The 109,625-nt window shown below is 64.0% G+C and carries 101 protein-coding genes, 3 tRNA genes and 2 pseudogenes; 50 read left to right on the top strand and 56 right to left on the bottom strand.

Features of this window, described 5'->3' with window-relative positions:
- From A3K89_RS06045 to A3K89_RS06065, 5 genes are all read right to left on the bottom strand, one after another.
- Window positions 1-185, bottom strand: a 185-nt coding sequence (locus tag A3K89_RS06045) for a dTDP-4-dehydrorhamnose 3,5-epimerase family protein (protein WP_174551373.1), incomplete at its 3' end; no start/stop codon positions are given.
- Between the two features lie 3 nt (window positions 186-188).
- A complete protein-coding gene (gene rfbA / locus A3K89_RS06050; protein WP_068423452.1) occupies window positions 189-1,058 on the bottom strand; it encodes a glucose-1-phosphate thymidylyltransferase RfbA in 870 nt (289 codons plus the stop codon).
- 44 nt (window positions 1,059-1,102) lie between these two features.
- On the bottom strand, window positions 1,103-1,468 hold the full coding sequence (locus A3K89_RS06055; protein ID WP_254303451.1) for a hypothetical protein: 366 nt from the start codon (window positions 1,466-1,468) through the stop codon (window positions 1,103-1,105).
- Window positions 1,453-2,661 (bottom strand): hypothetical protein, encoded by a 1,209-nt coding sequence (locus A3K89_RS06060; protein WP_068423332.1) that lies wholly within the window; start codon window positions 2,659-2,661, stop codon window positions 1,453-1,455. Before A3K89_RS06060 ends, A3K89_RS06055 begins: the two co-directional genes overlap by 16 nt.
- 1 nt (window position 2,662) lies before the next feature.
- Window positions 2,663-3,433: a hypothetical protein gene (locus A3K89_RS06065; protein ID WP_254303452.1), complete on the bottom strand. Its 771-nt coding sequence runs from the start codon at window positions 3,431-3,433 to the stop codon at window positions 2,663-2,665.
- A 77-nt stretch (window positions 3,434-3,510) separates the two neighbouring features.
- On the opposite strand from A3K89_RS06065, the gene rfbB reads away from it, so the two are divergent.
- On the top strand, window positions 3,511-4,515 hold the full coding sequence (gene rfbB, locus A3K89_RS06070; protein WP_068423458.1) for a dTDP-glucose 4,6-dehydratase: 1,005 nt from the start codon (window positions 3,511-3,513) through the stop codon (window positions 4,513-4,515).
- Here rfbB and A3K89_RS06075 read toward each other — a convergent pair.
- The 5 genes from A3K89_RS06075 to A3K89_RS06095 are packed head-to-tail and all read right to left on the bottom strand — an operon-like array spanning window position 4,512 to window position 10,045.
- On the bottom strand, window positions 4,512-5,342 hold the full coding sequence (locus A3K89_RS06075) for a glycosyltransferase family 2 protein (protein WP_068423334.1): 831 nt from the start codon (window positions 5,340-5,342) through the stop codon (window positions 4,512-4,514). The two genes, rfbB and A3K89_RS06075, sit on opposite strands and share 4 nt — an antisense overlap.
- Window positions 5,339-5,761, bottom strand: coding sequence for a GtrA family protein (locus tag A3K89_RS06080; RefSeq protein WP_068423336.1), 423 nt, complete (start codon window positions 5,759-5,761; stop codon window positions 5,339-5,341). Before A3K89_RS06080 ends, A3K89_RS06075 begins: the two co-directional genes overlap by 4 nt.
- Window positions 5,762-5,778: 17 nt before the next feature.
- Window positions 5,779-6,711 carry an NAD-dependent epimerase/dehydratase family protein gene (locus A3K89_RS06085; protein WP_068423337.1) on the bottom strand — a complete coding sequence of 311 codons (933 nt, stop codon included), beginning with the start codon at window positions 6,709-6,711 and terminating at the stop codon, window positions 5,779-5,781.
- Window positions 6,708-7,703 (bottom strand): glycosyltransferase, encoded by a 996-nt coding sequence (locus A3K89_RS06090; RefSeq protein WP_068423460.1) that lies wholly within the window; start codon window positions 7,701-7,703, stop codon window positions 6,708-6,710. The genes A3K89_RS06085 and A3K89_RS06090 overlap by 4 nt, the downstream gene beginning before the upstream one ends.
- A 50-nt stretch (window positions 7,704-7,753) precedes the next feature.
- Entirely contained in the window at window positions 7,754-10,045 is a 2,292-nt protein-coding gene (locus tag A3K89_RS06095) for a hypothetical protein (RefSeq protein WP_068423339.1), read from the bottom strand.
- A 185-nt stretch (window positions 10,046-10,230) separates the two neighbouring features.
- Here A3K89_RS06095 and A3K89_RS06100 point away from each other — a divergent pair, with 185 nt between their 5' ends.
- Window positions 10,231-12,102 (top strand): glycosyltransferase, encoded by a 1,872-nt coding sequence (locus tag A3K89_RS06100; protein ID WP_068423341.1) that lies wholly within the window; start codon window positions 10,231-10,233, stop codon window positions 12,100-12,102.
- Between the two features lie 38 nt (window positions 12,103-12,140).
- On the opposite strand, the gene A3K89_RS06105 is transcribed toward A3K89_RS06100, so the two are convergent.
- The 5 genes from A3K89_RS06105 to A3K89_RS06125 form a co-directional block, all read right to left on the bottom strand.
- Window positions 12,141-13,013, bottom strand: a complete 873-nt coding sequence (locus A3K89_RS06105; protein WP_068423342.1) for a TylF/MycF/NovP-related O-methyltransferase — start codon at window positions 13,011-13,013, stop codon at window positions 12,141-12,143.
- A 119-nt stretch (window positions 13,014-13,132) separates the two neighbouring features.
- On the bottom strand, window positions 13,133-14,047 hold the full coding sequence (glfT1, locus tag A3K89_RS06110) for a galactofuranosyltransferase GlfT1 (protein WP_371828790.1): 915 nt from the start codon (window positions 14,045-14,047) through the stop codon (window positions 13,133-13,135).
- Window positions 14,040-14,843 (bottom strand): galactan export ABC transporter ATP-binding subunit Wzt/RfbE, encoded by an 804-nt coding sequence (gene wzt, locus A3K89_RS06115; protein ID WP_068423344.1) that lies wholly within the window; start codon window positions 14,841-14,843, stop codon window positions 14,040-14,042. The genes glfT1 and wzt overlap by 8 nt, the downstream gene beginning before the upstream one ends.
- Before the next feature lie 9 nt (window positions 14,844-14,852).
- Entirely contained in the window at window positions 14,853-15,728 is an 876-nt protein-coding gene (gene wzm, locus A3K89_RS06120; protein ID WP_068423346.1) for a galactan export ABC transporter permease subunit Wzm/RfbD, read from the bottom strand.
- A gap of 50 nt (window positions 15,729-15,778) precedes the next feature.
- Window positions 15,779-16,363 (bottom strand): bacterial proteasome activator family protein, encoded by a 585-nt coding sequence (locus tag A3K89_RS06125; RefSeq protein WP_068423348.1) that lies wholly within the window; start codon window positions 16,361-16,363, stop codon window positions 15,779-15,781.
- 168 nt (window positions 16,364-16,531) lie between these two features.
- On the opposite strand from A3K89_RS06125, the gene A3K89_RS06130 reads away from it, so the two are divergent.
- Window positions 16,532-17,734 (top strand): cysteine desulfurase-like protein, encoded by a 1,203-nt coding sequence (locus tag A3K89_RS06130; RefSeq protein ID WP_068423350.1) that lies wholly within the window; start codon window positions 16,532-16,534, stop codon window positions 17,732-17,734.
- Window positions 17,735-17,788: 54 nt separating this feature from the next.
- Here the strand turns inward: A3K89_RS06130 and A3K89_RS06135 are convergent, their stop codons facing one another.
- Entirely contained in the window at window positions 17,789-18,760 is a 972-nt protein-coding gene (locus A3K89_RS06135; protein ID WP_068423351.1) for an NAD(P)H-quinone oxidoreductase, read from the bottom strand.
- 83 nt (window positions 18,761-18,843) lie between these two features.
- A complete protein-coding gene (mgrA, locus tag A3K89_RS06140; protein ID WP_068423463.1) occupies window positions 18,844-19,878 on the bottom strand; it encodes an L-glyceraldehyde 3-phosphate reductase in 1,035 nt (344 codons plus the stop codon).
- 84 nt (window positions 19,879-19,962) lie between these two features.
- Here mgrA and A3K89_RS06145 point away from each other — a divergent pair, with 84 nt between their 5' ends.
- Both A3K89_RS06145 and A3K89_RS06150 read left to right on the top strand, forming a co-directional pair.
- Window positions 19,963-20,460 carry a MarR family winged helix-turn-helix transcriptional regulator gene (locus A3K89_RS06145; protein WP_371828791.1) on the top strand — a complete coding sequence of 166 codons (498 nt, stop codon included), beginning with the start codon at window positions 19,963-19,965 and terminating at the stop codon, window positions 20,458-20,460.
- A 52-nt stretch (window positions 20,461-20,512) separates the two neighbouring features.
- Window positions 20,513-20,599: transfer RNA gene (locus A3K89_RS06150), tRNA-Ser, on the top strand.
- A gap of 21 nt (window positions 20,600-20,620) precedes the next feature.
- On the opposite strand, the gene A3K89_RS06155 is transcribed toward A3K89_RS06150, so the two are convergent.
- Together A3K89_RS06155 and A3K89_RS06160 are read right to left on the bottom strand one after the other, a co-directional pair.
- Window positions 20,621-21,547 carry a pseudouridine synthase gene (locus A3K89_RS06155; RefSeq protein ID WP_174551374.1) on the bottom strand — a complete coding sequence of 309 codons (927 nt, stop codon included), beginning with the start codon at window positions 21,545-21,547 and terminating at the stop codon, window positions 20,621-20,623.
- Between the two features lie 75 nt (window positions 21,548-21,622).
- Complete coding sequence (locus A3K89_RS06160; RefSeq protein ID WP_068423355.1) at window positions 21,623-21,952, bottom strand: excalibur calcium-binding domain-containing protein; 330 nt, start codon at window positions 21,950-21,952, stop codon at window positions 21,623-21,625.
- Between the two features lie 124 nt (window positions 21,953-22,076).
- Between A3K89_RS06160 and A3K89_RS06165 the strand changes: the two genes are divergently transcribed.
- The 4 genes from A3K89_RS06165 to A3K89_RS06180 all read left to right on the top strand — a co-directional run bounded on the left by A3K89_RS06165 (window position 22,077) and on the right by A3K89_RS06180 (window position 25,520).
- Window positions 22,077-22,280 (top strand): DUF3072 domain-containing protein, encoded by a 204-nt coding sequence (locus A3K89_RS06165; RefSeq protein WP_068423357.1) that lies wholly within the window; start codon window positions 22,077-22,079, stop codon window positions 22,278-22,280.
- 62 nt (window positions 22,281-22,342) lie between these two features.
- Window positions 22,343-23,725 carry a DUF2252 domain-containing protein gene (locus A3K89_RS06170; RefSeq protein ID WP_068423359.1) on the top strand — a complete coding sequence of 461 codons (1,383 nt, stop codon included), beginning with the start codon at window positions 22,343-22,345 and terminating at the stop codon, window positions 23,723-23,725.
- Window positions 23,726-23,727: 2 nt separating this feature from the next.
- Entirely contained in the window at window positions 23,728-24,345 is a 618-nt protein-coding gene (locus tag A3K89_RS06175) for a hypothetical protein (RefSeq protein ID WP_068423361.1), read from the top strand.
- 140 nt (window positions 24,346-24,485) lie between these two features.
- Complete coding sequence (locus A3K89_RS06180) at window positions 24,486-25,520, top strand: alpha/beta hydrolase (RefSeq protein WP_068423470.1); 1,035 nt, start codon at window positions 24,486-24,488, stop codon at window positions 25,518-25,520.
- Here A3K89_RS06180 and hisC read toward each other — a convergent pair.
- On the bottom strand, window positions 25,517-26,578 hold the full coding sequence (hisC, locus tag A3K89_RS06185; RefSeq protein ID WP_068423468.1) for a histidinol-phosphate transaminase: 1,062 nt from the start codon (window positions 26,576-26,578) through the stop codon (window positions 25,517-25,519). The two genes, A3K89_RS06180 and hisC, sit on opposite strands and share 4 nt — an antisense overlap.
- A 91-nt stretch (window positions 26,579-26,669) precedes the next feature.
- Here hisC and A3K89_RS06190 point away from each other — a divergent pair, with 91 nt between their 5' ends.
- The 3 genes from A3K89_RS06190 to A3K89_RS06200 all read left to right on the top strand — a co-directional run bounded on the left by A3K89_RS06190 (window position 26,670) and on the right by A3K89_RS06200 (window position 27,736).
- Window positions 26,670-27,419: a dienelactone hydrolase family protein gene (locus A3K89_RS06190; protein WP_068423362.1), complete on the top strand. Its 750-nt coding sequence runs from the start codon at window positions 26,670-26,672 to the stop codon at window positions 27,417-27,419.
- 91 nt (window positions 27,420-27,510) lie between these two features.
- Window positions 27,511-27,600, top strand: a tRNA-Ser gene (locus tag A3K89_RS06195).
- A gap of 63 nt (window positions 27,601-27,663) precedes the next feature.
- Window positions 27,664-27,736, top strand: a tRNA-Arg gene (locus A3K89_RS06200).
- Between the two features lie 1,676 nt (window positions 27,737-29,412).
- Here A3K89_RS06200 and A3K89_RS26665 read toward each other — a convergent pair.
- From A3K89_RS26665 to A3K89_RS06235, 8 genes and pseudogenes are all read right to left on the bottom strand, one after another.
- On the bottom strand, window positions 29,413-29,679 hold the full coding sequence (locus A3K89_RS26665) for a hypothetical protein (RefSeq protein WP_367946698.1): 267 nt from the start codon (window positions 29,677-29,679) through the stop codon (window positions 29,413-29,415).
- A 37-nt stretch (window positions 29,680-29,716) separates the two neighbouring features.
- Window positions 29,717-30,058 (bottom strand): FAD binding domain-containing protein, encoded by a 342-nt coding sequence (locus A3K89_RS26670; RefSeq protein WP_371828792.1) that lies wholly within the window; start codon window positions 30,056-30,058, stop codon window positions 29,717-29,719.
- A gap of 24 nt (window positions 30,059-30,082) precedes the next feature.
- Entirely contained in the window at window positions 30,083-30,214 is a 132-nt protein-coding gene (locus A3K89_RS26675; RefSeq protein ID WP_367946700.1) for a hypothetical protein, read from the bottom strand.
- A 313-nt stretch (window positions 30,215-30,527) separates the two neighbouring features.
- A pseudogene (locus A3K89_RS26680) lies at window positions 30,528-30,608 on the bottom strand (hypothetical protein); the annotation flags it as partial.
- Window positions 30,605-31,354 carry an ABC transporter ATP-binding protein gene (locus A3K89_RS06220; RefSeq protein WP_068423365.1) on the bottom strand — a complete coding sequence of 250 codons (750 nt, stop codon included), beginning with the start codon at window positions 31,352-31,354 and terminating at the stop codon, window positions 30,605-30,607. The gene A3K89_RS06220 and the pseudogene A3K89_RS26680, both read right to left, overlap by 4 nt.
- A gap of 33 nt (window positions 31,355-31,387) precedes the next feature.
- Complete coding sequence (locus A3K89_RS06225; RefSeq protein ID WP_068423366.1) at window positions 31,388-32,182, bottom strand: ABC transporter permease; 795 nt, start codon at window positions 32,180-32,182, stop codon at window positions 31,388-31,390.
- Complete coding sequence (locus tag A3K89_RS06230) at window positions 32,179-33,018, bottom strand: ABC transporter permease (protein ID WP_084423619.1); 840 nt, start codon at window positions 33,016-33,018, stop codon at window positions 32,179-32,181. Before A3K89_RS06230 ends, A3K89_RS06225 begins: the two co-directional genes overlap by 4 nt.
- On the bottom strand, window positions 33,015-34,088 hold the full coding sequence (locus A3K89_RS06235) for an ABC transporter substrate-binding protein (protein ID WP_068423367.1): 1,074 nt from the start codon (window positions 34,086-34,088) through the stop codon (window positions 33,015-33,017). The genes A3K89_RS06230 and A3K89_RS06235 overlap by 4 nt, the downstream gene beginning before the upstream one ends.
- A gap of 109 nt (window positions 34,089-34,197) precedes the next feature.
- Here A3K89_RS06235 and A3K89_RS06240 point away from each other — a divergent pair, with 109 nt between their 5' ends.
- Window positions 34,198-35,934: a helix-turn-helix domain-containing protein gene (locus A3K89_RS06240; RefSeq protein ID WP_068423368.1), complete on the top strand. Its 1,737-nt coding sequence runs from the start codon at window positions 34,198-34,200 to the stop codon at window positions 35,932-35,934.
- Window positions 35,935-35,942: 8 nt separating this feature from the next.
- Here A3K89_RS06240 and A3K89_RS06245 read toward each other — a convergent pair whose 3' ends face one another.
- A complete protein-coding gene (locus A3K89_RS06245) occupies window positions 35,943-36,845 on the bottom strand; it encodes a LysR family transcriptional regulator (RefSeq protein WP_068423369.1) in 903 nt (300 codons plus the stop codon).
- 49 nt (window positions 36,846-36,894) lie between these two features.
- Window positions 36,895-38,604, bottom strand: a complete 1,710-nt coding sequence (locus tag A3K89_RS06250) for a helix-turn-helix domain-containing protein (protein WP_167674242.1) — start codon at window positions 38,602-38,604, stop codon at window positions 36,895-36,897.
- A gap of 285 nt (window positions 38,605-38,889) precedes the next feature.
- On the opposite strand from A3K89_RS06250, the pseudogene A3K89_RS06255 reads away from it, so the two are divergent.
- The 9 genes and pseudogenes from A3K89_RS06255 (at window position 38,890) to A3K89_RS06295 (ending at window position 48,984) form a co-directional block, all read left to right on the top strand.
- A pseudogene (locus A3K89_RS06255) lies at window positions 38,890-40,368 on the top strand (aldehyde dehydrogenase).
- Window positions 40,369-40,406: 38 nt separating this feature from the next.
- A complete protein-coding gene (locus A3K89_RS06260) occupies window positions 40,407-41,789 on the top strand; it encodes an MFS transporter (RefSeq protein WP_084423622.1) in 1,383 nt (460 codons plus the stop codon).
- Window positions 41,786-42,976 (top strand): FAD binding domain-containing protein, encoded by a 1,191-nt coding sequence (locus tag A3K89_RS06265; RefSeq protein ID WP_068423372.1) that lies wholly within the window; start codon window positions 41,786-41,788, stop codon window positions 42,974-42,976. The genes A3K89_RS06260 and A3K89_RS06265 overlap by 4 nt, the downstream gene beginning before the upstream one ends.
- Window positions 42,977-42,997: 21 nt before the next feature.
- Window positions 42,998-43,435: a hypothetical protein gene (locus tag A3K89_RS06270; RefSeq protein ID WP_068423373.1), complete on the top strand. Its 438-nt coding sequence runs from the start codon at window positions 42,998-43,000 to the stop codon at window positions 43,433-43,435.
- On the top strand, window positions 43,432-44,415 hold the full coding sequence (locus A3K89_RS06275) for an amidohydrolase family protein (protein ID WP_068423374.1): 984 nt from the start codon (window positions 43,432-43,434) through the stop codon (window positions 44,413-44,415). The genes A3K89_RS06270 and A3K89_RS06275 overlap by 4 nt, the downstream gene beginning before the upstream one ends.
- A gap of 237 nt (window positions 44,416-44,652) precedes the next feature.
- Window positions 44,653-45,771 (top strand): NADH:flavin oxidoreductase/NADH oxidase, encoded by a 1,119-nt coding sequence (locus A3K89_RS06280; RefSeq protein ID WP_068423375.1) that lies wholly within the window; start codon window positions 44,653-44,655, stop codon window positions 45,769-45,771.
- Window positions 45,772-45,888: 117 nt separating this feature from the next.
- Window positions 45,889-47,097, top strand: a complete 1,209-nt coding sequence (locus A3K89_RS06285) for an NAD(P)/FAD-dependent oxidoreductase (protein ID WP_254303453.1) — start codon at window positions 45,889-45,891, stop codon at window positions 47,095-47,097.
- A gap of 22 nt (window positions 47,098-47,119) precedes the next feature.
- Window positions 47,120-48,178, top strand: a complete 1,059-nt coding sequence (locus A3K89_RS06290) for a Dyp-type peroxidase (RefSeq protein WP_068423377.1) — start codon at window positions 47,120-47,122, stop codon at window positions 48,176-48,178.
- Window positions 48,175-48,984 (top strand): family 1 encapsulin nanocompartment shell protein, encoded by an 810-nt coding sequence (locus tag A3K89_RS06295; RefSeq protein WP_068423378.1) that lies wholly within the window; start codon window positions 48,175-48,177, stop codon window positions 48,982-48,984. Before A3K89_RS06290 ends, A3K89_RS06295 begins: the two co-directional genes overlap by 4 nt.
- On the opposite strand, the gene A3K89_RS25325 is transcribed toward A3K89_RS06295, so the two are convergent.
- Entirely contained in the window at window positions 48,919-50,211 is a 1,293-nt protein-coding gene (locus tag A3K89_RS25325) for a sensor histidine kinase (protein WP_254303454.1), read from the bottom strand. The genes A3K89_RS06295 and A3K89_RS25325 overlap by 66 nt on opposite strands.
- Before the next feature lie 162 nt (window positions 50,212-50,373).
- Here A3K89_RS25325 and A3K89_RS06305 point away from each other — a divergent pair, with 162 nt between their 5' ends.
- Complete coding sequence (locus A3K89_RS06305) at window positions 50,374-50,760, top strand: response regulator (RefSeq protein WP_157105252.1); 387 nt, start codon at window positions 50,374-50,376, stop codon at window positions 50,758-50,760.
- Here the strand turns inward: A3K89_RS06305 and A3K89_RS06310 are convergent.
- The 3 genes from A3K89_RS06310 to A3K89_RS06320 all read right to left on the bottom strand — a co-directional run bounded on the left by A3K89_RS06310 (window position 50,732) and on the right by A3K89_RS06320 (window position 53,879).
- On the bottom strand, window positions 50,732-51,391 hold the full coding sequence (locus tag A3K89_RS06310; RefSeq protein ID WP_068423379.1) for a response regulator: 660 nt from the start codon (window positions 51,389-51,391) through the stop codon (window positions 50,732-50,734). The two genes, A3K89_RS06305 and A3K89_RS06310, sit on opposite strands and share 29 nt — an antisense overlap.
- 58 nt (window positions 51,392-51,449) lie before the next feature.
- Window positions 51,450-52,760 carry an MFS transporter gene (locus A3K89_RS06315; protein WP_068423380.1) on the bottom strand — a complete coding sequence of 437 codons (1,311 nt, stop codon included), beginning with the start codon at window positions 52,758-52,760 and terminating at the stop codon, window positions 51,450-51,452.
- Window positions 52,761-52,859: 99 nt separating this feature from the next.
- Window positions 52,860-53,879, bottom strand: a complete 1,020-nt coding sequence (locus A3K89_RS06320; protein ID WP_084423623.1) for a YoaK family protein — start codon at window positions 53,877-53,879, stop codon at window positions 52,860-52,862.
- On the opposite strand from A3K89_RS06320, the gene A3K89_RS06325 reads away from it, so the two are divergent.
- Window positions 53,760-56,108, top strand: a complete 2,349-nt coding sequence (locus A3K89_RS06325) for an FdhF/YdeP family oxidoreductase (protein WP_084423624.1) — start codon at window positions 53,760-53,762, stop codon at window positions 56,106-56,108. The two genes, A3K89_RS06320 and A3K89_RS06325, sit on opposite strands and share 120 nt — an antisense overlap.
- Window positions 56,109-56,151: 43 nt before the next feature.
- Here the strand turns inward: A3K89_RS06325 and A3K89_RS06330 are convergent, their stop codons facing one another.
- Complete coding sequence (locus tag A3K89_RS06330) at window positions 56,152-56,562, bottom strand: hypothetical protein (RefSeq protein WP_157105253.1); 411 nt, start codon at window positions 56,560-56,562, stop codon at window positions 56,152-56,154.
- A gap of 182 nt (window positions 56,563-56,744) precedes the next feature.
- Window positions 56,745-58,208: a DHA2 family efflux MFS transporter permease subunit gene (locus A3K89_RS06335; RefSeq protein ID WP_068423383.1), complete on the bottom strand. Its 1,464-nt coding sequence runs from the start codon at window positions 58,206-58,208 to the stop codon at window positions 56,745-56,747.
- A gap of 445 nt (window positions 58,209-58,653) precedes the next feature.
- Here A3K89_RS06335 and A3K89_RS06340 point away from each other — a divergent pair, with 445 nt between their 5' ends.
- The 6 genes from A3K89_RS06340 to A3K89_RS06360 all read left to right on the top strand — a co-directional run bounded on the left by A3K89_RS06340 (window position 58,654) and on the right by A3K89_RS06360 (window position 63,637).
- Window positions 58,654-59,739, top strand: coding sequence for a hypothetical protein (locus tag A3K89_RS06340; RefSeq protein ID WP_068423384.1), 1,086 nt, complete (start codon window positions 58,654-58,656; stop codon window positions 59,737-59,739).
- A 71-nt stretch (window positions 59,740-59,810) separates the two neighbouring features.
- Window positions 59,811-60,578, top strand: a complete 768-nt coding sequence (locus A3K89_RS06345) for an SDR family oxidoreductase (protein WP_254303457.1) — start codon at window positions 59,811-59,813, stop codon at window positions 60,576-60,578.
- A complete protein-coding gene (locus A3K89_RS06350; RefSeq protein WP_068423386.1) occupies window positions 60,575-60,991 on the top strand; it encodes a hypothetical protein in 417 nt (138 codons plus the stop codon). Before A3K89_RS06345 ends, A3K89_RS06350 begins: the two co-directional genes overlap by 4 nt.
- A gap of 82 nt (window positions 60,992-61,073) precedes the next feature.
- On the top strand, window positions 61,074-61,427 hold the full coding sequence (locus tag A3K89_RS25330; RefSeq protein WP_084423626.1) for a UBP-type zinc finger domain-containing protein: 354 nt from the start codon (window positions 61,074-61,076) through the stop codon (window positions 61,425-61,427).
- A gap of 35 nt (window positions 61,428-61,462) precedes the next feature.
- A complete protein-coding gene (locus A3K89_RS06355; protein ID WP_068423387.1) occupies window positions 61,463-62,284 on the top strand; it encodes an alpha/beta fold hydrolase in 822 nt (273 codons plus the stop codon).
- 96 nt (window positions 62,285-62,380) lie between these two features.
- Window positions 62,381-63,637, top strand: a complete 1,257-nt coding sequence (locus A3K89_RS06360) for an NAD(P)/FAD-dependent oxidoreductase (protein ID WP_068423388.1) — start codon at window positions 62,381-62,383, stop codon at window positions 63,635-63,637.
- A gap of 12 nt (window positions 63,638-63,649) precedes the next feature.
- On the opposite strand, the gene A3K89_RS06365 is transcribed toward A3K89_RS06360, so the two are convergent.
- Together A3K89_RS06365 and A3K89_RS06370 are read right to left on the bottom strand one after the other, a co-directional pair.
- Entirely contained in the window at window positions 63,650-66,262 is a 2,613-nt protein-coding gene (locus tag A3K89_RS06365; RefSeq protein WP_068423389.1) for a helix-turn-helix transcriptional regulator, read from the bottom strand.
- Window positions 66,263-66,442: 180 nt separating this feature from the next.
- Window positions 66,443-69,337: an ATP-binding protein gene (locus A3K89_RS06370; RefSeq protein ID WP_167674245.1), complete on the bottom strand. Its 2,895-nt coding sequence runs from the start codon at window positions 69,335-69,337 to the stop codon at window positions 66,443-66,445.
- 452 nt (window positions 69,338-69,789) lie between these two features.
- On the opposite strand from A3K89_RS06370, the gene A3K89_RS06375 reads away from it, so the two are divergent.
- On the top strand, window positions 69,790-70,995 hold the full coding sequence (locus tag A3K89_RS06375) for a cupin domain-containing protein (protein ID WP_068423391.1): 1,206 nt from the start codon (window positions 69,790-69,792) through the stop codon (window positions 70,993-70,995).
- 212 nt (window positions 70,996-71,207) lie between these two features.
- Window positions 71,208-71,726, top strand: coding sequence for a hypothetical protein (locus A3K89_RS06380; protein WP_068423392.1), 519 nt, complete (start codon window positions 71,208-71,210; stop codon window positions 71,724-71,726).
- Between the two features lie 424 nt (window positions 71,727-72,150).
- Here A3K89_RS06380 and A3K89_RS06385 read toward each other — a convergent pair whose 3' ends face one another.
- Window positions 72,151-72,336: a hypothetical protein gene (locus A3K89_RS06385; RefSeq protein ID WP_068423393.1), complete on the bottom strand. Its 186-nt coding sequence runs from the start codon at window positions 72,334-72,336 to the stop codon at window positions 72,151-72,153.
- Between the two features lie 115 nt (window positions 72,337-72,451).
- On the opposite strand from A3K89_RS06385, the gene A3K89_RS06390 reads away from it, so the two are divergent.
- Window positions 72,452-72,916, top strand: coding sequence for an SRPBCC family protein (locus A3K89_RS06390; protein WP_068423394.1), 465 nt, complete (start codon window positions 72,452-72,454; stop codon window positions 72,914-72,916).
- 7 nt (window positions 72,917-72,923) lie between these two features.
- Here the strand turns inward: A3K89_RS06390 and A3K89_RS06395 are convergent, their stop codons facing one another.
- The 4 genes from A3K89_RS06395 to A3K89_RS06410 all read right to left on the bottom strand — a co-directional run bounded on the left by A3K89_RS06395 (window position 72,924) and on the right by A3K89_RS06410 (window position 77,450).
- Window positions 72,924-73,862: a TAXI family TRAP transporter solute-binding subunit gene (locus A3K89_RS06395; protein WP_068423396.1), complete on the bottom strand. Its 939-nt coding sequence runs from the start codon at window positions 73,860-73,862 to the stop codon at window positions 72,924-72,926.
- A 10-nt stretch (window positions 73,863-73,872) separates the two neighbouring features.
- On the bottom strand, window positions 73,873-75,243 hold the full coding sequence (locus tag A3K89_RS06400; protein WP_068423398.1) for an MFS transporter: 1,371 nt from the start codon (window positions 75,241-75,243) through the stop codon (window positions 73,873-73,875).
- A 127-nt stretch (window positions 75,244-75,370) separates the two neighbouring features.
- Window positions 75,371-76,789: a sensor histidine kinase gene (locus A3K89_RS06405; RefSeq protein WP_068423400.1), complete on the bottom strand. Its 1,419-nt coding sequence runs from the start codon at window positions 76,787-76,789 to the stop codon at window positions 75,371-75,373.
- 1 nt (window position 76,790) lies between these two features.
- The gene (locus A3K89_RS06410; RefSeq protein ID WP_068423401.1) at window positions 76,791-77,450 is read right to left on the bottom strand and encodes a response regulator transcription factor; all 660 of its coding nucleotides are present in this window, start codon (window positions 77,448-77,450) and stop codon (window positions 76,791-76,793) included.
- Between the two features lie 120 nt (window positions 77,451-77,570).
- On the opposite strand from A3K89_RS06410, the gene A3K89_RS06415 reads away from it, so the two are divergent.
- On the top strand, window positions 77,571-78,563 hold the full coding sequence (locus A3K89_RS06415) for an isopenicillin N synthase family dioxygenase (RefSeq protein WP_068423478.1): 993 nt from the start codon (window positions 77,571-77,573) through the stop codon (window positions 78,561-78,563).
- A 36-nt stretch (window positions 78,564-78,599) separates the two neighbouring features.
- Here A3K89_RS06415 and A3K89_RS06420 read toward each other — a convergent pair whose 3' ends face one another.
- The 3 genes from A3K89_RS06420 to A3K89_RS06430 all read right to left on the bottom strand — a co-directional run bounded on the left by A3K89_RS06420 (window position 78,600) and on the right by A3K89_RS06430 (window position 81,645).
- Window positions 78,600-79,091 (bottom strand): SPW repeat protein, encoded by a 492-nt coding sequence (locus A3K89_RS06420; RefSeq protein WP_068423403.1) that lies wholly within the window; start codon window positions 79,089-79,091, stop codon window positions 78,600-78,602.
- 121 nt (window positions 79,092-79,212) lie between these two features.
- Window positions 79,213-80,889 (bottom strand): GAF domain-containing sensor histidine kinase, encoded by a 1,677-nt coding sequence (locus A3K89_RS06425; RefSeq protein WP_302050728.1) that lies wholly within the window; start codon window positions 80,887-80,889, stop codon window positions 79,213-79,215.
- Between the two features lie 126 nt (window positions 80,890-81,015).
- Window positions 81,016-81,645, bottom strand: coding sequence for a response regulator (locus A3K89_RS06430; protein ID WP_068423407.1), 630 nt, complete (start codon window positions 81,643-81,645; stop codon window positions 81,016-81,018).
- 188 nt (window positions 81,646-81,833) lie between these two features.
- Here A3K89_RS06430 and A3K89_RS06435 point away from each other — a divergent pair, with 188 nt between their 5' ends.
- Complete coding sequence (locus A3K89_RS06435; RefSeq protein ID WP_254303456.1) at window positions 81,834-82,838, top strand: Acg family FMN-binding oxidoreductase; 1,005 nt, start codon at window positions 81,834-81,836, stop codon at window positions 82,836-82,838.
- On the opposite strand, the gene A3K89_RS06440 is transcribed toward A3K89_RS06435, so the two are convergent.
- Window positions 82,835-83,740 carry a universal stress protein gene (locus A3K89_RS06440; protein ID WP_068423409.1) on the bottom strand — a complete coding sequence of 302 codons (906 nt, stop codon included), beginning with the start codon at window positions 83,738-83,740 and terminating at the stop codon, window positions 82,835-82,837. The two genes, A3K89_RS06435 and A3K89_RS06440, sit on opposite strands and share 4 nt — an antisense overlap.
- Window positions 83,741-83,901: 161 nt before the next feature.
- Here A3K89_RS06440 and A3K89_RS06445 point away from each other — a divergent pair, with 161 nt between their 5' ends.
- Window positions 83,902-85,275 carry a serine hydrolase domain-containing protein gene (locus A3K89_RS06445; protein WP_068423411.1) on the top strand — a complete coding sequence of 458 codons (1,374 nt, stop codon included), beginning with the start codon at window positions 83,902-83,904 and terminating at the stop codon, window positions 85,273-85,275.
- Here A3K89_RS06445 and A3K89_RS06450 read toward each other — a convergent pair.
- Both A3K89_RS06450 and A3K89_RS06455 read right to left on the bottom strand, forming a co-directional pair.
- Window positions 85,265-87,259, bottom strand: coding sequence for a hypothetical protein (locus A3K89_RS06450; RefSeq protein WP_068423413.1), 1,995 nt, complete (start codon window positions 87,257-87,259; stop codon window positions 85,265-85,267). The two genes, A3K89_RS06445 and A3K89_RS06450, sit on opposite strands and share 11 nt — an antisense overlap.
- A gap of 41 nt (window positions 87,260-87,300) precedes the next feature.
- Window positions 87,301-88,542 carry an ATP-grasp domain-containing protein gene (locus A3K89_RS06455; protein WP_068423415.1) on the bottom strand — a complete coding sequence of 414 codons (1,242 nt, stop codon included), beginning with the start codon at window positions 88,540-88,542 and terminating at the stop codon, window positions 87,301-87,303.
- Window positions 88,543-88,635: 93 nt separating this feature from the next.
- Here A3K89_RS06455 and A3K89_RS06460 point away from each other — a divergent pair, with 93 nt between their 5' ends.
- From A3K89_RS06460 to A3K89_RS06475, 4 genes are all read left to right on the top strand, one after another.
- Window positions 88,636-89,097 (top strand): NUDIX domain-containing protein, encoded by a 462-nt coding sequence (locus A3K89_RS06460; RefSeq protein WP_068423482.1) that lies wholly within the window; start codon window positions 88,636-88,638, stop codon window positions 89,095-89,097.
- Between the two features lie 130 nt (window positions 89,098-89,227).
- A complete protein-coding gene (locus A3K89_RS06465) occupies window positions 89,228-90,427 on the top strand; it encodes an acyl-CoA dehydrogenase family protein (RefSeq protein ID WP_068423417.1) in 1,200 nt (399 codons plus the stop codon).
- Complete coding sequence (locus A3K89_RS06470) at window positions 90,424-91,446, top strand: phosphotransferase family protein (protein ID WP_068423420.1); 1,023 nt, start codon at window positions 90,424-90,426, stop codon at window positions 91,444-91,446. Before A3K89_RS06465 ends, A3K89_RS06470 begins: the two co-directional genes overlap by 4 nt.
- Complete coding sequence (locus tag A3K89_RS06475) at window positions 91,443-92,174, top strand: SDR family NAD(P)-dependent oxidoreductase (RefSeq protein WP_068423422.1); 732 nt, start codon at window positions 91,443-91,445, stop codon at window positions 92,172-92,174. The genes A3K89_RS06470 and A3K89_RS06475 overlap by 4 nt, the downstream gene beginning before the upstream one ends.
- A gap of 73 nt (window positions 92,175-92,247) precedes the next feature.
- Here the strand turns inward: A3K89_RS06475 and A3K89_RS06480 are convergent, their stop codons facing one another.
- A complete protein-coding gene (locus A3K89_RS06480; RefSeq protein ID WP_068423424.1) occupies window positions 92,248-93,120 on the bottom strand; it encodes an LLM class F420-dependent oxidoreductase in 873 nt (290 codons plus the stop codon).
- Window positions 93,121-93,360: 240 nt separating this feature from the next.
- On the opposite strand from A3K89_RS06480, the gene A3K89_RS06485 reads away from it, so the two are divergent.
- The 5 genes from A3K89_RS06485 (at window position 93,361) to lpdA (ending at window position 99,159) form a co-directional block, all read left to right on the top strand.
- A complete protein-coding gene (locus A3K89_RS06485; RefSeq protein ID WP_068423426.1) occupies window positions 93,361-94,302 on the top strand; it encodes an alpha/beta hydrolase in 942 nt (313 codons plus the stop codon).
- Window positions 94,303-94,521: 219 nt separating this feature from the next.
- The gene (gene pdhA, locus A3K89_RS06490; protein ID WP_068423428.1) at window positions 94,522-95,625 is read left to right on the top strand and encodes a pyruvate dehydrogenase (acetyl-transferring) E1 component subunit alpha; all 1,104 of its coding nucleotides are present in this window, start codon (window positions 94,522-94,524) and stop codon (window positions 95,623-95,625) included.
- Window positions 95,622-96,626 carry an alpha-ketoacid dehydrogenase subunit beta gene (locus A3K89_RS06495; RefSeq protein ID WP_068423430.1) on the top strand — a complete coding sequence of 335 codons (1,005 nt, stop codon included), beginning with the start codon at window positions 95,622-95,624 and terminating at the stop codon, window positions 96,624-96,626. The genes pdhA and A3K89_RS06495 overlap by 4 nt, the downstream gene beginning before the upstream one ends.
- Window positions 96,623-97,822: a dihydrolipoamide acetyltransferase family protein gene (locus A3K89_RS06500; protein WP_068423432.1), complete on the top strand. Its 1,200-nt coding sequence runs from the start codon at window positions 96,623-96,625 to the stop codon at window positions 97,820-97,822. Before A3K89_RS06495 ends, A3K89_RS06500 begins: the two co-directional genes overlap by 4 nt.
- Window positions 97,819-99,159 carry a dihydrolipoyl dehydrogenase gene (gene lpdA / locus A3K89_RS06505; protein WP_068423434.1) on the top strand — a complete coding sequence of 447 codons (1,341 nt, stop codon included), beginning with the start codon at window positions 97,819-97,821 and terminating at the stop codon, window positions 99,157-99,159. The genes A3K89_RS06500 and lpdA overlap by 4 nt, the downstream gene beginning before the upstream one ends.
- 66 nt (window positions 99,160-99,225) lie before the next feature.
- Here lpdA and A3K89_RS06510 read toward each other — a convergent pair whose 3' ends face one another.
- Window positions 99,226-100,593, bottom strand: a complete 1,368-nt coding sequence (locus tag A3K89_RS06510; RefSeq protein ID WP_068423436.1) for an FAD-binding oxidoreductase — start codon at window positions 100,591-100,593, stop codon at window positions 99,226-99,228.
- Window positions 100,594-100,691: 98 nt separating this feature from the next.
- On the opposite strand from A3K89_RS06510, the gene A3K89_RS06515 reads away from it, so the two are divergent.
- Window positions 100,692-102,461, top strand: coding sequence for a helix-turn-helix domain-containing protein (locus A3K89_RS06515; protein ID WP_068423484.1), 1,770 nt, complete (start codon window positions 100,692-100,694; stop codon window positions 102,459-102,461).
- Here A3K89_RS06515 and A3K89_RS06520 read toward each other — a convergent pair.
- The gene (locus A3K89_RS06520; protein WP_068423438.1) at window positions 102,447-103,256 is read right to left on the bottom strand and encodes an alpha/beta fold hydrolase; all 810 of its coding nucleotides are present in this window, start codon (window positions 103,254-103,256) and stop codon (window positions 102,447-102,449) included. The genes A3K89_RS06515 and A3K89_RS06520 overlap by 15 nt on opposite strands.
- Window positions 103,257-103,377: 121 nt before the next feature.
- Here A3K89_RS06520 and A3K89_RS06525 point away from each other — a divergent pair, with 121 nt between their 5' ends.
- On the top strand, window positions 103,378-103,920 hold the full coding sequence (locus A3K89_RS06525; RefSeq protein WP_068423486.1) for a gamma carbonic anhydrase family protein: 543 nt from the start codon (window positions 103,378-103,380) through the stop codon (window positions 103,918-103,920).
- Window positions 103,921-103,926: 6 nt separating this feature from the next.
- On the opposite strand, the gene A3K89_RS06530 is transcribed toward A3K89_RS06525, so the two are convergent.
- Window positions 103,927-104,691: an IclR family transcriptional regulator gene (locus A3K89_RS06530; RefSeq protein WP_068423440.1), complete on the bottom strand. Its 765-nt coding sequence runs from the start codon at window positions 104,689-104,691 to the stop codon at window positions 103,927-103,929.
- Between the two features lie 155 nt (window positions 104,692-104,846).
- Here A3K89_RS06530 and A3K89_RS06535 point away from each other — a divergent pair, with 155 nt between their 5' ends.
- The 3 genes from A3K89_RS06535 to A3K89_RS06545 all read left to right on the top strand — a co-directional run bounded on the left by A3K89_RS06535 (window position 104,847) and on the right by A3K89_RS06545 (window position 107,983).
- On the top strand, window positions 104,847-105,608 hold the full coding sequence (locus A3K89_RS06535; RefSeq protein ID WP_174551375.1) for a CoA transferase subunit A: 762 nt from the start codon (window positions 104,847-104,849) through the stop codon (window positions 105,606-105,608).
- Window positions 105,605-106,243: a 3-oxoacid CoA-transferase subunit B gene (locus tag A3K89_RS06540; RefSeq protein WP_068423442.1), complete on the top strand. Its 639-nt coding sequence runs from the start codon at window positions 105,605-105,607 to the stop codon at window positions 106,241-106,243. The genes A3K89_RS06535 and A3K89_RS06540 overlap by 4 nt, the downstream gene beginning before the upstream one ends.
- 84 nt (window positions 106,244-106,327) lie before the next feature.
- Window positions 106,328-107,983 carry a dihydroxyacetone kinase family protein gene (locus tag A3K89_RS06545; protein ID WP_068423444.1) on the top strand — a complete coding sequence of 552 codons (1,656 nt, stop codon included), beginning with the start codon at window positions 106,328-106,330 and terminating at the stop codon, window positions 107,981-107,983.
- Here the strand turns inward: A3K89_RS06545 and A3K89_RS06550 are convergent.
- The 3 genes from A3K89_RS06550 to A3K89_RS06560 are packed head-to-tail and all read right to left on the bottom strand — an operon-like array spanning window position 107,969 to window position 109,369.
- Window positions 107,969-108,457: a GAF domain-containing protein gene (locus A3K89_RS06550; protein ID WP_068423446.1), complete on the bottom strand. Its 489-nt coding sequence runs from the start codon at window positions 108,455-108,457 to the stop codon at window positions 107,969-107,971. The genes A3K89_RS06545 and A3K89_RS06550 overlap by 15 nt on opposite strands.
- 10 nt (window positions 108,458-108,467) lie before the next feature.
- Window positions 108,468-108,692, bottom strand: coding sequence for a hypothetical protein (locus A3K89_RS06555; protein WP_068423448.1), 225 nt, complete (start codon window positions 108,690-108,692; stop codon window positions 108,468-108,470).
- Between the two features lie 11 nt (window positions 108,693-108,703).
- Window positions 108,704-109,369 (bottom strand): DUF998 domain-containing protein, encoded by a 666-nt coding sequence (locus A3K89_RS06560; protein WP_068423450.1) that lies wholly within the window; start codon window positions 109,367-109,369, stop codon window positions 108,704-108,706.
- Between the last annotated feature and the right edge of the window lie 256 nt (window positions 109,370-109,625).

Below are 109,625 nucleotides of genomic sequence, written 5' to 3' on the forward strand. Positions count from 1 at the left end.
TGGATACCGCGCAGCACCCCGGCTGCGGACACCGAACAGTTCGCCTGCTGTAGCTCCAACGGCCGCCCGATCGCCTCCTCGAATGCGGTTGATTTGAACCATTCGAAGAACACGCCACGATCGTCACCGAACTGGCGTGGGGTGAACTCGTAGGCGCCGGCGATCTTCAACTCGCGAAAAGTCACGTCTTATTTCCCTCGGTCGAGCAGTTCGAGCAGGTACTGCCCGTAGCCGGATTTGACGAGCTTCTCCGCCCGCTCACGCAGTTCGTCGTCGGTGATGAACCCGCGACGCCACGACACCTCTTCGGGGGCGCCGATCTTCATGCCCTGGCGTTCTTCGATGGTACGGACGAAGTTCGACGCGTCGAGCAGGGAATCGAAGGTGCCGGTATCGAGCCAGGCGGTGCCGCGGGGCAGGACTTCGACGCACAGTTTCCCGGCATCGAGGTAGTGGCGGTTGACGTCGGTGATCTCGTACTCCCCGCGCTCGGAGGGCTGCAGATCGCGGGCGATGGTGATGACGTCGTTGTCGTAGAAGTACAGGCCCGGCACCGAGAAGTTCGACTTCGGGACCTTCGGTTTTTCCTCCAGCGAGATCGCTCTGCCGGCGTGGTCGAACTCGATGACACCGTAGGCGGTGGGGTCTTTGACCTCGTAAGCGAAGACGGCGCCGCCGTCGATGGAATCGAAGCGCGACAGCTGCGAACCCAAGCCGGGGCCGTAGAAGATGTTGTCCCCCAGGACGAGGGCGGCGCTGTCGCTGCCGATGTGGTCCGCGCCGAGTACGAAGGCTTGCGCGAGACCGTTCGGCTCGTGTTGGACCTGGTAGGTGAGGTTGATGCCGAACTGGGAACCGTCGCCGAGCAGACGTTGGAACTGGTCTGCATCCTGCGGGGTGGTGATGATCAGAATGTCGCGGATGTTCGCCAGGATCAACGTCGAGAGCGGGTAGTAGATCATCGGCTTGTCGTAGACAGGCACCAACTGCTTACTGATCCCCATCGTGATCGGATGAAGACGCGAACCGGTACCACCGGCCAGAATGATTCCCCGCATGACGTGCATCCTCCCAGATCAGGACTGCAGCTGCTCGCCCGCTATCACTGCCACGGGATGCGATACGGCTGGTCGTCCGGTTCGATCGGCCAATTCGCGGGCCAGTCGACCATCGGATCGGCTCGAAGTTCGGAAACCTCCGGAGGTATCGGCCGGGCGTCGATTTCGATGCGGTCCCACGTGGTGTCACCGGCCGCGACGTGTGCTGCATATCTCTTCAGCTCACCGGACGCACGAGGGGATCGAGACAGCCGGTCCAACAACAGCGCGGTGACGGCGGTACGCGGCCGCGGCGCACCCACGTCGACGCTGTCGGCGTGACGACGTGCGTTCTCCAGCCGGCCGACCGCGTCGAGCACCCGGTTGTACGCAATCCCCGCGACAGGCTCGTCGATCATGCGTCCTGCCACGGAGCTGTGCCTTCTCCGACGGAGAATTTCTCGTCGGGCGTCAAGACCACCGGAGTGATGTCGGCCGTCTTGGCGGTATCGACGGCCATCTTTCCCCTGTCGAGAGCTTGGTTGAACGGTTCGAGGTGGTGGTCTATTCGTCGGCTGATCTGCCCTTCCGGATCGGTGATAGCGTCGAGAAAACGACCGAACTGGTCGACGGCGTCCTCGATTCTGCGTACGAGGTCCATCGTCAAGTCCATTGTCTTCCAAATGATCTCGACAATGCTCGCCACTTGCCAGGCTGTCCCGACGAACGGAACCTTCTTGAGCGCGACCTTCATCGCGGATCGACCGGAGCCCAGGTCGACTTCGGCTTCGAGCATCTCGGCGAGCTTTCCGACGACGGTTCGGACGCCGTTCTTGATCTGCTCGGTGATGATTTCCGCCAGCGCGTGAATCGTTCGTCCGCACGGGCCTTCCCAGTACATCGCTGCGACTTGCCGTTGTGAGTAGTCCGAGAATGCTTGTGCGGCCAGTCCGTCCCAGTATTCGTCGACGTGGCGGACCCCGTTCTCGAGCGATTCGGCGGCGGCTTCCATGGCGCTGCCCGCAATGTCGAATGCTTCGCCGAGGCGTCTGATCTCGTTCCAATTACCGCTCAGTGGCAGCGTCACTTCGTTCAGCGGACTCCACCCGCTCAGTTCGAAGATCGTGCTGTCCACTTCTCCGAGCCACCCGGCGGCGTCGTCGATCACCTCACGGGTTTCGTCGACGGCCGGATTCGGTGGGGGATAGTCGATTCCGGAGGGTCCGCCGTAGTCGACCGGGGTGGGGTAGTCCTCGACGGCACCGACCGCAGGACTTTCGGAGGTGCCTGGTTGGGGTACCGGAACCGGAATCAAGTCGGTGTGGGCATTGAGGGCGTCGTAGTTCTTCTTTTCCAGGTCGACGTAGAGCCAGGCGGCCTTCCGAAGTTCGTCGCCGATGTAGCAGCAGTTGGCGGACAGGTGGACGTGCCGCGATCGCGTGTACTCCTGGTAGCTGGCGATGAAGGGGGCGAGGCGTTGAAGGACTTGACCGGGGATGGTCTCGCTGAGTCCTGCGTGTTCATCGATGTAGCGGTGGCTTGCCAGAGTCTGTTGCCCGATGCGGTCCGCGAGTCTGCCCATTCCGGCGACTTCGGACGGCCGTGCGGCGAACACTTCGTCCACGTCAGCTCCTTCTGATCGACGAAATGATGTCGTCGATTTGCGAATCGCGCAGTGCGTTGTCCACACCGCGATCGGCCTGCACCAGGAAGAGCGCAGTCGCGGCGGTCGCATGACCCGGCGTCGCGACCACGTCGAATGTTGCTGCTGGAGGGGTACAGTCCTCCGCTTCTTGCGGAATGTTCTCCACATTCGCCCGGTAACGAACCGCTGGCTGCCCTCCAAGATCGAAAGCCTGGGGACCGTCGATCGTCACCGAGGGGGCGGACACGCCCGTTCCGTCCGCGTAGATCGACAGGGCTTTCTCGACCTCGGTTCGCGCCGTCATGTCGAGTTCGGCTGCCGGGCGCCCGGTCATTCCCGTCATCGCCAGCGCGGAGTATTCGCCGTCGTGACACTCGCGCCGCTCGTAGAACCCCACAGCGCCATAGATCACCGACGATCCGTCCTCGGATTCCCACCCGGCGAAACCGTCGTACCAGTTGTCCCAACCCGGCGGTATGTCGTATGTCAACCCGAACTTGGTGGCGATGGGCTGTGGCTGCCCGTCGGGAACGCTGATTTTCGGCGGGGGGAATTCCATCGACGGAAATCCCGACGGCAAAGGTGGATCTGTCGTTCGGACGACCGAACCTGCGGGCCGCGGCGACGTCGTACCCGCCACGCCCTCGTATTTTCCCGGCACCTCCGGCGCCAGTTTCGGTATCCCCCACAGCACCAGGTTGAATACCGCCAGGCTTCCTGCCAGCAGCAGAAGCCGTCTACGCAATCCCATATGCACTCCCCCCGAAGTCGCGCCGAACGCTAACACGACGTCCCGACAAACCCGCCGGGACCGGTAGGGTCATGACCATGAAACTGCTCGTGACCGGGGGCGCTGGGTTCATCGGTGCAAATTTCGTCCATCAAACCGTCGCCGAGCGGCCTGACGCCGAAGTAACGGTGCTCGACGCCCTGACGTACGCGGGAAATCGGGAATCGCTCAGCTCGATCGAGGACCGAATCGAGTTCGTGAAAGGCGACATCGCCGACCAGAAGCTCGTCGAGTGTCTGGTGAGGGACACCGATCTCGTCGTGCACTTCGCCGCCGAGTCGCACAACGACAACAGCCTCGCCAACCCGTGGCCGTTCGTGCACACCAACGTCATCGGCACGACGACGCTTCTGCAGTCGGTCCGCGAGCACGACGTCCGCTACCACCACATCTCCACCGACGAGGTCTACGGCGACCTCGAGCTGGACGACCCGGCGCGGTTCACCGAGTCGACGCCGTACAACCCGTCGAGTCCCTACTCGTCGACGAAGGCGTCGAGCGATCTCCTGGTCCGTGCCTGGGCGCGGAGCTTCGGAGTCCGGGCCACGATCTCCAACTGCTCCAACAACTACGGTCCGTACCAGCATGTCGAGAAGTTCATCCCCCGTCAGATCACCAACATACTGTCGGGCCGACGACCCAAGCTGTACGGCGAAGGCAAGAACGTCCGCGACTGGATCCACGTCGACGACCACAACAGCGCGGTCTGGACCATCATCGACAAGGGCGTGATCGGCGAGACCTACCTGATCGGCGCCGACGGCGAGAAGAACAACCGCGAGGTCCTGGAGACCATCCTCGAGGAGACCGGCCAGGCCGGCGATGCCTTCGATTTCGTCACCGATCGCCCGGGCCACGACCTCCGCTATGCGATCGACTCGACCAAGCTCAGGGCCGAATTGGGTTGGACGCCACAGTATGTGGACTTCCGCAGCGGTTTGAAGGCGACCGTCGACTGGTATCGCGAGAACGAGGAGTGGTGGCGCCCGCAGAAGGACGCGACCGAATCGACGTACGCGCAGACCGAGTCGGTTCTGTCCTAGCGGGACATGCGGTTTCGGAGCAGCAGGTAGACGCCACGTCGCATGAACGACGTGGCGAGCGCCTTCGCGTTCCCGAGCCGTACGTCGGCGGCGGACAGCAGGCCCGGATGAGCTGCGCTCAGTCTCCGGTGGAAGTCCGCGGCCTGGCGTGCCTGTTCCGTCGCGAGTTCGACGCTCCACTGGCCGGAATTGATCCGAAACGTCGCCAGCGGCTGCGGTATCGCGACGACGTCGCCGTGCAGTGCGACGCCGATGAACGTGGCCTGGTCGATCAGATAGGGATGAGCGTTGTCCCACAGCCCGATTCGCTCGAGAACCTCGCGCTTCATCATGACGCAGCCCGGTTCGCCGAAGATGTTGGCGCCTGCCCGGACTGCGGCGCGTGCAGCATCTCGTCCGGACGTCAACCCTGACAACCCGTCGAGCCCGCGGGCGGCGATGAACGTCTTGCCGTAGGCGTCGATCAACGTGCGTTGCGACGCGACCAGCACGGCCGAGGGGTGCTCGTCGAACGCTGCCACCTGCGCGGCGAGCGACGTGGACAGGATGGTGTCGTCACCGCACACGAGCTTGATCAGTTCCCCGCCTGCCTCGGCGGTGACGCGATCCCAGTTCCGCTTGGCGCCGCCGCCCGCTTCGGTCGTCAGCACCCGGATGCGTGGGTCGTCGTACTTCTCGACGACGGCCATCGTCCCGTCGGTCGACGAGTGGTCTGCGATGATCAATTCGAAGTCCGTGAACGTCTGTCCCAGAATCGATTCGATCGTCTCACCGATGTACTCGGCATTGTTGTACGCCGGGACGACGACGGATACCCGTGGGCTCATGTTGTTGTCTTTCTGCGAAACGAGAAATCGCGGTAGCCGAAGAAACTGGCGACAGCCATGATCGCCGTGACGACCAATTGCGAAGGGATGGGCGGGAAGTGAAGGAACGACACGGCGACGGTCATCAGTGAGATGTTCGCCAGGAACGCCCCGAAGTTGACGACGAAGAACCGCCACAGGTCACGTAGGACGTGGCCACGCACTCGGAACACCAGGTAGCGATACATCGCGAACGCGCAGAGCACGTTGCACAGATAGCCGAGCACGATCGCGGCGTGGTACCCGAAGCGCTCGCCGATCAGCAACTGCCACAGGATGAACCACGCGGTGCCGAGCGCTGTGTTGACGCCGCCCACGAGCAGGAACGCGAAGGCCTGGTTCTTGATGACTCGCATCAGCGGCCCGGGGGTGCCGCTCATTCCGGCCGGAGGGGCGCTCACCGGCTGACTCCGAGTGCGCGACGCGTCGCTTCCAGTGTCGACGCGATGCCGGCCGGCAGTGTGCGATGGGTCCGTCGGTCGATCTCGGGCCACACCGTCGACCGCAGTCGCAAGTCGCGCCCCTGGAACGCGGCCAGCGGTGATGCGGCGAGGACCACGTTGGGGCGTCGTCGAAACACGGTTCGGCACGCGCCGAGAATGGAACCGATGGTGACGGCGTGACCCGACGCGAAGATCTTGACCGTCGGGGGTTCACGACGCGACTTCGTCAATGCCAATGCGTCGGCGACCATTTCGGCCGCGTCGGACACGAACAGGTAGTCGCGCAGCGTATCCATCGGGACGTAGATCGACACCGGAGATGCCATCAGATATCCGCGGCACAGATGCGAGATCAGCCCCTGCGGCTTCGCGAGGTTCTGTCCGGGTCCGTACAGGTTGGCGAAGCGGCCCATGACGACATTGACGTCGGTTGCGTCGCCGAATTGCCGTGCGATGTCCTCGGATTCGAGCTTCGCTCGGCCGTAGTCGCCCAGCGGCACGGGCGGGCTGTCCTCGTGGTGTGGCGCACCGGACGCGCCTGCATACACCCCACCCGCCGACGAGGCGAGGAACAGTGTGCCTTCGCGAGACCTGTTGCCGATCGACTGGGTCAACGCACGAATGAGGTCGTTCTCGGCGTCGAACTCGGCGAGGGTCGTTCCGTTGACCCCTGCGCCCGCGGCCCACACGATATTCCAGGGTTCACCGTCGTCGAAATTCTCGAAGAACGACGAACATTGTTGTTGCAAAGCGTCTTTCGCCGATTCGTGATTCGACCACGGTACGGCCGACGTCTGGACGGCGTGGCCGCGTCGACGAAGCTCCCGCGAAACCGCCGATCCCAGCAGTCCGCCGCTGCCGACGACCCACGTGTATGTCGTTGTCACGCGGGCGAATCGGGGTCGGAGGCGCGTTCGGTGCGGCCGAGCGGCCCGTCTGCAGGGTCCGCCACGATCAGGTACGGCGGCTTGCCCATCGCTGTCTTGACGTTGACGCCGATGTACTCGGCGACGATGCCCAGGGAGAACAGCGTCGCGCCGAAACCGAACAGCAGCACCACCATCGTCGACGCCCACCCGCGGACGACGGTGTTGGCGTCGAACAGTACGTAGGACGCGAGAACGTACGCCACCAGTACGAGACCGAGCAGTGCGAACGCTATTCCGATGAAGCTGACGAGTCGCAGTCCCTTGGTGCCGCTCGAGAGCACCATGCGCCAGAAGTGGGACAGCAGCGTGCGCAGGCGATATCCCGATCGTCGGTCGACTTCCTCGCGCAAGGTGACGGGACTCGTCGTGACCTCGCCGGCGATCCAGCTGAGCGCCACGTCGAGATACGCCTCCGATCCGGCGTATGCGGCGACGGAGCGACCGACCTCGCCAAGGACCAGACGAAAGCTCTGATAGTCGACGGTGTTGTCCGCGGCGAGCGCTTTGGCGATGACCCACTTCGATCCGCGCGATGCGGCGTTGCGCCACAAACCATGGGGCGCAACGTTCGTCGGCTTGGCATACACCAGCGAGGACTGGCGATCCAGTGCCGTGTCGAGCAATCCACCGATCTCGGCGGGGTCGTGTTGGCCGTCCTCGTCCATCGTGACGATCCATTCACCACCACTCGACGCCATACCCGCCAACGTCGCGGGATGCTGCCCGAAGTTCCGGCTCAGCCAGACGCCGCGAACGACGTCGTGTTTGCGGACGAGTTCGCGGATCACGTCGGCGGAACCGTCGGGTCCGTGGTCGAACACGAGCAGCACTTCCTCGACGACCATCGGCCGCCCACCGGGAGTCTGCGTCGGCTGGGTCAGCGGGAGGATCTCGTCGACGAGTGCACGCAGCGTCCGCTCGCCCTGATAGACGGGCACCACGATCGAGATGCGGTGCGGGTCGCGGGATGAATCGGACGGGGGAATCACGGGGTATGAGCCTATCTGCTCGGGCTCGTCGTACTGGGTTTCGACGAGGTCGGTTCGTGGATTTCTTCGAGGACCGTCGCCCCACGACGATCCGTGCGTCGTCGCCTCACGTCCAGAACCACCAGTAGACCGAGAACGACGATGCCGCCCGCCATACCGGCGAAGCCGATCCGTTGACCGGGTGGACGGAAGTCGATCTCCAGGTCGGCGTCGGATGTTCCAGGTGGTAGGTCGACGTACAGGAAGATGTCGCCGATGCCTTTCGTCTGCAGTGGTTCACCGTTCAGCGTCGCCGTATAGCCGGGCCAGGCGAGCCGCGCGAACACGACGCTGCCACCGTTCGGGGAGGTGACGCGAACCTCTTCGGAATCCGCGGCCGACGAGACCGACGTCGCGGTGACGCCGACGGTCGCCGAGATGCGGCCCTGGTCGCTCGGAAGCGGTCCCGCGATGCGCTCCAACACGTACGTCTGGCGAGCCGAGTCGGCGGTGGGCGGCGTGACCCACTTCCACCCAGGCGGCGCGGGCTGGTCGTCGATCAGCGGGTACTGGTTCTTCTGCAGTACGACGCGGTCGAGCCGCATCAGATCGGCATAGGTCTTGCCGGTGTAGGCGTCGACCTGGAAAAGGCGTCGATAGGCGTCCGGGCAGGTGGATCCTTCGTGCTCGAAGCAGAGCAGGTTGGCGAAGTCGAGATAGCCGACGGGTGTGTACGCGTTGACGTAGTCCAGGTCCAGCACCTTGGCCGAATTGCCGTACACCTGTGAATGCCACGGCAGCCGAGGGTCGTCGGGTTCCGAGGCGCTGGTCTCGGTCAACTCACGATTGCCGAGCTGCAGCGTCGACCCCTCCCACTTCGGAAACTCCGAGCGCGCCTCCGACTGGGACGCGGGCAGCCACCACTTGTCGAACGGCGGGTCGTAGTTCGCGACCTGATACATCGCGACGGGCGCGATCGTGACCAGCAACAACGCGGCCGTCGCCCTGGACCCATATCGCCGAGCCAGGAACAGCGCCAGCCCGCCGACGACAGCGATGAGCATCCCGGACACGAGGTGACGGCCGAACAGCTCCGGCCCCGACGAGCCGGCGCGCAGCACCAGAATCAAGACCAGCAACGACGCCGCCAGAATTCTGGGTCGCAGCCGCGTCAGCGTGCCGTAGCGGCTGAGGATCGTCGTCACGAGTATCAACGCCAGGATGGCGACGAACGGGAGGATTCGCGCCGGCCAGCGGATCGGGCCGATGTCGCTGGGGCCGGCGGTGAAGACCAGCACGAACACGAGCAGGATCAGTGGGGCCGTGAATTCGCGCAGAGCGGCGGGAACGCGTTGCCACCCGACGAACGCCAGCGCCGGAACGAGGAACCACGCGATGTACGTGACGGGAGACGCTGTCGTCTCACCAGTCCAGGACTCGATGCTCGTCACCGACGACGGGATGCTCGCGGTCAGCGTCTCCGACCAGGGTGCCGTCAGAAAATTGTCGTTGAAGGCGCCTTCGACGCCGCTGCGCCAGGTGACGGCAGACGTCAGCACTCCGGGCAGGAAGGTGATCGCGCCGCACGCCGCGGCCGCGATTCCGACCGTCGCCACTCGTGCGGCCGGCTGCCGGCGACGCTGGAACACCCACTCGCCGATCGCCAGCGAGCCGATCATCACGCCTGCCATGACCGCGGCGTGCACGTAACCGACGCTGATCGCGAGGTAGAGGAATACGAACGGCAGGATCGGGCCGGAGCGGCCGCGTGCGTAGGAAATGGAACTTGCCCAGGCCTGCATGATCCAGGCGGTGCCCATCAACGCGGTGATCCACGAGGTGTTCTCGAAGAACAGCGTGAATCCGACGAACGGCGCGCTCGCACCCGCGACGGCCGCCCACGCGGGACGCGCCCCGTACGCGAGTCCGACGCGGTACACGCCCCAGGCCAGAACGATCGAAAATCCGAGCTTCACCGACGTCGCCAGCACGACGAGGTTGTCGACGGACGGCGAGATGTAGTTGATCGCCATCTGTACCGGGTTCCACAACCCGCCCTGGCCTTCGACGGGATAGTTGCCTGCCATCCACTGATCGAGAACCAGCGACGGGAAGTGGCCGTCGCGCAGTATCCGACCCAGTTGCAGCCAGTTGGGGACGGCACCCGATTCGGTGTCGTCGATGTAGAAGAACCGCGGATCGACGGCGAGGATCAGCAGATAACCCAGTACGACGACGGCCGCGACCGCGGCACCCCAGGCCAGGCGTTCGGTTCTGCCTCCGAGCCCAGGATCGTGTCCGTGCTGCATCGTGCTGGTCGTCACTGTTCGCTCCGTATGTGATCAAGGGCTGTACGACTGTATCGTCCGCGCACCTCGTCAGCCGAAAGACCAGGCCGTACCGTGCGTCGGGACGGTCTTCCACAGGACTGTGCGACCATGGTCTTCGGCGAGGTTGCCTGGCAGGACGGCTTTGCAAGAAAATCGACGAAGATGGGGTTTCTCGAGGTATGGACGGCACTGCTCTGAATCGTCTCGATGCACCATTCGGTGGGTCCGCGGCAAGCGCGGTAGGACTCACGGCGCAGCGAACGCTGTTCGACGGCCCGTCTTCGCTGGTCAGCGCCGATATGTATGCCACCGTGGCGAAGGGCAACGCCGAACGTTCGCGGTATGTCGCGAAGCTCGCCAAGCGCACCGTCGTCGAGACCAACAGCTACTTCGGACGCTTCCCGGCCAGTTACTGGCAGCGATGGACCGAGGTGACCGAGGCGCGGTTCGTCGCGACCGTCACCGGTTCGGGCCGCATCGACGTCGTCGCCACCGACTACAAGGGCAAGAAGCGCACCGTGGCGAGCACGACGGTCGACACCGACGGCCAGCCCAGCCGCCTCGTGCTGACGGCCAAGGTCAAACAGTTCCTCGACGGCGGCGCGCTGTTCGTCCGCTTCACGACGACGTCCGGCGAGCTGTCGGTCGAGGATGCCGAGTGGACCGTCGACGCACCCGAGAAGATGCGTCCGACATCCGTCGTCATCTGCACGTTCAACCGCGCCGACGACTGCGCCAACACTGTCGCCGCCATGGCCGACGATCCCATCGCGCTGCACGGTGTCGACAATGTCTACGTCGTCGACCAGGGCACCGACCAGGTGCAGACGCGTCCGCTGTTCCAGCGCGTGCAGGCCGAGCTCGGCGACAAGCTCGTCTACATCACCCAGCCCAACCTCGGCGGTGCAGGCGGATTCACGCGCGGCTTGTACGAGGTGCAGGGCAAGGGCGGCGATCCGGCCAACGTCGTGTTCATGGACGACGACGTGCTGTGCGAGCCCGAGGCCATCGTCCGGATGAACTCGTTCGCCAACAAGACCGTCGAACCGGCGATCGTGGGCGCGCAGATGCTCTACCTGCTGCACCCCGACCGCGTCCACGTCGGCGCCGAGGTCGCGAATCTGCAGCGGCTCGAGGCCGGCCTGCACGTCAAGAATGCGATTGCCGACAAGAGTGCGCTGAAGAAGAAGCAGGACATGCGCGTCGACGCCGGTTACAACGGCTGGTGGTCGTGCCTCATCCCGTCGGAGATCGTGTCGCAGATCGGCTACCCGCTGCCGCTGTTCTTCCAGTGGGACGACATCGAATACGGATACCGTGCTCGCGCAAACGGATTCGCGACGGTGACGCTTCCCGGCGCGGCTGTCTGGCACGCGGATTTCGCGTGGAAGGACTGGGACGAGTGGCACCGCTACTTCAACCTGCGCAACGGCATGATCACCGCGGCCCTGCACGGCGGACTCGACGGTAGGCAGCTCGCGCGTCAGCTCGGCACCGACCTGTTCCGCTACCTGGTGTCGATGCAGTACGGCATGGCGTTCACGCTGATCAAGGCGGTCGAGGACTTCCTCGTCGGTCCGAGCAAGCTTGCCGACGGCGGTATGGACGCGGCGGCCGCGATCCGACGCGAGCGCTCGGCGTACGACGAGACGAAGCGTTACGACGCCAACGCCGTCCCCGGAGTCCGCCCGGCCGACATGTTCATCACGCCTGCCGGTCCGCACCCGAAGAAGAGCCTCGAGTGGGCCGTGTTGGCCAAGCGCGTGCTGAACCAGTGGCGTGGCCGGGTCGTGCCCGGTCCGGTGGCGATCAGCGCCGACGACGCCCATTGGTGGCACGTGTCGCTGTTCGCGCATGCGGTCGTGACCGATCGTTCGCAGGAAGGCGTGCGCGTGCGCAAGCGCGACAAGGCTGCTGCGATCGACCTGGCCAAGCGTGGCGTGACGGCGTTGCGCCGGCTACGGACCGAGACGGACAACGTCTCGGAGACCTACCGAGTGTCGATGTCGGACCTGACGAGCCGGGACAACTGGACGCGCCTGTACAGCTGAGGCGGCTGCGCCGCACGTGCGCGCGAATGTACAGCCCGCTATACATTTCTGCTCACATGCGCCGAAGGCGCCTTCCTGATCCGAACCACCACCTGCTCGTTGTCCGCGGTGTAGCCCAGGTAGTCGAACTCGGTACCCGTACGGCCCACGAACTCCGTCCACGCGCGGTACTCGTGGTTCCGCCAGCCGGGGAAGTTGAAGTACTCGTCGAACACGATGACGGTGCCGACGGCCAAGCGATCCGCCACCAGATCGAGCACGGTGACCGTCGACGAGTACAGATCCGCGTCGAGGTGCAGGAACGCCAGATCCTCGGTGTGCGACTTCAGAAACCCGGGCAGAGACTCCTCGAACAGACCGGGCACGATCTCGGCACCCGGAACCGTCGGCTCGCCTTCCTGCTCGAACAGTCCCTTCGGGAAACCGGTACGCCACGTCTCGGGTAGGCCGGAGAACACGTCGAACCCGGCGACGATCGAAACATCCGTGTTCGACGCCAATTCCTCCGCGATGATCTCGAGCGTCGTCCCGCTGGCGACGCCGAACTCCAACGCCATGCCCTTCACGGTCACCTCGCCGAGTGCAAAGCGGAGCGTCGCGTGCGGCCGGAGGAACGTCGGCGCCTTCGGCATCATCTCCTCGGCGAACTCGGCGCTCTGCGCGGCCGCTTCGACGTCGGAGGCATACGGAATGTCCCGACGCATCCGCATCTCGAGGCCGCGGATGAAGGCGTGCAGATCGTCGATCTCGCGGCGTTGACGTTCGAGGATGTCGAGAAGCTTCGCCTGTTGATCGTTCGTCTGTTCGGCCAGCTGCGCGGTCTGCTTGTCGAGAACTTCACCCAGCGCGCGTTGGAGTTTCTCGCGCGCGGACTGTCGAATGCGATCGGTCAGCTTCCGCGGTTCCGTCATGCGCACACGGTAGCCGAGAACGGCGCCTTCGGTTCTTTATGGCTCGTTCCGCATGCTCCACTCGCGGCGCTCGTGAGTAGAAATGTAGCGAGGGGTATACATTCGCACGCACATGCGCGTCAGCGCCTGAAATACTCCCGACGCCCCAGACGTCGCAGACGCAACCACTCCACCAACCCCTTCGGATTGTGAGTCGTCACGAGGAAGAACCAGCCGAACCGAATCCACTCCTGCGGCAGCAATTTCCGCATTCCGGGCTGCGACATGAGGTAGCCGCGGTTGCGGTAGGTGAAGTACCGCTTGGTCTCGTCGTCGGGATACTGCGTGTGCATCCGCCCGCCGAGGATCGGCTTGAACTCGTCGGCCCCGTTCGGGTGCACGTACGCCGTCGTCAGGCAAGTACCGAACTTCAGGCCCGACCGTTGCAGCCGACGATGAATCTCCACCTCGTCGCCGCGCACGAACAATCGAAGGTCCGGCACGCCGACAGCGTCGATCGTCGACGCCTTGAACAGGGCGCCGTTGAACAACGACGCGATTCCTTCGAGCAGATCGTCGTCGGGATCGCGCGGGTCGATCAGCTCGGACCGCAGTCGACGCCACTCGACACCTCGCCGCAGCGGGAACGCCAGACGGTCGGGATCGTCGATGTCGCAGACGACGGGAGAAACCTCGTCGAGGCCGTGCTTCGACGCACAGTCGTACAGCGTCTCCAGAACGTGCGGGCCCTCGGGGCGGCCGTCGTCGTCGGCGAGGAAAACCCAATCCGCGCCGAGTGACAGCGCGTAGAGGATTCCAAGTGCGAATCCACCGGCTCCACCCAGATTGTGATGGGACCCAAGGTAGGTCGTCGGGATCGACGCCGACTCGACGAGCTCGCGCACCGCATCCTCGTGCGCGTTGTCCACGACGACGAGGTGGTCCAGTGGGCGTGTCTGCTTGGTGATGACGTCGAGCGACAGAGCCAGGAGCTCCCGACGCTTGTGCGTCACGATCACGCCGACGATCTTGTCCGGCGCCACGACGTCAGGCACTTTTGTCGTCCCGTTCGAGCTCTTTCAAGATCGTCGCGACGTGGTCACCGGCGTCGTCGCCCTCGTACGCCCGGACGACTTCTTCGATGCCGCCTTCCTGACGGACCTGGCCGTGGTCGATCCACATCGCGCGGTCGCACAGCTGGGCGAGGAATTCGTTCGAGTGGCTCGCGAAGACGAGGATGCCGGAACGCTTGACCAGCTCCTGCAGGCGGATGCGCGCCTTCTTCATGAATTCGGCGTCGACGGCTCCGATGCCCTCGTCGAGCAGCAGGATCTCCGGATCGATACTGGTGACGACGCCCATCGCGACGCGCACGCGCATACCCGTCGAATAGGTTCTGAGCGGCATGTCGAGGTAGTCGCCGAGCTCGGTGAAGTCGGCGATCTCGTCCATCTTCGCGAGCATCTGCTTGCGCGTCTGCCCGAGGAACAGCCCGCGAATGATGATGTTCTCGTAACCGGAGATCTCGGGATCCATGCCGACGCCGAGGTCGAAGACGGGGGCGACGCGGCCCTTGACCGACGCCGAGCCGCGCGTCGGCTCGTAGATGCCGGACAGCAGTCGCAGCAGCGTCGACTTGCCTGCTCCGTTGTGCCCGACGAGGCCGACGCGGTCGCCTTCCTTCAGATTCATCGTGATGTCCCGAAGGGCTTCGACGACGACGACGTCGGAGCTGTTGCGGTCGATTGCTCCACCGGCCTTGCCGAGGAACGCCTTCTTCAGCGACCTGGTCTTGGCGTCGAAGATCGGGAAGTCGACGCAGGCTTCGTGCGTCGTGATGCTCACTGACATGAAAGTCCCCTAAACCCAGTAGGGCACGCGGGCCCGGTACTTCTTGAGAGCGACGATCGTCAGCAACCAGCCGACGGCCGTGCAGCCGAGCACGATGTACCAGTGGTACGCCTCCTGCGGCTCCCCGATCATCGGGGCGCGAAGGATGTCCAGGTAGTGGAACAGCGGGTTGATCTCGACGAGGCGGGCACGCTCGGCCGCCTGCCCGCCCTGGTTCAGCAGACCCTGCGTCGTCCAGACGATCGGCGTCATGAAGAACAGCAGCGTGACCATCGACGCGAGGATCGGTGCGATGTCGCGGTAGCGCGTCGCGATGATGCCGAACAGCAGCGCGACCCACACCGCGTTGAGCGCGAGCAGCGCGAACGCCGGGAACGCCGACAGGTCGGTCCAGTGGAACGTGGGCCGGAAGATCGCGATGATGATGACGTAGACGATCAGGTTGTGCGCGAACAGCAGCACCTGACGCCACACCAGCCGGTACACATGGACCGACAGCGCCGACGGCAGCTGCTTGATCAGGCCTTCGTTGGCCACGAAGACGTCGCCACCTTCGAGGATGGCGGCGCTGATGAAGTTCCAGATGATGAGGCCGACGGCGACGTGCGGCAGGAACGTCTTCAGGTCCATGTCCAGCAGCACCGAGTACAGCAGTCCCATTGCCGTGGCCTGGACGGCGGTGGCGATGGTGATCCAGAACGGACCGATGACCGACCGACGGTAGCGCTGTTTGATGTCCTGCCATCCGAGGTGCAGCCACAGCTCGCGCTGACGGAACCCTGTCTTCAGGTCGCCGAACGCGCGTTTGAGGGTCTGCGAGTCCGAAACGGGAACGGGCACGCGCTCTCCTGCTTCGTTCTCGGGGTTCTTCGCTGGGGCTGACACGACGGTCGACCTTACCCGCCCAGCGAACCACGGGTCATTCCGCTGGTCGGCTACAGGTACTGGCCGGTACCGCCGCCACTAGGACCGCCTGCACCGGGGTTGATGCTCACCCCCGGCGGCAGTGCGCCCTGCCGCATCTGTTCGAGCTGAGCGCGCGCTGCCATCTGCTGCGCGAACAGTGCCGTCTGGATTCCGTGGAACAGTCCTTCGAGCCAGCCGACGAGCTGGGCCTGCGCGATCCTGAGTTCCGCATCCGACGGAATGGCGTCCTCGCCGAAGGGGAGTGCCAGACGCTCGAGCTCGTCGCGCAGATCGGGAGCCAGGCCCTGTTCGAGCTCGCGGATCGACGACTGGTGGATCTCCTTCAGCCGAGCCCGGCTGGCGTCGTCGAGAGGAGCTGCGCGGACCTCTTCGAGCAGCTGCTTGATCATCGTGCCGATGCGCATGACCTTCGCCGGCTGCTCGACCATCTCGGAGAGCGGTTGTTCGTCGTTCGACGGCGCTTCGGTTCCCGCCGCCCTGGCGGCGGCAGCGGTTGCCTCCTCGCGGCTCAATGCGAGAGGCTGTCCGTTCGGGCCGATCACGACGACGTGGTCGCCGTTGTCGGAATTCGGGAACGAGTCCGATTGCGTCATACAGCCATCCTTACGCGTCACGAGGGATTGCGCGACGAGCGGGGCCGATTATCCTGTTCAGGGGCTCAGGACATGGAGGGAAGACAAGCGTGCTCGAAGGAAATGCCGTCCTGTCGAACGAGGGGCGTGGCACACGCGCCCGCGTTGTCAACGCCTAGAGTGTCCGGCATGGGGTACGACGTCGCACGAGTCAGGGGATCGATTCCCTCGTTGGGCGACGGTTGGATCCACCTCGATCCGCAGAACGGTATGCAGATACCCGACCGTGTGTCGACGGCAGTGTCCACGGCGTTTCGCGGAAGCGCGCCGACTCACACCTCCGGCCACATGTCGTCGAGGCGCAGCGCGGGACTTCTCGACGCCGCCCGAGCTGCCATCGCGGACCTCGTCGGCGCCGACCCGGCCGGCGTCGTGTTGGGTCCGGACCGCGCGACGATGCTCGCCTGGCTCGCCGAATCGCTGTCGTCTCGGCTCGGGCTGGGGACCGGTCTGGTGTTGTCTCGGCTCGACGAGGAAGCGAACGTCGCGCCGTGGTTACGCATCGCCAATCGTTACGGCGCACAGGTCCGCTGGGCCGAGGTCGAGATCGACACGTGTGAACTCCCGAGCTGGCAGTTCGAGGAACTGATCACCTCCACCACCCGTCTCGTCGCGATGACGGCCGCGTCGCCGATCGTCGGATCCGCGCCCGACGTCCGCGTGGCCGCCGACCGTGTCCACGCCGTCGGCGGACTCATCGTCGTCGACGCGGCAGGCGCGGCACCGTACGCGCACGTCGACATCGACGAACTCGCTGCCGACGTCGTCGCGGTCAGTGCCGCTGCGTGGGGCGGTCCCAAGGTCGGCGCCCTCGTGTTCCGTGATCCCGGTCTGCTCGATCGCATTCCGTCGATGTCGCTCAACCCGTTCGCGAAAGGCGCAGAGCGACTGGAGGTTTCGGGTCACCAGTACGCGTTGCTGGCCGGCGTCGTGTCGTCGATCGACTATCTCGCCAACCTCGACGAAGCGGCGACGGGGACGCGTCGGGAACGCCTGCAGCTGTCCATCGGATCGCTGCAGGACTACCACGACCGCCTGTTCGACTACCTGCTTCGCGCGCTCGGCAAGCTCGACCACGTCATGGTTCTCGGCGACGCGCCCAGCCGGATCCCGACGCTCAGCTTCACCGTCGCCGACACCTCCGCCGAGAAGGTCGCCGAGCATCTCGCGCAGAACCGCATCGGAACGGTCAGCGGCATCCACAGTGGGAGTCGCCTGCTCGACGCCCTCGGCGTCAACGACGAAGGCGGCGCCGTCACCATCGGCCTCGCGCCGTACACGACGCGGCACGAGATCGATCAACTCGTGAAGGCGCTGGCGGCGCTTCGCTAGCCGGCGCACGTGCGCGAAAATACATAGAGGGCTATGCATTTTCGCGCACATGGGTCAGCTCACCCGCAGAATCACCTTGCCGATGGCATCCGCGTCGAGAAGCCGATGTGCTTCCGCTGCTTCGGTGATCGGCAGTTCGGCATGCACGATCGGTGCGACGCGTCCCTCCTCGATCATCGGCCACAGACGCTCGGTCATGTCGGCGACGATGTCGGCTTTGCTCGACGGCCCGGTCACCGGTCGGCCGCGGAGTCCGGCCGCGTGGATGGTCCCACGCTTGGCGATCAGGGCGCCGAAGTTCAGTTCACCCTTGACACCGCCCTGCATTCCGATCGTGATCAGCTTTCCGTCCTTGGCGAGCGCATTCACGTTGCGCTCCAGGTATTTTGCGCCCATGTTGTCGAGGATGAGGTCGGCGCCATCGGGTAGCTCCTCGACGAAATCCTGGTTCTTGTAGTCGATCAGGATGTCTGCGCCGAGGGACGCGCAGAAGTCGAGTTTCTCCTTCGACCCAGCCGTCACTGCCACCGTCGCGCCCAGGGCTTTGGCGACTTGGATTGCGTGCGTTCCGATTCCGCTTCCACCGCCGTGGATCAGCACCGTGTGGCCGGATCGCATACCGCCGAACTGCACGAGATTCGACCACACCGTCGACGCCACTTCCGGAAGCGCCGCTGCCGCATGCAGATCCAGGCCTGCCGGAATCGGAAAGAGCTGGACCGACGGGACCGCGACTTTCTCGGCGTAGCCGCCGCCTGCCAGCAGAGCGCACACGCGGTCGCCGACTTTCCAGTCGTGTACGCCCTCGCCCAATTCCGATATCACGCCGGAACATTCGAGACCGAGAATTTCGCTCGCGCCGGGGGGAGGCGGGTACTTGCCCTGACGCTGCATCAGGTCGGCGCGGTTGACTGCGGTGGCGGCGACGTCGACGACGACCTGTCCTGGTTCAGGCGTCGGATCGGGGACCTCGGTCCACTGCATGACGTCGGGGGAACCGAACTCTGTCAGTGTTATCGCATGCATGCGTCCACCCTATGCGGCTACGCCACCCGTGCGCGGATAGTTGGCCCAGAGTCCAACTATCCGCGCACGGGCGCCGCAGGCGCCTAAATGTCCCACAAATTGATCCCAAAATCCTTGGCGTGCTGATCGATTCGGCTCAGCTCGTCGTCCGAGAAGTCCAGGTTCTGCAACGCGCCGATGTTGTTCTCCAGCTGCTGCACGCTGGATGCGCCGACCAGCACCGACGTGACGCGTGGATCACGCAATGCCCAGCTCAGCGCCAGCTGCGCCAACGACTGGCCGCGCGACGACGCGATGTCGTTCAACGCGTTCAGTTCCCCGACGTGCTCGTCGGTGAACCAGTCCGGGTTCAACGATTTGCCCTGTGTCGCGCGGGAGCCGTCGGGAATGCCGTACAGGTACTTGTCGGTCAGCATTCCCTGCGCGAGCGGTGAGAACGCGATGGCGCCTGCTCCGACCTGTTCGAGTGTGTCGAGAAGGCCGTCCTCGATCCACCGGTTCACCATCGAGTAGCTGGGTTGGTGGATCAGCAGCGGAACACCGGCCTTCTCGAGCAACGACGCCATCGTCGCGGTGCCTTCCGGCGTGTACGAACTGATGCCGACGTGAAGCGCCTTGCCCTGCTCGACGGCGCTGACCAATGCGCCCGCGGTCTCTTCCAACGGCGTGTCGTGATCGGGCCGGTGGCTGTAGAAGATGTCGACGTAGTCGAGGCCCATGCGCTGCAGTGACTGATCGAGCGACGACAGCAGATACTTCCGCGACCCGCCGAATCCGTACGGACCCGGCCACATGTCCCAGCCCGCCTTGCTGGAGATGATCAGCTCGTCGCGGTACCCGGCGAAGTCCTCGGAGTGGATGCGGCCGAAGTTCTTCTCCGCACTGCCGTATGGCGGACCGTAGTTGTTGGCGAGGTCGAAGTGCGTGACACCCAGATCGAATGCGCGACGCAGCACGGCTCGTTGCGTGGCGAGTGGAGTGTCGTCGCCGAAGTTGTGCCACAGGCCCAGCGAGATCGCCGGAAGCTTAAGCCCGCTCCTGCCGACGTGTCGATACTGCATCGACTCGTAACGGTCGTCAGCGGCCATGTACGGGGGATCGATGTGTGGTTGGGACATTCCACGACAGTAGGCGTAACCGTCGGATTCGGACATCCCCGTGGCGTGCTACTCATCGGTAGCTTCGTTGCTTAATATGGTCGCGTGACGGCCGAACGATCCTTTGGTCCCGGGGGGGACCCGCAGTGGTTGGATGCTGCGGAAATGAGAGCGTGGCGCGCCTATATCGACGGCGGCCAACGATTGCAGGGGGTACTGAACAAGGATTTGCAGGATGGGCATGACCTGACGATGGCGGAATACCGCATCTTGGTGATGTTGTCCGAATCGGCGGACGGGTCGTTGCGTATGAGCGACCTCGCCGACGGTGTTCTCTCCTCCCGCAGCAGGCTCACCCATCAGATTCGGAGGATGGAGGCCGACGGCATGGTCGGCCGCAGCACGTGCGTCGACGACGGCAGGGGCGTCCTGGCCGTCATCACCACCGAGGGTCGACGACGGCTCGCCGACGCGGCACCGACGCATGTGGCCAGCGTCCGGAGGCATCTGGTGGATCTGCTGACGCCTCATCAACTCGCGGTGTTGGGGGACATCTTCGAGAAGGTCGACGCGGCGATGTCGAGCTCCGGCGCCGAGGGGTGATTGGCTCCCTACTCGCGGAGCGTTTAGTATCTCCCACGTAGTAGCGAGGCCAGGAAGCGTGGCAGAGCGGCCCAATGCACTCGCCTTGAAAGCGAGAGACGTCTAACCGCGTCCGGGGGTTCAAATCCCTCCGCTTCCGCGGGCGAAATCCCCCTTCGATTCAGGAGGGGGATTCGTTCGTTTCGTCCCAAGCCTGCAGAGTGCGGCCGGTCTCGAATCGCCGCGTCGCACCCGAGACCGGATCCACGAACTCGAGTTCCGACGCGAGCAACTGAAGCGGATCGGTGAAGTCGTCGATCGCGCGTCCCGTGGGTTCCGGGTACAGGTCGTCGCCGACGATCGGGGTGCCGAGCGAGTTCATGTGCAGCCGTAGCTGGTGGGTGCGCCCGGTGTGCGGATGCAATCGGTAGCGGCCCAGCCCTTCTCGAACGTCCAGCAGTTCGACGACGGTCTTCGCATTCGGTTCACCGTCGGCCTCGCGAGCGTCGAAAGTGCCCTTCTCCGTGACGATTCGGCTCTCGATTGTCACAGGAAAGTCGTGATTCGACGACGCAGCAACAGCCTCGTACGTCTTACGGACCTTGCGGTCCTGGAACAGCGACTGATACGCCCCACGAGCCTTCGGGTCGGCGACGAACAGCACCAATCCCGCTGTGACGCGGTCCAATCGGTGTGCGGGCACCAAGAACGGCAGCGCGAGGTCTCGACGCAGCCGCACCAACGCGCTTTCCAGCACGTGGCCGCCGCGCGGAATGGTCGAGAGGAAATGCGGCTTGTCGACGACCACGATCGTCTCGTCGCGATGCACGACGGAAATGTCGAACGGCACCGGCGTCTCGTCCGGGAGGTCGCGGTGGAACCACACGGCCTCGCCGGGAATATAGGGAGCGTCGACCGAGAGGGGCCCGAACATGTCGACGATCTCGCCTGCCGCGAACATCTCGTCGAGGCGTGCCCCTGATATCCGACCTTGGCTGTCCGACAAGAATGTGCGGACCGTAGTCCAGTGCCCGTCCTCCGGCATCCGCACTCTGGCCGGGTCCAGCCCATGCCGCTTCGGCAGCGGCGGTTGCTGGCGTCGTCTCACGTAGGCGACGGTATCGAGTCCGCGCTTGTGCAGGCAAAGTGGCTTTTCGGCCTGCACAAGCGCGGGTCCGAGGGGCTACTCGCAGCCGATGCCGTCGTTGTCGCGGTCGAGGTGCGGGCCGTAGCCGTACTCGTCGCGGTAGACGGGAGCCGCGCCGGCGTCACGAGCCTCGGTGCAGTTCTTGTACTGGAATGCGCTCGGGGCGGGTGCCGGCCGAGGTGCGGGCGCAGCCTGAGGCGCGGGCGGCGGCACGAAGGCAGGGGGCGGCGGGCAGAACTGCGCCGATCCCGAGCTGCACAGGAAATCCGTGATCGGATCTGCGGCTGCGACGGCGGGCGTGGTGACCATGGCGGCCGCAAGGACGACGCCACCTCCGGCGCGCACCAGCAGGTTCTTGCTCTTCATTGTCGTGCTCCTGACGAAAAGGGGGTAAGGGTCTGATTTTCGGGCCAGAAGATTGAACAGTCAATCGGATTCATCTCCGCGAATGAACGGGTTTAGGCGGGGCACCGATGGCGTATACGAACATATGAGCGAAAACACCCAGGTCAGTCAGAACCCCGAGAAGGATCCCGACAAGTGGGTCACCGGCGGTGAGCCGGCCACCGGCCCGCAGGAGAGCTACCTCAACACGCTGGCGCAGGAGGCCGACGAGGAAGTGCCCGAGGGCCTGACCAAGGCGGAGGCGTCGGAAATGATCGACAAGCTGCAGGACGAGACCGGCCGCGGCTGACTTCCAAAAATCCACCCGTAGCGGATGACGACGAGCGGCCGGACGGGCGTCACGATCGATCGATGACCCTGACGCTCGATCGCGATGCCCGGCGTAAACGGGGCAAGACTGCGCGACGCGCGACGCCCCTCGAATCTCTCGCCGAGCATCGCGCCGTCCGTCGTGACCCGGTGGCGCTGCTCGAACAGCAGGCGGCGACGCGTGTGCCGGACCTCGTTCCGATTCGATACGGCCGAATGGCTGCGGCGGAGTTCCCGTTCTTCCGCGGGGCCGCGCTGGTGATGGCCGACGATCTGTCTCGCGCACCGAATTCCGGCATCGAGACTCAGCTGTGCGGCGACGCGCATCTGAGCAACTTCGGCGTCTATGCGACGCCGGAGCGTCGAATGGCGTTCGACATCAACGATTTCGACGAGACCCATCCCGGCCCGTTCGAATGGGATGTGAAGCGACTCGCAGCGAGTCTCGCGATCGCGGCCGAGTCGCGCGGGTTCTCGGGCAAGCAACGTCGGCGCATCGTTCGGTCGTCGGCATGTACGTACCGCGAAACCATCAGGCGGCAAGCCGAACTCGGCAATCTCGCTGTGTGGTACTCCAACGTCGAGGTGACCGACGAGCTCGAGTCCGTGCAGGGCGAGCTCGATCCCGTGCAGCGCAAACGAACCCAGCAGATGGTGCGAAAAGCGCGTTCACGAGACAACATTCAAGCCCTGGCAAAGCTGACCGAGGTGGTCGACGGCAGAAGGCGCATCATCGCCGACCCACCGCTCGTCGTTCCGATCGAGGACATGAACGACGACCCGGCAGCGATCTATCGTGAACTCGAAACTCGTTTACAGGCATACCGTTCCACGTTTCAGCAGGACAAGCAGGTGCTGTTCGACTCGTTTCGCCTCGTACAGTTCGCCCGCAAGGTCGTCGGCGTCGGCAGTGTCGGGACGCGGGCCTGGATCCTGCTCATGGTGGGCGCCGACGAGACCGACCCGCTGTTCCTTCAGGCGAAGGAAGCGCAGCAGTCCGTCATCGCGCGCTACTGGCCCGGGCCGGCGTACGACAACGAGGGCCGACGCGTCGTCGACGGGCAGCGGTTGATGCAGGCGTCGAGTGACATCTTTCTCGGATGGCAACGTGGCGCCGACCCCGACGGCGCGACGCGTGACTTCTATCTGCGTCAGTTGCGCGACGGCAAGGGATCGGCCGTCATCGAGGCCATGGAGCCGAGCGGCATGGAACTGTACGGACAGTTGTGTGGGAAGGTGCTGGCCTACGCGCACGCCAGGTCAGGGGACCGGGTCGAGATCGCGGGTTACCTGGGATCGAGCACCAGGTTCGAGGACGCGATCACCGATTTCGCAGAGGTCTACGCGGTGCAGAACGCAGCCGATCACGCGGCACTCGTGACGGCCATCGACAACGGCCGGGTCGTCGCACATGCAGGAATCTGAGCATGCTGCGACGCGAATCCTGGGGATTCGTCATCGGCTCTGTGCTGTTCGCACTTGCTGCGGTGCCCGGCTACGCGCAGTGGGTCGGCGTCGACAGCGACAACGTCACGTACTTCGTCGGTTCGCTCTTCTTCACCGCAGCCGGGTTCATCGCTCTGCGACTGAGCGGCAGGCCGGTGCCGGGGGAGGAATCGAGGAGGGTCGAACTGTTCGATTGGTGGGCAGCGGCGATCCAGTTCGTCGGCACGCTGCTCTTCAACGTCAGCACCGGCATCGCGATGGTGAGCGGTCTGACGGCGGAACAGGCGGACAAATGGGTGTGGCGTCCGGACGTCTTCGGGTCGGCGGCCTTCCTCATCGCGAGCGGACTCGCAGTCCTCGCGACGACCGAGACCGATGCCCTGTGGGACCCTGCCGCGCGGAACTGGCGGACGACGTGGCTGAACATGATCGGGTCGGTCGCCTTCGGTGTGTCGGCGATCGCGGCGTTCGTGGATCCGTCGACAGGGGAGCTCTCGAACGCAGCGATAGCCAACTTCGGAACATTCGTGGGAGCTGTGTGTTTCCTGGTCGCGGCCCTGCTCATGAGGCCTTCTGTAGATATCCCAAAGATCGCGTGAAACTTTTGTACGACGGTTGTCGCGACTATCCTGGCCGCAGTTACGGCTTGCGGCGCCCCCAACCTACCGGCGGGTAAGGTGCGAGACCGATGTTCGTGCCAGCGCCGCTCGCGGCGCGGCGGGGGAGGATGGATCAGTCGATGCACCGTCGTGTCCTGGCAGCGCTGGGAGTCAGTATCGCGTTGTCGTTGTCGGTAACCGGGGTCGTGTCGGCCCAGCCGCTGCCCGGCACCGGAAGCTCCGACGGCGCTCCTCCGTTCGTGGGTGCGTCACCGATCACGAGCGCGCGGATCGACCGCGTCGACATGATCACCGACCGTCGTGCGGCGGTCTTCGTCGAATCGCCCGCGATGAACAAGATCATCCAGGTGCAGGTGCTCCTGCCGGCTCGGCAGAACTCGTCGCGGCCGACGCTCTACATGCTCGACGGCGTCAGCGCGGGCAAGGAGTCCAACTACGCCGAAAGCACGTGGACTCAGAAGACGGACATCGTCGACTTCTTCGCCGACAAGGATGTCAACGTGGTTCTGCCGGTGGGCGGCTCCAGTAGCTACTACACCGACTGGAACATGCCCGACCCGATTCTCGGGGTCAACATGTGGGAGACGTTCCTGACGTCGGAGCTCCCGCCACTGATCGCCGCCCGTTTCGACGGCAACGGCACCAATGCGATCGCAGGCGTGTCCATGGGCGCACAAGCGGCGATGGACCTCATCACCCGCCACCCGAATCTGTACACCGGCGTCGCGGGGCTCAGTGGCTGCTACGACAACTCGCAGCCCAACCTGAAGGACGCCGTCCGCGCGACGGTCGCGATGAACGGTGGCAACGCCACCAACATGTGGGGCGAGAACGTCGACCCGAAGTGGGTCGAGCACGATCCGTCACGCAACGCGGAAGCATTGCGCGGCAAGGACATCTACGTCTCCGCCGGCACCGGCCTTCCCGGTCCGTACGAAATGGGTCCGGGCGGAAAGGGTTTGCAGGACGCGGCGCAGGGTGGACCGCTCGAAGCCGCCTCGCTGTACTGCACCACGTTGTTCGACACGCGGTTGCGTTACCTCGACATCCCGGCGACGGTCACGTACCGCCCGTACGGAATCCACCAGTGGCCGTACTGGCAGGACGACCTGCGTGAGGCATGGCCGACGCTGAAGACGGCTCTCGGCCTCTAACGGGCCGCTGCGGCAGCGTATTTCAAGAATGCGTCGTTCTCGTGCGGATCACCGATGGTGATCCGCACCCCGTCGTTTCCGTAGGCACGCAGGATGACTCCCGCCTCGGCCGCTGCCGCCGCGAACGCTCCGGAGCGGTCGCCGAGCGGCATGAACACGAAGTTCGCGTCGGAATGCGCGACGTCGTACCCCATCTCGATCAGCGCAGTTCGCACACGCTCGCGCTCCACGACGAGTGTGTCGGTCCGTGCCAGCAGTTCGTCCTTGGCTGCAAGCGATGCCAGAGCTGCTTGTTGGGCAACGGAATTGACCGCGAAGGCGATGCGTACCTTGCCGAGCGCGGTGATGATCGACGGGTCGCCGACGGCATATCCGACGCGCAGGCCTGCGAGTCCGTACGCCTTGGAGAAGGTTCGAAGAACGAGAACATTGCGACGTCCGCGCGCGAGTTCGACGCCGTCGGTGTACTCGCCTTCGGGGTTCTCGCGGGCGTACTCGAAGTAGGCCTCGTCGAGGACGACGAGGACGTGGGCGGGCACGGCATCGAGGAACTTCTCGAGCGCGGATCGCGTGACGACGGTTCCGCTGGGGTTGTTGGGATTGCAGACGAACACGACGCGGGTGCGGTCGGTGATCGCGGCGAGCATGGCGTCGAGATCATGGACGTGGTTCTCGTCGAGTGGCACCTCGACGGGCGTCGCACCTGCGACGCGGGCGATGATCGGGTACGCCTCGAACGACCGCCACGCGAAGACGACCTCGTCGCCCGGGTTGCAGGTGATCTGCACGACCTCCTGGCACAGTGCGACGGAGCCGTTTCCAGCGGCGACGTTCTCCGGCTCGACGTTCAGCATCCTCGCGAGTTCCGCGACGAGGGCGGTCGACAGGATGTCCGGGTAGCGATTCACGTGCGCCACGGCGTCGGCGATCGCGTCTCGGACGCTCGGCAGTGGGCCCTGCGTGGTCTCGTTGCTGGCCAGCTTGATCGCACCGGGAAAGTTCCGTCCCGGGACGTAGGCGGGAATGGCGTCGAGGTCGGTGCGAATGCGGGCGGTCACGGCACACATTATGCGCTCACACCGGTGAGTACGTTTCAGTGTGTCCGTCGGTAATGGCCCGGGGCGAGCGCGTCGGCACTATTTTGGTCCTATGTCGGGAATATTCACGGATGTCGCTGTACTGCGGGTCGATGTGGATACCGGGGAGGACGGCGAAGAGCCCCCTCGAGCGCCGGACGATCCACAGACGGTGCCCTTGACCGCCATCTCGCCCGAGGGCAGTGTGCGGGGCGGCATCGTCGTTCTCCACGAATCGCGCGAGGTGCCCGACAGTCTCATCGATCTGCTGCGTGCCTTGGCCCTCGAAGGATGGCTGGCGGTTGCGCCCGACCTTTTCCATCGTGACGGAGCCGACGGCGAGGTGTTCGGCGAGAACCTGTTCGCGGACTTCGACGCCACATTCGACTGGCTCACGTCGCGAGGCGTCTACCCGGATTGCGTCGGCGTCATCGGATTCGACGACGCGGGCACCGCCGCGCTCATCGTCGCGACCAACCGTCGCATCGGCGCGGCGGTCAGCGTCGCTGCCGCGGGGATCGTCGAACCGCTCAATGCCGACGCGGTGGCTCTGGTCGAGGCCGCCCCGGCGTTGCAGGCGCCGTGGCTGGGCTTGTACGGCGAGAACGACCCCAAGACACCACCCGAGCACATCGAGACTCTTCGCGAGGCGGCGACGCGGGCCTCGGTGGCGACGAACATCGTCAGCTACAGCGGACTGCGTCATCGCGCCGACGCGGTCAAGGGGCAGCCGGGTAGCGCCGAGTATTCCGACCCCGCCTCCGACGCCCTCGTCGAAGCCCAGGCGCGGATCTTCGACTGGTTCGACTCTTTCCTGAGGTGAAGGTGAACGGCAGGTTGACCAGGCGTTTTGCGTTCGTGGCGTAAGCATGTGTAATCTTTCACCCCGGCGGTCCGAGAGGGCCGGCAGCCTAGGAGGCGTGCCAGAGCGGCCGAATGGGAGTCACTGCTAATGACTTGACCCTTCACCGGGTCCGGAGGTTCAAATCCTCTCGCCTCCGCCACGCTGATTCGCAAGAGTCAGCATGTAGTACGGTTGGTTCGCAAGAATCAGCACAACAGAAGATGCGCCCGTAGCTCAACGGATAGAGCACTTGACTACGGATCAAGAGGTTAGGGGTTCGAATCCCTTCGGGCGCACAAGAAACAGCCCCTGAACCGCGGTTATCCGCGTTCAGGGGCTGTTTGCTTTGCTAACAGCCCATCACTTACTCGTCACAATCGACCTTGCGGTGAAGGAAAGTGATGAGTGGTTTGGACCGCTGCGGTCGGTGGTGGACCGTTTTGAGGGATTGGAACTTGACTCCCGTGGACGGAGTTCGAGTGGCCGGTCGCGTCCGTTGGGGTGTCGGCTGGGTCTGTGTGGAGTTATGACTCTGGAACCAAAGTGATGAATCTGCGTTCGGCCTAGTCGCGCCCATGCGAACCTCGTCCGAACCACGGCGTTTCCCGGGGCGGTTCGAGCTTGAGGTGGCCAAGGCATCGATGCCGCATGAACATCGGCGACCGGTGCCATTTCACCGCAGGAGTACACCCTGTCGTGGTCACCGTGTGCTACGCCCGCGACGACACGCTGGTGTTGGTTCAGAACCATGCGTACGAACCGGCGCTGTTGGTTCCTCGTCCATGAAGACATGCTCGTACCGAGCTCGACGCACCGCCGGTCGAGACGGGAACGGTCTGACCGCCGCGTCGGCGATATTCGCCATTCATGTCGGTTGCCGCCGGTAGCGCGACCGCGGTGGCACCGACACGTCCGCCTGCGTAGTACGGCTACGACTGGGCGCTGTTGGTCGACTGGTGTAGCGCAGCCGAATTGGTCTTGCTCCCAGCCATTCCGGCGGCTCTGGCCGAGTTCCTAATCGACACTCCGCCCGGGCGAACCGTGCAGCGACGTCTTGTCTCGGCGATCAACCGCCAGCACGTCGACGCGGGACGCGTCGTCCTGGCCGAACGAGGTCGATTCGGCTCGCTCTCGACTCCGCCCGGACAGAACGGATCACTTTCCGCGCCGAACGCCTCCACGGCTCTGCTCGCAGGACAACTGCAGCACAACAGGATTCCTGAAATGAGGAAGGAGCCGCAAACGACCTGGGCCGGTGGCGGTTCCGATTGATCAGTGGGGACACGTGCCGTTCCCGCCCGACCCGATGAGGCGCAAGCTGTCGCCGCGGTCGTCCACGCGTATCTCACCGACGAACCGCCCTTCGGAAGGCACGGAGACCCGATCACGGTCGTATCGACGACGAGAGCCAACAAGGCCTTACGAAAGCGCCTGTCGTCGAGCCGGTTCTGGTCAACCACGATCCGCGATACTACGAACGCGGTGTGTAGGCGCGCAGTCTGGCGTATGTGGCCATGGCGGATGTCCCTGATCTCGTCGACGGCGTCGAGGACCGGATCGAGCAGCTTCTAATACGCGCCCTCCACCTCCTGGACGACAACGACTCCGAGGCGGCGTGAACCACGTGCTCTATCCCGGCGCCGCGGCGACGGTCGTCAGGACATCCTGACAGCATCGTCCGTAACCAAGTTGGTCGGGCTGGCAACCTGAAAACATTCGGAGTCTCCCCCATGCGCCACGGCCCATCCCGATATTGCACACAGGGGCGCGCGCCGCGAATCCGCCCCGTCGAGCAGGTGCGAGTAGGGCCCAAACCTCATGCTCTTCAGAAAAAGGTTCCACATGCCGATTCGTCCTTCCATTCGAGCATTGCCTGCAATGAAGCAGATGGAGACGTAGATCACTATTATATAAGCCCCAAGCCGTAAGGTGCGCTTTAGGACTCCGGCGAGGTGCCCGTAGTGCACCGGCATCAGTGGCCGGGGCCGTACAAACCGAACCGCAGGTCCGGGTCACCTGGGGTCCAGGTGCAGTCGAATTGAGATCGCGCTCCCATCGACTTCACCCTGCTGAGCAGTTGGCGTCCGAGTTCGAGCTGACCGGGCTCCCACTTGGCCAGTGCTTCGGCGATGTCTCCGGCGCTGGAGAGCGCGTCGAACAGGGCCCAGGCGTTGGCGGCGGCTTTGGCCGTTCCGGCCGCTGCGTGCGGACGGGCGTCGCCGGCGGCGGCGCCGATCATGGCTACCCGCCCGCACGCCATCTTGTCGGCCCCGGCGTCATAACACCGCTTGGAGGTAGGGCTGCTCGGTCCGCAGGACCACTTCGGCGGCGGCGGGGGCTAGAAGATCGGATGCCGCCGAGCGCATCTCGTCGATATAGCGATCCTGGACCGCACCGGGATGTAGTGACACCTTCGCCGCGAAGCCGCGTTTGTCGGTCATGGGTTCGTCGAGCTCGTGTCCTTCCTCAACGTTGCGGTACCAGACGTAATTCAGCAGCCGCTCGCCCACTGCGAGTCCACCGTCTCCGGAGGGGATGGGGTAGACGTTGATATGGGTGTGAGGTGCAACGCTGTATGTGATTGCGTCGTGGAGCAATTCGAACGTCCCGGCGGACACTTCCGATTCGGGAACAGCACCGCGCTACCCGACGTAGCCTGAGTACTCGAGCTCGGAGTTCGGCGAGATACGTCGGCGGCTCGGTGAGGTGATGCCGTCCGCGAAGACCACGAGTTCCGCGCGTCGGCGGGCGCCCGACGCGAATCGAACCTCCACATCGTCTGCATTCTCGTCGAACCCTGATGCGTACTCGCCCAAGTGGTAGTGATCGGAACCGAAATCTGACAGCAGCGCGCAGATAGAAAGTCCCCCAGGAGGTGTAACTCCACCGAGCTTCGTCGCGGTGAACGATCGTGTCGTTCGAGTCGAGGTACTGCACGTATCTCGTTGTGGTGCTGACCTGTTCGGGTTGCATCGAGCTGCATTCGGCGAACCATCGGATCGTGTCCGGCTGGAGGACTATTCCGCCGCCGCGACCGTCGAGGCTCGTGGGTGTACGTTCGTACACCGATACCTCGAATCCCAGTCGGCGCAGCAGGAGTGCAGCGGTCAAACCTCCGATCGAACCACCGACCACGATGGCGCGATTTCCTGACCAATCCTTGCTCATACTGCCTCCACCTGCCCGCGCTCGAGCGCTTCGAAACGCGCGAGGACCTCTGCCTGCAGAACCGCGACTGCAGGGTCGGAAGCTTTGCGTGGGCGGGGTAGATCGACGTCGATGATCTCGTGAATTCGTCCGCCGGGAGCGAGAACGATGATGCGATCGGACAATTGAACGGCTTCGGTGACGTCATGGGTGACGAACATGACGGTACGACGAGATTCCAACCAGATCCGTTCCAGATGCTCGCGCAGCGTCCGCGATGTCATCGCATCGAGGTGGGAAAAGGGCTCGTCCATGAGCAGAACATCCGGTTCGACGGCGAACGCGCGGGCGATTCCGATGCGCTGTTGTTGCCCACCGGACAGCTGTGAGGGGTAGCGATCGGCGCAGTGGCTCAGCCCAACCAGATCGAGATAGTGGCGGGCGCGATCTTCCCAGCCTTCGCGCTCGTGTTGCACGAAGCCGAGATTGGCCATCACGGTGCGCCACGGCAGAAGCCGAGGATCCTGGAAGACGTAGCCGACGCGGGCGTCGCGGCCTCCGGAACGCAGGTCGACCGATCCGGAGGTGTGCGTCTCGATACCCGAGACGATGTTGAGCAACGTCGTCTTGCCGCTGCCCGACGGCCCGACGACCGAGACGAACGTCTCGCCGGAGATGGTCAGATCGATGCCGTCGATGACGCGGGTGCTGTTGCCCTGACGGTCGTGGAAGTCTTTGACTAGTTCTTTGATTTCGATGGAAGCCATTGCAGTTCACTTACTCTCGTGTAGTTGAGGTCGTTACGCCGTGCGCCAGCGGGAGACGTACCGTTCGATCGGTCCGAGCACCAGCAGGTCGGCGATCACCAGCAGCAGAATGAATACCAGGACCCACGCGAAGAAGCCGTCGAGCTGGTTGGCGTCGTACCAATACCGCGAGCGCCACCCGACACCCGATGTGGCGCCGAACCATTCGGCCAGCAACAATCCGTTCCAGGCGCTCATGATGGCGAATCGGACCGCGGCGACCGTCGAGCCGGCGACGGCAGGCGCCACGATGTGGCGCAGAACCCCGGCCCGCGGAACACCGAATGCGCGGGACATCAAAATCAGATCGGCGGGGACCGCACGGGTGGCCTTGGCAATGTTGACTACCACGAACGGTAGTCCGGACAGGAACACCGTCACCACCGATGTCAGCCAACCGAATCCGAACCACATCGTCGTCAACAAGGCCCAGATGACGGCCGGAATGGCCAGGGCGGCGGCGTTCAGGTCGGACAAAGCGAGGTCGGCGAGTTTCGACATCCCCATGAGGACGCCGATTGCCGTGCCCACCACCAACGCGAGTACCAGACCCAGCAGAAAGCGGTTCATGCTGATGGCCAGGTTGTGCCAGAGTTCGCCTATCGCAGCCTCGGAGACGAGGCGGTCGACGCTCTGAGCCGGGGACGGAACTCGATTCCCGACGACGACGGCGACCTGCCACACGGCCAGGATGCTGAGCACCGCTACGGTCGTGGCGACGACCGACGATCCTTGGCTTCGGGCGTGGCGTCGCCAGCCTGGAATCGTCGATGCGGTAGTCGTACTCATGCGAGTTCCTTTCGCCATGCGAAGAATCGAGTTTCCAGAATTGCGAGTCCGCGCTCGATCACGATCATGGTGAGGACGAACAGTGCGGTCCACGCGAGCATGTCCGCGATGTGAAACTCCTGATAGGCCTTGCGAATCATGAAACCGACGCCGTCGCTGGCACCGAACACTTCCGTGAGCGCTTCGACCTTCCACGCCATCGCGAATCCGTAGCGCACCCCAGCAAAGACGAAGGTGGCGAGAGCGGGCAGATAGAGGTGACGAAGCACGTCCCGCTTGTGGCGTTCGAAAGCCTGACACATCGCCAGCAGGTTGCCGTCGACCGAGCGAACGCCTTCCGCGACGTTCATCGCGATGAATGGCAATGCCACCAAGGCGGATACGACGATGGGGCCGCCGGCACCGACGCCGAAGATGAGCAGGCCGAACACGGCGTACGTCAGACCGGGCATGTTACCCAGTACGAACAGCGGTAGCGAGAAGTAGGACGCCATGAACTTGCTGCGGCCCATAACGAATCCGACGAGCAAGCCTCCCACCATGGCAATCAGGAAACCAGCGGCGATCTTCGAGATACTTGATGCGAAGTTGGTGAACGCTTCTCCCGACAACACGATGTCGACGATCTGTGCCGCAACGGCGCCGGGCCGCGGGAGGATCGGATCGTCGACCCGTGCCGCGATCAGCGCCCAGACCCCGACCGCGACGATCAGCGTGACGCCCGAGACGACCCAGCGGCGGGGTCCGTTCTGTCGGGTGCGTGTGCGCACTCCCCACCGGGAATGGCCTACCTGCGTACCTTGTTGCCGTTCCGGGGGCGCGATGATCTGCGTCATCGACTGACCTCTTCGCTCGGCAGAAACGTCGGTTCGCTGATGTCGTCGCCAATGATGTCCGTGGACCGCATCAGGTCGAAGACCGAGCTTTCGTCCTCTGCCCACTGTTGGTCGAATCGAACCGAGTCGACGATCCAGTCATGTTCGTTCACATACTGTTTCATGAAATCGATGTCCTCGTTTGTCGATACGGCGAAATGCTGTGGGTAGCGTTCGATGATCTCGTCCCGATGGCTTCGCCACTCGGCGAGTCCGCGATTCCACAGGTCGAGAAACGCCGACACCTCTTCGGAGTTGTCCTTCACCCAATCGGCCCGAGCGACAAAGACATTGCCCATCGGACCATCGTGCCCTGGGGCATCCAGCTCGGCGAAGAGGTTCGCGGAAGACTTACCGTCGTAGAGCGGCTTGACCGATCCGTCCCGCAATTCGCGTGCAGAGAGGTCCGGGTAGCAGACGCAGGCGTCGATCTCGCCACGTGCCAACAGGTTCGACAGGTTCTGGATATCGGCGACGACGATCTCGAAGTCGCTGTCGCCGTCGGCGGCGTCGACCAAGTTCAGCTCGTGCATCTGCTTGATCAAGGCGCTCCACACCAAGGTTCCGGACACGGTGGTGAACACGCCGATTCTTTTACCCCGCAGATCCTCCACCGACTGCGCGGTATCGTCCTCGCGGATCAAGATGCGGCTGCGCTCGGCGTTGTAGCGACCGATGATGACCGTCTCTCGCTGGGTCTGTTCCTCGAGGTAGGGAACCTCGAACGAGGCCGTCGAGATGATGTCGGCGTGTCCGCCGGCGAACAGGCCGAACTCGTCCCATGTGGCACTGGTGTCGATGGTGTATCCGGTGTCGTCCTGCCACTCGTCGACAATTCCCGTCTCGTTCATGTAGTCCCAGATCGGGTCCGGGGCGAAGGTGAATCGAATTTCACCGTCGACCGCGGCCCGCGACGAGGGCGGGCCGCCCAGTCCCGCCGAGCATCCCGTCGTGACGACGGACGCCGCAACAGTGGCCAGTGCAACAGCTACGACGATGCGCCATGCTCCGGTGCGTGGGGGTAACCGCACGGGTGCCTCCTTGCTTCGAGCGTGTGACCGGTGTCACCGCGTTCTTTCACAGTGCGCGGATCGGTGAAATCAGACAATGTGTCTGCGACACACTCTTAGGCTAAGTCCCATGTTCGCGGAAACACCTCGGTCCGACGCGCAACTGCAACGATGGTTGGACGCTCTGGCAGACATCGGAGAAGCCGTCGGCGGGGACGAGCCAGTGGCCGCCCTGCTCGAGCGCGTCGCGTTCACTGCATGTGACTTGCTCGGATACGACTTCTGCGCGGTATTCTTGCCCGAAGCCGGCGGGCGCGCGCTGACCATCGTCGGGTCGCACGGACTGTCTGCTGACTACATCGATCAGGTCAACGCCAACCGGCCTATCCTGCTCGACGTGCGGGGTGCGGACGAAGCGCCGACGAGCATTGCGTTCCGCACCGGCGAGGTCGTCGCGATCGAAGACATCGCGATCGAGGACATCGACGAGGCCCCGAGTATCGGGCCGTGGGGCGGCGTCGCCTACGAACAAGGGTACCGCGCGCTGATCTCTGTCCCGCTTCGACGAAGTGGGCGGGTAATCGGCGCCTTGAACGGGTACCACGCTAACCCGCACCGATTCGAGCAAGCCGAGGTCAGCCTGGTGAACGCGATGGCGACACAAGTGGCTGTCGCGCTGGGAACAGCGCAGCTGCGAGTGAGCGAACAGGACACGATCCACGAACTGCGGCGGGCAGAGGAAGTGCACGACCTCCTGACGGCAATAGCTCTACGCGGAGAAGGAACGTCGGGGGTCGCCTCCACACTGGCGGACCTGCTCGGCCGCGATGTCGCAATCGACGACGTCTACGGGATGCGCCTCAGCGGGAGCGAGACTGTCTCGACTGCCGATGTCTCAGATCTCGAACTTCGCGACGGCGGTGTAATGCGCGGGCCGGACGACACGACGGTTACCGGAGTTCTGCTCGACGGGCAGGTGGTCGCGTACATTCGTGTCGACACGAAGCGGACTGTGCTGTCCCACCTCGACATACGAGCCATAGAACACGCAGCGGTGGTGACCGCTCTCGAACTGTTGCGCGCTCGCACCGCAGCGGAAGTCGAACAGAGAATGCGTGGCTCTCTGCTGGCCGACCTGTTGAATTCCAACGGCCAAGTCATGGCCGAATTGCTCACCCGGGCACGCCGATTGGGGTGGGACCTGTCCGGCAACCATCACCTGATCGCCCTACGAGGTACCGAGCGGTCGCACCCGACGACCGACGAACTCCTCGCTGCGGCAGACCGCTTCGTGGCGCGCGAGTCGCCTCGGCCGCTGGCAGCGTCGTACCGCGGTGACTTCGTAATCGTCTGGCCGGAGTCAGCAGGCGACGTCGCGACGTTCGCGTCTCGGGTGCTCGCCTCCATCGCCGGAAGCGGTGGATCTCGCCGAGTACACGGGGGAGTAACCGCAGCCGAACCGTCGGAGCGGCTGCCCGCCCTGTTCCGCACCTTGCGCGGTGCGCTGGATCTGAGCGACGGCACCGGCGTCGTCGATCTTCGCGAGATCGACATAGACCACCTGTTACTGAAACTGGACGATTCGACGGCACTGTGCGCATTCGCGCGAGCCACCCTAGGGGCTGCGATCGACTACGACCATGAGCACGGCACCGACCTTCTGCGGACAGTACGTGTACTGCTGGATCAGGATCTGGACCGGCGAGCGGTGGCGACGGAACTGCACCTGCATCCCAACACAGTCGCGCAACGCGTCCGACGGTTCGAGAGTCTGACCGGAACGAAGCTCGGTCGCCCGCGAGATCTGTTGCGGATCACCTCGGCACTGACGGTGGCCCGTATTGCCGGACTGGCGTCACAGCTCTGATCATATTCTTAGTAGACCCACTGCTCGGACAGGAACTGCGGGGCGAGCGCGAGTACAGCTTGGGCTGCACGTGAAGGGGGAGTGCCTGCTCGCCAGGCGGCGGACAAAGTCCACAGGAGATCGGAGCCAGTGAGCGCGACCGAGGTCAGACGCAAATGGGAGGACCGTGTCAGATCGGGCACGATGGCGGTTCCCAACCCGGCAGCCACGAAATCCGGGATCGTCGTCAGGTCCGCGACCTGCACTGCGATATTGCGTACCTGTCCAAGTCGTCGAAACTCGTCATCGACCAGCGTGCGGATACCGAAGCCCCTCGGCATTTCCACAAAAGGGTCCGACGCGATATCCGACAGGCGCACGGACGCACGATCACTCAGCGGATGGCCGGGAGAAAGAAGCACTCTCAGCGGCAACGTCCGTAGCGGACGTGACTCGACTCCGACGAAGTCCGAGGGGCGGACGATGCTGACGAAACCCACGTCGAGCGTCGCGTCCCGAATCTTGTCGAGCAAACCGGACGATCCGCTCGGTGAGGTCTCGAGGTAGAAGTTCACGTGCGGATGCAGCTGTGAGAATTGCCGGGCGAGTCCCGGTGTGTCGAGCGCCGTCATGCCGCTGAGGGTGCCGACACGTAAGGCGCCGCGAAGTCCGGTGTCGGTTTCGCGGACGACGGCGCGCGCACGGTCGAGCACGACGAGCGCCGCCTTGGCTTCGGGAAGAAAGGCCCGCCCGGCTTCGGTCAACCGCACTTGCTTGCCGGTGCGGTCCAGGAGTTGCGTTGCCAGGTCCTTCTCCAACGCACGGACACTGGCAGACACGGTAGATTGAACGACGGACATCCTCCCGGCGGCGCGAGTGAAGTTGAGTTCTTCGGCCACGCCGACGAAGTATTCAAGTTGTCGTTCATCCACAATAGCTACGATCGCATTTTTCGATCGTGTTATCCATAAAACGGCAGGATCACGCCGTCACCGTCGAGTCGCCCACGTCGCCCACCGTCAACGCAGCCGCGATTTCCATCGCGTGGTCGGGTCGAGACAGATCCATCCCGGTGAGAGATTGGATCCGCCGGAGCCGTTGCCCGATCGTATTGGGATGAACGTGCAGCGTGCGCGCGGTGTCGGCGACGGCCAGCCCGCACGCAAAGAACGATCGCAGCGTGCGCAGCAGGTCGGTCTTTCTCGCGGCATCGTAGGACCGAACCGGGCCGAGAGTGCGGTCGGCGAAGGCCAGAAGCTGTTCGGCGTCGTCGAGCTGGAGCAGCAGCCCCATCAAACCGAGATCCGCGAGCGCTACGGTCACGTCCGACCTCCCCATCAGCGCCAGCATGCTCAACGCGCCGGTGGCGGAACGGTGCAGACGCGCGTACCCGTCCAGCGCGACGCTGTGTCCGGCGTTTACGGCCGTCGCGGCCGCCCCCGATCCGCGCGGTGCGACGAAGTTCCGAATCTTTTCGGCAGTCGCGGCGACCGCGACCGCGGACTGTCCGATGTTCGGTACCAGAACCACGATACGGTCGCGATGAAGCGCGGTTAGAGGTCGCGGGGAGACCGTCTCGGCCCATGCATGTACGCGCCTGACAGCCTGCTGCAATCTCTCGTCGGTGTGCGCTGAGTCCGACTTGTTCAGCGCCACCACCACCATGAAATGAGCAAGCGTCAAATCGTGCCCGAGCCGCGCGGCGCGTTCGACGACGGTCTGGGCGGCGTCCCCGACGCCGCCGAGCACATCATTGACCAGATCGCCGTGCAATCGCCACTGCACCTCGTCGGCTGTCCGGCTCCGCAGGACCTCCAGTGAGGTCACCAATGCGGCATGTTCGACGGCACGTTCGTCGACCGATGACAACGCGGTTCTGCCGGGGGAAATCCACATTCTTGCCACTTCGGACTCGGCGAGACGTACTGAATGGCAGCTGAACTCGTGCTGCAGGTCCTCCCCGCTCGCGTAGGCTGCACGCGCCCGATCGTCGGGAAAGGCAGCGGTCCTGCTCGACTGACCGATGACGCCCCCGTTCAAGTCCTCGATCAGGACGGCACGCGAGATCAGGATCGACAGCGCAGTCGCGATACCCGGGACACCACCGCCGCGCAGCGCGATCTCGGTGAGCCTGCGGTGGATGTCCTCCGACTTCTCGAGTAGATCGCGCTGCTGGTGGAGCTCCTTATTGAGGCCGACGAGTTCCTGCATGCGCGCTGCCTCTTCCGACCTCAAGCGTGAGGTGGTCAGCGCGATCGCAGCGTGGTCCGCCAGCATGGTCAGCAGCTCGATCTCGTGCGGGGCGAAATCGTGGACCGAGCGGCGGTAGCAATTGAGCGTCCCGATCGCCACGTCCTCCGACTCCATCAGGGGCACCGAGATCATCGAGCGGTAGCCCTGCTCCTTCGCGACGCCTCCCCATGGCGCGAACTGCGGTTCGGCCTCGATATCGGCGATGGCCACCGGCAGCCCGGTCCGAAATGCGGTGCTCGAGGGCGCCTCGACGGACGGAGGTTGGTCCAGTCGAACGGGGCGATGCGCGTTGACCTGCGCGATGTAGCCCGCTGACAGTCCGCTAGCCCCTTCGATCGTCAACGTCCGGTGGGCGGAATCCGGAATCAGAACACCACAGAATTCGTAGTCCATCAGCGCCGCTGCGGTCTGCGCGATCAGATCCAAGACTTTGGGCACCGGCTGTCCGGTGGCCACCGTTTTCGTGATCGTGCGAACGCTCGTGAGCCAACGACGAACCTCCGGCAACTCGTAAGCAGACGACGAGTCCGACCTGTGCGCAGATGTCCCCGAACCCTTGACCATCGCTTTGGCACCTCGTTTTGTCTGAATCGACATTGTCAAGCAATAACTATGTCTGTCACCACATAGTAACTGTGTGACCTGAATCGCAGAATGTTTTACAAGTCATTGACTTCAAACGACACCGCGCAGACGAAACGAGACCCCATGACCGAGTACTCGATGTACATCGACGGCAAGGACATCCAAGCCGACAGCGGACGGCACCTGACGATCGTGAATCCGGCGACAGGATCTCCGATCGCAAAGGTGCCCGACGGTGTCGGCGTCGATGTCGACCGGGCGGTAGCGGCGGCACGCTCGGCGTTCGAAACCGGGCCGTGGCCGAGGATGAGTCGCACCGACCGCGCGAAGGCTCTGTTACGTGCCGCGGATGCACTCGAGGCGGCAAGTGACACTCTCTACACTCTCGAAACTCGGAACAACGGCAGGCCGATCACCGAGACACGTGCGCAGTTGTCGCGTGTGCCGGAGTGGTTTCGCTACAACGCAGGCCTTCTCGCCGCCCAGCGCGACGCAGTGCTACCCAGCGACGGGCCGTACTTGACCTACCAGCGACGTAGCCCGTTGGGTGTGTGCGGCATCATCACTCCGTTCAATCACCCGGCCCTCATCCTCGCGCGAAGCCTCTCCGCGGCACTGGCAACCGGAAACACGGTCGTGGTCTAGCCCTCCGAACTGACGCCGTTGACGACGCTGGCGATCGCACGCATCGTCACGGACGCCGGCATCCCGCAGGGAGTCGTCAACGTGGTGACCGGAGGTAGAGACGCAGGAATCCGGCTGACAGAGCACGAAGACGTCGCGAAGATAACTCTTACCGGTGGTACTGAAGCCGGTCGCTCCGCTGCCGTCGCGACCGCGGGGCGCTTTGCCCGCATCACAGCCGAACTCGGTGGCAAAACTCCTGTCATCGTGTTCGACGACTACGACCCGACAGCCGCGGCCGAGGGCGCAGCGTTCGCAGCCTTCGTCGCCTCTGGCCAATCCTGCGTGGCCGGCGCGCGATTCCTTGTGCAGCGCAGTCGTCACGACGAATTCGTCGCAGCGCTGGTCTCGCGGGCCGAGCGGATCCGCCTCGGCGATCCGGCTGAACCGTCCACCCAGATGGGTCCGATGATCAGTGACCGTCAGCGCCGAAAAGTCCTCGAGTACATCGCCATCGGTACCGGTGAGGGTGCGCGTCTGGCGGCAGGCGGCGGCGTCCCGAGCATGTCCGACGATCTGAAGGAGGGGTTCTACGTGCGCCCGACAGTGCTGGCCGATGTCAACAACTCGATGCGCGTCGCGCAGGAGGAGATTTTCGGCCCGGTCGCCGTCGTCGTGCCCTTCGATAGCGAAGAAGAAGCAATCGAGATGGCCAACGACAACCGATTCGGCCTCGGGGCCGGCGTGTGGACCCGTGACATCGGCAGGGCACATCGCGTCGCCGATGCGATCGAGTCCGGCATGGTGTGGATCAACGACCACCACCGCCTCGAACCGTCGCTGCCCTGGGGTGGGGTCAAGGAATCGGGTGCCGGAAAAGACGCAGGAACGGAGTCTTTCGACGATTTCACGTCGATCAAGACTGTCGTGACGCGTATCGCTAGCGACAACGTCGACTGGTACGGATCCGATACACCCGGCCGCCTTAACTGAGAGAGGTCGACGACCCTCCCTTCACAGAAGGACACACAATGGCATCGAATATCGATAGGCCGGCCGGACCGGGCTGGCGCAAAGAAATAACGAAAGTCCAGTGGTTGGTTCTGTTCGGAACCACAATGGGTTGGGCGCTCGATGGTTTCGCGGGAAGCTTGTACGCCTTGGTGCTCGGTCCGGCAATGACCGAGCTGCTACCGAACTCCGGAATCAGCGTCAATTCTGCGCATATCGGTTTGTACGGCGGCACGACCGTGGCGTTGTTCCTCGCAGGCTGGGCCACCGGCGGAATCCTGTTCGGCGTGTTGGCCGACTATTTCGGACGAGTCCGTGTGCTTTCGATCGGGATTCTGACCTATGCACTGTTCACCGCACTCGCGGCCTTCGCGGACACCTGGTGGCAACTCGGGATTCTGCGTTTCATAGCCGGTCTCGGCTCGGGTGTCGAGGCACCCGTCGGTGCGGCACTGGTCGCCGAGGTCTGGAAGAACAGGTACCGCGCTCGTGCTGGCGGTGTGATGATGTCGGGCTATGCGGGCGGATTCTTCATCGCAGCTCTCGCCTACAGCATGCTGAGCAGCCAAGGCTGGCGGTTCATGCTCGTCCTCGCCGTCGTCCCCGCATTCCTGGTGTGGTTCCTGAGGCGTTACGTCCCAGAGCCGGAGGAGATCAAGACTGTGATCGCCACCCGAAAGGCTCGGAAGAACAACTCGATTCAGCGTCCAGAAGACCAGTTCGTACTGCGGCGGTTACTCTCGCCACCGAACCTGCGCGCAACGTTGATATGCACCGCGCTAGCCACCGGGTCGCTCCTCGCCTTCTGGAGCGTGTCGACCTGGTACCCCCAGATAATCCGGGACATGTCCTCGGCGGACTCATTGTCTGCAGATATCGCCAATCATCGCGTCGCGATCTCGTCGATGCTGTTCAATGCCGGCGGCATCATCGGGTACGCCAGTTGGGGTTTCCTCGCCGACGCTATCGGTCGCCGCAAAGCCTTCCTCGTCAGTTTCGTGGTGTCGGGTCTCAGTATCGTTTACCTATTCCCGTTCGAGCACTCCTACACGACATACCTATTCGTCATACCCATTGTCGGTTTCGGACTTTTCGGCGCTTTGTCCGGCAACTTCGTCTACGGTCCGGAGATGTTCTCGCCGAGCATGCGGGCCAGCGGAATTGCGCTCGCCAACAGCATCGGCCGCTACATCACGGCAGCCGGCCCGCTCGTCGCGGGAGTCATTGCCACCTCGTGGTTCGGAGGCAACCTCGGGATCGCGACGGCAGTGCTCGCCTCGACGGGAATCATCGCGATCATCGGGCTGTACTTCGCTCCTGAAACTCGTGACGCAGCACTGCCTTCCGAAACGCTTCATACAGAACACCCCGCAACGACAACCGTGGAAGGAAAACCGGCATGAGCATTTACGCTGGATCGAAAGCAGTGGTCGTCGGAGGGTCGATCGGCGGCCTGACCGCGGCGCTACTCCTGAAAGATCTCGGTTTCGAGGTCGACGTGTTCGAGCGGACCCCATCCGATCTCGACGGACGCGGAGGCGGAATCGTTCTCCAACCGGACACCCTCCGCTGGTTCCGTGAACGTAGCGCGCAAAGGCCGGAGGATGTCAGCACCACCACGGATTGGGTGCAGTACATCGGCAAGGACAACGACGTGCTCGATCGTGACGAACGGTCGTGGTCACATACATCGTGGGGCACCTTCTACCGCGCGTTGCTCGCCGACTTCGGGCGCGAGCACTACCACCTCGGCGAGTTCGCCTGCGGGTTCGACCAGGACGACGATTCGGTGACAGTGAGGTTTGTCAGCGGCCGCCGCGAGAAGGCCGACCTACTCGTCATCGCAGACGGCGTGACCTCCGCGAACCGGACGCGGATCGACCCAGACGTGGAATTGATCTACTCCGGTTACATCGGCTGGCGCGGCACCGTCGACGAAGCCCTGCTGACCGCCGAGACCGCCGAGTTGCTGCGTAATTCGATCACGTACAACATCGTGCCGAACTCGCAGATCACGATGTATCCCATTCCGAGCGAGCGCGGTACTGCCGTCGGAGACAGATTGATGAATTACGTCTGGTACCGAAACGTCGCGGAAGGACCGGACCTCGACGAGATGCTGACCGACAAACGCGGATTTCAGGGCAAGGTGTCCGTTCACCCCCATCAGGTCCAGGACCGCTACGTCGACGAGATGCGCGACGCTGCATCGCGAATGCTCGCACCCGCTGCAGCGGAAGTCGTCACCTCAACCGAGGCACCGTTCATCCAGGTCGTCTGGGATTCGAGAGCGTCGAAGATGGCGGATGGCCGGGTCGCTCTCATCGGAGACGCAGCCTGCGGCGCAAGGCCACATGCGGCGGCGGGAACGGCCAAAGCGGCGGCCGACGCGTGGGCGCTGAGCGAGGCGCTGACCGCAGCGGCGGGCAACGTCGCGGAGGCTCTCGAGAAATGGGAGCCCGGCCAGCTCGAGTTGAGCAGCAACCTGTTGGCGAGGGTGAAGGCCATGGGTGAGCGATCGCAGTTCACCAACACCTGGACCCCAGGAGATCCAGATCTTCGATTCGGGCTGTACGGGCCCGGCCGGTAAGAACACACGAAAGGAATTGGCATGACCAAGAACGGCTTTCTGAGTGATCTTCCCTTGGCGGGAACCCTCGTCGGTGAGAACTTCGAGGGATGGTCCGACGAGTTGCGTGCTGAATTCGACACTCACGCTTTCGACGGCGAGGTGGGCTCGCGGTTACTGAGCGCGAACGACCGGGTTCGGGTCTGGGAGATCCGCCTGGCGCCAGGTGAGCGCTGGCATGCGCACCGGCACGTGCTGGACTACTTCTGGACGGCAGTCAACGCCGGCACCAGCAGACAGCACACCTTCGACGGAACGACACGCGACGTCTCCTACTCGGCCGGCGAGACACGCCACTTCCATTTCGCAGCAGGCGAATACCTATTGCACGACATCGAAAACATCGGCGACGGTGAACTGGTGTTCACCACCGTCGAGCATCTCGACTCCGACAACTCGCCACTGGAGGTTTCGTCGTGAGTTCGGATTTGGTCGACGTCCACGCCCATTGGTTGCCGACGGATCTTTTCGGGCTTCCACCGAACTCGCCGTTCGGCGCCATGCACGATCGCGACGGTGAACTGTTCCTCGGCGACGTGCCTCTGTCGATCCGGACGGAAGCCATGTCCGACGTGGATGCGATCGTCGCCGACATGGATGCATCGGGCATCGCTGTGCGGGCGCTGTCCCCGCCTCCGTTCGCTTTCGCGGTCGACGCCGAGGAGCCCGCCGGTGAGTACACCGATTCGTTCAATGATGCTCTCGCCCATATCGTCTCGGACTCGAATGGGCGAATCGTAGGCCTCGGCTCCATCCGGTTGGACGACGCCGAAGCAGCCGAGCAACAGATACGCGCTCTGGCAGCGCAGAACGTACTCGCCGGGATTGCCATACCCCCGGTACTGCGCGGTGCCTCCCTCGACACGGGCGTACTACGCGCAGTGTTGCAGTCGGCGTCGACACATCGGATGGCGGTGCTGGTACATCCGATGCAGCTACCCAGGCCGGAATGGGCGCGGTACTACCTGGCGAACCTTGTCGGCAATCCGGTTGAAACTGCGACAGCAGTCGCGTCGAGCATTCTCGGCGGCGTACTCGAGGAACTACCCGAACTGCGCCTGTGCTTCGTACACGGAGGCGGCTGCGCCCCAGACCTTCTGGGTCGTTGGCAGCATGCGTGGGAGGCGCGCGCCGACGTCCGGTCGGTTAGCGCTACTTCTCCCCGGGAACTGTTTCGCGCACCGTATTTCGATACCGTCACCCACGACCACGCGGCACTGGATCTCCTTCGGACACACGCGGGCGACAATCGAGTCGTGTGCGGCACCGATTACCCGTTCGACATGGCGGAGTTCGACGTCGCAGGCTTCATCGGGCGCTCGGGCCTCGATCGCTCGACGATCGCCGAGAACGGACGGGCTTTCCTCGCCGCGAAGGTGCCCGCGGATATCGCGTCGTGAGCGCGTGATTCGAGTCGAACACGGTTCCTCAGGATACCGGCTACCGGTACTACGCGGCGGCGGGAAACCTGCCCCGCAGCTGGGTGCCAGCAGCGGCGAAATTCGACCTTCCGCGGACGAGAGTCATCTATACACAGCCCGCAGGGAACGATTTTTCGGACACCCGCTTTGCGGCCCGAGGGACAAGGACATTGACATGACCGATCTGTTCATCGATCCGACCGAGGCGGTGGCGTCGTGAGCGCACTGTTCGAACCGATCACGCTCCGCGAGTTGACTGTTTCGAATCGAATCTGGATGTCGCCGATGATGCAATACGCGGCGGAACCCTCGGGACCCGCGACGGGAGCGGCCACGGACTGGCACTTCCAGCATTTTGCTGCTCGCGCCATCGGGGGAGTCGGACTGGCAATGGTCGAAGCGACTGCGGTCGCACCGGACGGCCGGGCAAGCGAGTTCGATCTCGGGTTGTGGAACGGTGTACAGGCTCGCTCTCATCGCCGTACTATCGACTTCCTGCACGCGCAGGGAGCTGCTGCGGGGATTCAGCTGGTCCATGCAGGTCGCAAAGGGTCGACGGGTCGCCCGTGGGGCGACGGTTCGCATGTGGAACAGCAGTGGGGCACCGTGGCTCCCAGTCCGGTTGCATTCGGCGACATGCCAATTCCGTCCGAGCTCTCGGTCGATGAGATCGCGGAAATCGTGGCGGCGTTCGCGTCGAGCGCTGGCCATGCGCGGGACGCCGGATTCGACGTTCTGGAATTGCATGGAGCCCACGGGTACCTGATCCACCAGTTCCTGTCACCGGCCACCAACCATCGCACGGACAGTTACGGAGGGTCGTTGCCGAACCGAATGCGGTTCGCCCTCGAAGTCGTCGACGCGGTCCGATCGAAATGGCCAGCGGAGCGTCCGTTGTTCTTTCGCGTCTCGGCCACCGATTGGTTGAGCGGAGACACCGACGATTCACGCCCAGGCTGGACGGTGGACGACACCGTTGCCCTTGTCGAGGCGCTGTCGACTCGCGGCGTCGACCTCGTCGACGTCTCCACCGGTGGAATCGTCCCGGACGCACGGATCCCCGTTGGGCCGGGCTATCAGACCCGATTCTCCGCCGAGGTGCGACGCAGAACAGCGTTGCCGACGGCCACCGTCGGTCTGATCACCGAACCGACCCAAGCTGAATCGATCATCGAGTCCGGTGACGCCGACGCGGTGTTCCTCGCGCGCGAGCTGCTTCGTGATCCGTACTGGGCACACCGCGCCGCACTCGAGTTGGGCGCGCCACTGCGCTATCCACCCAATTACGCGCGTGCGTTCTCGCGCAGACGTGTGGCTGCGACCGCTCGCAGCTGAAGACGAGGACCGTTCGTGCCTTGGGTGCGGGCTCGTAGGAATAGGAAAGCTGACATGCAGATGTCCGACCATGCGGTGAGGGTTTACGGCCGCAGTCATTCTCGACACGCTTTCGAAGTGCGAGACTTTCTCAGCCGCAGCGTCGTGCACTTCACGTGGATCCCGATCGACAGCGACGCTGCCTGCGTCTCCGCATTCGGCCGTCCCATGGAGGACGTCGAGTTTCCCGTCGTCGCGCTACCCGGCGCCGAGAACATGTACGGACCGTCGCTCACCGAGATCGCCAACCGTCTGGGTTGGGTCAAACAGCCGAGTCGGAAAGAATATGACGTCTCTATATTCGGAGCGGGACCGGCGGGCCTGTCGGCCGCGGTGTACGCGGCATCGGAGGGACTGAGCGTGGTCCTGCTCGAACGCGAGGCCGTGGGCGGGCAAGCCGGTTACAGCAGTCTTATCGAGAACTACCTCGGATTTCCCGGTGGCGTCTCGGGTGGCGAGTTGGCGGAACGGGCACGGCAACAAGCAGTCTCGTTCGGTGCGGAGCTGCTGCTCATGCGTGGCGGTGGCATCGGAGCCGAGTTCCGTGACGGGCGCATTCATGCTCAGCTCACCGACGGAACGACGATGGTCGCACGATCCAACATCTGCGCGACGGGCGTGAACTGGCGCAGGCTCGGCCTCGCCAGAGAGGGCGAGTTCATGGGCCGCGGCCTCTTCTACGGCGCAGGAACCAGTGAGGCTCCGAACTGCGCCGACCAAGAGGTGTTCGTCGTCGGAGGCGGCAACTCCGCGGGCCAAGCGGTGATGAACCTATCCGCCCATGCCCGGCACGTCACCATGCTCGTGCGGGGCCGACGGTTGGCCGATACGTTGTCGGACTATCTGGAGCAACGCATCCGAGTGCAACCGAACGTCGACATCCGCTTGTGTTCGCAGGTGTCCGCGCTCGACGGTTCCGACGGGTTACAGTCCATTCGAATCGTCGATTCGACCACCGGGCGCGTCGAATCGGCCGATACGGGACACCTGTTCGTGTGCATCGGGGGACAGCCGGATACGCACTGGGCCGAGGGCACAGGCATCGTGCGAGACTCGGCGGGTTTCCTCGTCACCGGACCCGACCTCGACGGCAACAACTCGAACTGGCCCCTCGATCGGCCGCCGTTCTACCTCGAGACGTCGGTGCCCGGCGCTTTCGCGGCAGGCGACGTGCGTCGAAATTCGGTCAAGCGTGTCGCATCGGCGGTAGGAGAAGGGGCGATGGCGGTGACCTTCGCGCACCGCTTCCTCGCCGAGCAGAGCGACTCGGTACCTGCTAGCAGGTAGTAGTGAGTTCACGGAAGCGTCAATGCCAATCACATCGCAATCTGTGAGGCTGAATCTTGTGACCCAGCAACCAGTTTTGTCCCCGCTGACCACCGCCGCGATCTTTCTCGTCGTCACCATCGACGACGGCGGTGAAGACACAGTACGAGACCTTCTCGCCGACATTCAAGGTGTGCAACGTTCGGTCGGGTTCCGGGTACCAGAGGGGAAGCTGGCGTGCGTGGTGGGGATCGGTTCGACAGCGTGGGACAGGCTGTTCGACGGCCCACGTCCTGCCGGACTGCACCCGTTCGTTCCGGTCCGCGGTGAAAAGCACAGTGCGCCCGCAACACCGGGTGATCTGCTGTTCCATTTTCGCGCACAGCAAGCCGATTTGGTCTTCGAGATGGCGACTCGAATAATGAGGGCGCTCGATGGTTCCGTCACCGTCGTCGACGAAGTGCACGGGTTCAAGTACTTCGAGATGCGCGATCTGATGGGGTTCGTCGATGGCACCGAAAATCCGACGGGCGACGACGCAGCCGAGGCCGTGACGGTCGGCGACGAAGACGCGGAGTTTCTCGGAGGCAGCTATGTCGTCGTACAGAAGTACTTGCACGACATGGATTCATGGAATTCACTGTCTACTGAAGCGCAGGAGAAGGTCATCGGGCGGAGCAAGCTCGACGACATCGAGATGGCCGACCACGTCAAACCGTCGAACTCGCACATAGCGCTCAACGTCATCGAGGACGACGACGGCAATCAGTTGCAGATCCTGCGCGACAACATGCCTTTCGGGACCATCGGGACGAAGGAATTCGGTACCTATTTCATCGGCTATTCCGCGACGCCGACCGTGATCGAGAGAATGCTGCGCAACATGTTCGTCGGGAATCCCATCGGCAACCACGATCGCATTCTCGACTTCTCCACCGCCGTGACAGGCTCGCTGTTCTTCGTCCCCACCGTGGATTTCCTCGAGAATGCGCCCACCAACCCACAAGCACCGAAATCGTCGGAGCGGGAAACTGTATCGGACGGTTCACTCGGAATCGGTAGTCTCGCAAAAATTGTCGGAAAGAAAGTAACTGTCCTATGAGTAATCTGCATCGCGAACTGGCACCCATCTCGGTATCGGCGTGGGCCGAGATCGACGAGGAAGCCAGGCGCACGTTCGAGCGCAACGTCGCGGGTCGGCGCGTGGTCGACGTCGAAGGCCCTGCGGGGCCCACGCTCGCAGCGGTGGGTACCGGACATCTACGGCGCATCGAACCGATCTTCGACGGCGTGTTCGTCCACGCGCGCGAGACGAAACCGATAGTGGAGTTGAGGGTGCCGTTCACGGTCAGCAGACAGGCCGTCGACGACGTCGAGCGCGGCGCGAGCGACTCGGACTGGCAGCCGGTGAAAGATGCTGCGACGCTGGCCGCATTCGCGGAGGATCGTGCGATCTTCGAGGGTTACGCCGCCGCGGACATCATCGGCTTGCGGGTCGCGACGGCCAACCTCGAACTCGAGCTTCCCGCCGACATTCGGGGGTATCCCGAAACCGTCAGCCGCGCAATCACGATGCTGCGTCTGACCGGAGTCAACGGCCCGTATTCACTGGTCCTCGGAGCCGATGCGTTCACTGCGATCAACGAGACCTCCGATCACGGCTACCCGATCAGCGAGCACCTTCGACGTGTGCTCGACGGCGACATCGTCTGGGCGCCTGCAGTTCCCGGTGCGTTCTTGCTGTCCACACGCGGCGGAGACTTTGCGTTGCACCTCGGGCAGGACCTGTCCATCGGTTACTCCTCCCACGACGCCGAGAAGATCGAGCTGTACTTCCAGGAGTCACTGACCTTCACCGCGTACACGAGCGAAGCCGTCGTGTCCCTCGGCGCGCCCTCTGGGAGGTGACGGAGGCCGGCCGGCTATGCGGACGGTCAAGGTGGTTCCGGAGTCCGGCGTGCTCCGCAACGTGAGTGTTCCTCCGACGGCGGCTACTCGGTCGCGTAGGCCGATCAAGCCGGAACCCGAAGTGAAGTCGGCTCCACCGCAACCGTCGTCGGAGACAATCAGGTCGAACACCGCGGTGGTTGATTCGGCCGAGATCGTCACCTCCGTCGCACCCGAGTACTTTGCGGCATTGGTCAAGGCCTCGGCGACGACGTAGTAGGCAGCAACTTCGATAGCGTCTGGCAAGCGTGCGGGAATGTCGGTGTTCAACGAGACTGGAATCGAACTCCGCCGAGCGAGAGTTTTCAACGCGTGTGCCAGGCCGCCACGGGTCAGGATCGCCGGGTGGATGCCGCGGGACAGTTCGCGTAGGTCTTCGTGTATTCGGGTGAGCGTTTCGATGCTTCCGTCAACGCGTTGTCGAAGCTCGGGCAGTTGTTCCGGTACAGCGGCCTGGACAGATCGCAGTTGCAGGCCGAGGGAGACGATATGTTGCTGTGCCCCGTCGTGCAGATCACGCTCGATTGTTCGGCGTGCGTGGTCACTTGCGGCTACCACTCGTGCCCGCGATCTAGTCAGTTCATGCCGAGTCTCCTGAGCCTGAAGTGCAGCAGTGAGAAGGGATTCGAGTGCCGGCACGATCCGGCGTACTCGCCTCGTGTCAGCAGCTTGTAGCCCTCGCGGTACGAGGAGCGCGCCGATCACAGTCGGACCGTCGGTAAGGGCGATTGCCTCCCGGTCGGCGTCGAGTGATGGCGCCGGTCCGAGCACGATGCACGTGTGCGGTCGTGGTAGATCGAGTTCGGAGGTGAGGCGCTCGCCGGCATCGTCGAGCATTTTCCTGATGTCGGAGGTCATGAGCATCGACCGCGCAAGCCGTGCGAGGAGGTCGGCTTCCTGTCTGCGTTGCTCGGATTCGACTGCACGTAGTCGTGATTGGCCGACGAGGACATTGGTGACCAGAGCGAGCACGGTGAAGACGAGCACCGCGGGGACGAGGCTGATGCTGTCCTCGGAAGCATGAATGTAGGCGTAGGCGGCAGCGCTGGCGACGGAGGTTGCAATCGAGATGCGAAAGCCCCACCCAGCCGAGACGATCAATACACCGAACATGAACACCGCACCGAACGAGTTCTCTGGCGCAATCTGCTTCAGTTGCAGGACCACTGTCACTTCGACGGCGATCAAACACAGCGAGAGAACAACACCCCAAGTTCCGGCGGGAGTGCTGGGTCGCAGCACCCTTCGAATGAGGCGTTCGTGGAATGGGACGGTCGTCACGACGATGCTCGTCTGATTTTCCGGGTAGCGGGAATGCCACCGATCTTGTCTTCTGACAGTCTCGATACCATGCTCTTCTCGGATTCTCGCTGCTTGATCGTCGACGACAGTGCTGCCTTCTGCGCTGCTGCGAAGACGGTGCTGTTCGAGGCCGGTGCCGCAGTCGTCGGGACGGCCGCGACGTCCGCGGACGCAGTGGTGGTTGCCAACACGATTTCGCCGCAACTGATTATCGTCGACATCGACTTGGGCGCAGAGAGTGGTTTCGACGTCGTAGAGATGCTGAGTACCGGTGACCGGGACCCGCAGCCGGCGATCGTGTTGGTATCCACGCATGATGAGACAGACTTCATGGATTTGATCGATGTGAGTTCGGCAGTCGGGTTTCTTCCGAAGTTCGAGTTGTCCGCGACGTCGCTTCTGCAGCTCATGAACTCACCGAGTCGAGATACATGATCACGGCGCGGACACGTCGGTGGTCGTCGGGTGCGTCGGGCAGATTCAGTTTCGTGAGAATGCTCCGAACATGCTTCTCGACGGTTCCCTCGGTGATCCACAATCGGCGCCCGATTCCGGAGTTCGACAGTCCTTCGGCCATGAGAGCGAGTACGTCGCGTTCGCGTGCGCTCAAGGCATCGAGTGGATTGTTCTTCTTGTTCGCCGACAGTAGTTCGTAGACCAGCGCCGGGTCGATGACCGAGGCTCCGCCGGCGACTCGATCGATGGCATGGAGGAAATCCTCGAGGTCGGTGACCCTGCTCTTGAGCAGGTATCCGGTCGACTTGCCGCCTTCGAGTATTTCGAGCGCGTGGTCGATTTCGACGTGCGCGGACAGTAGTAGTACTGCCACGTCGGGATGTTCCGACCGAATTCGTGCCGCGGCGTCGAGTCCTTCGGCGGTGTACGTCGGTGGCATTCGGATGTCGATGACGGCGAGCCGTGGCTGAGTTGTCTCGACTTCGCTGAGTAACTCGATCGGATCGCCAGCTTGAGCGACAACGTCGTGCCCTGCGTGTCTGAGCACGCTGACGACACCTTCGCGCAGCAGCACATCGTCGTCGGCGACGACCACGCGTACACCGGTCATGAGTTTCCTTCCACGAGTTCAGCTGGTGAAAGCGTCTCGGACGAACGCACCGCCGGCATCAGTCGTCTGACTCGAACCAGACGGATGAACCGGCAAAAGGGCCCGAAGGCGTGCTGTCGGAACTCACAGCGTGGCGTGGGACGCGGTGTCGGTTCCGAGATTCGACCGTCAGCAGGACGAAGGCGAACGTTGCCAGTAGAGCGACGACTGCAGCGAAGACGATGCCCGCCGTGATCAGACCCGACTGCGTCGCCAATGCTCCTGCGCCGATGACCGGTAGCGAGAGGGCGATGTAGACCACGACGAAGAACGCCGAGGTCACATCGGCCCGGCCGTGCTGGGGCAGCTCGCTGGTGATGCTTGCGATGCCGCTCTTGAAAATGAATCCTTGACCGGTGCCGCAGACGATCGCTGCGGCCAGTAGGAGGGTAAGCGAGCTCACCCAGAGCGACAGCGCCAGAACGGCAACGCCGACAACCAGGACGACGCAACCGCGGCGCTGCGCGGTGAGGTGGTTTCGGCCGCGCAACACGCCCTGGGCGAGCGCCGAGGATGCGAAAACGACGAAGACCACCGCTCCGGTGACTGCGTGGTTGGAGATGCCGAGCACACCTGCGACGAAGCCAGGGGAGATCGCGCTGAAGAGCCCCATGACCGCAAAGCCGGCGAATCCGGCGACCGACGCGCGGATGAAATCGCTGCGCACCGCCGACGGCACGGACAGCCACTGCAGGCGTGGCCGGACACCCGGTGCAACCACCACCGTCTCGGGCGCACGATAGACGACAAGTGCCGCTATCACGAGCAGCAGTGCGTGCACGACGTATGTCACCTGGGTCGGGTCTGGAAGATATTGCACGAGAACACCTGCCATCAACGGGCCGAGTCCGAGGCCACCGATGTTCGCTGCGGTGGCCACTGCCGGAGCAGCACTTCGCCACTTCTCCGGCGCCATTTCGAGCAAGGTTACGGTAGCGGTCCCGACAAAGGCCCCAGCCGATATCCCGGAGAGCACCCGGCCGATCAACAGTGTCGTCAGGGAATCGGCGAACACGAAAACAACCGCGCTGAGGATACCCATGATGATCGCGGCGATCAGCATCGGACGCCGGCCGACAGCGTCCGACCATCGTCCGAACGCCAGGAGCGCTCCGAGAACGCCGAGGGCATACATGGCGAATATCACCGTGATGATTAATTCCGAGAAGCCGAATTGCGCTTCGTAGAGCGAGTACTCCGGCGCAGGCATGGTTGTCCCCATCATGACTACGATGAAGGCGTAAGCGACCCCGACGAACGCCGTCGCCGACGATAACGGCTGACGTCCACGCCGGGGTCGATCGTGTTCTGCGCCTGCGAGTTCGGTCATCGTATGTCCCCTGTCATCGGCCGTCGGAGGACGGTCGAACGTAGTATCGGCGGGTGGGTTCAGCGTGGCCGACTGCGGCGGTGGCGGTATCAGGTCGAGTCATACCGTTGCCGGCGCGGTTCGTTGTATGTGTGTACCCATGTGGGCGTTCAAAGTGATCAGGTAGGCAGTCAACCCTGCCAGCGCGGGAACGAGCGGTGCGGCTATCGGAGCGACGAGCACGACGACCGCCACCACGAGCGCACCGAATACCAGGGTTGCGATCGACGCTGCCCTGATCCAGACGTACTCCCGTCGTCCGGAGGCCACGTCGTCGAGCAGCGACACCATCGTTCCGGTGACGAACGTCGTGGTCAGCGCGCCCGGAGCTTTCATACGGCGGGCGACGACGGTCTGTACCGCCATGGCCACAGCGGACAGACAGATCAACATGAGTACGACTTGCGGTCCAGCGTTGTCGTGGGCCACCGACCACGTCACCATGATCGCGATCTGAGCTGCAGCACCCACAGCCAGCAGTGAAATCGATTTACGTTCAACATGTTCTGGCGTTCCTCGGGTGCAGCGCAGTGCCCTCCACGCGGTCAGCGCGAACACCACGATCGCGAAGCTCGCTCCGATCACGACGTGCCCGTAAGCATTTCGGCCGACCATCCCGACCAGGATCAAATTTCCGGTCATGTTCGCTGTGAAAATCCCTCCGAGCAGGATGAATGCGAACGCGTCGGCACCTCCCGCGCCGAACGAGAGCAGGAGAGTGGTGGCGTGTTGCGATGCCGAAGACCGATGTATCGATTTCGCTGCGGGAGTGGACACCTCAGAAGTGTCGCCGCCGAGACCGGATTTGCGATTGAGTCGAATGACCTGAGGTCTGTGCCTCGTTCGGTCTCGCACGCGGATGGTCGAGTCATTCGACTGATGGCATAGACCGACGAAAACTCGATACTGGGCACGCGCGGGCACCGTTGTGCCGTGCCGGACCGCGATTACAGGAGCGCCATGGACACCCACGATCTCACACCTCCGGACATCGCGATCCGCAGTCAAGGCGCACCGGGTGTGCCCGCATCGGGGTGCGGACCTGGTCGAGACAAGAGGCCGAAACAGAAAGACGATCACCACCCGTCCGCTGGGTGGGGAGCGGCACGCAGCGTCGGGAAGGTGCTGTTCTCGAGCAAGGAAGTGCTGTCCGGCACACGCGCGATGGTGACGATGAACCACGAGCAGAGCGGCTTCGACTGCCCGGGATGCGCCTGGCCCGACGACCGGAACGGCCTGCACCTGGATTTGTGCGAAAACGGTATCAAGCACGTCACATGGGAGATGACCAGGAAGCGCGTCGACCGCGACTTCTTCGACCGCCACACCGTCAGCGAATTGGCCGGGTGGAGCGACTTCGCGCTCGAGGACCAGGGACGATTGACCGAACCGATGGTCTACGACCCGATCACCGACAAATATGTCCCCATCGAGTGGGACGCGGCGTTCGAGCTGGTCGGTTCCGCGCTCCGCGAGCTACGCAACCCGAACAGTGCCGCGTTCTACACTTCGGGCCGGCTCAGCAACGAAGCGACGTTCCTCTATCAGCTGTGGGCACGCGAGTTCGGTACCAACAACCTCCCCGACTGTTCGAACATGTGCCACGAGGCCAGCGGCCGCGCTTTGCAAGCTGCTCTCGGGACAGGTAAGGGCACCGCCGACATCGACGACTGGGACGAAGCGGAGGCTCTGTTCGTGATGGGCGTGAACGCCGCGTCGAACGCGCCGCGCATGTTGACCGCTCTGGCCGAAGCCCATCGACGCGGCGCGCAGATCGTGCACGTCAATCCGCTCGTCGAGGCTGCGTCACGGCGCACCATCGTCCCGCACGAGTTCGGCGCGATGGCAACCTTTCACGCCACGAAGACGGGCACCTTCGACGTGCAGCCTCGGATCGGTGGCGATCTCGCACTTCTTCGCGGCATCGCCAAGGTCCTCTTCGAGCTGCACCCCACTGACCCCTCCGTCATCGACATGGATTTCGTCGCAGCCAACACCGCAGGATTCGAGGAATACCGCGCCTGTTGCGAACGTGAGAGCTGGGCGGACATCGTTCTTCAATCCGGGGTCGACGAGCGCACGATCCGCAAGGTCGCCGATATCTACCGTCGGTCGAACAAGACGATCATCAGCTGGTGCCTCGGTCTGACCCAGCAAGAGCACGGCGTCGACACGGTCCGGGAAATCGTCAATCTTTTGCTGCTCAGGGGCAACATCGGCCGCCCGGGCACCGGGCCGTCCCCGGTGCGCGGACACAGCAACGTTCAAGGCAACCGCACCTGCGGCATCGATCACCGCCCGACACAACAGTTCCTCGACACCCTGGCCGAGGTGTGTCGTATCGCTCCGCCCCGGGCACACGGTCTCGACACGGTCGGCACCATTGCAGGGATGCACGATCGAACGGTGTCGGTGTTCGTCGGCATGGGCGGGAACTTCGCGCTCGCAACACCGGACCCGGCCTACACCTTTGAAGCGCTGCGCCGCTGCGCACTGACCGTGCAGGTCAGCACGAAACTCAATCGAAGTCACCTCGTACACGGGCGGGCAGCGCTGATTTTGCCCTGCATCGGACGCACCGAACGTGATGAACAACGAAGCGGCCTGCAGAGTGTCAGCGTCGAAGACGCGATGAGCCGAGTCCACCTGTCCAAGGGGTCACGCAAGCCGCCCTCGCCGCTACTGAAGTCCGAACCCGCAATCATCGCCGGACTAGCCCGCGCGACACTGCCGAACAGCGACACCGCCTGGGAAGAGTACGTCGACAACTACGACAGGATTCGCGACGTCATGGCGCGCGTTCTTCCTGGCTTCGAGGACTTCAACCTCCGCGTCCGTGAGCGGAACGGCTTCCGTATAACCCAACCGGCGCGCGAGCTGAACTTCCACACCCCATCCGAACGTGCCGAATTCTCCACTGCAGCAATGGGAGATGTTCTCCCGCCCACCGGATACATGATGCTGGGCACCATGCGATCACACGACCAGTGGAACACCACCGTGTACTCGGACAACGACCGCTACCGGGGAGTGAAGAATCTACGAACCCTGGTGTTCATGAACCGTCGCGACATGGAGCGCCTCGAGCTCCCGGAGTTCGCGGCCGTCGACATCACCAGCTTCGCCAAGGACGGGACTACCCGACATGTCTACGGCTACACCGCGGTCGCGTACGACATCCCCGAAGGCAATGCAGCCGGCTACATGCCCGAGCTGAACGTGTTGTGCCCGATCGGCGACTTCAGCGAGCAGAGCGACCAGCCGCTCATGAAGCATCTGACGGTGAAAATCATGGCCAGTCAGCCATAACCGGGCCGGACCGCCGAGCAGCCTGAGGTGCGGCGGCAGGTGGTCAGACGCTCGGAGAGGGCGCCACCGTAGTCGTGTGCGGCGGTGTGGACTCGACGAAGCAGCAGAAGATCACCCCGGCAAGTCCACCGATGATCGTGATCACCAGGACGGTCAACCACAGCAGCGTTGTCAGTTCGAGAACGGTCAGAACGAACAGCATCAGCACGAGCGGAGTTCCGCAGTGGATCGAGCGACGCCCAGAGGTGCCGGCGAGCCAATGAAGCGACCCGATGGTTTGCGCCGTGTCCTCGTACACGGCACCATGCGCGACGACGTCGAGTCGGGGTATCGGCTGGGTGACGGCCGGCCGGGCTGACGGCGCAGCGTCGTGCGGGGCAAGAACCGTTGTGGCGTGGCTGATCACGGATGTGTTCCGCACCCCGCCGCCTCCCGTAGGCGATGCAGTGGGCACAGTGGCTCCTCCAAGCGGGTTCGCCCTATCTCGAGGGATGTGACTTCTCCAGCAGCCCGGCGCGCCGGAGCCACTCGGCCGGACAGGTCCAGGCGTATAGAGCACGACCTCTCTGCCGCGCGAGACGACGAGCGGCGGCGCCATCGGCCGATCAGCTAGTGCAGGGGCGTGCGGGCAGAGGGTCATGAGATCGGGCGCGTTCTGGGTGCGACCACATGGTCGGTCGGTACGGGCGCAGCAAGTGAGGCCGCCGAGGACAACGCCACACTCATTACGGCGATAAGCACGCCCGCGGTCCCCAGCAGGATCCATACCGTAATGCTGGCGTGTTTCCATCCCGCAGAGAGAGAGGCGCTGGTCGAGTTCGCGGCCAGGATCGTTCCGATGACCGCGACGCCGAGTGATGCGCCGACCTGTTTCGCTGTGGAGACCATGCTGGCGGCGACTCCCGCCTGGTCGTCGGGCAGTTCCGAGACGGCCGTGTCGTTGATCGGCGCGTTGAGCAACCCATACCCCGCTCCGAACACCAGGTAGGGGGCGGCGAGCCAGTAAAGCGGTGTGCTCGCGCCGGTCAGCAGCAACAATGCCGCCCCGAGTGCCAGTGCGCTGCCCGCGACAAGCAGAGGTGTGCGTGGGCCCCGGCTACTGAGCAAACGGCCGGATATCGGTGCGGTGATGATGGTGGCGACCGCCAGCGGCAATGTCAGCAGTCCGGCCTCGGACGGACTGAGATCGCGGACAGTCTGCAGGTACAAAGTGTTGGCGAACATCAGACCGGAGAAGGCGAAAAATCCTAGGACCGACATGGCGAAGGCACTGGAGAAGGCGTAATTGGTGAACAGTTCGAGCCGTACGAGGGGCTCGGGGTGCCGCCGCTCCCACGCAATCAACACCACCAGCGACAGCGCTGCGAGTACCAGGGCGACGAGGATGGACGGGGAGGTCCAACTTCGTCGCCCGCCCTCGATGATCCCGAAGACCAACGTGATGAGGAAGAACATCACCAGAATCTGCCCGAACGGGTCGAAGCGTCTCGGCTGCAACGCTTTCGATTCTGGAACGACGTACAGCGTGGCGAGGACTGCGATGATGCCGATTGGGACGTTGAGCCAGAAGATCGACTTCCAGCCGACAGAATCGACGAGGAACCCTCCGACGAGTGGGCCGGCGGCGATGCCGACGCCGCTGGTCGCTGCCCACCATCCGATTGCTCGTGCGCGCGCTGCTGATTCGGTGAAGACGTTGGTCACGATTGCAAGTGCGACGGGGACCAGCATGGATCCGCCGACTGCTTGAACGACTCGGAACGAGACCAGCCATTGTTCGCTGGTCGATATCCCGCACATAGCCGACCCGAAAGTGAAGATAGCCAAACCAATTGCGAAGGTGCGCTTTCGACCGAAACGGTCTGCGATCGATCCCGACAGCATCAGCAAGCTGGCCAGCACCAACAGGTATGCGTCGACGGTCCATTGCAGTGTCGACAACGACGCATCCAAGTCACGGGCGATCGACGGCAGGGCAACGTTGACGATGGTGTTGTCCAAGGATGCAACGAGCACGCTGCTGCAGCAGATAGCGAGAATGGCGTAACGGGTGGCCGACGACGTGGTCGGGGACGTCGGCGGGAGGTCGGTTGAGGTCATGCGGGTCCTTCGTTTCAGCAGCGCGATCCGTAGCCGCAATCGATCCCATGAGTGGTGGTCGGTGACAACGAGTATGTCGCGCCGTCGGCGGGCCCGTCATGCGTCAATTGACGCGTCATCGGATGCGGTGTTCGATGCGAACAGTGTTGTGCGACAGTCACTTGGGTCGTTTGACGCATGACAAGGACTATCGAATCGGGCGAGCATACGACGACACGAGCTGCCGCGGGATGCGACATCCGATTCGGTCACCGGCAAACGGCTGCTTCCTGAATTCGTTTGGAAAGGGGTACACGCGATGGCAGCACAGTGGTGCTCTCACGACAATCGCGCAGTCTCCGCTCGCCGACGCCGCGACAGTCTCGACGGTTCACCAGCCAGCTCGACTGCTTGTTCGTCCCGGTCCGATATGCCTGTCGGCTCGCGGGCCACAGGCACGGAGCTAATGGTCGTCGACGACCAGGGCGTCGACGGCGGCGCGCTTCCGGTCGGTATTCTGCACGCTTACGCCCATATTCGCCGCGCTGCCGCGTACTCGAACGGTGCCCGAGGCGTGGCGTCATTGAATATCGCCGGTGCCATCACAGCAGCTGCCAATCACGTCGTCGACGGCGATCTCGATGACCAGTTCCGCGCCGATGTGTGCCACTGCAGGAGCGTGTCCGAAGTAGGCGCGGCCGTCGATCAGATGCTCGCCGACCGTGCATCTGTCTTGCTGGGACAGACCGGTGGATCGAAGATGACTGTTCGACCTTCCGATGTATCAGCCCTACAGGATCCGTCGCACAGCTTCATGGCCGCTGCGACGATCGCGACAGCTGTCGAAGTCTCTCGAGTGCTGCTGCCCGGCGCGGTGCTGTTCCGGAACGCGATTGTGGAGTTCAGCCGGCGCCTGGACAGCGATGCGGCGCTCGATGTCGGCGATCCAGCAGCGGCAAGCGCAGCCGCCGCATGCATGAAGAGATGGGCGCGGCGCATACTGCTGACTGTCGATGCGGCACAGAAATCGACCGACCGGCCGTTGACCGTTTATCTCGGCCCCGCAGACTCCGACCCCAGTGCACCTGCACTCGACATCAACTCTGTCGCACGGTATCTCGCCGACTCGACAGGGCTCCCTCTCCAGGGGACAGGACGTAGACGGCTCGGCGACTCGAACACGATATCCGCGCTGTTCAACAGCGTCGAAGCAGTCGCCTCTGTGATCGAACAAACAACGCAGCAGATAGCTTTCGCAGGGAAGCCATATTTCGCATCGGAAAGCGCACGACGTGTGGGTGCAGCGAACGCGGTGCACACGATCTATTCGACTGCGTGCCAGAGAACAGCCGGCGTCTGCGCAAGCGTTCTCGCACCGCGCCAACGCCGCATCGAATCGGGTGACGTCGTTCCGCCGGTCCCTCTGCACGGCTGGGCCGCCGACCTGCTGACCGTGACCACGTCGTTGAGCGATGCCATCACCGAACTGAGATCCTCGGTCGTCGAGCCACTCGCTCGGCGCGCCGTCGCTCCGGCATGTCGAATCGCCTAGCAGGCACAGGAAACACGGAGAACAGCCGAACCAGCAAATGCGGGGGAAGTAGGTCGACGATGAGTGTGTGGATGTTCACCGGCCCCCAGTCCGGCGTGGTCGGCGCGTTGGTCACTCGGCTGCTGAGCGACGGGGACGACGTAGTCGAACTCGTTCCCCGAGATAGTGCCGGTAGTCCTCCATCGAGGGCTGGTGCCCGCCGCACCGCAGCAATCTCTATCGGTGACATCGGCGATCCCCGTGATGCCGATCGGGCAGTCGAGGAAGTGGTCGAGATGTTCGGCGGACTGGACTTCCTGGTCAACGGCCCTGCACCGCGCGCCGACCCGCCCGCTGGCGGCGCTACGACGTTGCACGTCAACCCATTCGGCATCGTCAACATGACACGCGCAGCGGCGCATGTGTTCCGCGCCCAAAACAGTGGGCGCGTGTTCAACATGCACACCGCACCGACCCTCCTCGGCGATCACCGGGCCCATGACGACCGGAAACCTGCACTGTTCAGTTGCACGATGTTGGGCGAAGGCCTCAGAGCTTTGCTCGAGCCGTCGGCAGATCTGACGGTGGTGCAGACGTACATGCTCGACAAGCCTGAGCGAGGCTCGTGGCACGCGGCCGCCGAGGCCCTGCATCGGGCTGCACGGTGTGGCAGGCCGCCGGCCAACCTCGAGATCCGGCCGGATCTGACGTTGTGCGGCGCACCGACGACCATTTCGGAGCAGCTGCCACCCAGCGGGTCATTTGACTCAGGCGTTCGGTGCTGCGGTCAGAAATCATTGCGCTACAACCTGTCCGCTCCTGCCAAGGTCCATCGACACTGTCCCAAGGAACCTCCATGAAGATCTCTCGTCTCGCCACTATCGCCGGATCGGCCGTTCTGACAGTGGCCGCCAGCCTCGCTCTCGCCGGCCCTGCACTTGCCGACGACAACGCTTCCACCCACGACGTGTACGTGCACCTCCCGCGCGGGGCTCACCTCCCAGTGCCGCCTGGTTCGATTCCCGTGGGGGCTTCCACAATCCACTACCAGCCTTCCGACATCGGACGCGACATCGTCCGGGTCGAGGCGTTTCCCGGCCTCGACTACAGCAGGTTCGTCGTGATCGGTGCAAGTCAATTCACCGCTTACGGCGAGCCTTTCGCCACGGAAACCGAATGCTTCGACCTCGGGAACTTCCTGGTGAATCAGAAGGAAGAGACGAATTTCCTCTGTCAGTGGCAGCCGGGCGGCTTCCAGTTGTTCGTCGAATAGGCACTGTGAACGTCACTGCCTGCGCCGCCGATCTCACCGCAGCGCAGGGGCTGTGCGCGGACCGCCGCGAGAAAGGACATCCATGACCAGCCTTGCCGACTTCATCGATCCATCTATGCCGCCCAGCGGAACAGGTTGTGCCGAGTGCGACCAGTCGGGCAGTTGGTGGGTGCACCTGCGACGGTGCGCCAAATGCGGCCATATCGGTTGCTGTGACGATTCCCTGAACCGTCATGCCAGCGCGCACGCGGCTGCCACGGGCCACCGCATCATCCAGAGTTTCGAACCCGACGAAATGTGGTTCTGGGATTACGGATCTGCCCAGTTCGCCGACAGCGGCCCTGCCCTCGCACCTCCGCGAAGCCATCCCGACACGCAATCGGTGCCCGGACCCGCCGAACGACTACCCCGTAATTGGCCCGAAATGCTCGGCTAATTCCCCAGCCCCCAACCAACAAGGAGACAGACACCATGGCTTACTTCACCACAACCGACGGAACCGAGATCTACTACACCGAGCAGGGCACCGGAAAACCGGTACTACTCAGCCACGGCTGGCCGTTGTCCTCGGACGCGTGGCAGGTCGAGCTGAAACTGCTCGCCGACGCCGGCTACCGCGCCATCGCACACGATCGCCGCGGCCACGGCCGGTCGTCGAAAACCTACGACGGCAACGACATGGACACCTACGCGCGCGATCTCGCCGAACTCGTCGAGCACCTCGACCTGCAGGATCTGACGCTCATCGGACACTCGACCGGGGGAGGTGAAGTCGTCCGCTACGCGGCACAACACGGCGGCACGCGGGTATCGAAGGTGATCACCGCCGGTGCAGTCCCCCCGATCATGGTCAAGTCCGACGCCAACCCCGACGGCACACCCATCGAGGTGTTCGACGGTATCCGTGCTGGCGTCCTCGGTGACCGGTCGCAGTTCTACCTCGAACTCGCCGAGTCCTTCTTCGGCGCCAACCGCGACGGCTCGCACGTCTCACAGGGAGCAAAGTACGACTTCTGGCGTCAAGGCATGCTGGTCAACCTCGCGGCCGCCTACGACTGCGTCAAGGCGTTCTCCGAGACCGACTTCACCGAGGATCTCAAAGCCCTGGCCGTGCCGATCCTGATCGCCCAGGGCGACGACGATCAGATCGTTCCGGTCGCCGACGCCGCACACAAGTCCATCGAACTGGTCAAGGACGGCACCTTGAAGATCTATCCCGGTGCACCGCACGGCATCTACGGCAACTACCAGAAGGCCTTGGACGCAGACATCCTCGCGTTCATCGCCGACTAATTCTTCATGATGCCGTGGCACCGGAATTCGCGAGTTTCCGGTGCCGCGGCATCGCCGTAGTGCGCACGAACTTCGCCGACGAGAGGCAGCTCGACCATGGGACACCCCACCGAAGTCGTGCAGGTGTATGGACGAAGCCAGTGCCGCCGCGCCTTCGAAATCCGAGATTTCCTCAGCCGCAGCGTCGTTCATTTCTCCTGGACTGCAGTTGATACCGATTTCGACTGCACCCGGCTCATCGGATTGCCCCTCACGGACGCGGGCCTACCGATCGTCGATCTTCCCGGCGGGACACGCCTGCGCTCGCCGAGCGTCACCGAGATCGCGAACCGGCTCGGCTGGGTCAAACAGCCGAAACTGCGTGAATACGACGTATCGATCTACGGTGCGGGCCCGGCGGGACTATCTGCTGCGGTCTACGCGGCATCGGAAGGTCTCAGTGTGGTCGTCCTGGAGCGGGACGCGATCGGTGGCCAAGCCGGCTACAGCAGCCTGATCGAACACTACCTGGGTTTCCCTGGTGGTATATCCGGCCGAGAACTGGCAGAGCGGGCCCGTCAGCAAGCGGTATCCTTCGGAGCGGAGCTTCTGCTCATGCGAGACGGATGGCGAGCCCAGTTCGAGGACAACCGCGTTCGCACCATCCTCAACGATGGAACCACTCTGGTGGCGAGGTCCAACATCTGCGCAACCGGAGTCGAGTGGCGGCGCTTGGGTCTGGCCCGCGAGGACGAATTCATCGGCCGCGGCCTGTTCTACGGCGCCGGAACCAGCGAAGCACCGAACTGTGAAGACCTCGAGGTTTTCGTGGTCGGTGGCGGAAACTCGGCAAGTCAAGCGGCGATGAACCTGTCCGCCTACGCCAAACACGTCACCATGCTGGTTCGCGGAACGAACCTGTCGGCCACGTTGTCCGCTTACCTCGAACAACGGGTGACACAACAGCCGAACGTCACGATCCGCACGTGCAGCAGGGTCACCGAACTCGACGGCACCGGCAGCCTCACCTCCATTCGAATCGAAGACTCTCGAACCGGCGTCGCCGAATCTGTCGACACCGCTCGACTGTTCGTGTGCATCGGGGGCGAACCCGACACCGAATGGGCGGCGCAGACACCGGTTGTCCGCGATCACCACGGATTCCTCGTCACCGGCTCAGACCTCGAAGAAAGCCCCCGCAGATCCACCTGGCCGTTGGAGCGGACACCGTTTCATCTGGAAACCGCGGTGCCGGGTTCGTTCGCCGCTGGCGATGTCCGGCGCAACTCCGTCAGACAGGTCGCGTCGGCTGTCGGTGAAGGTGCCATGGCGGTGACCTTCGTCCACCACTATCTCTCGACCGTCCTCGCGTAGCCGGGCCCGCATTCACCCGGCCATCGACGATTCCTCGGGGCTCATCTGCTCGTCGTAGCGGATCAACGCATCACGCAGCGCGGAGCGTTTTGTGATTTGGAGCTTGGGAAATGCGCGATACAGATGGCCGCTGACGGTGCGGGCCGACAAGTACAACTGCAGCCCGATTTCTTTGTTGGTCAGCCCTGATGCAGCCATCGACGCGATTCGATGTTCCTGCCCAGTCAGCTCGGCGAATGTGAACCCGGTCGAATCGCGCTGCGCAGTGCCTGCCGCGCGTAGTTCCTCTTCGGCCCGTCGCGTCCATGGTTCGGCGCCGAGCCGGTCGAACAGATCCGCTGCGTGCGTCAACTGGCGGCGACTGTCGAGGATGCGATGATTGCGTCGCAGCCACTCCCCGTAGGCCAGTGCTACCCGAGGTAGATCGAACGACCAACCCACCTTTCGGATCTCTCCGAGCGCAAGCTCGAACAACGCATCGTTGTCGTTCTCGGCCAGGATTGCCTCCGCAGCCAACATCAGTGCCGCATGACGCATCGACCAGAAATTGGGCTTTCCGGCGCGCACCCCGTCGAGATACACGAGACCGTCGTGCGGTCGGCCCAGTCGTACAGAGCATTCGACGAAATCGATCATCTCCAGCGGACCGTAGGGACTACGCAGCCACCGAACTACCGACACCTCGTTGTACCGCACCTGTTCGAAGGCTGCTTCGTGTCGATTGCGCGAGACCAGGTCGATGACTGCCGCGGCACCGTAGACGTCCGCTGCGACATTGGCTACCGCGTCCATCGAACACTGATACTTCGTTGAGAGATCGCCGCGCAGAGTGGCCGTGAGCAGATCGAGTGTCTGCCTGTGCACGCCGAAAAGACCTGGTGACTGCTTCCGCTCACCAGGCGCGCCCAGGGCGTCGGTGTCGGCGGACTTGTATTGTCCCCGATCGACCGAAGCCGCTTCGTTTTTCATCGACGCAATTTCGGCAGTGATGGGACACAGACGTGTTCGCAAGTCGAAGCGCTCGTTGAGCCACCGATATTGACGAGGGTGCCACGACAGGAAAGGCAGAGCGAGATGCAGTAGCGCGGGCTTCCACGGCTCCCCGCCGCGCAACGAGGCCAACACCGCACCCTGCAGGGCACGATCGTCGAGCGCGCACGCCGCCGCAGAACCGGTCTGTGTCAAAGTTCGGCTCAGAAGGACGTTGATCGGGTCCAACGCGTGCTGGAAGGCATCGGCCATCTCAGCGGCCCGCCCGAGAGCGTCGACATCGCCGTCGGTCACCGCGTAGGCGAAGCAGGATGCGATCAACTGGTTGAGTGAATCCGGATGCGCGGGCTGCGTCAGCGCATCGACCGAGATCATGACCTCATCGAGCACCGATCGGATGTCTCCTCCGGAGACGAACTCCAGAAATGCTGTGGTGGCGGCCATGCCTGCGGCATCGGACCGGTACGAGTGACTTCTCTCCCGGGCCACGACTGCGCGCGCAAGAGACAGATACCCGGCAAATGCTGCGATCGATCCGGCTCGTGCGAGGAGCATCGATGTACGGGAGGTCTCGGCGGCGACGGCAGCCGCGCGGCACAACACCAGGACAGCAGATCGGTACCTCAGTGCTGCAACGAGATCCTCGGCGAGAAATTCGAGACGGTCTGCCAAATCGTCGTTCGAGGTGTCGGTCGCAAGGGATTGATGAAGCAAGCGAACGTGATTGGGGAGCGTACGGTCGGCGGCGAGCTCGTGGTGTGCAGTGAGTAGTTCCTCGGTGGTTGCCTCGGCATGGATGAGCAGTCGTGCGGTCGCATCGGCCGACGCGGCACCGCGTGCGCGGCGCCCGATGTCCGGCGCGACGTCACCTTCCTGAATCGCACGAACAACGTTCTGCAGAAGAACATCTCGCAGAACAGCGGTCCGCTCGGCCGGGTGGAAAGTGTCGACGACCTGCCTTCCCGCGTTCCTGAGGAGGCCGGTTACGACCGGAACGGGGGTCAGGTCGAGGTTGACACGACCGGTCTCGCTGCGCGCGAGTTCGATCGCTGCCAGTGGATTACCGCCGGCACGGGCGTGCAACTCTCGCACGTCCATCGTCCCCGCTCTAAAACCTCTGTGCTGCAGTAGTGCACCGATTTCGTCAGTGGTCATCGGTTGCAGGGTGTGCATCGAGAACTCGCGCCAGACGCACGGCGGGGTCATCTCTGTGAAGGTGGCGATGCACCGGACATCATGGTCGTACACAGCGGCTTTGATGCGAACCGCGACAATGTCGCGGTCCACCGGAGACAGATGATGGAAGTCGTCGATCAGCAGCAGTACGGGCGTGTTGCCGGGCGCAGCAGCGGAAAGACTGCCGGCGGGTGCCGGTGTACATGCCAGGTCGATCGCGCCAAGGATCTGCTCTGCGCTGTCTGTTCCGGCGCCGCAGTGCACCGCGTGTACGAGGTGACCGCGCCCGCGAGCGGCGTGACCGATTGCGTTGGCAAGCGCAGACTTTCCCATCCCTCGGCCACCGGTGATCATGATGATTCGCCGGTGGCCGGGCTCGGGTGCCAGGCACCGGCGGGATTCGTCGAGTAGACCGTCGCGTCCGATCAGCGGCTGCGCGGCGGGCTCGCGTTCCTGCATGGTTGCCCTCCTCACTCGTGCCCACTGTGTCGGCAAAACACTAAATCGAGTCAGAAGCGCGTACATCGCATGTTTGGGTCACCTACATCGCATGGTCGGGCGAAGCGGTGAACAAACTGCTGTATTACCCACCTCGGCGGGTGTTCAATCCTGCTTCAGCGGCATTCTTGGTGAGTATCGTCACGCGATAGTCGGTGACGAGACATGCTTGCCGTTTTGTTCGGCCAAGTCTCGGAAGCGTTGGGCGACCTCTCTGCGGGTGTTGATTCCCCATTTTTCGTAAATGTGACGGATGTGGGTGACCACGGTGTGAGGAGACAGGGCCAGGTCCAGTGCGATCTGCTTGGTGGTCAAGCCGGCCGCAATTCGTTCGGCGACCTGATGCTCGCGCAGAGTCAGTCCGCTGGTGTCCTCGACTTTCGATTTCAAGCGGGTACGCACGCCCCTGTGCCGCAACGTTTGCAGAACTCGGCTGGCTGCCCGCGTTGCACCCGATCCTTCGTAGATGTCCAGCGCCCGCACCAACGCGGTGGTCATGGCTTCTTTGTCGAGCCCGTACAGGACTGCGCATTCCAGCAGCTGCGCCTCGACCAATGGCCGACCGGCAGATTGCAGCGGCACGACGGCGTTTAGCAGCTTTTTCGCGGAACGTTCGCGGATACCATCCGTAGCGGCTGCAACCGCTTGTACGAGGTCGTTCCCGGGATTTCGAGTAGCTCGGTCCTTGGTGACGTCGACGATCACGTCAAGGGGTGCTGTTTCGCCCAGTTCTGAGCAGACGTATGCCAGCGTGATGTCGTCGGCGAAGTCTGCGGGTGTGTTCATCGAGGGGATGGGGTCCGTCAACGATTCGCGCGCAAGCGCGGACAGGTCGTATGCGGTGTAGAGGTCGCCTGCAACGATTGCTTCGATGGCGAGACTCCATCGTCCGGTCCTGGTCAAACCTGTGCTGCGCGCAAGTTGTTCCACGAGCGGGCGCGTGGATTCGAGTAGTTCGTTGTCGCCTGTGTAGATCGCGACTCGGTGAAGCACGATGCCCGCGGTGGCGTTCGTGAAGTCGCCAAGACCCAGGTCCGACGCGAGGTCCAGAACCGTCTCGGCTTGTGTTCGTGCTTCTTCGAGACGTCCGAGGTCGAAAAGTGTACGTGCGCGCACCATCATCCAGTAGGCCTCGGCGATCACGTTGCTCGCTACGCTTGCCTCGATCAGCCCTGTTTCGATGATTCTCAGCGCTTCCACACCGTGGCCGAGGCTGTTTCGCATGAACGCCATCCACAGACCTTCAGGGAGCCAGAGACCGACGGCATTCCCGTCCCGGACCATGCGGTCGAGGGCTTGCCGTTGCAGCCTGTCGGCCGCGTGAAATTGGTTTTGGTTGAACAGCAGCACCGATTCGGTGGCATCGATCGTCGCGAGTGCCAGGCCGTCACGTTCGTCGTCGGCAACCTCGCGTGCTTCTTGGAGGCTTCGACGTAGCCCGACTGCATCGGCTTTGTTGGCGTAGTTCAGTGCACGAACTGCTAGGAGCTGGACTTTCGTCTCGTCGGAGACTCCTGGAATTGCCAGTGCTGCGGTCGTCTCGTCGATAGCCCTCTGGAAGTCGGACTCGGTGAGCTGGCGGGCGACGGCCAAACCCACGCGAGCGCGTGAGTCCGGGCTGAGCAGTGGCAGCAGCATGTTGCTGATCTGGCCGGCGTCGTCCGGTCGGCCCGCGGCGAGGACGAGCGGAAGCAACTCCGCGATCCGCTCGGCGTGTAATGTCCGGCCCACGGCCAGGCGTGCACCGTGGATAATCAGGTCTGCCGCGCCCTGCGTATCGGTAGTCGACAGTTTGCTCGCCGCGTCGAACAGCAACTCGATGGAATCGTCGTCCCCGGCCTCGGCGACCGAGGCAATCATCGCCGCCAGAGCGCTGACACTCTCGCCCGAGTGCAGGCGTTTGTGCAGCACTTCTCTGCCCATCGCTCGGCGCAGACTCGGTGGCAGGCTGTCGGCGGCAGCCGCCTGCACGGTGTCGTGACGAAACGCGAACTTTGTTCCCGTGTCGACGATGAATTCGTGATTGAGCAACTCCTGGATCGCCGGTGCCGCCGAGACCGCTGTCTGGTCGAGAACTTCGAGAACACCCTTGATCGTGAACTCGCGGCCGTAAAGACTGGCGACTTGGGCGATACGTAGGGCGTCCGGGCTCACATGGGTCAGACGTTCGCGTGCCGACGTCCCGAATCGGGCGGGAACGGTGTCGTCCACGATCTCGATCTGCCCGTCGACAGGAACGAGCAGTCCCTCTTCTTCGAGCCCGCGGAGCATCTCGAGAACCAGAAGCGGAAGGCCCTCCGCCTTCTTGACCGCGTCCTGCAACCCTGGTCCTGCGGCACCGCCGACTGCATCTTGTGTCATCGTTCCGACAGCCAGTTTGCTGAGCGGAGGCAATTCGAGAGGTGTTGTGAAGCTGGCGATTTGCGACATGAATCGTTGATGGGCAGCACTGTAGACGCCAGTGCGGGTAGCCAGAATCCAGTAGACGGGAACACCCTGTGTATCGCGGATCAAGGCGGTGATGGCGCCCAGGGAACCTACGTCGAGCCACTGAAGATCGTCGATGGCGACCACCACGCCGGCGTCCCTGGATGCGATTTCGAGCGCATCGGAGAACAGTCTGGTCAGCCCGTACTGCGGAGACGCGCCAGCCAACACTGATTCCAACTGATCGGGGCTGAACAGTTCACTTCGGAGCCCAGCGTCGATCAGTGCGCCCAGGGGGATGAGAGACGATTCGATCTCCGGGGCGACGACCATCGTTGAAAGTCCACGTGATGTCGCTGCCTCGAGTGCATATTGAAGCAGACGGGTTTTACCGATTCCCGGATCGCCGACCAGTACCGTCACCGACCGTCTGCCGGACAGCGTCTCGTCGATTCCTAAACCGATCGCCCCAGTTTCGCGTACGCGCCCACGAATCGGGAAGTTGAAACGTCCGGACGACTTTCCCGATGACAAGCGGACTCTGGAGGCCGGTACCTCAACGTTGACCTCGGCTGCCTGGTCCCCGGCATCCACCGTCTTCTTGGTCACCACGCACCGCCCCCACTCTCCAGAGATCCGCTGGATACACACCCGATGACTGACCACCGACCCGACCGCGAACTGTCGAGGTGATGCTCATCCGTGTCCCGATACCGTCGTCCGATTTTAGATAACAACCACGGTGGTTGCCGCATCAACCATCACGCTGGGTGCGTTCATCAGTCGAGGGACGCGTCACAGATGCGGTGACGGGGGTGAATGAGTCCTTCTTCGTGCAGATCGGGCAACTGTGCGGTGGGCATCCTCCCTGCCAGGTGGTGTGGGGACACCCAACGTCCGCGGTGCGGGTTCGCCAATATCGCCTGCCGGATCTCGACCAACCACCGGGTATTTCAGCGAGTCATTTGCATCAGGACGCACCCGCCCGCTGACCGGTCTAGTAGGGCGACAGGACGTACCCGAACGGACCTGTTCGAAGGCATTCGAAGGAGAGAGCAGCCATGGCATCGACGGACGCACCACATCATGAAGAACCCTCACTGGGTAACCCGGACCTGCCGCCGGAAGGGGTCATCAACACAGTCGGCCACCCCATGAGCACGCAGATGACCGGCCCGCGAAACCCGGTCATGGACAGCCAGTTCCCGAATCAGATTTACCCTCCAGCAACAGATGTCAGTACGCAACCGTTCTTCTGGTCTTCGTTCAACATCTCCTCGCGGCGTATTCAAGCGGGGGGATGGGCGCGCGAACTCACCAAGCAGGATTTTGCGATCTCCGACGAGATCGCCGGTGTGAACATGTACCTCGAACCGGGAGGTATACGAGAGCTCCACTGGCATCAGACCGCCGAATGGGCAGTAATGACCCGCGGAAAGTGCCGTGTGACCACGATCGGCCGTAATGGCCTCCCCAGCGTCGAGGACGTCGAAGAAGGCGATCTGTGGTTTTTCCCGGCCGGGACACCCCATTCACTGCAAGGACTCGGACCGGACGGGGCAGAATTCGTTCTCGCTTTCGACAACGGTGACCAGTCCGAAAGCAACACCCTGCTGCTGACCGAATGGTTCGCCCACACACCGCCAGAGGTGCTCGCGAAGAACTTCGGCGTCGCTCAGGAAGTATTCAAAGACATTCCCCTGCATAACCTTTGGATCTTCCCCGGTGACGAACCAGGGCCCCTAACCGACGATCAGGCCGCTGCCGGCGTCGAATGGGGAACCGAGCCAGTGATCTTCCGGCTCTCCCGGTCCAAGCCTCTGATCGAGAACAGCGGCGGGAGCATCCAGGTCGCCGACAGCACGAACTTCCCGATGTCGAGTACGGTCGCCGCGGCGCTGGTGACCGTGCAACCAGGATCGATGCGCGAGCTGCACTGGCACCCTAACGGCGACGAGTGGCAGTACTATCTCCGCGGATCGGCCCGGATGACAGTGTTCAACACCGGGCCACATGCCAACACCACCGACTTCCGTCCGGGCGACGTCGGCGTAGTTCGTAAGAACTACGGTCACTACGTCGAGAACACCGGTGACGACGTGCTGCAGTTCATCGAAGTGTTCAGGACGGACAAGTACGAAGAGGTCTCGCTCGCCAACTGGCTGAGCCATATTCCGCCTTCCTTGGTGGCTGCACACTTGAACATCGACGAAGCAACATTGGCGACATTCCCGCGCGGCGCGCAAGGAATCACACCGCTACGGTGACAGGCCATTAGGCGGGACTCCGGGTTCGTTGTCGGGGCCCACCCGGCGTCCCGCCACTCAGTCATGCCGACGAGGTGTCGCCGCAACGTACCAACGTGCATCGCTCACGAAGGCGGAGCGGTCTGACCTGTTCGAGTTGCGCCGTCGTTCGTTCCGAATTCGAGTCATTCGACCGAAGCGATATCACCGAGGTTCTGGAGAGAATCGATGGTATGGAAGATAATGGGAAAGTCGTCGCGCATGTCGTTCGGGGCGCTATCGCCGGCGCCTTGGGCACAATCGCCATGGACCTGCTGTGGTTCGAGCGCTACACACGCTCTGATGGCAAAGCGTCGTTTCTGGCGTGGGAGACGTCCGCTGGGCTGGACAGCTGGACGGATGCTCCGGCGCCGGCAGCGGTTGGCCAAATCATCGCGAAGCGAATCTTCCATCGAGACCTGGCACCGACGCATGCACGGACAGCCAGCAACGCGATGCACTGGGCAACCGGCATCGGCTGGGGCATGCTTTACAGTGTCCGAGGTCCTAACCGTCTGAACAGTCCTATTGTCGCCGGGGCGCTCTTCGGCACGATGGTGTGGCTGCAGTCCTACGCGGTGCTCGGCACACTTCGGTTGTACAAGCCAATCTGGCAGTACGACGCGAGAACACTGTGCAAAGACTTGAGTGCACACCTGGTGTACGGCGCCACCACCGGTTCGACGATCTCGATCCTCGCCGGTTATCGGTGAGTTGAATGGACTGCGTGACGCGGATCGCCGCGGCGCAGAATATCCGCGGCGTACAGCTGCCCGTGAACACTCGACTCTCGAACGGATCCGACCAAGTTTCCTCGGTCTGTCAAGACGCGATGTAGTCAAATCGGAACGGACTGCTCGCCGCCCGAACTTGCATGGACTACGTCAGACCACGGAAGTCGCTCGACCCCGGAATCGGCTCAACACTTACTCAACACTTTGGAGCCAACGCGGGTGGACCTACCCAGCCGCCGGTGGACACTCGATCCCAGGAATCGCCAGCTCAAACGGTCTATGTGGATCCAGGTTGATCCGCGAAATCCTTCGAGCTACTACCAAGAGGTTAGGGGTTCGAATCCCTTCGGGCGCACAACAGAAGCCCCCGAGCTGCCATCAGCGGCTCGGGGGCCTCTTCGTTCTATTCGTCCCGATCGTTGTTCTGGAACTCGTCGGCGACGTTCGAGACAGCCTCCGCGGGACCGGACTCGTCGTCGTCCCGTGTGTCCGGGTCGCTCTTGGACACGCTCGACTCGGGCAGCCCCTCGTCGGTGTAGCGCTTGGCTTCGTCGATGGCCTCTTGTGCTCGTTCGATCTTGTCCGTCACGGTGTTCCTCCTTCGAGTCCACGTACGTCCGAAGCGGATACCCGAAGGCGCGGTACTTATGTCTCACAGCGGCCACGCGCGTTTGCCGGAATCCCGAACCGGGCACAGTCCAGTCATGAGCGACAACACCAAAGTCACTGTCGAACGCGTCATCGAAGCGCCCGTCGACGCGGTTTTCGACGTCCTGTCCAATCCGGAGCGTCACCCGGCGCTCGACGGCTCCGGCTTCGTCCGCAGCGTCGATCACGCCGATCGGATCAAGGCCGTCGGCGAGAAGTTCACGATGAACATGCAGGGTGACCACATGGGCGGCGAATACCAGACCGACAACCACGTCACCGGTTACGCGAAGGACAAGCTGCTGGCGTGGAAGACCGCTCCTGCCGGAACCGAGCCTCCCGGTTGGGAATGGTTGTGGGAGTTGGAGTCTCAGGGACCGAACGAGACATTGGTGCGCCACACCTACGACTGGTCGAACGTGACCGACAAGAAGCTGCTCGAGCAGGTGAAGTTCCCCCTCGTCACGAAGGAGCAGCTGACGGACACCCTCGGGCGACTCGCAGCCGAAGCCACGTCCTGATACGCGCCTACCCGTGCCGCCCTCTGTACTCCGCTTCAGCGCCGGGGTGCAGGGGGACAGCGCCCGTCATGATCAACGACTGGGCGTCGAGAAACTGGCTCCCGATCGCCTGCCGAGGAACCAGAGCCGACGATCGATCGAGCAACAGATCCACCAGGCGCGCGGCCGTCCGGTCGGGAACGCTGGAACGTGCTAGCAGCAGGTTCGGTATCCCGACCGTCGTCACGGCCGCGTGCCGTCCGTAGACGTCGACGGGCACGGGAACAGCCTCGTACGCGGTACCGAACCTGCGCCTCAGATCGGCGACAACAGTGCTCAGGTCGAGCAGTCGAATGTCGATGGGCGGATCCGCGAACGCAGGGGTGGGTAGTCCACCCGCCCACATGACCGCGTCGATCTCGTTGGCGGACAAGGCTCGTGCGGCATCCTGCATCGACAGCTGAATCACCTCGACGGTGCCCGGCGCGGACAGGCCGGCCGCGTCGAGCACTCTCTCCGTCACCAGCGCGGCGCCGGATCCGACGGCCCCGCCACTGACTGTTCTGCCGCGGAGATCGCTCGCCGCGTAGACGGGTGAGTCGTGACGCACGGCGATCTGGAAGTAGTTCTCGTAGACGCAGCCGATGGCTGTGAGGTCGTCGCCGATGCTCTCGTAGGCGGTATCGGCGAGAGTCATTGCCAGATCGGCACTTCCGGACCGAAGTGCGTCGAGATTGTCGACGGAACCCGCCGTGGTGATCGGAACGATTCGTGCCGCGTTCGCTTCGGCGGCAGCGTCGGCGAGAAGGCCGGAGAATTCCCAGAAGAACCCGCCGACTTCTCCGGCGGCAAGACGTAACTCGGGAGATGACCCCGATGAGCATGCTGCGGCGGCTGCAGTCGCCGCAAGAAGCCCCGCCGCCCGCAGAGCCGTTCGGCGATCGAACAGATCTGCGGGTCGGGACATGGTCTCTACTCTAGGACTGGCTCGCGTACGCCCGACCTTGCTCTCGGTCCAGCACGGTCTCGGACTTGTTGCGCAGCACGAAGATGTACACGAGAAGCGACACGGCGATGACGACCGTCACGTAGACGATGAACCACGGAACGTGCCCGCTGTTCTTGGCGGCCTGGTAGATCAACGGAGCCGTGCCACCGAACGCGGAGTTCGCGAGGGCGTATCCGAGTCCGACGCCCAGGGCGCGAATGTGCGACGGGAACAGCTCGGCTTTCACGATCGCGTTGATCGACGTGTAACCGGTCAGGATGACGTAGCCGACGCAGACGAGTGCGAGCGATTCGACGACCGACGTGGCGGTCGGCAGGTAGGTGATCAGCACGTAGGTGTAGACGACGCCACCGATTCCGAAGAACACGAGCAGCGGCTTGCGTCCCACCTTGTCGCTGATGAGTCCGCCGATGGGTTGCAGCAGCATCAGGAAGACGAGACCGAACAGATTGATCCACGTGCCGGTCATGCCCCGGTCCTCGTACGCGGTCTTGACCATGGCAGGCGCGTTGACGCTGTAGGTGTAGAACGCGATGGTGCCACCGATCGTCACGCCGAAGCAGACCAGCAGCGGACGCCAGTACCGGACGAGCAGTTCCTTCATCGAGCCGGACGACGTGTCCTGCCCGGCCTTGACGGCGTCGAGCTGATCCTTCGTGAGCGACTCGTCCATGCTGCGACGCAGCCAGAACACCACGACCGCTGCGACACCACCGATGAGGAACGCGATTCGCCAACCGAACTCCTCGATCTGGTCGCGATCGAGGAAGACCTGCATCAGCAGCAGCGTCACCTGGGCGAGGACGTGCCCACCGATCAGGGTGACGTACTGGAACGACGAGAAGAATCCGCGGCGCTCACGCGTCGCCGCCTCGGACATGTACGTCGCCGACGCACCGTATTCGCCGCCGGTGGCGAAGCCCTGGACGAGTCTGCACAGGACGAGGATCACCGCGGCCCACACGCCGATGCTCTCACGTCCCGGCGTCAGGGCGATGACCAGCGAGCATGCCGCCATCAGAGAGACGCTGAACGTAAGGGCGGCGCGTCGACCGTTGCGGTCGGCGTAGCGTCCGAAGAACCACGATCCGACGGGTCGCATCAGGAACGTGACCGCGAAGATCGCGTACACGTACACGGTCGAGTTCTTGTCCTCCGAGTCGAAGAACTGGCTTTCGAAGTAGCTCGCGAAGACGGTGTAGACGTAGACGTCGTACCACTCGACGAGGTTGCCCGACGACCCGCGCAGTGTGTTGAACACTGCCCGCCGGGTGGCGGCTGGGGACGAGACCGGCGGGTTCGACGGTGAACCTGCGGTCGGGGTGGCCTGGTTGGCCATGAGGCGTTCCTTCCACGTGATGCGGGTGAGAGGGTGAGTTTCCGGACGAGGCCGCTAACTCAGGTGTCACCACTGTGAACGAAGCCACAGCCTCGAAGGAAATCATTCCGGCTTTCCTAACAGTCCCTTAGGAAAGTACGTCGCCGACCGGAATCTCGAGATCGATTCGCAGTCCCGACGGCTCGTTCGCGCTGACCGTCGACGTTCCGCCTGCCCGCTCGACGAGTGCATGCACGATGGCAAGCCCGAGACCTGTTCCCGAGCCATGCGCGTCGGACGACCGGTAGAAGCGGCGAAACAGCATGGGCAGTTCTGTCTCCGGCACTCCCGGTCCGGTATCGGCCACCCAGATCGAGGTGCGAGAGGTGGTGGAACGGCACCCGATCTCGACGCGCGCGCCGGCGCCGGCGTACTTCGCCGCGTTGTTCAGCAGCGCGTCGAGGATACGGACCAGGTCGTCCTCGCGGAGCGCGGCCTGGCGTGCCTCGTCGACGACGACGTGTATGTCCATGCCCGCAGAAGTCATTGTGCTCGACCAGAATTCGACGCGATCGTCGATCACTGCTGCGACATCGCACTCCACGGGCGGATCGTCGCGACGAACGGGCGCCTCGGCGGCGGCGAGTGCGAGAAGGTCCGCGACGATGGAATCGAGACGGTCGACTTCGAGCGTCGTCTTGCGATGGACGTCGGCCGCGGATTCCGGGATCTTCATGCCCAACAGGTCGAGCCGCATTCGCACCGCTGCCAACGGGTTTCGAAGTGCGTGCGCTGTGTCGGCGACGAGTCGACGCTGGGCCGCGGTTGCTGCCTCGACGTCGTCGGCCATGGCGTCGAAGGCCTCGGTCAGTTCGCGGACCTCCGGCGGTCCGAGGTAGTTCCCGGCACGAGATTCGGTGCGGTCACGAGGTAGGTCGAGCTGCGGTGGAAACTGTTCGACGAACTTGTCGCCGAACGAATGGACCCGAGTGGACAACTGGGTCAACGGCCGAATCACCCAGCGCGACAACGCCGCAGCGATGGCGGTGACGGCGACGAGTACCAGCACTGCTCCCAGCGCGATGACCAGCCAGGCGCGGGCGACGTCCTTGCGTGCGGCGTCGGTGGACGCATCGATGACGACGGCGCCGTCGACCTGTGCACCCACCCCGACCGGGGCCGCGATCAACACCGAGGATCGAGACCACGGTGTCAGACTCGACGGGACGTCTCCTCGTTGATTGCGCAGTGCCCCGGTGATGGCCTCCTGTATCTCGGGGCTGCTCACGTCGAGTCCGGACGACGCACGAACTGCCCCGGTGCGGTCGACGACGGCCGCTCCTTCGTCGTAGAGATCGTGGTAACGCGCAACTGCTTCTCGCAGTCGTGGAAGCCCTGAATCACCCTCGCGTGAACTGAGATTGGCGAAAAAGGTCGCCGCCGCGTCGCGGCTCTCGCCGAACCTCTGTGCGCGTTCCTGCCCGACCAGCACTGCGAGAGGCGCGGCAAGCCCGAGGACGACGACCGTCGAGAAGATCACGAGTACCGCAAGAACACGCAGGCGCACGTCAGGTGTCCCAGCGGTAGCCGAACCCGCGGATCGTCACGATCGCGCCAGGGCGTCCGAGCTTCGAACGCAACGCCGTCATGTGGACGTCGAGCGTGCGTGAGATGGCCACGTACGCGTCGCCCCAGATGGAGTCCATCAGTTGTTCCCGGCTGACGGCTTCACCGCGCCGCGTGACGAGGTGCGCCAGTAGTTCGAATTCCTTGTTCGTCAGCGACACCGGCCGGCCGCCGACTTCGACGCCACGTCCCGCGAGATCGACGACGATGTCACCGAGAACCAGCGCGTCGGCATCGGGTTCCGTCGACGCTGCATGCTTGCGTGCTGCGACTTCCAGGCGAGCATGGAGCTCGCCCAGTCGAGCAGGCTTGACGACGTAGTCGTCGGCCCCGCCCCGCAGCGCGCGGACCACCGAACGCTCGTCGTCCCGCGCGGTCAACACGACGACGGGCACAGCGCTCAGCGTGCGGAGCTTGCGCAAGGTCTCCAGCCCGTCCATGTCCGGGAGACCGAGGTCGAGCAGTACGAGATCGACGGTGCGGTATCCGAGGAGCAGGTCCGCGCCGCGCCGCATCCGGGTCGGTGTGTGGCCGACTTCTCGCAGGGCATCGACCAGCGCGTCACCTACGCCGTCGTCGTCTTCCACCACCGCGATTCGCATCGGTTTCAAACTAGCTCACGCCGAACCCGCACCGATGCAGACGTGAACGGGCATCTCGACTGCGACGTCAATGGACGGCGACCAGTTGCCGTGAAACGTCACCGAGAGGACAGTGACGACATGCTCCCTGTTCTCGATCTGTCGACCGCCGAAACCGACCCCGATGCGTTTCGTGTCTCGCTCCGTGAGGCAGCGCACGAGTCGGGATTCTTCTATCTCATCGGCCATGGCGTAGGCACCGACCGCATTCAGGAGGTGCTCGGACTGGCACGTGAGTTCTTCGCACTGCCGCAGGAAGCGAAAGACGAGATTAGTCAGTTGAAAAGCCCTCAGTTCAGGGGGTACTCGAGGTTGGGCGGTGAGTTGACCAACGGCCGCGTCGACTGGCGTGAACAGATCGACATCGGACCCGAACGAGACGTCGTCGTCGACGCGAAGGGCTACTGGAATCTGCAGGGCCCGAACCTGTGGCCGTCGGCGCTTCCGCGATTCCAGGCGGCGTTCGAGGCGTGGAACGACACGCTGTCCGACGTCGGGCTCAGGCTCCTGCGTCACTGGGCGGTGTCACTCGGTGCCGAGGAAGGGCATTTCGACGACGCTTTCGCCGATCTACCGGCGACATTGCTGAAAGTCGTTCGCTACGAGGGTACTTCGGACACGTCCCAGGGCGTCGGCGCACACAAGGACTCGGGCGTGCTGACGCTGCTGCTCGTCGAGCCTCGATCCGAGGGTCTGCAGGTCGAGCTCGCACCGGGCGAATGGGTCGACGTGCCGCCGGTCGACGGCGCGTTCATCGTCAACATCGGCGAACTGCTCGAGGTAGCGACCAACGGCTACCTCCGCGCTACGCAGCACCGCGTTCGCGCGCCCCGTCCGGGTACGGACCGTCTGTCGATCCCGTACTTCCTGAACCCGGCGCTCGACGCGAAGATCGAGATCATCGAGCTCCCGTCGGACCTGGCAGCGCACTCGCGCGGCGTCGAGGCCGACCCGGACAATCCGATCTACGACACGTACGGCGAGAACGCGTGGAAATCGCGAACCAGGGCGCACCCCGATGTCGCGAAGCTGCACCACGGGATAGAACCCGCAGGTGCACCGTCGTCGTACTGAACGCGCGCCACCGTGGCCGACGGGAAGCGACTCACCTCACGGTTCGTGACGACGCCGTGACTCGAACAATCGGGTCATCCCCATCGCCGTCGTGATCGCACCGAGCACGAGGACGAGGGCACCGGCGACGACGTTGGACCAGATCATTCCGGGTGTCGTCGATACGTCCGAGATGACCCAGGGCGAGACGATGAGCCAGATCCCGAGTATCGGCACGACGAACGACATCCCGTGTGTGCGTCCGTAAGCAGCGCCGAAAGCCAAGGCCAGGACGGCAACCGTCAGTCCGCACATCAGGTTCGACAGCGTGAGGTTGTTGGCGCCGGCTATGGACGGTATCAACGCGCCCGCATTGTCGAACCCGCCGAAACCGACGATCCAGGGCGAGGCCGCCGCGTACAACCCGGACAGCATCAACAGGCCGTCGGTCACCTGTCCTGTCGGCCGTCCGAATGCTTCGTCGTAGTGATCGCGCAGCGCCGCGATATCGGGATGGTTGTGCATGGATAGATTCGCCGATGTCGACATGGATCTCATCTCCTCGAGGGGGTGGAGGGTCGATCGACGTGGGTCGGCCCACACGTGTATCACGTACCGTTCAAGCCAACTCCCACAACGAGATTCGGGCTAGGGTCGAAGGTCCCGCCGGTCAGGGGAGGGGCGCCCACCATCGCAACGTCGTTCCGCCCGACTCGCTCGCCGGACCGATCGTCATGTCACCGCCGCATTCCTCGGCGCGGCGTCGTAAATTCCTCAGTCCGCTCGCGGACACGCTGTCGGGAATGCCGCGCCCGTCGTCGGTCACGTCGATAGTCAAATCGTCGCCGACCGTGATGGTGACGACGATCGTCTTGGCGTTCGCGTGTCGGACGCAGTTGCTGATCGCCTCACGGAGGACAGCCAGTGCATTGGCGGCGAGAGACGCGCCCACGACCGACAACGGGCCGCTGACCCGTACCGTGGTTCGTAAGCCGGAGTCGTCGACCATCTCGTCGATTACCTCGTTGATCTGGCGTCGAAGTACGTCGGCGCCGTGATCGACCGATTGAAGATCGAAAATCGCAGACCTGATGTCCTGCACCGTGTCCTGCAGATCGTCGATCGTGGTGGCGAGGCGGCTCTTGATTTCCGGCGAGGATGCACGCTGCGCCGTGCTCTGCAACGAAAGGCCGGCGGCGAAAATGCGTTGGATGACGTGATCGTGCAGTTCTCTCGCAATTCGTTCGCGGTCCGAGAGGACGTCGAATTCTCGCAGGCGCCGTGCCGAGTCCGCGGCCTGGACTGTCAACGCGGCTTGATCACCGAATGCGGTGATCAACTCCAGTTGCATATCGGTGAAGGGCTCCGCGTCCTGCCTGCGTAACACCACCAGAACGCCTGTCACGCGATCACGTGCCCGAAGGGGAGATATGAGGGCGGGACCGTACTTCTCCGGAACGCCCGCGGTCACATCATACTCGAGCTGCTCGGTGCGAACGGGCCGTCCCGAACTGAAGGACGCCCCGGACGACGAGCCGTGAACGGGAATAACGGTACCCAACACGTCTTCGTCGAACGTCGGTGATCGCCCCGACGCGACACGCACGATCAGCTCTGTCGTGTCTTCCGGGGCGGCATCCGAATTCGCCGGCACGGCAATGAATGCCACATCTCCCGATGTCAGATCACACGCCTTGTTCGCCACGGACTGCAGTACGATGTCCGGGTCGGTGCCCTCGAGCAATTCGGTGGCTATGTCACGCGTCGCCTCGATCCAGGATTGCCGCGTGCGTGCTTCCTCGTACAGCCGCGCATTCTCGATTGCGGTTCCGGCTGCGGACGCCAGTGCCAGTAGCACGGACTCGTCGTCATCGGTGAATTCCTGTCCGTCGTGCTTCTCCGTCAGATACAAATTGCCGAAGATTTCGTCCCGAGTTCGAATGGGAACGCCGAGGAAGGTTCTCATGGGCGGATGGTGAGCTGGGAACCCGATGGAAGACGAATGTGCCGACAGATCGCGCAGACGAAGCGGCTTCGGATCGTCGATCAGCAGCCCGAGTACGCCACCGCCGGTGGGTAGAGTTCCGATCTCGGCCGCCGTTTTTTCGTCGATGCCGTCGAAGATGAAGGAACGAAGATCGTGATTCTCACCGCGAACTCCGAGTGCGCCATATTTCGCGTCGACCAATTCGATTGCCGACTTCACGATCGCACGCAACGTTGCATCGAGATCGAGGCTCGAGGAAATGGCCAGCATGGACCGAAGCATACCGTCGAACTGCTCGCGCGCCTGCGTGATCTTGCCGATGTGGTCACCGAGTTCGCCCAGAAGTTCATGTAGACGCATCTGCGAGAGCGTGTCTTGCAGATCTTGTGCAACCGCCCGCCTGTCGGCACCCCCTGTACCCGCCATTTCTTCAGTATGCGCGTGAAGAATGACGGGCGGAACGGGGTCGGAAACAATTCTGAAAGGTCAGTCGTACATTTTCGACGCGTAGACTGCTGCCTGCGTCCTTCTCTCCATTCCGAGTTTGGCAAGGAGTCGTGAAACATAATTCTTGACAGTTTTCTCCGCCAGGAACATACGCTCGGCAATTTGACGATTGGTCAAGCCTTCACCGAGCAGTCCCAGCAGAGTCCGTTCGCGGTCGGTCAGGTCTGCCAGCGGCCCCTGCTGCTCGTCGTTCGAACGCAGCTTTTCCATCAAGACTGCGGCGGCTCTGTTGTCGAGTAGCGACTTGCCCATTCCGACGTCCTTGATCGCCGACGTCAGGTCCATCCCTTTGATGTCCTTGACGATGTATCCCTTGGCGCCGGCGAGTATCGCGTCGAGCATCGCCTGGTCCTCGGTGAACGACGTCAACATCAGACAGTTCAGATCCGGCATCGTCGACATCAGCTCGCGGCACAGCTCGACGCCGTTGCCGTCGGGCAATTGAACGTCGAGTACGGCGACATCGGGGCGTAACGCAGGGATGCGGGCGAGGGCGTTACTCATCGAACCGGCCTCACCGGTGACGGTCAGCTCCGGGTCCGAATCGATGAGGTCGATGAGGCCACGACGAACGATCTCATGATCGTCGACGAGGAATACAGTGATCACGGCTGCTCCTGAAGATTCACCTGTGGAGGAAAGCATACTGACGTACTCGGCGGTGCACGCTGGAACAAGTCCCCGAAATCGATGACGATGGCCCCTGTCGAGGTGTGCGGGCCGCGTCGACAGTGGAGAAGTCGGCGGCGCCTCGTCGCGCCGACTCGGCTGTTCGTGTCGATTCAGGGAGGCCGCCAGTGAACGTCGGACCCGATGCGGCCGTGGTCGCGATGCTCGTCGAACTCGCGTGCCGCGCACCCTCGGTACACAACAGTCAGCCATGGACGTGGAAGTACTCGAACGGGTGCCTCGATCTCTACTCCGACCGAACCAGATTGTTGGACGTGATCGATCCCATGGGTCGGCAGATGCTGATCAGTTGCGGTGCGGCGCTGGATCATCTGCAGAAGGCCGCCGAAGCATCGAGGTGGACGACGGAGATCGAGACGTTCCCGACGCCCGGTGGTTCGCGTCATCTCGCGCGGATTCGCTTCGTGCCGGGCGCTCGACCTCGTTCGCACGAGTTCGACCTCTTGACGGCGATCAACCGGCGCTACACGGACCGTCGACCGTTCGGCGCGGTGCGTCGGGATCTGGTCGTCGGCGCGGAGATGCGTCGCGCAGCCGACGTCAACCAGACGATTCTGAGCGCGTTGACCGACGGTGCGAGGCAGGTTCTCGAAGGGGCGTCCAAGACCAGCGCGAACACGAGGAAGTACGACGCGACGTATCAGGCCGAACTGAAGTGGTGGTCCGGTCACTCGTTCGATGTGGACGGTGTTCCGCCCCATGCGCTTTCGGACCGTGCGACGGCGACCGCCGTGCGGATGGGCCGCGACTTCCCGGTTCGCGACGGCGGTGACCAGGTCCCGCCCGAGGACGCGTCGACCGTCTTGTTGATGGCGACCAGGGGCGACGAACCCCTCGATTGGCTGCGGTGCGGACGAGCTCTGTCCGCGGTGCTTCTCGAGGCGACCGTGCGTGGATTCGCGACGTGCTCCCTCACGCATCTGACGGAACAATCCAGCAGTAGAGCGATCGTTGCGTCGCTCGCGCCGCACGGCGGAATTCCGCAGGTCCTCGTTCGCATCGGCACTCCTACGGCGGGAACACCTGCAATTCGTACGCCGCGACAGAAGGTGTCGTCGGTTCTGTCGATCGAGGGGCCCCGTCAGCGGGTGTCCCGTACGACTCACCGTTAGTGGGCGTGGTGCAGGGAGGCGACAGGGACGACGATCGTGGGCGCCGAAGAATGATGCAACACAGCGCGACTCGTGGATCCGGTGAAGACGGAGGCCATGGCGCCCCGGCTCGGTGAGCCGACGACGATCGATTGCGCGTGCCCCGATTCCTCGATGATGGCATGCGGCGCCTTGTCCGTGACGACGGCGGGCGATACCGGGACCGACGGGTAGCGTTCCGACCACGGCGCCGTGACCTCGGTGAGCCACGACTCCACCGGCGGACCGGGATCCAGGCGATATTCGGTGTCGGCACGCGCATGGACGACCCTCAGGCCGACGCCGCCGCGCGACGCCTGATCGAACGCGACCGCCAGGATCGCGTCGTTGTTCACCGAGATGTCCAGGCCCACCACCACGGGGAGGTTCGCCGAGTCGGGTTTCGTCTGCCGATACCCCTCCGGAACGCGAACGACAGGGCAGTGTGCATGTGCGGCAACGTGATCGCACACGGAACCGAGTACGCCGCGGGCGAGGCTGCCGGCACCCCTCGAGCCGGCCGCCTTCGACCCGACGACGACCATCCACGCGTCGCGCGCGTAGTCGGTCAGAACGTCCGCAGGACGTCCTGCGGCGAGGACTTTCTCGATCGAAAGCGACTCGCCTGCAACGCTCTCCGCGGCGATACGACTTCGTTCCAGAGTGGAACGTGCGCGGGATCGTGCGCTCGCCACACGGCCGCCGCGCAAGTTGATCGCATCGGAGAACGAACCTTCGATTCCCGGGTCGGCGTGTACCAACACCAGCGTGCCTGCACGCGACGCCGAGTCCGCTGCAGCCCACCGCACTGCACCGACACTCGCCGGAGAATCGTCGACACCGACAACAGTCGCGTTCTCTTCCGCGGCGCTCCCGTGTGTCATGGATTCATCCTGAGGCCACGCTCGCCCGGCGCGATAGGGACTTCCGACCCACCGTTCGGGACGTTCCGCCCATCGAGCTTTTCCGAACCGACCATTTCCGCCCGAAATTTCATTATGATCGAGCCGCTCGGTACCGGCGTGAGATTCGGTAAGGGGAAGCCATGCGGGGTCGTTCGAAATGGATCGTGTCGGCAGTGTCGCTCGTCCTTGTCGCCGCGACGGGGTGCAGCTCGTCGTCGGAATCCGGTGACAGCGGCGGCAATTCGACGTCCGAATCCTCGACCACCGAGTCCTCGACGGCGGAAGCCGAGCCGTCCTACGTCGCACAAGTCCAGGCGACTATCGACAAGGCAATGACCGACAACGTCATCCCCGGCGCCGTCGTGACCATCGAGTCGCCGACGCAAGGAAATTGGACGGGCACCTTCGGAACACAGGTCATCGGTGAAGATCGCCCGATGACGGCCGACGAGTACTTCCGGTTCGGAAGCAACACCAAGACCATGACGTCGACGGTCATTCTTCAACTCGCGCAGGAGGGAAAACTCGCACTCGACGACCCCATTGCCAAGTACGTGGAGAACGTCCCGAACGGTGACCGCATCACCATCGCGCAGTTGTCCGAGATGCGTAGCGGACTGTACAGCTACAGTTTCGATCCCGCGTTCAACGCGACGCTCGACAACGATCCGCAGAAAGCGTGGACGCCGGAAGAGCTGCTCGCGATCGCGTACTCGCATCCGGTGAACTTCGAACCGGGTGCCGAGTTCGAATACAGCAACACCAATATCGTCCTTCTCGGTCTCGTCATCGAGAAGCTGACCGACATGACGGCTGCAGAAGCGTTGCAGCAGAGGGTCTTCGAACCACTCGGCATGAGTCACACGTCTCTTCCCGTCGCCACGGATTCGTCGATACCCGATCCGCACCCGCAGGGCTATTCGTTCGGCACCAACGTGTCCACGATCGACACGTTCGAGCTGCCCGAACCACAGCGAACGGAAGCTCTGGAGGGAACACTGAAACCGAACGACGAGACGGACATGAACCCGTCGTGGACCTGGACGGCGGGCGGCGCGATCTCCACGGTCGGCGACATGGTCACGTACACCAAGGCTCTCGTCGACGGCGGTCTGCTGAACGACGACATGCAGAAGACGAGGCTGGACAGCATTCAGCCCATCGAGCCGCAAGCCCCGGAAACCGCCGGATACGGATTGGGCATCGCGAGATTCGGCCCTGCGCTGCTCGGCCACGACGGACAGATTCCAGGTTTCATGACGGTCGCCGTCAACGACCCGAACTCGGATCTGACCATCGTCATCGCAACCAACCTCGCCACCGTCCCGACGGGGGAGGGGTCGGCTCTCGTGTTGCTGAAAGCGATCATCCCGACGTTCTACGGTGCGGGAGCAGGCACCGGCGGCAACCCGGCGAGCGTTCCCGAGCGCACGGACGAGCAGACGCCCTCGTCCAGCACCGAAGCGCCGAGCACGTCACCGTCGACCCCGGCAGCGCCGACGCCTACTCCGTGACCTCGTCGCCGATCGGCATGCGGCCCACGCCCCAGCTGCGTTCGATGTAGCCGACGACGGACTCGATGTCGGCTGCGGGAACACTGTCGGGCTCGCCGTTCTCGAGCGGATCGGTGTGGAAGATGTAGAGCCGAGAGGCGAACTGTTCGAACGGAAGTGAGCCTTCGCCGGGTCGCTCGCCGTTCCCGGCCGTTCCGACCACGACGCCGTCGCCCCAATCCTGGCCGCTGTCGTTGTTGGGATTGAAGAAGTAGACACGCATGACGGCGTCGGGATCGAGTGCGACGCGCAGGATCGTGATGGCATGCCAGCCGACGTAGCGCCCCGCGGTGTCGGTGACTGCGACACCGGCCGGCTGTGGGTGGATCAGGCGCTGCCCGCCGTTGTAGTCCAGGTGGTACGACGCGTAGAACCGGCGCAGGAAATCCTCGACGTCGATCAGATTGCCGGTCGCCACGTCCACGTCGATGTGGAAACCGCGCGCCGACCACCACCCGTGGAACTCGGGATTGATCCAACGATGAGGGTCGCCCGGTCGGTCCGCGCACCGTCGGCCCATCTCCGCATAGATCCGGTCCAGGTGAGGCACCAACAGTTGGGACACGGGGTCGAGGTCGACCGGTGACGTCGTCGCGACTCCGCTTTCACTGTCCTTGGACGAGAGCGGTCGGCCCTCGAAATGCATGACGATCTCGTCGTCGCGTGCAGCCCAGACGACCATCTGCAGCAGGTAGTCGGGGTCGTTGTACGCCCACATCGACAGGGCGCGTGCCGACTGGCACGTCGGATTGTCACCCTGACCGATGCCGAGCGGCTGGCCCAGCATCGACAGCAACCCGCCCAGCAGCCGTGACTCCGGCTCCGGCGTCGGGCCGAAGACGTCGACGAGACGCTGTCGAACGTCGGGCGCGAGTTTCAATGCCAGCTGACGCCACAGCGACGGGACGACCGGCGGCGCGTGGAGGATGCCGCGGTCGAGCATCAGTGCGATTCCGTAGAGGCATTGCGCAGTCTCGGGGTGGACGGCCTCGCCGACGAGTGCGTGGATCAGGTCCTGATATCGCTGCAGGCAGGTTCGACCGGTCTCCGAGACGCCGAGGGCCTCGGCGAGAAGATACGGATTGTGTTCGATCAGAAAGCGCGTCAGCGTCGCGTGGTATGGCGACACGAGACCCGTGTCGTGCATTGCTCGTGCGAATCCGCGCGCCTCGAATTCGAGGCCTTCGGTGTCCATCGCGCCCAGACGGGAGCGGTAGACGTCGACGCCCGGATCCTCGCGGCACGCCTCGGTCGGGCCGAACAGAGCCGAGATCAATCGGTCTAGTCCCTGGCCCGCTGCGTTCAGTTCGACGTCGGGATCCTCGCGGTACACCGCGATCCGAGTGACCATCGCCTTGACGTGATCGACCTGAATAGGCCTCTGACGCAACATGCGCCAGATCTCCTCGGTGAGCTCACCCAGCACACTCTCGTAGCCGATCTGGTCTGCCACGTACCCGAACAGGTCGCGAATCAGATGTGCGACGCGTCCGAGCCGGACTCGCTCTGCCTCGGACGGCGGCGAGAACAGCACATCGAGATTCATCGCAAGTATCTGCGACAGAAAGCGTTTCGCGTCCTCGGCCGTGATCGCAGGATGCTCGTAGTCGCCGGCGGCGATGGCGACCAAGCGAAGTTCGCTGGCCGCTTCCAGGACCACCGTGTCGACGACGCCACTGCGCAGACTCGGTCCGACGTATGCGGGAACCAGGATGTCGGGCTGCGCCCAGTCCGTTCCGAGGAACAGCCCGGCGTCCTCGAGACCGGCGGCACGCTCGCGCACCGCGGCGCACCCACCCGGCTGCGTCAGGACCCGATGCAGGGCGTCGAGGACCCGGCGCACCTTCGTTGCCTTGGAGAAGTCCGGCGCGGCTGCCATCGCCTCGGTGGCGTGATCGAGTTGAGCGACGCGTGACAGCAATGCCTGGTCGACGGGGGGATCCATCGTCTGCGATGGACCTTGCTCGGCGTTCCCGAAATCCTGCCTCACACGTAGAAGTCCAGTTCTTCCTGATGTTTCAGTAGGTCGCGCATCCGGTACGGGTCGTCGCCGAAGAAGTACAGCAGACCCCAGTGCGTGCCGAAGGCCGTCCGCTTGGTGACGGTCTCCTCGACCGGTGCCGACAGATCGTTCGTCTCGTAGTAGTCGTGTTCGGCTGTCTCCGTGGGGATTTCCAGCTGGCTGACGACGCGTCTACGCGGATAGACACCGAAACATCCGGCATGACCCGTCGCGTCGACGACCTCCTTCGGGAAGAAGGCGTCGATTTCCTCCTCGGTGGTCTTCGGGTCGAACGCCAGCGCGAGGCCCTGGTACGCGTTGAATCCGTACGCCCGCTCGAGGAGTTCGAACACCTTGAAACCCGGTGGCCGATAGGCAACTTCACCGAAGTACATCTCACCGTCGCTCGTGACGAAGTACTCGGGATGGATGAATCCGAACTCGATGTCGAACGTCTTGATGAGCTTCTCGATCTGAGCGGTGATCTGCGGCCGGTACTGCTCGAGCTCCGGTGTCGCAGGCACGAACACCGAGTAACCGAGCGTCACGTACTCGGAGATGTTGAGGAACTTGATCTTTCCGTCGTGGATCCACGCTTCCACCGCGAACTCCCACCCGTCGAGGTGGGATTCCATCAGCACCGGAAACTCCTCGTCCGGGATCGCGTCGACGTCGTCGGGCGTCCTGACGACGCGGTGTCCGAGGCACCCCGCCTTGTCGAAGGCCTTCAAGTGGATGGGGTCGTTGGGATCGCCGTCGAGTTTGAGCAGTGTCTGGTTGACCCGTCGGAGGAATCGAATGACGTCCTCGCGGTCGTGCGCTTCCTCGAAGATGCCGACGCGAATGCCGCCCAGCTGAGCGCGGCGCTTCATCAGCGACTTGTCGCGTAACAACATGGCCTGGCCGAACAATCGGGGATTGCCGAGGAGCACGGAGTTGATCGCACCCGCCCATTCGACGGTCTCCTCGTAGAGCGGGATCGCGACGTCGACTCCCTTGTCCTGCAGTGTCTCGGCGATCTCCAGGGAGCGGTCGTTGAGCCGCTCGAAGTTCCACGGAATGTACGGGATGTCGTGCTCGGTGCAGTATTCCTCGGCCCATTCGGGGGCGACGACGACGTATCGCCGGTCGAAGGCGTCGAGCGCCTCGACCGCAGCCAGACTCCAGCCCAGTAGTGCGACGTAGCCCTTCTCCGGATTCTTCTCCAGGCGGGTGGGCTGCGGCATACGAGGTCCTTTCCGTCGGCGAAATCGAGTCAGGTCAGTCCGACCCACCGTACATAGCGGTGCTCGTCGTGCCGAGAGCCCTATGCTGTGTCGATGCCGAGAACGAGCGCGGGACTGTTGCCGTTCCGGCGGCGTGGCGACGTCGTCGAGGTCCTGATAGCGCATCCCGGCGGGCCGTTCTGGGCGCGCAAGGACGACGGGGCGTGGTCGGTCGTCAAAGGCGAGTACACGGACGAGGAACCGCTGGTCGCAGCGAAGCGGGAGTTCGTGGAGGAAACCGGCCTCGCGGTGCCCGTCGGCGAGTTCGTGCCGTTGCCCGAGGTGCGGCAGCGGGGCGGAAAGGTGGTGACGGTCTTCGCGATCGAAGCGGACATCGACGTCACCGACGCGGTGAGCAACACCTTCGAGATGGAGTGGCCACCGAAGTCCGGGAAGATGCAGTCGTTTCCCGAGATCGACCGCATCGAGTGGTTCGCGCTCGCGGACGCGCGGGTCAAGCTGCTCGCCGCGCAGGCTGTCCTGCTCGACGTGCACTTCCCACCCGTGCGCGGATAGTTGCAACCGGCTCAAACTATCCGCGCACGGGTGCGGAGCGCCTTGACGAGGCGCGCTCGACCGTGCGAACCTGAGCGCACAGTCCGACCGAGCGATCGCTCGGTGCGTAACGAGCCCGAGGAGCACATTCGTGTCCATCGATCTGACGTACTCGCCCGAAGTCCAGACATTGATCGACAAGACACGAACCTTCGTGCGCGGCGAAGTGCTGCCCATCGAGGACAAGTTCTTCGGAAACATCGCCGACGCAGGCGGCGACGAGCTGCGCGTCCAGATGCAGCAGGCAGCGAAGGACGCCGGCGTGTTCGCCCCGCACGCGCCCGTCGAGTACGGCGGCGCCGGGCTGAACATGAGCGATCGAGCACCGCTCTTCGAGGAGGGCGGGTACTCGCTGTTCGGTCCCGTCGCGCTGAACATCGGCGCCCCGGACGAGGGCAACGTCCACATGCTCGCGCACATCGCCTCGGCCGCACAGAAGGAGCAGTTCCTCGCACCGCTCGCGGCGGGTGACATGCGCTCGGCCTTCGCCATGACAGAGCCAGCCCCGGGTGCGGGATCGGACCCGTCCGCGCTCACGGCCGCTGCGGTCAAGGTCGACGGCGGCTGGAAGATCGACGGCCACAAGTGGTTCATCACCGGTGCCGACGGCGCCGGCTTCTTCATCATCATGGCCCGGACCGCGGGCAAGCCCGGTGATCGCGGCGGTGCGACGATGTTCCTCGCGCCCGCGGACACCGAGGGCATCAAGGTCGGCCGCCATATCGGCACCCTCGACAAGGCCATGATCGGTGGCCATTGCGAGGTGTACTTCGACAACGTCTTCGTGCCGGACGAGAACGTTCTCGGCGCCGTCGACGAGGGGTTCGCCTACGCGCAGGTGCGTCTCGGCCCGGCGCGCATGACGCACGTGATGCGGTGGCTCGGTGCGTCGCGTCGAGCGCACGACATCGCCGTCGCGCACGTCGCGCAGCGCGAGGGGTTCGGATCCAAGCTCGGTGACCTCGGCATGATCCAGAAGATGGTGGCCGACAACGAGATCGACATCGCCGCCACGCGCGCACTGTTGGTCCAGGCGTGCTTCGCGCTCGACCAGGGCTCGCATGCGGGCAACGAGACGTCCATCGCGAAAACGTTCGCAGCAGAGGCGATCTTCCGCATCGTCGACCGCAGCATTCAGATGTGCGGTGGACTCGGCGTGTCCGACGACCTTCCGCTCGCGCGTCTGTCGCGCGAAGTGCGTCCGTTCCGCGTGTACGACGGCCCGTCCGAGGTTCATCGTTGGGCCATCGCCAAGCGCGTCGTCGGTGCCGCCAAGAAGGCTGCGCGATGACCGAGCTTCCCGGAATGGACGTTCCGGCCCTGACGAAGTTCCTGATCGACAACGGAATTCAGCTCGTCGGTGACCTGCAGGTCGAGTTGATCAGCGGTGGCCGATCGAACCTGACGTTCAAGGCGTTCGACGAGAAATCCGCGTGGGTCGTTCGTCGACCGCCGACGAGTGGTCTGACACCGTCGGCGCACGACATGGCCCGTGAGTGGTCCGTCATGAGTGGCCTGCAGACGACCGATGTGCCGGTTCCTGTCACCGTCGCGTTCGACCCCGAAGGCACGGCACTCGGTGCGCCGACGACCGTCGTCGAATTCGACCCGGGCCGCGTGATCCGAACGCGGGAGGACCTCGAAAGCCTGTCCGACGACGAGATCGCATCCAACACATCCGAACTCGTCCGTGTCCTCGCCTCGTTGCATCGCGTCGACTACGCGTCGGTCGGTCTCGGGAGCTTCGGCAAGCCCGACGGTTTCGTGGCCCGACAGGTCAAGACCTGGGCGCGCCAGTGGGAGCAGGTCAAGACCAGGGACCTTCCCGACGTCGAGAAGCTGCGGGACAAACTGCAGGCTGCAGTCCCGGAAAGTCGAGCCGCGTCGATCGTGCACGGTGATTACCGGGTCGACAACGTCATCCTCGAGGCCGGCGATCCGGGTTCGGTTGCGGCCGTTGTCGACTGGGAGCTGTCGACGCTGGGTGATCCGCTCACCGACGTCGCGCTGATGTGTGTGTATCGACAGCCGTTCTTCGACGCGTTGCTCGGCTCGGGCGCGGCGTGGACGAGCGACAGGTACCCGTCGGCAGATGCACTCGCCGAGATGTACAGCCGCGAAGCCGACGCCGCGTTGTCCGACTGGAACTTCTACATCGCGCTCGCCAACTTCAAGCTCGGTGTCATCGGTGAGGGCATCTCGCACCGCGCGCGGGCGGGGTCGGATGCAGGATCGGGTGCCGAGCGTGCAGCCGAGGCGACGCACGAGTTCATGGCCGCGGGCCTACGAGCGATGGAGGGTAAGCAATGAAAACCGCACTGGTGACGGGTGGTTCGCGCGGAATCGGTCTCGGAATCGCGACGCGTCTCGCCGAACTCGGGTACGGACTGACCATCTCTGCGCGCAACGAGGGCACTCTGGAAGCATCGGCGAAAAGCCTCGTTGCTGCGGGCGCACCCGATGTCGCCACCGTCGCAGTCGATCTCGCCGATCGCGATGCGGCCGACACGATCGTGGACGCGCACAAGTCGCGCTTCGGGTCGATGAACGCCCTCGTGTTGAACGCGGGCGTCGGAACGGCAGGTTCGATCGCCGACTACCCGATGCGCCGATTCGACAAGACACTCGACGTCAACTTCCGCGCCCCCTTCCAGATCCTGCAGACGTCGATGCCGCTTCTACGGCAAGTCGCGCAGGAGGACCGGGAGCGAGGCGCGAAAGTCGTTGCGCTGGCGTCGCTTGCGGGCGTCTACTCCGAAGCCGGGCTCGCGGTCTACGGTGCGACGAAGGCGGCCATGCTGTCGCTCGTCGACACCCTCAACGCCGAGGAGAGTGGCAACGGCATCACTGGAACTGCCATCGCACCCGGATACGTCGACACCGACATGAGCGACTGGACCAAGGACAAGATCCCGGCCGAGTCCATGATTCGCGTCGGCGACATCGTGGAACTGGCCACCAGTGTGCTGAACCTGTCCTCGCGCGCAGTGGTACCGCGCATCGTCGTCACGAGGGCAGGGGCTGGGTTGGGGGCCTAGGACTTCCGGCATCGATGGCCCGTGGCAGCTGTCCATCGGCTGCCGAGGACCACCGATGCTGCCGGAGAATCCTCTACCACTCCGCAATCGCAGGCACGACGCGCTTGCCGAGGATCTCGAGCGGCGTGATGGTCGAAACCTGCGGCACCCACCCGTGCACATGGGTGATGCCGAGCTTCGCGAGTCCCTCCAGCTGGCCGAGCAGCTCGTCGACCTTCTCGCCGTCGGCACCCGGGTCGAGGGGGAACATGACGGTCTTCTCGATGGCGTCGTAGTCGGTGCCGACGGCGTCGCAGTGCCCCTTCAGGACCTCGAGCTTGTGCGCGACCTCGGGACCGCCGAACAGGTTGCACGCCTGGGCGTACTGCGCGACGAGCCGAAGTGTCTTCTTCTCGCCGCCGCCACCGATCAGGATCGGTGGGTGCGGACGACGCAGCGGCCGCGGCACGTTCATCGTGCGGCCGAGTGTGTAGTGCTTGCCTTCGAACGGGCCGTCGTCGTCGCTCCACATCTGCAGGCAGATCCGCAGCGTCTCCTCGAGTCGCTCGAACCGTTCGGCCGTCGGCGGGAAGTGGAGGCCGAGGCCGACGCTCTCGTCCTCGTTCCACGCCGCGCCTATGCCCAGGTAGGCCCGACCCTTCGACAGGACGTCGAGAGTCGTGACGGCTTTGGCGAGCAGGCCGGGCTCGCGGTAGACGGTTGCGGTGACCCAGGCCAGCAGATCGACCTTCGTGGTGACGGCCGCGAGGTATCCGAGGGTGGTGTACGCCTCCAGCATGTCGGTATCGATCGGTCCCACGGGCTCGATCTGCCAGAGATGGTCCATGACGCTGATCTTTGCGAACCCCACGTCCTCGGCGGTGGTGGCGATGCGGGACAGGTCGTCGGCAAGTGCGGGCGGGCCACCCGGAAAGGTGAAATCGGCGATGTGCAGTCCAAGTTCCATACCTTCACGGTAAGGGCGCTGCGCCCGCGTATTCAGGGATCGGCAGTACTACCTTGAATCGTCGACGACGTGCATCCTCGGGGCGCGAGAAACCGTCGAAGAAGCCCGTTCCCGACGCCGTATCCCACGAACGAGTCGGTTTCTCGGCGCGAGTCGCAGCGTGACTGCGCCCGCGTGCACATCCTGTGTAACACTCCCGTCAGCGCGGTCGACGGAACCGCCCTTCCTGGTGGGGGATTCATGCTCTGGTGGCGACGCGTCGTGGCCGTGTGCGGTGCCGTACTCGTGGTGACCGCCATGTCGGTGGGTGTCTCCGGGGCCCAGCAGGAGAGCAGGGTGTCGACGCTGTCGGTGTATTCGCCCAGCATGGGCCGGGACATCGCCGTCCAAGTATTGACGCCTGCCGTCGACCGAGGCCCTCGGCCCACGTTGTACATGCTGAGCGGTGTGGGTGAGGAGGATCCGTCGAACAGTATGTGGCTTCGAAAAGGCGGTGCCGCGGAGTTCTTCCGCGACAAGAATGTCACCGTCGTCCTACCGCTCGCGGGCCCAGGCAGTTTCTACGCCGACTGGCAGCGTGACGACCCGACACTCGGACGAAACAGGTGGGAGACGTTCCTGACGCAGGAGTTGCCTCCCGTGATAGACGCCCGGTTCGACGGCAACGGACGCAACGCAATCGCCGGTCTGTCGATGGGCGCGCAGTCGGCGATGATGCTGGCGTCGCAAAACCCCCAGCTCTACTCCGCTGTCGCTGCCTACAGCGGGTGTTTCGAGTCCGCCGACATCGTCGGTCAGGGGCACATGCGGGCGATCGTGTCCGCGTTCGGAGGCAATGCCGACAACATGTTCGGTGGGCCACTCGACCCGGCTTGGGCTCAGCACGACGTGCTCGCTCGGGCCGAGAATCTGCGCGGCACAGCGATCTACGTGTCCGTCGGGTCGGGAGCGCCCGGTGTCCACGAGCGTTTCGAGACGGCCGCCGACTGGGACATCGTGCTCGTCGGGGGCGCTATCGAGGTGGGCGCGAATCACTGCACGCGCAACCTGCAGAGCCGGCTCGGGCAGCTTTCGATCCCGGCGACCTTCGACTTCGAGGACACCGGCACACACTCGTGGGCGTACTGGGTCGATCAGCTGCCGAAGAGTTGGCCGACGCTGTCCGCCGGACTGGGGTTGTGACGAGCCCGTAGTCGTAACGACTGCGTGCAGCGATGCGCGACCTCCATTGCGTCCACGTCGCGATGGAGAGGCCCTCCGGAAATGAATCATCGAGCGCAGAATCGACACTGATCGACGCCCTGAACCGTGCACGCTGCTCAGTCGAGGATGCATCTATTGCGCGCCGTGTTCGAAACTGATTGTGTTCCAGGTAACAGTGCAACCTGTACGGAGGCCGACATGGATACTGCATTCTCTCGAAGCGACAACGACGAACTCATACAGGTCATCACCCCTGACGGTCAGCGCGCCGAGCCGACGGAGTACAGCGAACTGGTCGCCGACGTCACGGTCGACAAGCTGCAGGATCTCTACGAAGACCTGGTCGTCGTGCGGCGCATCGACGCCGAGGCAACCGCGCTCCAGCGCCAGGGCGAGCTGGGCCTGTGGGCACCGCTCCTCGGACAGGAGGCAGCGCAGGTGGGCTCCGCTCGTGCGCTGCATCGTGACGACTTCGTGTTCGCCAGTTACCGCGAGCACGGCGTCGCCTACTGCCGGGGCGTCGACCCGACGGAGATGCTGCGATTCTGGCGTGGATCGACGCAATCCGGCTGGAACCCGTACGAGTACAACATGACAACGCCTGCGATCATCGTCGGAGCGCAAGCGCTGCACGCAACGGGATACGGCCTCGGAATGAAGTTCGACGGGGCCGAGGGCGCTGCCATCACCTACTTCGGCGACGGCGCGACGAGCCAGGGTGACATTTCCGAAGGCCTTGGATTCGCAGCGAGTTTCGCGGCTCCGGTCGTGTTCTTCTGCCAGAACAACCAGTGGGCGATCTCCGAGCCGGTGACGGTGCAGACGCACGGGTCGATCGCCGAAAGAGGCCGCGGCTTCGGCATTCCCGCGCTCCGCGTCGACGGCAACGACGTGCTCGCGGTACTCGCGGCGACGAGAACGGCGTTGTCACGGGCGCGGGAGGGGAGCGGTCCGACGTTGATCGAGGCCGTGACGTACCGGATGGGCCCGCACACGACGTCCGACGACCCTTCGCGTTATCGTCCCGCAGCCTTGGACGAGGAGTGGAAGCAGAAGGACCCGATCGATCGAATCGAGAGGCTGCTGGGGCGTGAGGGTGCCATGAACGACGCCTTCCGTGCTCGGGTGAAGGAGCGCGCCGACGCCACCGCCGCCGAACTACGACGCGGATGCCTCGGGACCGTCGAGCCGGGCCCGATGGCGTTGTTCGACAACGTCTATGCCGGCCCCCACCCGCTGATCGACGAGGAGCGCGAACGATACGCCGCGTACCTCGCCGGATTCGAAGGAGTTCAGTCATGACCGCAACGCTCGCTCCTCCCACGGCGCTGCCGCTCGGTAAAGCGCTCAACGCGGCCTTGCGCCGTGCCCTCGAGGACGACCCCAAGGTCGTCCTACTCGGAGAGGACATCGGTAAGCTCGGCGGTGTCTTCAGGATCACCGACGGGCTGCAGAAGGACTTCGGCCCCAACCGCGTCATCGACACACCACTCGCCGAGTCCGGAATCATGGGCACTGCAGTCGGTCTCGCGTTCCGTGGCTACCGACCGGTCGTCGAGATCCAGTTCGACGGTTTCATCTATCCGGCGTTCGACCAGATCGTGTCCCAGGTGGCCAAGCTGCATTACCGGACGGGTGGCAACGTGAAGATGCCTCTGACCATCCGGGTGCCCTACGGCGGCGGAATCGGTGCCGTCGAGCATCATTCGGAGTCACCCGAGGGATACTTCGCGCAGACCGCGGGCTTGCGCGTCGTCAGCTGCAGCAATGCCGCCGACGCCAATGTCATGCTGCGGCAGGCCATCGCGTCGGACGACCCGGTGCTGTTCTTCGAGCCGAAGCGCCGCTACTGGCAGAAGGGCGAGGTCGACGTCACCGCATCCCTCGACGGGGCATACCCGCTGCACAAGGCTCGTGTGGTCCGTGAGGGTCGCGATGCCACGATCGTCGCCTACGGGCCTCTGGTCGCGACGGCCGTGCAAGCCGCGGAAGTTGCAGCAGGGGAGGGGCGTTCGCTCGAAGTGATCGACCTTCGGTCACTGTCACCCCTGGACATGGACACGGTTGCGGCATCGGTACGCAAGACCGGGCGACTCGTCGTCACGCACGAAGCGGCGACCTTCATGGGCATCGGCGCCGAAATCGCTGCGCGAGTACAGGAACAGTGCTTCTACAGCCTCGAAGCACCGGTTCAGCGAGTCGGCGGTTTCGCGGTCCCGTACCCGGCGGCGAAGCTGGAGGAGTTCTTCCTCCCCGATGTGGACCGAATTCTCGACGCAGTGGACAGGAGCTTCCCGGTATGACGAAGAGCTTTCTGCTCCCGGATCTCGGCGAGGGACTCACCGAGGCCGAACTGATCACGTGGCTCGTCCAGGTCGGCGATACGGTCGAGCTCAACCAGGTGATCGCCGAGGTCGAGACGGCCAAGGCGTCCGTGGAACTTCCGTCGCCCTTCGCAGGCACGGTCCTCGCACTGCATGCCGAGGAAGGTTCGACCGTCGAGGTCGGAAGCACGATCATCGACATCGACACAGGCGAGGACGCAGTGACCGAGGAGCGAACACCGGTTCTCGTCGGCTACGGCGTCGCAGGCGAAGGAAAAAGCCGTCGTGGCGGTAGGAAAGCGGCAGCAGCACCCGCGCCGGGAGACAGGCCGCTGGCGTCGCCACCTGCTCGCTTCGTGGCACGGCAGGAAGGCGTCGACCTCGCGGATGTGCCTGCGACGGGTACACACGGTGAGGTGACGCGCGACGACATCGCGGCGTATCTGACGCGTCCGAAACCTGTCGAGGCGACGACGGACGAGACCCGCACCCCGATCAAGGGGGTGCGCAAGCACACGGCGGCAGCGATGGTGTCGAGCGCGTTCACTGCTCCGCACGTCACCGAGTTCGTCACCGTCGACGTGACTCCGACGGTCGAGTTGGTCGAGAAGTTGCGCGCCAACAAGCACTATCAGGACGTTCGCCTGACACCCTTGGCGCTGGTCGCCAAGGCGTTGCTGGTGGCGCTGCGCTCCAACCCGAGTCTGAACTCCGAGTGGGACGAGGCGAACCAGGAGATCGTCACGAAGAAGTACGTCAACCTCGGTATCGCGGCCGCGACTCCCCGAGGGCTCATGGTGCCGAACATCAAGGGCGCGCACGCGCTCGGGCTGAAGGATCTCGCTGTGGCACTGAACGGCCTGACGACCACGGCCAAGGAGGGCAAGACCGGACCCGAAGATCTCGCCGACGGCACCATCACCATCACCAATGTCGGTGTCTTCGGGGTCGATTCGGGAACGCCGATCCTCAACCCAGGCGAGGCAGCGATCCTCTGTTTCGGCGCAATCCGTCGTCAGCCCTGGGAATTCGAGGGTGACATCGCGTTGCGATCCGTGACGACCTTGAGTCTGTCGTTCGACCACCGACTCGTCGACGGTGAGCAGGGATCACGGTTCCTGGCCGACATTGCAGCGATTCTCGCCGATCCGATGAACCTGGTGGCTCTGGCATGAGCGACGTCGTCATCCTCGGTGGCGGTTCGGGTGGGTACGCGTGCGCGTTTCGTGCGGCACAACTCGGCCTGTCCGTCACGCTGATCGAGAAGGACAAGGTCGGCGGGACGTGCCTGCATCGCGGGTGCATTCCGACGAAGGCGCTCCTGCACGCGGCGGAAGTGGCGGACACGGCACGCGAGAGTGCTGCTGTGGGCGTCAGGAGTTCCTTCGAGGGCATCGACATGGCCGGCGTGCACGCCTACAAGGACGGCGTCGTCGCGAAGCTGTACAAGGGTTTGCAGGGTCTTGTCTCGGCGCACCAGGTCGAGATGATCAGCGGGACAGGACGATACGTCGGAGACCGCACCGTCGAGGTGGATGGGCGGCGGATCACCGGCAAGTCCGTCGTGTTGGCAACCGGGTCGCATTCGAAGGTGTTGCCGGGCATCGACCTCGGCCCCCGAGTGCTCACCAGTGATCAGGCGCTGACGCTCGACCGTGTGCCGACCCGGGCGATCGTCCTCGGCGGTGGTGTGATCGGCGTCGAATTCGCCAGTGTATGGGCGTCGTTCGGCGCAGACGTGACTATCGTCGAAGCGCTACCGAGGTTGATTGCCGGAGAGGACGAGTGGTCGTCCAAGCAGCTGACCCGCGGTCTGCGTAAGCGCGGCATCACGGCCAGTACGTCGTCGCCGTTCTCCGGCGTGAAGGAGACGGACGACGGGGTGACCGTCACCTTGGAGTCGGGTGAAACCCTCGATGCCGATGTGTTGCTCGTGGCCGTCGGGCGCGGGCCCAACACAGGCGATCTCGGGGATGTGGCGTTGTCGGCGGGGTTCGTCGACGTCGATTCGACGCTCGCCACGTCCGCGGAGGGCGTCTATGCCGTGGGAGACATCGTGCGCGGTCCGCAGTTGGCGCACCGGGGTTTTCAACACGGGATCTTCGTCGCCGAGCAGATTGCCGGGCTGAATCCGAAAGCAGTGCCGGACTCCGGGATTCCCCGCGTCACGTACTCGAATCCGGAAGTCGCGTCCGTCGGGCTGACCGAGGCCCAGGCCGTCGAGCAATTCGGGACCGTCGACACTGCGGTCTACGACCTTGCGGGCAACGGGAAGAGTCAGATCCTCGGGGCCTCGGGCGGCGTCAAGCTCGTGCGTGCCGGGGGCGCGGTGGTCGGGATCCACATGGTCGGGGCGCGGGTCGGTGAGCTGATCGGCGAGGCGCAGCTCGTCGTGAACTGGGGTGCGTACCCGGAGGAGGTCGCGCACCTGATCCACGCGCACCCGACGCAGTCCGAGGCGTTCGGGGAAGCGCACCTCGCGCTCGCTGGAAAGCCGTTGCATTCCCACTAGGCGCCACGCACGTGCGTGGAAATGTATAGCCCGCTATACATTCCCACGCACGTGCGGCGAAGCCGCCTAGAAGACCTTGCCGGGGTTGAGGATTCCGCGCGGATCGAGAGCGTGCTTGACGGCTCGGTGCATGTCGAGGACCACCGGATTCAATTCCTGCACGAGGCCGTCCATCTTGAGCAATCCGACGCCGTGCTCGCCGGTGACCGTTCCGCCCAATTCGAGTGCCGCATCGATGATCTCCGCGAACGCAGCCTGGGCACGGGCGCGCGCGTCGGTGTCGTCGTGCGGAGTGATCAGGAGCGGGTGCAGATTGCCGTCGCCGGCATGCGCGATGTTGGCGATCGTGGTCTCGTGCCGGATTCCGATCTGTTCGATCCGTGACAGCATCTCCGGCACATGCTTCTTGGGTACGCACACGTCCTCGGTCAGTACCGGTCCGAGCCGTTCCATCGCGGGGTACGCGAGTCGGCGTGCCGCGAACAACGCGTCGGCTTCCTCCTGATCGGTCGACACGGCGGACCAGGTGGCACCCGCTTCGTCGAAGCAGGACAGCATCTTCTCCGCTTCCTGGTCACCGATCACGCCCGGGGTGTCGATGCGTCCGAGCAACACGACGTTCGCCTCCACCGACAGGCCCATGTTCTTCCATGCGTCCACTGCGATGAGGCACTGCTTGTCGATCAGTTCGAGCGCCGACGGCGTCAGGCCTGCCGCAGCAACGGCGGCCACCGCGCGTCCTGCGTCGACGATCGAGTCGAAGTAGCCTGCAATCGTCCGCTGCGGGTCTTGCAGTGGCCTGAGCTTGACCGTCACCTCCGTGATGATGCCCAATGTGCCTTCGGATCCGACCATCAAGCCCGCAAGGTCGTACCCTGCAACACCTTTCGCGGTCCTGCGTCCGAGCCGGACCAGTTCGCCTGTGCCGGTGACGATCTGCATCCCCATGACGTAGTCGCGCGTCACACCGTATTTCACGCAGCACAACCCGCCGGCATTGGTCGCGACGTTGCCGCCGATGGTCGACCACGGTGCGCTCGCGGGATCCGGCGGGTACCAGAGGTCGTGCTCGGCGCATGCGGCCCGTAAGTGGTCGTTGACGACACCCGGTTCGACGACGGCATAGCGCTCGAGCCGGTCGATCTCCTTGATCGCGTCCATGCCGTCGAGAGCGAGGACGACGCATCCCTCCGTGGCATTGGCGCCGCCCGACAGTCCCGTCCCGGACCCACGGGTGACGACGGCCGCGTCGTGCGCCAGACAGGCCTTCACGACCAGTTGCACGTCCTCGGCCGTACGGGGTCGTACTACTGCCGCGGGTGCCGCGTAGGGCGCCCATTCGGCCTCGTCGTGCTGATAGGACGCGATCACATCGGGATCGAGTACGACGCGATCGGAGGGGAGGACTTCGAGCAGATCTTCGACGAGCGGCATGTATACGACCCTAACTGTGAGCTGAATCTCCGCCAATGTAGGTTTCGTCTATCCGAGTCGACTACCGATGGACGGTGGAACCAGTGACCTCGAAGTGGATGCACATGCTGCTCGACGACGCGTCGGCCGATGATCTCGACGCGTACCGGCGTCGGCTCGTGCAGGAATCCGGTTCGGAACTGTCGGCCGCGATCGAGCAGGACGCACACGCTGCGCTGCGGCTGCGGACCCTGCTCGATCAGCGGTGGCAGCGCACCATCGAGCTGTCGGCTCTGAACGACATCGCAGTGCGGTTGCCCACCGTCCGCGACGATCGGCTCCTGTTGCAGGAGGTGGTGGATCAGGCTCGACGGCTTCTCGGGGTGGATCTGGCCTACATGGGATCGGTGTACGACCAGACGTTCGTCATCGAGGTCACCAGTGGCGCTCTGACCCCGAGTCTTCTCGGCATCGAACTGTCGCTCGACGAGGGATTGGTGGGTCTGATCGTGCGAGGCCGGGCGCCGTCGTGGACTCCCGACTATCAGAGCGAGCCTGCATTCCGACACATCACCGGCGCCGACAGTGCGGCGCAGGCCGAGAACATGCGTGGATTGCTCGGCGTGCCCCTGCGAGTCGGTGACCACGTCATCGGCGCGCTGTTCGCATGCAAGAGGCAGGAGCGTGCCTTCACCGACACCGAGATCGCCTTGCTGTCGGCACTGGCAGCGCATGCGGCCATGGCGATCACGAATGTTCGGGCCTTGGAGCGTGCCGAGTCGCTGAACGCCGAATTGACCTCACGCACAGTGGAACTGGAACAGACGTTGCAGTGGGATCGGACGCTCACTCAAGTCGTGCTCGCCGGGGGCGGCGTGCAGAGGCTGGTGCACGAGGTCGCGTCGCTGTCCGGCAAACCGACGTACTTCGTCGCCGACATCGCGTCCGTGCCCGACGGCTTGAGCGCGGTCCGTGACGACGTGACGGCCGTCTTCGAGTCCGACTCCGACCATGTCACGACGGACGCTGTGACGGGCCACCGCGTGGCGGCGGCGGGGGCATTCCTCGGCGTGCTGATCTCGGTGGGCGTCGGCGACGACGAGACGCGGTTGTTGCTCGAACGCGCCTCGCCGGCAATCGCGCTGTCGCTGGCCGCGGAACGGGCTGCGGGGGAGGCGGCTCGTCGGGCGCAGGACGCCTTTCTCGTCGACCTGCTGACGCACCCGGCGCAATCCGCGGACGGGGAACGGCGGCAGCTGCGGCTCGCCGGGCTGGCATTCGAGAAGTCGTACTGCATCGCGGTCGTCGAAGACGCTGCCCGTGCCTCCGTTCGGAACATCGGCTTTCCGGCCGGAACAGTTGTGGCGGAGCATGGTTCGCAGGTGCTGGTGGCCGTTCCCGCTACGGACTCGACCGTGGTGTGTCAGGCGTTCGGTGTGAATGCCACCGTCGGGGTGTCCGAGCCCGTGCGCGGTGTGGATGCTCTCGCGGCGGCCTATGTCCAGGCTCAGCAGACTGTGCACGTGCTGAAGACCTTGGGCCGCGACGGCGAGGTCTCGTCGGCGCGCGGGCTCGGTATCTATCGAATACTGCTGAGCCACATGGCACGTGAGCACCTCGACGAGCTGACCGAGGCGCAGCTCGGGCCGCTGCTGGTCGAGCAGAACAAACGTGGCGTTCCGTTGGTCGACACGTTGTCGACGTATCTCGCTCTGGGACGGCATCATGCGGCCACGGCTGCGCGACTCGGTGTCCACGTCAACACTCTGTACCAGCGGCTCGATGCCGTCGACCGTCTCATCGGCACCGAGTGGCGCGACCCGGACAAGGCCCTCGATCTGCAGGTGTTGATGCGGCTGCGGCGCAGCGCCGATCTACTCGGAAAGTGAGAGGAAGTCGAGCATCGCCGCGTTGAACTCCTTGGGGCGGTCCATGTTCGCGGCATGCCCGCACTTCTCGAGGACTACCGAGCGGCCGCGGGGATTACCTGCGACGGCATCGGCTGCGTGCGTGAACGGCCAGTACTGGCTGTCCCGCCCTGCGACTATCAGAACCGGAACATCCACGCCGGCAACGACTTTCCGCCAGTCTGCAATCGCATGGTCGTGCAACAGTGCTTTCATCGCAGGAGTGTCCGGTGACGCCATCTTCGGCAGGCCTCCGAGCTTGGCGACGAGCTTCGTGGCCGCGACCAGTGACTTCCGCTTGGGCAACCCCTGACCCGTGTCGGGAACGCCGTTCGCGAAGAACGTCTCCTTGTTCGCCTCGGTGAGTCCGTAGAAGCCGTTCGTCCACTCGGCGTCGTTGACCATCTTCGGGGTCTGGTCCACGGACACGACTGCTCTCACCCGCGCGGTCCCGAACTGCGAGACGTACGACCAGACGGTGCTGGCGCCCATCGATCCGCCGCACAGGACGGCGTCGTCGACATCGAGGGCCGCCAGGAAGTCCGCGACGTCCTGCCCGTGGCGGGCCATCGTCGCACCGAAGTCCGGGGCCTCGGAGTCGCCGTGTCCGCGTCGATCCAGGGAGAGCACTCGGTAGCCGGCGTCGACGAAGACTTGCTGCTGCAGTGCCCAGCTCGTGGCCGGAGCACAGAAACCGGCGATCAGCACGATGACCGGTCCGCTGCCCTGATCGATGTAGCTGAGCGTGACGTCGTCGCTGGTGGTGACTGTCGGCATGTGCGCTCCTCGGGTCCGAAGTGTCTTCCGATGAAATCACGAGCCGGGCCGGGTCTGGGCGACAGCCGCGTCGTCGGGCAGAGTGAAGGCCGACATTCGCCTCGACGAAGGGAACCGTGACGTGACCGAGAATTCGACGACCGCAGGACCGCTCTGGGCTCTGGAAGCCGGCAGCCCCGAGGTGGACGCGGAAGCCTGGGTGGCTCCGACGGCAACCGTCGTCGGGCGGGTGAAGATCGCTGCGTCGTCGGGGATTTGGTACAACGCCGTGCTGCGTGCGGAGTTCGAGGACATCACGATCGGCGAGGGAAGCAACTTGCAGGACGGCGTCGCGGCCCACGTCGACCCGGGTTTCCCGCTGACCGTCGGCAAGGACGTCAGCGTCGGCCACAACGCGGTGTTGCACGGGTGCACGATCGGTGACGGCAGCCTGGTGGGCATGGGCGCTGTCGTCATGAACGGTGCCGTCGTCGGCGAGGGCAGTCTGGTCGCAGCCGGCGCGCTCGTACTCGAAGGCACGCAGGTGCCGCCGCGGTCGCTCGTGGCGGGTGTGCCGGCCAAGGTGCGTCGGGAACTGACCGACGACGAGGTAGCCCACAACGGGCTGAACGCGGCCGTCTACCGCGAGCTGCTGAAGCAGCACCGCTCGGCGCGGCCGGCCTGACCTACCTCAGCGGCCGGGCCGGAGCAGACCCGTCAGGCGGTGGGCTTGCGCCAGCAGGATGGCGCCGAGTTCGTGATGTCGCTCGGGCCGGAACCTCGTCTCGACTCCGGTCAGGCTCAATGCCCACGCGGGTCTGCCGGACCGGTCGAACACGGCGGCGCCGATGCCCCAACTGCCCTCGACGAGCAGGGCGGGGTTGACGGCGTACCCGGTCTCACGTGTCGAGGAGATGCGTCGGCGAATGGCGTCGGGTGCGTGCTCGGCTCCCCACTCGGGGACGAGATCCGCGTCGCGCAGATACTCGTCGATCTCCCGGTCCGGGAGGTGCGCGAGGATCACGAGACCAGCCGACGCGACCCCGAGCGGCAGTCGCAGCCCCTCGTACAGCACGTGCGACCGCAGCGGAAAGCTGCCGTCCTCGCGCAGCAGGCACACCGTCTCGTTGCCCCGCCGCGTCGACAGGAATGCGCTCTCGCCCGTCTCCTCGGCCAACCTGTGGACGACGCCACGCGCGGGTCCGGTGATGTCGTACCGGCTCGCTGCGGCCGACCCGAGCAGATACATCTCGGGACCGAGCGACCATCGCCCGGTCGCTGAATCCCTGTCGAGAAACCCTTCCTCGGTCAGCGAGCTGAGCAGGCGATGCGCGGTGGGGCGCGCGAGGCCGGTGACCCGGGCCAAGTCCGTCGTCGACGCACCCGCGGGTTCCGCGGCGCCCACGGCACGCATCAGCGCGGTGGACCGCGCGATCACGTTGGGTGTCGGAGCCATGTCACGACTGTAGCGTTCACTGAGTGAACGCGTGCTTTATCGATGTTCGGCCAGCGACCGGTTTTGCTGAGGGGGTGGCCAGTCACCGCAGACACACGCTTCACTGATCGCATACGTCAGCGCGTTTGCTGAGTGAACAGGTGAGGAGCAGTTCTGTGGCAGGAAAGGTGTACGAGTCCGCGGCCGCCGTCGTCGCCGACATCGGAGACGGCGCGACACTCGCCGTCGGAGGCTTCGGATTGTGCGGCATCCCTGATGCGCTGATCGAGGCGATCGCCGAGACCGACGCGAGCAAGCTCGAGGTCTTCTCCAACAACTGTGGCGTCGACGATCACGGGCTCGGAATCCTGCTTTCCCTCGGCCGCATCAGCCGCGTGACGGCGTCGTACGTCGGTGAGAACAAGGAGTTCGCGCGCCAGTACCTCGCAGGTGAACTCGAGGTCGAGTTGACGCCGCAGGGCACGCTCGCCGAGCGACTTCGCGCAGGTGGCACCGGCATCCCGGCGTTCTTCACCCCGGCTGGTGTCGGCAGCCCCATCGCCGACGGCGGTATGCCGTGGCGCTACGACGCCGACGGTTCCGTCGCGATCGCGTCGCCGCCCAAGGAGACTCGGGTGTTCGGGTCGAAGCGGTACGTTCTCGAAGAGGCGATCAATGCCGACTTCGCGCTCGTGCACGCCGAACTCGGCGACACCGAAGGCAATCTCGTGTTCGACAAGACCGCGATGAACTTCAACCCCCTGGCCGCGATGGCAGGGAAGATCACCGTCGCGCAGGTCGAGAAGCTGGTCGAGCCCGGCGAGATCGATCCTGCCGCAGTGCATCTCCCCGGCGTGTTCGTGCAGCGCATCGTGCACACCGGACCTCAGAACAAGCGCATCGAGAAGCGCACCGTCAGAGCAGGAGGCCAGGCATGAGTTGGACTCGCGAACAGATGGCGCAGCGTGCCGCTGCCGAAATGGTCGACGGGGAGTACGTCAACCTCGGAATCGGTTTGCCCACCTTGATTCCCGGATACTTGACGAAGGACATCAGGGTCGTGCTGCACTCGGAGAACGGCATCCTCGGCACCGGTCCGTACCCGACCGAGGACGAGATCGACGCCAACCTGATCAACGCAGGCAAGGAAACCGTCACCGTCAATCCCGGTGCGGCGTACTTCGATTCGTCGTTGTCGTTCGGCATGATTCGCGGCGGTCACATCGACACCGCAGTACTCGGCGGCATGCAGGTCTCGCGTACCGGTGACCTCGCCAACTGGATGGTCCCCGGCAAGATGGTCAAGGGCATGGGCGGCGCGATGGACCTCGTGCACGGTGCCAGGCGCGTCATCGTCGTCATGGAACACCTCGACCGCGACGGCAATCCGAAGATCCTCGACACCTGCACTTTGCCGTTGACCGGCCAGGGCGTCGTGAACCGGATCATCACCGATCTCGCGGTGATCGACGTCGTCGGTGACGGCACGCTCGAGCTCGTCGAATTGGCGCCGGACGTGACACGCGAGCAGGTCGAGGAGGCGACGCCGCCCCTCGTGCGTGCGAACGCATAGCGTTTTCGGGTCGCTCCGCAGGCTACGCTCCCGCTGGCTGTACATTCGCGCGCACGGGTGCCGGAGGCGCCTAAGGTGGAGCCCATGTTCGTCAACTCCGCCTCCACGTTCGTTGCCGACGCCATCCGCGGGCTCGTCGCGTCGACGCCCGACATCAATTGGCACCCCGATCCCGGTTATCTGACACGTCGAGAGCCGTTGCAGGACGGCCGAGTCGCGTTGCTGTCCGGTGGCGGCTCCGGCCACGAGCCGATGCACGCCGGGATGATCGGTACCGGCTTGCTGGCCGCGGTCTGCCCGGGGCTGGTGTTCACGTCGCCGAACGCGCTGCAGGTGCACGAAGCATCGAAGGCAGTCCATGCGGGCGGTGGCGTGCTGCACATCGTCAAGAACTACACCGGTGACGTCATGAACTTCGGCATCGCGCGAGACTTGTTGCGCGAGGACGACATCGAGTCGGATGTCGTCCTCGTCGACGACGACGTCGCCACCGAGCGTGCGGACGGTCCCGGCCGGCGGGGCACGGGCGCGACCGTCGTCGTCGAGAAGATCTGTGGCGCAGCGGCAGAACGTGGTGATTCACTGCAGTCCGTCGTCACACTCGGTCGACGGGTTGCCGCGAATGCGCGCAGCATGGCAGTTGCCCTGCGCCCGTGCACGTTTCCTGGTTCCGACGCGCCGTCGTTCGACCTTCCGGTGGGCGAGATCGAGTTGGGGATCGGCATTCACGGTGAGCGTGGGACTCGGCGCGTGCCGACGATGCCCGCTCGGGAGATCGTGGCTGCGTTGACGCAACCCGTCGTCGATTCGCTCGGGCTCGACCGTGGCGAGCGGGTCATCGCGTTCGTCAACGGGCTCGGGGCGACGCACCCGATGGAACTGCAGCTGCTCTACGGAGAGCTCGCAGAGTTCCTGTCGGACAGAGGGATAGGCATTGCTCGTCCACTCGTTGGTAGCTTCGTGACGGCGTTGAACATGGCGGGCGCGTCCATCACGCTCGTCCGTGTCGACGACGAGATGCTGACGCTGTGGGACGCGCCGACCAGCGCGCCGGGGTGGCCGAACAACGCACCGCGCGCGGCCGGTGACCTCGGTGAACGGGGAGGCTTCGGCCCGACGTACGAGGCAAGTGAAACATCGGGTGAAGCAAGTACATTCGTGTCCGAGTGGGTCGCGTCCTGGGCGCAGCGTGTGCTCGACGAGGAGCCCGCGTTGACCGAGTTGGACCGTAGGGCCGGAGACGGGGACTTCGGCACCAACATGGTGGCCGCGTTGAGCCAGCTCGACCTGACCGCTGTCCGCGAAACATATTCGGCGCCAACGGTGTTCGAAGCAGTGTCCGAGGCCTACCTCGGACACGCGGGCGGAACGTCGGGTGCGCTGTTCGGAATCTGGTTCCGGCAGTTCTATCGGACAGTGGAGTCCGTCGACCTCGCCTCCATCACCGCGGCAGCTCGCAGCGGCCTGGACAGCATCACCGAGATCGGTGGCGCTCGCGTCGGCGACAAGACCATGGTCGACGCCATCTCCCCGGCCGTCGACGCCCTCGAAGCGGCCACCGAACTGAAAGATGGCCTGCGTGCCGCGGCCGAGGCAGCAGCACAGGGAGCGGCATCGACCGAGGAGATCACCGCGAGCCGAGGCCGCGCGTCGTATGTCGGTGATGCGGCGCGCGGCGTCGTCGACCCGGGTGCGTTGGTGATCGCGTGGTTCTTCGAGGCGGCGTCAGCCGCGCAGTGACCGCAGAAAGACGTCGGCGACGGCCTCGAGTCCGGCCTGATCGTCGGCGTCGAAGCGGTCGGGCACAGGGCTGTCCAGGTCGAAGACGCCGATGAGGTCGTCGCCGTCGTACAGCGGAACGACGACCTCGGAACGCGTAGCCGCATCGCACGCGATATGGCCTTCGAAGGCGTGGACGTCGGCGACTCGTTGCGTCTCACGCGTCGTGGCCGCCGCTCCGCAGACGCCCTTGTCCAAAGCGATGCGAACGCACGCGGGCTGCCCCTGGAACGGGCCGACGACCAACTCGGTGCCGTCGAACAGGTAGAAGCCGACCCAATTGACCTCGGGCAGAGCGTGATACACGAGCGCCGAGATGTTGGCGGCGTTCGCGACGCGGTCGGACTCGCCGTCGACGAGTGCCTGTGCCTGCAGCCTCAACTGCTCGTACTGCTCGGCCTTGGTGCCTTCGAGGGCGGTAGCGGTGAACGACATGAAGTCGATCCTATTTCTTCACCGGCTTTCGACGTCCGCTGAGCCGTCCCGCTGCGAAACCGACCGCGAACAGAACCAGCAGGATCAGCCACAGGGGAGACGTGATCCGCAGCCAGAACAATTCGATGGTCGTCGTGTAGCGATTCTCGGCGATGAACACCGCCGCGAGGATCACCAACAGGATGGAGATCCAGTGCGTCTTCAGAAAGCCGACCGTTCTATCTCTTCCCGACATACTCGCAGAAGTTACCTGGTCCGAGCCGCTTTTCGGCCGAGAACTGCGAAGCCGAGCGCGACGAGAAACAGCGACATCCCGGTGACCTGAACGCGTTGCGCGATACCGAGGCCCCAGTCACCGGGGAGGTTGTCCGCGATCAGCAGCCAGGCCGTGGACAACGACGTGATCGCGACGACCGCCGTGCCGAACGTGCGCATCACCGGCAGGACTCGGTAGCGAAACGCCGCGACGGTGAACGCGATCATCGCCGTGAACACCGCGAACACCGCGATCGTGCTGGTAAGCGCATGAATGTGGTGCAGCTGAGGAAACAACCCGCTGGGTTCGACGGGACAGCTCGGGTCGTTCGCTGCGACGCATTCGAGGGGCAATTGCGAATCGGCGATCGTCGCGGCGCCGAACACTCCCAGCGCTATCCACCCGATCGTCGTCAGCCGTCGTTTCACGAGAAACCACAACCCCATGCCCGACGACGCGATCAGCAGAATGCCGGTGAGCAGATCGGCGGTGCTGAAGAAACGTTTGTACGGCTGATCGGCTGCATCGAGTTCGCTCAGGAACGAGTTCGTCGGATCGAGACCGGTGTCGAGGAAGAACTCCGCCACCCACGCGGAATACAGAACCCCCGCCAGCACCAGACACGCCGACAGCGCGGTGACTCGTCGTTGCAACACGTCAGCAACTCTAGGTGGAATGGTCGGGCGGCCGGTCCGGTGTGCGCGGTGCGCCCGGGCCGACCGAGGGCGTCCCGGGCCGACCGAGGGCGTCCTTTGGTCACTCAGGGCAGTCTCAAGCGGTCGATGCACCACCGCTCCCGACCAGGAAGAAGTAGGTGGTGTGTCGTGGGTAGAACGCGGGGCAAATCGGAGGAAGTGCGCGATAGCTTCTACGCCATGATCGATTCCGGGGTGCCGATAAAGAAGGCCAGCG

The sequence above is a fragment of the Rhodococcoides kyotonense genome (assembly GCF_001645385.1).
GTDB lineage: Bacteria > Actinomycetota > Actinomycetes > Mycobacteriales > Mycobacteriaceae > Rhodococcoides > Rhodococcoides kyotonensis_B.

Coding starts and splice junctions, on each gene's coding strand:
- A3K89_RS06180 (WP_068423470.1), top strand. CDS start 24,486: ATGCACCGTCGTGTCCTGGCAGCGCTGGGAGTCAGTATCGCGTTGTCG.
- A3K89_RS06335 (WP_068423383.1), bottom strand. CDS start 58,208: ATGACCTCAACCGACCTCCCGCCGACGTCCCCGACCACGTCGTCGGCC.
- A3K89_RS06445 (WP_068423411.1), top strand. CDS start 83,902: ATGCGGGGTCGTTCGAAATGGATCGTGTCGGCAGTGTCGCTCGTCCTT.
- A3K89_RS06540 (WP_068423442.1), top strand. CDS start 105,605: ATGAGTTGGACTCGCGAACAGATGGCGCAGCGTGCCGCTGCCGAAATG.
- A3K89_RS06340 (WP_068423384.1), top strand. CDS start 58,654: ATGGTCGTCGACGACCAGGGCGTCGACGGCGGCGCGCTTCCGGTCGGT.
- A3K89_RS06310 (WP_068423379.1), bottom strand. CDS start 51,391: ATGACCGGTGTACGCGTGGTCGTCGCCGACGACGATGTGCTGCTGCGC.
- A3K89_RS06295 (WP_068423378.1), top strand. CDS start 48,175: ATGAGTAATCTGCATCGCGAACTGGCACCCATCTCGGTATCGGCGTGG.
- A3K89_RS06315 (WP_068423380.1), bottom strand. CDS start 52,760: ATGACCGAACTCGCAGGCGCAGAACACGATCGACCCCGGCGTGGACGT.
- A3K89_RS06175 (WP_068423361.1), top strand. CDS start 23,728: ATGCTGCGACGCGAATCCTGGGGATTCGTCATCGGCTCTGTGCTGTTC.
- A3K89_RS06420 (WP_068423403.1), bottom strand. CDS start 79,091: ATGTCGACATCGGCGAATCTATCCATGCACAACCATCCCGATATCGCG.
- A3K89_RS06550 (WP_068423446.1), bottom strand. CDS start 108,457: ATGTCGTTCACCGCTACCGCCCTCGAAGGCACCAAGGCCGAGCAGTAC.
- A3K89_RS06220 (WP_068423365.1), bottom strand. CDS start 31,354: ATGGCTTCCATCGAAATCAAAGAACTAGTCAAAGACTTCCACGACCGT.
- A3K89_RS06225 (WP_068423366.1), bottom strand. CDS start 32,182: ATGAGTACGACTACCGCATCGACGATTCCAGGCTGGCGACGCCACGCC.
- A3K89_RS06135 (WP_068423351.1), bottom strand. CDS start 18,760: ATGCATGCGATAACACTGACAGAGTTCGGTTCCCCCGACGTCATGCAG.
- A3K89_RS06545 (WP_068423444.1), top strand. CDS start 106,328: ATGTTCGTCAACTCCGCCTCCACGTTCGTTGCCGACGCCATCCGCGGG.
- A3K89_RS25330 (WP_084423626.1), top strand. CDS start 61,074: ATGACCAGCCTTGCCGACTTCATCGATCCATCTATGCCGCCCAGCGGA.
- A3K89_RS06100 (WP_068423341.1), top strand. CDS start 10,231: ATGGACGGCACTGCTCTGAATCGTCTCGATGCACCATTCGGTGGGTCC.
- A3K89_RS06460 (WP_068423482.1), top strand. CDS start 88,636: ATGCCGAGAACGAGCGCGGGACTGTTGCCGTTCCGGCGGCGTGGCGAC.
- A3K89_RS26665 (WP_367946698.1), bottom strand. CDS start 29,679: ATGATCGGCGCCGCCGCCGGCGACGCCCGTCCGCACGCAGCGGCCGGA.
- lpdA (WP_068423434.1), top strand. CDS start 97,819: ATGAGCGACGTCGTCATCCTCGGTGGCGGTTCGGGTGGGTACGCGTGC.
- A3K89_RS06555 (WP_068423448.1), bottom strand. CDS start 108,692: ATGTCGGGAAGAGATAGAACGGTCGGCTTTCTGAAGACGCACTGGATC.
- A3K89_RS06510 (WP_068423436.1), bottom strand. CDS start 100,593: ATGCCGCTCGTCGAAGATCTGCTCGAAGTCCTCCCCTCCGATCGCGTC.
- A3K89_RS06325 (WP_084423624.1), top strand. CDS start 53,760: ATGGACACCCACGATCTCACACCTCCGGACATCGCGATCCGCAGTCAA.
- A3K89_RS06515 (WP_068423484.1), top strand. CDS start 100,692: ATGCACATGCTGCTCGACGACGCGTCGGCCGATGATCTCGACGCGTAC.
- A3K89_RS06170 (WP_068423359.1), top strand. CDS start 22,343: ATGACCCTGACGCTCGATCGCGATGCCCGGCGTAAACGGGGCAAGACT.
- A3K89_RS06345 (WP_254303457.1), top strand. CDS start 59,811: ATGTTCACCGGCCCCCAGTCCGGCGTGGTCGGCGCGTTGGTCACTCGG.
- A3K89_RS06475 (WP_068423422.1), top strand. CDS start 91,443: ATGAAAACCGCACTGGTGACGGGTGGTTCGCGCGGAATCGGTCTCGGA.
- A3K89_RS06270 (WP_068423373.1), top strand. CDS start 42,998: ATGACCAAGAACGGCTTTCTGAGTGATCTTCCCTTGGCGGGAACCCTC.
- A3K89_RS06105 (WP_068423342.1), bottom strand. CDS start 13,013: ATGACGGAACCGCGGAAGCTGACCGATCGCATTCGACAGTCCGCGCGC.
- A3K89_RS06395 (WP_068423396.1), bottom strand. CDS start 73,862: ATGTCCCGACCCGCAGATCTGTTCGATCGCCGAACGGCTCTGCGGGCG.
- A3K89_RS06400 (WP_068423398.1), bottom strand. CDS start 75,243: ATGGCCAACCAGGCCACCCCGACCGCAGGTTCACCGTCGAACCCGCCG.
- rfbB (WP_068423458.1), top strand. CDS start 3,511: ATGAAACTGCTCGTGACCGGGGGCGCTGGGTTCATCGGTGCAAATTTC.
- A3K89_RS06265 (WP_068423372.1), top strand. CDS start 41,786: ATGAGCATTTACGCTGGATCGAAAGCAGTGGTCGTCGGAGGGTCGATC.
- A3K89_RS06500 (WP_068423432.1), top strand. CDS start 96,623: ATGACGAAGAGCTTTCTGCTCCCGGATCTCGGCGAGGGACTCACCGAG.
- A3K89_RS06230 (WP_084423619.1), bottom strand. CDS start 33,018: ATGACGCAGATCATCGCGCCCCCGGAACGGCAACAAGGTACGCAGGTA.
- pdhA (WP_068423428.1), top strand. CDS start 94,522: ATGGATACTGCATTCTCTCGAAGCGACAACGACGAACTCATACAGGTC.
- A3K89_RS06530 (WP_068423440.1), bottom strand. CDS start 104,691: ATGGCTCCGACACCCAACGTGATCGCGCGGTCCACCGCGCTGATGCGT.
- mgrA (WP_068423463.1), bottom strand. CDS start 19,878: ATGTCCCAACCACACATCGATCCCCCGTACATGGCCGCTGACGACCGT.
- A3K89_RS06065 (WP_254303452.1), bottom strand. CDS start 3,433: ATGGGATTGCGTAGACGGCTTCTGCTGCTGGCAGGAAGCCTGGCGGTA.
- A3K89_RS06440 (WP_068423409.1), bottom strand. CDS start 83,740: ATGACACACGGGAGCGCCGCGGAAGAGAACGCGACTGTTGTCGGTGTC.
- A3K89_RS06260 (WP_084423622.1), top strand. CDS start 40,407: ATGGCATCGAATATCGATAGGCCGGCCGGACCGGGCTGGCGCAAAGAA.
- A3K89_RS06355 (WP_068423387.1), top strand. CDS start 61,463: ATGGCTTACTTCACCACAACCGACGGAACCGAGATCTACTACACCGAG.
- A3K89_RS06485 (WP_068423426.1), top strand. CDS start 93,361: ATGCTCTGGTGGCGACGCGTCGTGGCCGTGTGCGGTGCCGTACTCGTG.
- A3K89_RS06305 (WP_157105252.1), top strand. CDS start 50,374: ATGCTCTTCTCGGATTCTCGCTGCTTGATCGTCGACGACAGTGCTGCC.
- A3K89_RS06380 (WP_068423392.1), top strand. CDS start 71,208: ATGGAAGATAATGGGAAAGTCGTCGCGCATGTCGTTCGGGGCGCTATC.
- A3K89_RS06455 (WP_068423415.1), bottom strand. CDS start 88,542: ATGCCGCAGCCCACCCGCCTGGAGAAGAATCCGGAGAAGGGCTACGTC.
- rfbA (WP_068423452.1), bottom strand. CDS start 1,058: ATGCGGGGAATCATTCTGGCCGGTGGTACCGGTTCGCGTCTTCATCCG.
- A3K89_RS06240 (WP_068423368.1), top strand. CDS start 34,198: ATGTTCGCGGAAACACCTCGGTCCGACGCGCAACTGCAACGATGGTTG.
- A3K89_RS06375 (WP_068423391.1), top strand. CDS start 69,790: ATGGCATCGACGGACGCACCACATCATGAAGAACCCTCACTGGGTAAC.
- A3K89_RS06360 (WP_068423388.1), top strand. CDS start 62,381: ATGGGACACCCCACCGAAGTCGTGCAGGTGTATGGACGAAGCCAGTGC.
- A3K89_RS06290 (WP_068423377.1), top strand. CDS start 47,120: ATGCCAATCACATCGCAATCTGTGAGGCTGAATCTTGTGACCCAGCAA.
- A3K89_RS06495 (WP_068423430.1), top strand. CDS start 95,622: ATGACCGCAACGCTCGCTCCTCCCACGGCGCTGCCGCTCGGTAAAGCG.
- A3K89_RS06160 (WP_068423355.1), bottom strand. CDS start 21,952: ATGAAGAGCAAGAACCTGCTGGTGCGCGCCGGAGGTGGCGTCGTCCTT.
- A3K89_RS06190 (WP_068423362.1), top strand. CDS start 26,670: ATGTCGGGAATATTCACGGATGTCGCTGTACTGCGGGTCGATGTGGAT.
- A3K89_RS06365 (WP_068423389.1), bottom strand. CDS start 66,262: ATGCAGGAACGCGAGCCCGCCGCGCAGCCGCTGATCGGACGCGACGGT.
- A3K89_RS06415 (WP_068423478.1), top strand. CDS start 77,571: ATGCTCCCTGTTCTCGATCTGTCGACCGCCGAAACCGACCCCGATGCG.
- A3K89_RS06390 (WP_068423394.1), top strand. CDS start 72,452: ATGAGCGACAACACCAAAGTCACTGTCGAACGCGTCATCGAAGCGCCC.
- A3K89_RS06080 (WP_068423336.1), bottom strand. CDS start 5,761: ATGAGCGGCACCCCCGGGCCGCTGATGCGAGTCATCAAGAACCAGGCC.
- A3K89_RS06450 (WP_068423413.1), bottom strand. CDS start 87,259: ATGGATCCCCCCGTCGACCAGGCATTGCTGTCACGCGTCGCTCAACTC.
- A3K89_RS06470 (WP_068423420.1), top strand. CDS start 90,424: ATGACCGAGCTTCCCGGAATGGACGTTCCGGCCCTGACGAAGTTCCTG.
- A3K89_RS06165 (WP_068423357.1), top strand. CDS start 22,077: ATGAGCGAAAACACCCAGGTCAGTCAGAACCCCGAGAAGGATCCCGAC.
- wzt (WP_068423344.1), bottom strand. CDS start 14,843: ATGTCAGTGAGCATCACGACGCACGAAGCCTGCGTCGACTTCCCGATC.
- A3K89_RS06480 (WP_068423424.1), bottom strand. CDS start 93,120: ATGGAACTTGGACTGCACATCGCCGATTTCACCTTTCCGGGTGGCCCG.
- A3K89_RS06130 (WP_068423350.1), top strand. CDS start 16,532: ATGGGGTACGACGTCGCACGAGTCAGGGGATCGATTCCCTCGTTGGGC.
- A3K89_RS06520 (WP_068423438.1), bottom strand. CDS start 103,256: ATGCCGACAGTCACCACCAGCGACGACGTCACGCTCAGCTACATCGAT.
- A3K89_RS06350 (WP_068423386.1), top strand. CDS start 60,575: ATGAAGATCTCTCGTCTCGCCACTATCGCCGGATCGGCCGTTCTGACA.
- A3K89_RS06410 (WP_068423401.1), bottom strand. CDS start 77,450: ATGCGAATCGCGGTGGTGGAAGACGACGACGGCGTAGGTGACGCGCTG.
- A3K89_RS06125 (WP_068423348.1), bottom strand. CDS start 16,363: ATGACGCAATCGGACTCGTTCCCGAATTCCGACAACGGCGACCACGTC.
- A3K89_RS06075 (WP_068423334.1), bottom strand. CDS start 5,342: ATGAGCCCACGGGTATCCGTCGTCGTCCCGGCGTACAACAATGCCGAG.
- A3K89_RS06425 (WP_302050728.1), bottom strand. CDS start 80,889: ATGCGTCTACATGAACTTCTGGGCGAACTCGGTGACCACATCGGCAAG.